Raw genomic sequence first — 110,557 nt, forward strand, 5'->3', positions numbered from 1 at the left:
ATTTACGACGCCGCCGATGTCAGCCTGCATGACTTCGAGAGCGGCCAGCCGCGGGTGCGTTACGTCAAGGACGGCACCACCCACGAGATGGCGTGCGATTTCATCGCGGGCTGCGACGGCTTCCACGGTGTCAGCCGGCAGAGCATCAAGCCGGACGCGCTCAAGACGTTCGAGCGCGTCTATCCGTTCGGCTGGCTCGGCCTGCTGTCGGAGACGACGCCAGTCTCGCCGGAGCTGATCTACAACAACCACGAGCGCGGCTTCGCGCTCTGCTCGATGCGCTCGGCGCATCGCAGTCGCTACTATCTGCAATGCAAGCTCGACGACCATGTCGACAACTGGCCCGACGATAAGTTCTGGGATGAGCTGAAGCGCCGGCTGGACCGCGAGGCCGTCGACCATCTGGTCACCGGGCCGTCGATTGAAAAGAGCATCGCACCCCTGAGAAGCTTCGTCGCCGAGCCGATGCGGTTCGGCCGGCTGTTCCTGGCCGGCGACGCCGCGCATATCGTGCCGCCGACCGGCGCCAAGGGGCTCAACCTCGCCGCCAGCGACGTGCACTATCTCGCCATCGCCTTGCGCGAGTTCTATGCCGAGAAATCTGCCGCCGGCATCGACGACTACTCGCGGCGCGCTTTGAGCCGGGTGTGGAAGGCCGAGCGCTTCTCCTGGTGGATGACATCGATGCTGCATCGTTTTCCCGACACCGATGCATTCAGCTCGCGCATCCAGATCGCGGAGCTGAATTACCTGATCGAATCCGACGCCGCGAAAATGTCGTTATCGGAAAACTATGTCGGATTGCCGTACTAGCGCACCTGAGGGCGTGTTGGAATTTCGTCATTGCGAGCGAAGCGAAGCAATCCATTCTTGATCTGGAGAGCTGGATTGCTTCGTCGCTCCGCTCCTCGCAATGACAGGTGGACGGCGAGCCGTTTCAAACAGCCGATGTCATGATGTTTCAAACTTGATTTCGCATGATCGCGCGCGACGCCGGCTTTATGATGCGAGAGAGCCACACAGCGCTCATTCGAAAGAGCTGAGATGACAACGCCAGAAACATCAGATGCCGCCGTCCCCGAAGGCTTCGCACGTCACCCGCGGCGCAGTCCGCTCACCGAGCCCTGGGAGCCGATCTATTTCAAGGCGACGCCGGAAGCCTACATTCTCGGGCTTCGCCTCTCCGAGGCACACACCAATTCACGCGGGCTGATCCATGGCGGGTTGATCGCGGCGCTTGCCGATAATGCAATGGGACTGAGCTGCAGCCTCAAGGCTGGCAATCTTCTCGGGTTGGTCACCATCAACCTCTCGGTCGATTATCTCGGCTCGGCTAATATCGGGCAGTGGCTTGAGATCGACACCAACTTTATGAAGATCGGCGGTTCGATCTGCTTCGCGCAATGCCTGGTCACCGCCGACGGTGAACCTTGCGCGCGCGCCAACGCAACCTTCAAGATTGCCCGGAAAAAATAACGACCGTCATTGCGAGCCGACGGGTCCGGCTTCGCCGGCCCCGATGATAAACTCCGCGAAGCAATCCATAGAAAAACTGGATTGCTTCGCCGCGGCGTTCCTCGGAATGACAACTCATGCAATCTGGCACGGCTCTTCGCCGCTACTTCGTACCAAACCGCCAGTCCGTCTGCGCGACCACGAGATCGATGAACGCACGGACCTTCGCGGAGAGCAGCCGCGAGGTCGGATACACCAGATGGATCGGCATCGGGGGCAGCTCGTATTTCGCCAGCACGATCTTGAGCCGTCCTGCCTTGAGCGATTCCGCCACCTGATAGGCCAGGACACTGATGAGGCCTCCGCCCTGCTCGGCATGGAGCACGGCGGCATCGGTGCTGTTGGTTGCAAAGCGCGACGTATTCGGCACGCGGATTTCGCGCCCGTCTTCGAGAAAGCGCCACTCCACCAGCGCACTGCTGCCCGAGAACTGGATCACCTCATGATCGGCGAGGTCAGACAGTTTCTGCGGCGTACCGTGCGCCTTGAGATAGCGCGGCGATGCCACCACAACCCGCCGCATGTCACCCACCGCACGCGCGATCACACTGGAATCCGCCAGATGGCCGATGCGCACGGCAAGGTCGATCCCTTCGTCCACGAGACTTACCGTCCGGTCCGACAGCCGCAGTTCGGCGCTGACATCAGGATACTGTTTCAGATAGGCCGACATCACCGGGCCGACATGCAACCGTCCGAACATCAGCGGCGCTGAGACAATCAGCCGGCCCGATGGCTTGCTGCGTTCGGCCTGGACTGAACTTTCGGCCTCCTCAAGATCGCCGAGAATCCGCCGTACCCGCTCCAGATAACGCGCACCGACATCGGTGAGCGTCACCGAGCGCGTGGTGCGCTGGAGCAGCCGGGCCCCGAGATGATTTTCCAGACTCGCGATCAGGCGCGTCACCGCAGACGCCGACAGGCCAAGCTTGCGCGCAGCGGGAGCAAACCCCTCAAGGTCTGCCACCGAAACAAAGGCGCGCATGGCGTCGATCCGGTCCATGGTATTATTTCATATCGTGCAATTATGTACTGTCAATTGCATTAATTGTCTCGGAACAGGAAACGACACACCTTTCACAGGACGAACGGCAACGGGCCGGCTCGCACGAAAAGGATGATGTTGATGTCCCTGATCCCAACCCCCACCTCGATCGAAGCTGCCCCGGCAGAATCGCGCCCCCTGCTGGAGGCGGTGAACAAGCAGATCGGCAGAGTGCCTAACCTGTTTCGCCTTGTCGGCGTCAGTCCCGCCAGCCTTGAAGCTTACCTTGGCATGAACGGCGCGCTCGGCAAGGGCACACTGGATGTCAGAACGCGCGAGCGGATCGCCCTCGCTGTCGCAGAGATCAATGACTGCGGCTACTGCCTGTCCGCGCATTCCTATTTCGGCAAGAATCTGGCCAAGCTGAGTGACGATGAGATTCTCGCCAACCGGAACGGCGGCTCGGCCGACGTCAAGGCCGACGCCGCAGTGCGCTTTGCAGCGCAGTTGGCGAACGCGCGTGGTCAGGTCGGCGACGATGCCGTGCAGGCAGTCCGGCAAGCGGGTTACACCGATGCGCAGATCATCGAGATCATTGCACATGTCGCGATCAACACATTCACGAATTACGTCAACGAGTCGCTGAAGACCGAGATCGACTTTCCGGTCGTGTCGCGCCGCGCCGCGGCTTAGTGTGCACAGAGACCGCCGGGTGGGACTACGTCTCATCCGGCGGGCAATCGAACGCCGGCCCAATCAACGAGGTGTGAGATGACAACCACCCAATCCTATTCGAGCGACGTTGCCTTTACGCCTGCCGTGAAAGCCATTCAGGCCCGCAAGGGATCGCGCGGCGGCTACGCGCATATGGAAGACGGCGGCGGCTTTCGCACCGAGATCGATGAAGCGCTGGCCGCCTTCATCAGCGAGCAGACCAGTTTCTTTCTGGGGACCGCGAATGCCGAGGGACAGCCCTATATCCAGCATCGCGGCGGCCCGGCGGGCTTCATCAAGATTCTCGACAAGACCACGCTGGCCTTCGCGGATTTTCGCGGCAACCGGCAGTACATCACGCAGGGCAATCTCAGCGAGAATCCGAAGGCCCATATTTTCCTGATCGATTACGTCAATCGCCGCCGGATCAAGATCTGGGGCGAGGCGCGGGTGGTCGAGGACGATCCGGCGCTGATCGCCGCACTGATGCCGAAGGATTACAAGGCGAAGCCCGAGCAGGCTATCCTGTTCAAGATCACCGCATGGGACAGCAACTGTCCGCAGCACATTCCGATGAAGTTCGACGCCGCCGATGTTGCGGCGGCGATTGCCGAGCGCGACGCGCGAATTGCCGAGCTTGAGGCGGAAGTAGCGCAGTTGAAGCAGAAATCGGCGAGTTAAAGCTCGTCATTGCGAGCGAAGCGAAGCCATCCACTCTTGAAAAAAGTATGGATTGCTTCGTCGCTTCGCTCCTCGCAATGACGATTGGAGTTATGCCGCCATCAGCAACCGCTGCCATTGATGCTCCGGATAATAACGCGCCATCATCCGGTCCACGTAAGCGACGAGATTGGAGAATTCCAAGGCACGCTCGCGCAGCGGTGAATCGAAGAACGGCGTCATCAGGCCGGCCAGTGATGCAAAGGCCGTGGCGTCCGTACCGCATGGCTGGTCGCCCATCAGATAAGGCTTCCATCCGAGCAGCATCGACAGCGCGGAGAGCGTGCGGGCGCCGAGCTCGGTAATCTCGTCAGGCGTATGGCGCGCGAGACCCGCTATCCGCATGTTCTCCGCAACCCGGCCGAGCACGTCCTCGCGGATCGCGTCGCGGAGGTGCTCAGGCGCGCCGTCGAGGAAATGCGCAGGTCCCTTGGCGAAATTGTCGGGGATCATCCAGCGCGTATAGCCCGAAGCCCAGTTAAAATGATTCTCGATCATCCGCTCGATCGCCCAGGCTTCGGCGCGCTGGCGCTCGTCGAGCACCGCGTCGAAATTAAAGCCGTGTTTCTTTTCCAGATGGAAGCGGATGAAGGTGGAGTCCGCGATCCGCTCATCGCCGTCGTCGATATAGGGCAACTGCCCCTTGGGCGATGTGTCCGGCATCGCCTTCTGCTTGACGTATGTCAGGCCCGCCATCCTGAGCTGGACCTCGGTCTTGGTGACATAGGGGCTGATTTCCGGGAGGCCGAAGCCCGGGCCGATGCCATAGAGGGTGATCATGGGGCGCATCCTTCTGCGTTGAAAAGATGCCCGTTTGTAGGTACCCCCTGCTGCCACCATACTGTCAGCAGCAAGCGACCAGCGAGACCCGAATGAGGCGCGCCGACCGGCTGTTTCAGATCATCCAGGTGCTCCGGCGCACCCGCAAACCGCTGACCGCCGAGGCGATTGCGGCGGAGCTGGAAACCTCGAAACGCACCATCTACCGCGACATCGCCACGCTCATTGGCCAGCGCGTGCCGATCCGGGGCGAGGCCGGCACCGGCTATGTGCTGGAAAAGGGCTTCGACATGCCGCCCTTGATGCTGACGCCGGACGAGATCGAAGCTGCGGTTCTCGGCGCGCAATGGGTGGCCGGACGGGCCGATCCGGTGCTCGCGAAGGCGGCGCAGGACCTGATCGCCAAGATCGTCGAGACGATTCCCGAGCGGCTGCAACCGCTGGCGCTGGAGCCCGCCAGCCGGACACCGCCGAAATGGGACGCGCCGCCCGACAGCATCGACATGACGCAATTACGGGCGCATATCTACGCCAGCAAGAAGGTTCTGCTGCACTACCGCGACGAACAGGGCCGCAATACGCGGCGCACGGTGTGGCCGATCGCGGTGGGCTATCTGGAAACCGTGCGGATGCTGGCCGCCTGGTGCGAACTGCGAAAAGACTTTCGCAGCTTCCGGATCGACCGCATGACCGACGCCGTATTTCTGGATGAGAAGTATCCCGAGCGCCGCGCAACCCTGCGGACGACATGGATGAAGACTTTCTCGCTCAACCACAGAATGCGCGAGCGCTGACGCCATGACCGCAACCGACAGCCCCTGCCAGAGCTGCGGCGCCTGTTGCTCCTATTCGAGCAACTGGCCGCGCTTCACGGTGGAAGACGACGCCGCGCTCGATCTCATTCCCGAGAAGCTCGTCAACGATCGGCTGTCAGGTATGCGCTGTGACGGCGACCGGTGCTCGGCGCTGACCGGCAAGATCGGAACCGCAACCGCTTGTGGCATATACGAGGTGCGGCCCGAAGTGTGCCGCACCTGCATGCCGGGCGACCCGGAATGCGGTATGGCGCGGCGGCGCTTCGGGTTACCGGAACTTGCCGGTTCCATATCCGGCGATCAGTAAGCCGGGAACCAAGCCGCACCGTCAGGCGTCAATACGTCAGCACCTCGAAGAACGGGAGCACGACGCCATGCGGGAAATGGAAATTCATGACTATGCGCGGCAATTGATGGAGGCGCATGGTCCCCGGGCAATTGCAGAGGCGGCCCAACGCGCGACCGAGTGCGAAGCGGAAGGCAAGTCCGAGCAGGCCAGGGACTGGCGGCATGTCGAGGACGCGCTGAAAATGATGCGCGGACCACATCAAAGCTGAAATGATTCATCCGCGCGGCCGGTCTGCGGACCGGCCAATCGCCATCGTGGCTGCGCCGGAACGCAGCCGGCGAAAGCTTGCTATGCCGGCATCGCCGCAAGATCCGGTTCATCTTCGATCTCGTCGGCGATCGGAGCGAAGGTGCTCAGCGGCTTGGTCGAGAGGGTGATGTTGCGGCGGCTGCCATAGGCTGACGCTGCCGGTCCTGCCGATGGCGCTTCCCGCGACATCGCGAACAAGGTCGACCCGACGATACCGCCCTGCTCGACAAGATCGCGTTCGGTACAGGTCGCCGCGATGGCGAGGCTCATTCCGTGCAGGTGGGCGCGGCGGTAGCAGAACAGAGCGAGCATCGCCCTGACGTCTGCCGATACCGATTCCACAAGTTGAGGAAGACCGTGTTCGCTGGCTCGGTACAGGCTTCCGAGCATCTCGTCGCCCACCGGGCAGACGTCGTTCTCAAAGGCTTCGCGGCTGGACCACATTGAAATTCTCCCCAGCTACATGACCCGCCAGTATGGGCGGCTTGGCGGAAAAATCATGCGCCACTTCATATTCGGAAGATGCAATGCAATTTCCTAACGCAAGGTTAACCACGCGCTCGGGTTCGTGCGGACGTTCATTGAATGTTAGAGAGATGGAACCGGACCGCGCGCGGCGCGAATCAACCGGTGATTCGGCGGGGCACAGGAGGAGACGGAGGTGACGGACACCAAGAACGAGCGCAGGCTTGCCGGACAATGCTTCTGCGGCGCGGTTCACTACACCGTCGCCGACGAATTCCGCTATGCCATGAACTGCCACTGCGCGAACTGCCGCCGGACCACGGGATCGGCGTTCAAGCCGATGGCCGGGATCGAACGCGGCAAGCTCAGCGTCACCAAAGGCGCCGACAGTCTTCTGATCTTCGGCGAGGACAACGGCCACAACGCGCACTGCAAGACGTGCGGCTCGCTGCTCTACTCAGTCGTCCGTGAGGGCACCTTCGTCCATGTCGCCCTGGGGACTCTCACCGACGATCCTGCTATCCGTCCCACCGCACACATCTTCGTCGGCTCGAAGGCGCCGTGGTTCACCATCACCGACGACCTCCCGCAATACGACCAGCATATGTGACGGCGAAGGCTAGACGCGGTTGTCCTTGATCCAGCTAGCGATGGCGCGGCCGATCGCCGGCCCGGAATCTTCCTGAATGAAATGGCTGCCGGGAACGGTGACCTCGGTCTGGTTCTTCCAGCCGCGGCAGAACTCCCGCACCTTGCCGATCAGGATCGCACCGGGCTCGGCATTGACGAACAGTTTCGGCAGATCGTTCTGCGCCATCCACTTGGCGTAGGCATCGACGATGGCGACCACATCGGCAGGCTCGCCGCCGATCGGAATCTGGCGCGGCCAGGTCAGTGTCGGCCAGCGGTCCTCTGACTTAAGAAACGGCTTGCGATAGACCGTCATCTCGGCGTCGGTCAGCTTGCGCAGCACCGAGCCGGGCAACACACGCTCGATGAACAGATTGCGCTCCAGAATCATCTGCTCGCCCTTGTCGGAACGGAAACCCTGGAACACCGGCGTTGCCGCCTCGCTCCACTCGTCCCAGCCCGCCACAGGCCGCACGATGCCTTCCATGTAGGCGATGCCGCGCACGCGATCGCGATGCTGGTTGGCCCAGTCGAAGCCGAGCGCCGAGCCCCAGTCGTGAATCACCAGCAGGACTTTTTCGCTTCCGCCGATCACCGCGTCGATGAAAGCCCAAAGATGATCGCGGTGCGTGGTAAAGCGATAGGTATCCGGCTTCACATCGGGCAGCTTGTCGGAATCGCCCATGCCGATCAGATCCGGCGCGATCAGGCGGCCCTGTCCTTCAAGCTCGGGAATCACATCGCGCCAGAGATAGGACGACGTCGGGTTGCCATGCAGGAACAGGATTGGCGCGCCCTCGCCGCGCTCGTGATAGGCCATGCGGCGGCCGAGGACATCGACAAACTTTTTCGACAGCGGCTGTTCGGTCATGGCTTTGGTGTTCTCCGGCCCTAGGGACTCACTATTCAACGTCACTGCGAGTCAACGGGTCGGCGCAAGCGCCGCCTGATGACAGGCTCCGCGAGGCAATCCACCTTTGGAAACAGGATTTCTTCGTCCCTCACGAATTTAGCCGCCGATGAAGGTGACTGCCTCGGGGATCGTCGCGCGGTTGGTGCGGTAGCTGTTGGCAGGATGCGTTGTGTCGGCATAGCCGAACGAAATACCGCACACCACGCGGCGATCTTCCCCGACACCGAGATGCTTGCGCACCACATCGGCATGCCCGGCCAGCGCCGCCTGCGGAATCGTTGCAAGGCCCGCAGCCTGCGCGGCGAGCATGAAATTTCCGACATAGCCGCCGCAGTCGATTGCGCCGTAAGTGCCGAGCGCTTCGTCGCTGGTGATGATCGCCACATGCGGCGCGCCGAAGAAGCGGAAGTTCTCCAGCATCTGCTTGTTGTAGGCGGCCTTATCGCCGCGCTGGATGCCCAGCGCATTGTAAAGCTGGAAACCGCTTTCGCGGCGGCGATCCATATAAACGCCCCTGTATTCGCGCGGGAAGTCGAAATCGGTGACAGGCGGCGCGCGCTCGCTCGCCGCCTTGTACATCGCCTCGCCGAATGTCTTTACGGCATTGCCCGAGAAGATCGCTACCTGCCACGGCTGGCTGTTGCACCACGAGGCAGTTTTCTGTGCCGCTGCCAGCACTCGCTCGATAATCTCGCGTGGCACCGGGTCCGGCTTGAACGCGCGGCAGGAGTACCGCGCGGCCAGCAGCTTCTCCACGACCTCGATGTCGCGGCTGTCGGGTTGTGCAAGCATGGTGCTCAGCGTCCCTTGGTCGGAATGGCATTGAAGGGAACATCCTTGTCGACGCGGATGTCGCCCGGCAAGCCTAGCACGCGCTCCGCGATGATGTTGCGCAGGATTTCATCGGTACCACCTGCTATGCGATCCGATGGCGAGCGCAGCAGGATCGACTGGAACTGACCGCCGACCGACGGGCTGTCGGCATCGGTCAGTGCGCCGGACGCGCCCTGAAGGTCCATCGCAAACATCGCGATGTCCTGCAGCATGGTGCCGGCCACCAACTTGCCGATGGAGTTTTCCGGGCCCGGACGCTCGCCGCGCGACAGCGCCGAGATCGAACGGTAGCTGGTGTACTTGAGGCCGCTGGCCTTGACCGCCCAGTTCGCGAGCCTGGAGCGGACATTCTTGTCCTCGATCGCAGGACCATCCTCCAGCATCAGGTCGTTGCAGAACGCGAACAGTTCCGGGAAGCCGGTCGACTGCCGCGCGCCGATCGACATGCGCTCGTTCATCAGCGTGGTCAGCGACACGTTCCAGCCATCGCCGACCTTGCCGAGCCGCTGCGAGTCCGGGATCTTCACATCGGTGAAATACACCTCGTTGAATTCCGACTGGCCATTGGCCTGCTTGATCGGCTTGACCACGACGCCGGGCGACTTCATGTCGAGCCAGAACATGGTCAGGCCCTTGTGCTTGGGCTGGGTCGGATCGGTGCGGGTGATGACGATGCCGTAATCGGAAAAATGCGCGCCGGTGGTCCAGACCTTCTGGCCGTTGATGATCCAGTCGTCGCCCTTCTTTTCCGCGCGAGTGCGCAGACCGGCGACGTCGGAGCCCGCCGACGGTTCGGAGAACAACTGGCACCAGACGTGCTCGCCCGAGGCAAGCGGCGGCAGATACTTTTTCTTGTCGGCGTCACTGCCGAATGCCATCAGCGTCGGACCACACATGCCCTGCCCGATCAGGAACACGCCCTCCAGCTTGCCGTAGAAACCTTCTTCCTGCTGCCAGATCACACGCTCGATCGGCGATGCGCCGCGACCGCCGAATTCCTTCGGCCAGTGCAGGCAGGCCCAGCCAGCCGCGGCCTTCTTCTTCTGCCACTTCTTGGATTCCTCCAGGATGTCGCGGTTCTTCAGCTTGATGCGGCCGACGGTCGGCTGCGAGAGTTCGGCTTCCAGTTCCTTCGGTGCGTTGGCCTGAATCCAGGCGCGGGCTTCGGCGCGGAACGCAGCTTCCTGCGGGGTGTCATCGAAATTCATGGGAATGATCCTTCTTAAGAAGCGTTGCGGAAGCGCAGGCGGTCGATCAACTGGTTTTCCCAGTAGGTCGCGCTTCCGAGCGACAGCGCGAGCACGTTGGCGCGCCGGTAATACAGATGGCAGTCGAACTCCCAGGTGAAGCCCATGCCGCCGTGCACCTGGATGTTGTTCTTCGAACAATGCTGGAATGCCTGCGTCGCGCTGATGCGGGCCGTTGCCGCCGCCTCCGGCAGCTCCGCTGCGTCGGTCGAGAGTGCCCATGCGCCGTAGTAGCAATTGGAGCGCGCCAGCGTCGCCGAGACATACATGTCGGCAAGGATGTGCTTCACCGCCTGGAACGATCCGATCTGGCGGCCGAAGGCGATGCGGTCGAGCGCATAGTCGCGGCCCATTTCCAGCGCGCGGTCGGCGCCGCCAACCTGCTCGAACGCCATCAGCACGGCTGCGCGATCCAGCACGCGGGTCAGGATGCTCCAGCCTTCGTTCGCCGCACCGAGCGGCTCCGCCTTGGCGCGGTCGAACGTGATCGCGGCCTGGCCATGCGCCTGATCGAGATTGGCGAGCGCCTTGCGCGTCACGCCCTCGCCGTTCAGATCGACAATGAACAGTCCGATGTCGGTCTCGCGGCCGGTCGATCCGGTGCGCGCGGCGACGATCGCAAAATCCGCAATCGCGCCGTCCGCCACCGGCGTCTTGGTGCCGGAGAGCGCACCCTGCGATGCCGAGACCTTGATCGCCTTGTGCGACGGATTGCCGACGCCCTCGAACAGCGCCAGCGTGCCGATCGCTTCGCCCGAGGCGATCTTCGGCAGCCACTTCGCCTTCTGTTCGGCGTTGCCCGCGAGCATGATGGCTTCGGCGGCAAGATAGATCGTGGACGAGAACGGCACCGGCGCCAGCGCGCGGCCCATTTCCTCGGCGATCACGCACAGCTCGAGATGGCCCGCGCCCGCTCCGCCGAATTCTTCCGGAATGGCGACACCGAGAAAGCCCATCTCGGCGAGGCCTTTCCACAGCGCCTTGTCGTAGGGCGCCTTGCCTTCCAGCACGGCGCGCACCGCTTTCGGCGGCGAATGTTCCGCGAGATAGCGCCGCGCCTGATCGCGCAATTGCTTCTGGTCGTCCGAGAATTCAAAGTTCATGAGTTTCGCCTTTTCTCATTCATGTTCAGTCAACACATTCGTCATTGCGAGGAGCGAAGCGACGAAGCAATCCATCTTGTTATCTCCAAAAAAATGGATTGCTTCGCTTCGCTCGCAATGACGATTATCGATCCAGCACGATCACGTCCGGCCCCGGCTGGTCTGCGTAAAGCTGTTCGACCAGCGCGGCGCGGCGCTCAAGTCCCGCGCGCTGATTGATGTAGCCCTTGTCGGTCAGTTCGTTGCCGTCGATGGACGGCGGCTCCGCCATCAGCATCGCGCGGACAATGCGGCGGCTGCTGGTGTTGTTGCAGGCCTTGTTGTGCGCCAGCAATCCGTCACGCAGATGCGCGCGGACCTCGGGATGGTTCACCACCGTATCCATCGACGCATTCATGTCGCCGATCAGCCGGCGGCAGGAATCGAGATTGGGCCATGCCAAAAGTCCGATGAAGGGGCGGTCCTGTCCCGCCACCAGCGCATCCTGAACAACCGGCGACGCAGCGGCGATCGCATCGGTGCGCAGCGCGCCGACAAGAACGAACGTCCCCGTGGTGAGTTTGAAGTCCTCGACCACGCGGCCCGAAAAAATCAGGCCCTGCGCCGGGTCCTGCGGATCGACGAACACGCCGGCATCGCCGATGCAGTAGAAGCCTTCCTCGTCGAAGGCCTTCTGCGTCAGTTCAGGCTGGCCGTAATATCCCGGCGTCACATTGACGCCGCGCAGCCGCAATTCGTACTGCGCACCAATCGGCACCATCTTCAATTCGACACCTGGAAACGGCAGACCGATCAGGCCGACGCGCTCGGTGTCCCAATAGGTGCCGGTGGAGGTTGGCGCGGTCTCGGTCGAGCCCCAGCCGGTGTAGAACACAAAACGCTCGCCAGTGGTACGCACCGCGAGTCTCTGGAAGCGATCGTAGAGATCATCCGGGAGCCGCGCGCCGCCGTAGGCGAGCAATCCGAGATTCCTGAAGAACGAGCGGCACAGCGCGTCGTCCTTTTCCATCACCGCCGCCAGCGCCGCGTAGCCCGCCGGAACATTGGCGTAATATGTCGGCGAAATCTCACGCAGGTTGCGCAGGGTTTCCTCGAACTGGCCCGGCACCGGACGACCATCGTCGATGTAGAGCGTGCCACCTTCGGTCAGCGCCACATTGAAAAGCGCATTGCCGCCCATGGTGTGATTCCACGGCATCCAGTCGAGATAGACACCGTCCGGCGCATCGTCCGGGCGCGGCCGCACCTGCATCATCATGCGGGCATTCGCGCACATCATCTTCTGCGTGTTGATGACGGCCTTGGGCATGCCGGTAGAGCCCGACGTGAACAGCAGCTTGCCGACAGTGTCTGGCGTGATCTGCGCGATGGATTCTTCAACTGCCGATGTGACCGGTGTTGCAGCAAGATCCGCGTAGGCGACGCTTTTGATGTTCGCGGGCGCGCGATCGACATGGATCACCGTGATGCCATCCAGATCGAGCGCGGCCAGCGCCTTCTCGAACATCGCGCCATCCTGCACCATCACCACGGCAGGCTTCACAAGACCGAACAGGTATTTCAGCTTGGCGTGATCCAGACTCATCAGCGAATAGGCCGGTGACACCGGCGCCGCGGGAATCCGCGCCTGCATCGCGGCCTGCGTCATCAGTGCGTGCTCGATGGAATTGCCGCTCAGAATCGCGACCGGGCGTTCGGCGGGCAGCTTCATGTCGAGCAGCGCCTGGGTCAGCGCATCGATGGTCCGCTTGGCGTCACCATAGGAAACCTTGTGCCATTGCCGCTCCGGTCCCCTGCGCTGCGCCAGCCAGATGTGATCGGGACGTGCCGCAGCCCATTTCGCCACCGAGGCGGGAATATGCGGCTCATACGGATCGAGCGGAAACCGGGACTTCAGGACGATCACGCCATCGTCCCGACGCTCCACCGCGATGTCGCGCGGCAACCAGTCGATCTTCCGGAATGCGGGCTTCGACGGCACGGTGTCCGCGCTTGTCCCGGCCAGACTTGAAGTCACACTCGCGCTCATCGCAGCCTCTCCCTCAGAGAAACGGCGGGGGCATTCTTGTGATGCGCCCCTCGCCGGCCGATTTCGCTTTGAACCATCAACCGTCATTGCGAGCGAAGCGAAGCAATCCAGAGAATGCTTCAACCAAAAAAGGAATGGATTGCTTCGTCGCTTACGCTCCTCGCAATGACGATGTGGTCTCTACCGCGGCGCCATGCGGATCGCGCCGTCAAGGCGGATGGTTTCGCCGTTCAGCATCGGGTTCTCCACGATGGCGACGGCAAGCTGCGCGTATTCGCTCGGATCGCCGAGACGTGCCGGATGCGGCACCTGCGCGCCGAGGCTCTTCTGCGCTTCTTCCGACAGGCCCATCAGCAGCGGCGTCAGGAACAGGCCCGGCGCGATCGTCATGACACGGATATTGAGCGAAGCGAGATCGCGCGCCACCGGCAGCGTCAGGCCGACAATGCCGCCCTTCGATGCCGAGTAAGCCGCCTGACCGATCTGGCCGTCGAACGCCGCGACGCTGGCGGTGTTGATGCAGACGCCGCGCTCTTCGCCGATCGGCGGTGCGGTCTGCATGCGCTCGGCGACAAGACGGATGCAGTTGAACGAACCGATCAGGTTGACCTTGATGATGCGCGAGAAGTGATCCAGCGGATAGGCGCCGTTCTTGCCGACGGTCTTCACCGCGCCGCCGATGCCGGCGCAGTTCACCAGCACGCGGATAACGCCGTGGGCGGCTTCGGCCTTCGCGATGGCTTCCTTGACCGGCGCTTCTTCGGAAACGTCGCCGACCAGCGCGAGACCCTTGATCTCGGCGGCGACTTTCTCGGCGCCTTCCTTGTTCATGTCGATGACGGCGACCTTGGCGCCCTTCGCGGCCATCGCGCGCGCCGTTGCCGCGCCCAAACCCGAACCGCCGCCGGTGATGAGTACTGAAACATCCTTGAGCTGCATAAGTCGTTTTCCTCGTGTGACGGATTGTTAAGTCTTGATGACTTCAGGATGCTTTCGCGGCAGCCGTTTGCGACCACTGCGAAAGGATTTCGGCGGCATCGACCGGCGACACCGCCGGCGATCCCTGAATGTTTGACGGTGTGCGCGAAAAACGCGGTGCGGGGGCCGGCTGCACATGGCCATCGACAGTGACGAAGGTCTTGCGCGCAGCGAGATGCGGATGCTTTGGCGCATCGAACAGCCCGCGCACGGCGGCGGCGCAGGCGTCGGACCCTTCGAGGATCGCGGCCCATTCGTCGCGCGTTTTGGTCTTGAACAAAGCCGTCATCTTCTCATGCAGATTTGGCCAGCCCTTGCGGTCCATTTGCGCGTCGTAACACTCCTCGCTGAGCCCCGCGAGCTTGCGCAGTTCCGCATAGAACTGCGGCTCCAGCGCGCCGATGGCCATGAAGCCGCCGTCCTTGCACTCGTAGGTGCGGTAGAACGGCGCACCGCCATCGAGCAGATTGGTGCGCGGCTGATCGGTCCAGCGCCCGGTCGCCTTCATGCTGTGGAACATGGTCAGCATGCTGGAGACGCCGTCGCACATCGCGGCATCCACCACCTGTCCCTTGCCCGACGCTCGCGCTTCGATCACGCCCGCCAAAACGCCGACGACGAGATACAGCGCACCGCCGCCGTAATCGCCGACAAGATTGAGCGGTGAAACCGTTTCACCATTGGCGGCGCGGAACGAATCCAGCGCGCCGGTGATGGCGATGTAATTGATGTCATGACCCGCAGCCTGCGCCAGCGGACCTTCCTGGCCCCAGCCGGTCATGCGGCCATAGACCAGTTTCGGATTGCGCTTGAGCACGACGTCCGGGCCGAGGCCGAGCCGCTCCATCACCTGTGGCCGGAAACCTTCGATCAGCACATCCGCCGCGGCAATCAGATCAAGTGCCTTGGCAATGTCAGCCGGATTCTTCAGATCGAGTTCGATGACACGGCGGCCGCGATTGACAAAATCACGCACATCGCGCTTGCCCTGACCGGGCCGTGCGATCGACACCACGTCCGCACCCATGTCGGACAACAGCATCGATGCGAATGGACCCGGCCCGATGCCTGCGAACTCGATAACGCGCACGCCTCGCAGCGGACCAGTTGCCGCCGAACGATCCTTCATCTGTTTCTCTCCCGAACTCACGTCTTCTTGTTTGCGCGCCGGATTATCGACACTGCTTATTTTGGTGGAAATCTATCACGCCTTGCCGGTCGGCGATCCTTCCGTGTCGAAAGACATGCCTGCCTTGTCCGTTAGTAGCCCGCCGAGAAACAGCGTTGTCATGTGCCTGATGTACTGACGCCTGATGTCGTCGGTGATGCCAGTCGGCCCGAGGAATCGGGCATTCATCTGGCGCCCGTAGAACAGGTTGTCGCAGGCGCCGTTGAGACTGATGTAGAACAGCGCCGGATCGACCTTGCGGAATTCGCCCGCGGCGACGCCCTGTTCGAGCAGCCCGCGCACGAAGCCGAACAGCGGATCGATGAAAAAGCGATGGACCTCTTTTGACGTCGCCTCGCTGCCCTGATGCAGGAGCAGATGAATCAGCCGGCTCAGATACGGTACCCGGTAATAGGCATTGATGATGCCGGCGATATGCCGCCGCATTTTCTCGGTCGGAGAAATCGGCTGATCGAGCACGAAGGCGAGATTCTTCATTTCCGCGGCGGCATCGCGCGCGAGCAGCGCCAGCAGCAGACCATCCTTGTTGCCGAAGTGATACTTCACCAGCGCCGCGTTCACGCCCGACTTCTGCGCGATCTCGCTCAGCGACACCTCGGTCGAGTTCCGCTCGATCATCAGATCGCCGGCGGCCACCAGCAATTTCGCAGCCGTCGCATTCATCGGCGCGGCTTCCTTTTCGGGAACCTGCTTCGATGGCGGCCGGCGCGGCTTTTTGGCGGTCAGGGTCGGTGACATGCGCGGTCTCGGGACATAACGGGCCACCAGCTAACCCGATGATCGGGCCGCGCTCAAGAGTTAATTGACCGATTGACTAAATCTCGCACCGCGCCTTTAATCGCGCCCAACCGAAAACAATCCATCAGGGAGCACCACCATGGCTGAAGCCTATATCGTCGCCACCGCCCGCACCGCAGGAGGACGCAAGGGAGGCCGCCTCGCAGGCTGGCATCCGGTCGATCTCGCAGCTTCAGTGCTGGATTCGCTGGTGGATCGCACCGGCGTCGATCCCGCCCAGATCGAAGACGTTATTATGGGCTGCGTGATGCAGGCCGGCGAACAGTCGAACAACGTCGCCCGCAATGCGGTGATGGCGTCCAAGCTCCCGGAAAGCGTGCCGGGCACCTCGGTCGACCGCCAGTGCGGCTCGTCGCAGCAGGCCCTGCACTTCGCCGCGCAGGCGGTGATGGCCGGCTCGATGGACATCGTGATTGCCGCGGGTGTCGAGGGCATGACCCGCGTGCCAATGGGACTTCCGGCGACACTCGCTGCGAAGAACGGCTTCGGCAACTATTACAGCCCGAACATTCAGCAGAAATATCCGAACATCCAGTTCAGCCAGTTCACCGGCGCGGAAATGATGGCGGAGAAGTACGGCCTCGCAAAGGAAGAGCTCGACCAGTACTCCTACCAGAGCCACCAGAAGGCGATTGCCGCCACGCAGGCCGGCGCGTTCAAGGACGAGATCGTTCCGCTGAAGTTCACGCGCGAGGACGGCTCCAGCGACATTCACAGCATCGATGAAGGCATCCGCTTCGATGCGACCATCGAAGGCATCCGCGGCGTCAAGACCATCGCGGAAGGCGGCAAGCTCACCGCTGCCAGCGCCAGCCAGATCTGCGACGGCGCATCCGGCGTCATGGTGGTGAACGAAAGAGGCCTGAAGGCGCTCGGCATCGCCCCGCTGGCGCGCATCCATCACATGACCATGATCGGCGGCGACCCCGTCATCATGCTGGAAGCGCCGCTCCCCGCGACCCACCGTGCGCTGAAGAAGGCCGGCATGAAAATCGACGACATCGATCTGTTCGAGGTCAACGAAGCCTTCGCTTCGGTGCCGACTGCCTGGCTCAAGGACACCGGCGCGGACCCATCGAAACTCAACGTCAACGGCGGCGCGATCGCGCTCGGCCATCCGCTCGGCGGCTCCGGCACCAAGCTGATGACGACGCTGGTCAACGCGCTCAAGCAGCGCAACAAGCGCTACGGCCTTCAGACCATGTGCGAAGGCGGCGGCATGGCCAACGTGACCATCGTCGAGCGTCTGTAAGCAGCGACTTTGAAAAGGGCGGGTTCAGGACCCGCCCTTTTTGCTGATGGCGATCGGCCGCAGCACCGGATCATTCAAAACCCAACGAACGAGCGGCAAAAGCCGCCGATGCATCGGGAGCACCGAGGAAACGTCATGTCTCATCCTTCGATTCACGCACAAAAAACCCCGGACAAGATCGCCTACCAGATGGCGAGGAGCGGCGAAGCCATCACCTATCGCGATCTCGACCGCCGCTCCAACCAGGGCGCACAGCTGTTTCGTTCGCTCGGGCTGAAACAGGGCGACCACATCGCGCTTCTGATGGAAAACACCATTGCCTTCATGGAAATCTGCTGGGCCGCACAGCGCAGCGGGCTCTATTACACCGCGATCAGCCGCTATCTCACCGCCGACGAGATCGCCTATATCGTGAAGGATTGCGGCGCCAGGGTCGTCATCACCACGCCGAAATGCATCGACTCGGTCGCGCCGCTGGTGACCAATGCGGCTGACGCGCCCGTGTTCTTTATTGCGGGCGGCTCGCATCCCGGATTTCGCTCGTGGGACGATGCGCTGGCAGCACAACCCACGACGCCGATCGCCGACGAATCCGCCGGTTACGACATGCTGTATTCGTCCGGCACCACGGGACGGCCCAAAGGCATCAAGCGCCCGCTGACCGAGCCATCGATCCTGGTGCCTAATCCGCTGCTGAAATTGCTGTGCGGCAACATGTGCGGCATGACGGACGAAAGTATCTACCTGTCGCCGGCGCCGCTCTATCACGCAGCCCCGCTGCGCTTCAACATGATGTGCGTGGCCCTTGGCGGCACCTCGATCATCATGGAGTCGTTCGACGCCGAGGAATTTCTGCGGCTGGTCGAGAAGCACAAGGTCACGCAGTCACAACTCGTGCCGACCATGTTCGTGCGCATGCTCAAGCTGCCGGACGACGTGCGCGCGAAGTACGACACGTCCTCGCTGAAAGGCGCGGTCCATGCCGCGGCGCCCTGCCCCGCCGACGTCAAGGCGAAGATGATCGACTGGTGGGGCCCGATCCTGATCGAGTATTACGCCGGCTCCGAAGGCAACGGCGTCACGGTGTCCACGTCGAAAGACTGGCTGGCGCATCGCGGCACTGTCGGCCGCGCCGTGGTCGGCGAGGTGAAAATTCTCGACGATGATGGCGTTGAGCTGCCTGTCGGTGAAACCGGCACGGTGTATTTCGCCGGCGGACCCCAGTTCGCCTATCACAACGACACCGACAAGACGCAGCGCGCTTACAACGATCGCGGCTGGTCGACGCTCGGCGATGTCGGTTATCTCGACAATGACGGCTTTCTCTACCTCACCGATCGCAAGGCCTACATGATCATTTCCGGCGGCGTGAATATCTACCCGCAGGAAACCGAGGACGCGCTGATTTCACACCCGGCGGTTGCGGACGTCGCGGTGTTCGGCGTCCCAAACGAGGAAATGGGCGAAGAGGTCAAGGCCGTGGTGCAGCCGCACGACATGTCGCGCGCGGGCAAGGAGCTGGAAGCGGAACTGATTTTGTTCTGCCGCAAGCGTCTGTCGCCGATCAAGTGCCCGAGGAGCGTCGACTTCGAAGCCGAATTGCCGCGCACGCCGACCGGCAAGCTGGTGAAGCGGCATCTGCGCGACAAGTACTGGGCGAAGGTCAAGACGCCGGCACAGGCGTGAAACATTCGTCATTGTGAGCGAAGCGAAGCAATCCAGACATCAGAAATGGATTGCTTCGTCGACATGTTCCTCGCAATGCGTGAGCAAGTCCGGATCGATCAGACTCACTCTTCCTTCAGCCATTGCTCCACGAGCATGACGTCCGGCGGCTGGAGATAACGCGTGGTCCACATATCGACGGACCACTCGATCCGGCTTTCCTTTTCCACGATCACCGCCGTGTTGTGCGGCAGCTGCATCGCGAGGATGTTTCCCCGATAACGCGGATTGCCGACGGTGTGATGCTTCAGAAGTCCCCAATCCTGCAACACCAGCAGGAAGCTCGACACGTTGCGGGTCGAATCCCAGCAGTCGAAATTCTTCGCGTCCGCTCCGCTGCGGATATCAGCGCGAGACACCCGCCCGGCGGTGCCGACGATCGGCGCAACCCGGCGGTCGAACCAGATCACGGCTTTCTGGATGGCTGCGCGCTCGGCGACCGCTGTCGCCTTGCCCGCCGTCAGAATCTGCGTCAGCGCCTTGCGGTCGGCGGCCGTGAAATCAAGCGTCGCGCGGCGGCGGCAGACGAAGCCGTAGCAGATCGTCATTTCCGACGATGACGGCGGATTGATCGAGACCGATGTGTAGAGTTCGTTCTGCTGCGGGCTGAGCTGCATGGCAGATGCCGACGGCACGGCCGACATGAAGCCGAGCGACGCCGCGATCACGATGATCGGAAAAACCGGTTTGAACAACGCAGGAACCCTGAAAGTTTGGCTTCGCAGGACTATGGCGGATTTCCCGTTCAATCAACAGCCGGATCGCGGGCGCACCCGCAATCGCAGCAACGTGAGGCGGTTCCGTCACACCGGCAGCGGCGCGTCGCGCTTCACTTCTTCCATCACCGCGTAAGTTCGTGTTTCGCGCACGCCCGGCAACGCGAGCAGCGTCTCGCCGAGAAACCGCCGATACGCTGCCATGTCAGGAAGACGCGCCTTCACGAGATAGTCGAAGCCGCCCGCCACCATGTGACACTCCAGCACTTCCGGTGCGAGTTTCACGGCTTGCGCGAAGCGCTCGAATACATCGGGCGTGGTCTTGTCGAGCAACACCTCGACGAACACCAGCAATCCGAGCCCGAGCCGATGCGGATTGAGCCGCGCGCCATAACCCTCGATGAAACCGTCACGCTGTAGCCGCTTCAGTCGCTCCCCGATGGACGTCGGCGACAGGCCAATGCGCTCCGCCAGCTCGACATTGGCGATCCGCCCGTCCGCCTGCAGGATATCGAGGATTTTCCGGTCTATTTTGTCAATATCGCTCATTTTTCCAGAATTATCTGCCTTTTTCCGTAGTTCATAAGTCAAAATTGCGAATTTGTCTATCGAACCACGGCAGGCCGCGGAGGTAGGATCGCGCAACTCCAGAGGACGCCATGCCCGACCAGAATCGCCAGACCAACCCCTTCTCGGCACCCTACGCGCCTGACGACAGCGAGATCGCCGCACGCCTGCTCGCGATGCCGCCGCTGTCGGCCGAACAGAATGCCCGCATCGACCGCACCGCCACGCGCCTGATCGAGGCCGTGCGCGCGGAGGACGGCGGCTTCGGCGGCGTGGAAGACATGCTGCGCGAGTTCGCACTTTCAACCAAGGAAGGCCTCGCCCTGATGGTGATGGCCGAGGCGCTGCTGCGCGTCCCGGACGCCGCCACCGCCGACCGCTTCATCGAGGACAAACTCGGTCAGGGTGATTTCGCACATCACCGGACCAAATCCAGCGCGCTGCTGGTCAACGCATCGGTATGGGCCCTCGGCCTGTCCGCGCGCGTGATCCAGCCCGGCGAGACGCCGCTCGGCACCGTCGGGCTGATTGCCAAGCGGATCGGCCTTCCCGCCGTGCGCACTGCGACGCGGCAGGCGATGCGGCTGATGGGCAATCACTTCGTACTGGGCGAGACCATCGATGCCGCATTGGCGCGCGCGGCTGACGACGATGGCCCGGATCACCACCATCGCTACTCCTTCGACATGCTTGGTGAAGGCGCGCGCACCGCAGCCGACGCTGCGCGCTACTTCGAATCCTATGCCTCGGCCATCGAAGCCATCGGGCGCACAGGTGGCAACAGGACCCCTCTGGATCGGCCGGGAATCTCGGTGAAACTGTCGGCCCTGCATCCGCGCTATGAAGCGCTCAGCCGCTCACGGGTGATGGCGGAACTCGTGCCGCTCACCCTCGATCTCGCGCGCCGCGCTAGGGCGCACGACATGAACTTCACCATCGACGCCGAGGAGGCCGACCGGCTCGAGCTGTCGCTGGATGTGATCAGTGCGGTGTTTGCGGATTCTTCGCTCGCGGGCTGGGAAGGATTCGGCCTCGCCGTACAGGCATATCAGAAGCGCGCCGAGGCCGTGATCGATTACATCCATGATCTTGCCAAGCGGCATGACCGCCGGATGGTGCTGCGTCTTGTGAAGGGCGCCTATTGGGACACGGAAGTGAAGCGCGCGCAGGAGCGCGGACTCAGCGGCTATCCCGTGTTCACCCGCAAGGCGATGACCGACATCAACTACATCGCCTGCGCGAGGAAGCTGCTCGGCCTGCGCCCGACGATCTTCCCGCAATTCGCCACCCACAACGCGCTCTCGGTGGCAACCATTTCCGAACTCGCAGGCAACGGCGACGACTTCGAGTTCCAGCGGCTGCATGGCATGGGCGACGCGCTCTATGCAAAGCTCCACACCGACAACCCGGAGCTTGCGTGCCGCATCTATGCACCGGTCGGCAGCCATCGCGATCTGCTGGCCTATCTGGTGCGGCGGCTTCTGGAGAACGGCGCCAACTCGTCCTTCGTAGCGCTGGCTGCGGATGACACTGTTCCGGTCACAAAGCTGCTGGAGAGGCCTGAGCAGGTTGTCGCAACGCCGGATCAGGCCCGCAACACACGACTGCCGCTGCCGCACGATCTCTATCTGCCACGCATCAATTCAAACGGCATCGAATTCGGAGAACGCGCCGCGCTCAGTGCGTTGCTGATATCGGTTGACGGTGCAGCAATCCCTGCCGGCACCAACAAGGATGCGACCGAAAACGACGCCGCCGTGGCCGTCGCGCTGGCACGCACCGGCTTTGCCTTCTGGAGCCGGACCACGGCAGACACACGCGCCACGGCACTGGAACGCACCGCCGACCTCCTCGAACAGCGGATGCCGCACTTCATCGCGCTGCTGCAGACCGAAGGCGGCAAGACCATCGACGACGCGGTCTCCGAGGTACGCGAGGCGATCGATTTCTGCCGCTACTACGCCATCGAAGGCCGCAAGCTGTTCGGTGACGGCTTGCCGCTCCCCGGCCCCACCGGAGAGAGCAACACGCTGCGCCTGCGCGGGCGCGGCGTCATGGTCGCGATCTCGCCATGGAATTTTCCGCTGGCAATTTTCTTGGGGCAGGTGGCCGCGTGCCTGATGGCAGGCAATGCCGTCGTGGCCAAGCCCGCCGAACAGACGCCGCGCATTGCCGCGGAAACCGTGGCGCTGCTGCATGAAGCCGGCATTCCGGATTCAGCGCTCCATCTTGTACAGGGCGACGGCAAGATCGGCGCGGCGCTGGTTGCACATGACAATATCGCCGGCGTAGCCTTCACCGGCTCCACCGAAGTCGCACGCTCCATCAACCGCACGCTCGCCGCGAAGGACGGCCCGATCGTCCCGCTGATCGCTGAGACCGGCGGCATCAATGCCATGATTGTCGACGCGACCGCGCTGCCCGAACAGGTCTCCGACGACGTTGTGACGTCCGCGTTCAGGTCTGCCGGTCAGCGCTGCTCGGCGTTGCGGCTATTGTTCGTGCAGGACGATGTCGCGGACCGCATGATTGAGATCATCGCTGGCGCCGCAGCTGAACTGAAGGTTGGCGATCCGCGCGATCCGGCGATCCAGGTCGGGCCGGTGATCGACGTCGAGGCGAAACAGCGTCTCGATGCGCATATCGCGCGGATGAAGACCGCCGCACGCGTTCACTTCGCGGGCGAAGCGCCTGTCTCAGGCCACTTCGTCGCGCCGCATATCTTCGAGTTGGAAAACGCGGAGCAGCTCACAGAAGAGGTGTTCGGCCCGATCCTGCATGTGGTGCGCTACAAGGCGGCGGATTTCGAGCATGTGCTGCAATCGATCGCCACCAGCGGCTACGGGCTGACGCTCGGAATTCACTCGCGCATCGACGATACCGTCGAGACAACCGTGGAGCGGCTGGCGGTGGGCAATGTCTACGTCAACCGCAACATGATCGGCGCGGTGGTCGGCGTGCAGCCGTTCGGCGGTCATGGACTGTCGGGAACGGGACCGAAGGCAGGCGGACCGCACTATCTCCCGCGTCTCGCCACCGAGCAGACAATCACGATCAACACCGCGGCCGCGGGCGGCAATGCCGGGCTGATGACGGAGGAGTGAGGCCGCAGACGCCGCTATTCGCCATTGCGAGCGAAGCGAAGCAATCCATCCCTGAATCATGGATTGCTTCGTCGCTTCGCTCCTCGCAATGACGCCATGCGATACTACAACACCACCGGCCTGTCGGGCAGTTCATTGCCATGTCGGCCGCTGGCCGGGAAATGCTTTGCAAGGAGCTTGGTCACGGCTGAAATGCCTTTCAGCACCCCGCCCTCGAAATTCTTGGCGCGGAACTCCGCTTCCATCACGCGGCAGATTTTCTCCCATTCCGCCTGCTGGACCTTCTGGCTGATACCGCGGTCGGCGACGATCTCGACATCGCGGTCGGCGAGCAGCAGATAGATCAGAATGCCGTTGTTGTTCACGGTATCCCAGAGCCGAAGCTGGGCGAACACATCGATGGCGCGCTCGCGCGCGGGCTGATCTTTGAACAGCGGTGCACCATCGAGCGCGCCTTCCACCACGAAGCGGATCTGGCCGGCATGGGTCGCTTCGCTGGCCTTGATGGCCTTCTCGATGTTGGCCAGCGCCTGGCGCGGAAATGCGCGCCGGACCCGCCAGCGATTGAGAAGAAGATGTTTGCCGATGCGCTTGATGCCCATTGCTCTGCTCTCGGCTACCAGCTGCCCGACGCGCCGCCGCCGCCGAAGCTGCCGCCGCCTCCGCTGAATCCCCCGCTGGAACTGCTCGAACCGCCGGAACTGAATCCGCCGCCGTAGCCGCCACGGCCTCCTCCGCCTCCGGACGATACCAGCGTGTCGCCGATCAGCGTCACGACAAAGGCGATCATTCCTCCGATGGCTGCAATCGGCAAGACGCCGAGGAAGAACCAGATGAAGAGCGCGACGCCGCCGCCCGCGACCAGCGAGCCCAGCAGCCGTCCGAAGATCGCCCTGAAAATCCCGCCGCCGACCAGCACGACAATGAAGAGAAACGGAAAGTACTCGCCGATTGCGCTCAGGTCCGGCATCTCGCCTTCGGGCTTCGGCGGCGGCAGCGGTTCACCGTCGATCACTTTCAGGATCCGGTCCGCGCCGTCGGAAATACCGCCGGCAAAGTCGCCGCTCCTGAACTTCGGTGTGATGATTTCGTCGATGATCCGCTTCGAGGTCGCGTCGTTCAGCGCGCCTTCAAGACCGTAACCCACTTCGATGCGCAGCTTGCGGTCGTTCTTGGCGATGATCAGCAGCGCGCCGTCGTCGACCTTCTTGCGGCCGAGCTTCCATTGCTCGGCCACACGCAGCGAATACTGCTCGATGGTTTCCGGCTGGGTGGTCGGCACGATCAGCACCGCGAGCTGACTGCCCTTGCGATCCTCGAACGCCTTCAGTTTCTGTTCGAGGGTGGCGGTCTGATCGGCCGACAGCGTTCCCGTCAGATCGACAACGCGCCCGGTCAGCGGCGGCACTGCGACGTCTGCCCACGCGACAAACGACGCGCCGGCAAACGCCCAGCACAGCATGAACGCGAGAATGACCGCTTTGACCGCTTTCATCGCGCGCGCCCGTCGCGCAGCTTATTTCGCGGGCGCAGGTGTTGCCGGTGCAGGCGCGGGAGCGGTCGTCGCGGGCGCGTTGAAATCGACCTTCGGCGCGGTCGAAATCGACTTTTCGTTCTCCACGGTGAAGTTGGCCTTTTCCTTGTAACCGAACGCCATCGCAGTCAGGTTGTTTGGGAAGGTGCGGATGCCGACGTTATAGTCCTGCACCGCCTTGATGTAGCGGTTGCGCGCCACCGCGATGCGGTTCTCGGTGCCCTCAAGCTGCGCGACGAGATCGCGGAAAAGTTGATCGGACTTCAGCTGCGGATAGTTTTCCGTCACCACCAGCAGCCGCGACAGCGCACCGGTCAGCTCGCTCTGCGCCGCCTGGAATTTTTGCAGCGCCGCCGGATCGTTGAGAACTTCCGGAGTCACCTGCACGCCGCCGACCTTGGCGCGCGCATTGGTCACGCCGAGCAGCACATCCTTTTCCTGCTGCGCAAAGCCCTTAACGGAATTGACGAGGTTCGGCACCAGATCGGCGCGGCGCTGATACTGGTTGACAACTTCGGACCATGCCGACTTCACCGACTCGTCATTCTGCTGGATCGCATTGTATCCGCAATTGGTGAGGCTCAGCGACGCGAGCGCTGCGAGGACGGTCAAAATCTTGCGCATGAATATCTCCAGTAAAACGCCGAACGGCGGCAGAATGAGAGCAGGCGAACGACCCTAACGTGGCCGTGTGACGGCGAGCATACACGCCCTGTCTGCCCCGGTCATCTTGCCTTGCTCGTTCGCTTTTTAGCGACTTTGCTCTTGAACCATCGATGAACGAAACCGCTGTGCACGGATGAGGGATATTCGTCTGATGGCCACAAAAATCTCATGCAACATGACTGCGTTGCGCGAGGTTTCACTGGAAATTGCCTGCGGCAAGGTACACAGTTCCAATTCGAAACCAACTCGACACCGGGACAGCGACCATGACCGCCACCGCGATGACCTCTTCTGAAACCGTGATCGACACCGGCACGGACGAACTTCTCTGCGAGATTCGCGACCGCGTCGCCGTCATCACGCTCAATCGCCCGCAGGCGCGCAATTCGCTTTCCGACAATCTGACGCCCGCACTGCGCCGCATGATCAAGCTCTGCGGCGAAGACCCGAATGTCGGCGCTCTTCTCATTACCGGCGCAGGCGATGCGTTTTGCGCCGGCGGCGACGTCAAGGGCATGGGCGGCAAGCCCGGCAGCAGCAACGCGCCGGAACTGACATTCGACCAGAAGGTCGCGCGGCTGCAGGAACGCCAGCGCACGCTGACCGGCGCGCTGGTCAATGTCCGCAAGCCGACCATCGCGGCGCTGCCCGGCCCCGCGGCAGGCGCAGGATTGTCGCTGGCCCTCGCCTGCGACCTGCGCATCGCAGCGGAGTCGGCCTTCGTCACCACAGCCTATGTGAAGATCGGGCTGAGCGGCGACTACGGCATGTCATGGCTGCTGACGCGCCTTGTCGGCACCTCACGCGCACGCGAATTGATGTTTTTCGGCGAGAAGATCGACGCGAAACGATGCGAGACACTCGGCATCGTCAACCGCGTGGTGCCGGACGACAAGCTGCGCGAAGAGGCGTTTGCCTGGGCGAAGAAACTGGCCGAGGGACCAACCACCGCACTGCGTTTCCTGAAGGACAATCTCGACGAAGCGCTGATGAACGATTTCCTGACCTCGCTCGATCACGAAGCCGAGCGCATGGTGCGATCCGCAGGGACTGCGGATCACAAGGAAGCCGTGAAGGCTTTCGTGGAAAAGCGCAAGCCGGTGTTCAAGCGCGGCTAACTTGCGGGGAAATTAAACGCCCTCGAACTGCAAGCGTGCGAGGCGCGCATAGAGGCCGTTAGCGGCGACCAGAGAAGCATGCGTGCCCTGCTCCACGATGCGGCCATTCTCCATGACCAGAATGCGGTCGCAGGACAGCACGGTCGCGAGCCGATGCGCGATCACCAGCGTCGTGCGATGGCTCATCAGTTCTTCCAGTGCGGTCTGCACCAGCGTCTCGCTCTCGGCGTCGAGCGACGACGTCGCCTCGTCCAGCAGCAGCAGCGGCGCATCGCGCAGGATCGCGCGCGCAATCGCAATCCGCTGGCGCTGTCCGCCGGACAGCGTGACGCCGCGCTCGCCGAGCTGCGTATCGAAACCCTGCGGCAGACGGGTGATGAACTCGGTGGCATGAGCCAGATCGGCCGCGCGTGCGACTTCCGCGTCGCTGGCATCGGGCCGGCCGAAGCGGATGTTCTCGCGGGCGCTGGTGGCGAACACCGCTGAATCTTGCGGCACCAGCGCGATGCGCGAGCGCACAGCGGATGGATCAGCCTCGCGGATCGGCACGCCGTCGACCGAGATCACGCCGCTGGCCGGATCGTAGAACCGCAGCAACAGGTGGAACAGCGTGCTCTTGCCCGCGCCCGAGGGCCCGACCACCGCGACCTTCTCGCCGGCCTTCACCGCGAACGAGACGCCATCGACCGCAAGATGATCCGGCCGTGTCGGATAGGAGAACCGCACATTGTCGAAAGCGACATCCCCGCGCGGCGGCACCGGCAGCGCGCGGGGACTAGCTGGCGCAGCAATGTCCGGCCTGATACGGAGAATCTCGAACAGCCGCTCCGATGCGCCGGAAGCCTGCGAGATTTCGCCCCAGACCTGGCTGAGTTCGCCGAGCGCGCCCGCCGCAAACGCCGCATAGAGAATGAACTGGCCGAGACGCCCTGCGCTGATCTGGTTGGTCAGCACATCGTGCGAGCCGATCCAGAGGATCGCCACGACACTGGCGAAAATCAGGAAGATCACAGTCGCGGTGAGATACGCCCGCGCGCGCGTCGAATTACGTGCCGCAACATAGGCGCGCTCGACCTCGCCGCCGAAGCGCGCTTCCGCGAGGCGTTCGTTGGTGAAGGCTTGCAGCGTGCGGATCGCGCCGATCAATTCAGACGCATAAGACGAGGCGTCCGCCAGCGTGTCCTGCGCGCCGCGCGACAGTTTCTGTACCCGGCGGCCGAACGCCACCAGCGGCAGCACGATCAGCGGGATCACCGCAAGCACGATGCCGGACAGCTTTGGACTGGTCACAACCATCATCGCGGACGCACCGACGAACAGCACGAGGTTGCGCAGCGCGATCGAAACCGAGGCGCCGACGGCCGACTTGATCTGGGTGGTGTCGGCGGTCAGGCGCGAGACCAGTTCGCCGCTGTGCGCAGTATCGAAGAACGACGGCGACAGCGAGGTGAGATGCTTGAACACGTCGCGGCGCAGATCAGCGACGATGCGCTCGCCGAGGGTGATGACGAGGTAATAACGCGATGCGCTAGCTGCGGCGAGCACCGCCACCACCGCGATCATCACCGCGAAGTAGCTGTTGATCAGCGCGATGCCTTCGGGACTGAAACCGAAATCGATCATGCGCCGCACGGCAAGCGGCACCACCAGTGTCGCGGCGGATGCAATGATCAGCGCCACCAGCGCCGCGAAGGCCTGCCCGCGATAACGCGCCACGTAAGGCGCCAGCGCGAGCAGCGGACGCAGCTTTACGCCGCGCGACTTCTTTGGCGTCTCCGGCGGCGATCCGGCAGCAGGCGCGGAAGCTCCCGTGACGGCATCGGTCTCGCGTGCCGGCGCGGATGTCAGCCCCCTGTCTTCAACGCGTTCCACTGCACTCATCTATGCGGCCGCCTCTTGCTTTCCGGCCCTCCAATAGGCCCCCATTCAGGGGCTGGCAAATGACGTCGCTGCTTGTTTCCGGGCCGTTCCTGCGATATAGAGCCCCCAAATTCGTCCCGAACATCATTGATCTGTGGGCGCGCGGCGCCAGAGGATTTGCCATGAAAGCCGAAATTCACCCGGATTATCATACAATTAAGGTCGTCATGACCGACGGGACCGAGTACCTGACCCGCTCGACCTACGGCAAGGAAGGCGACACGCTGAACCTCGATATTGACTCGAAGTCGCACCCGGCCTGGACCGGCGGCACCCAGCAGATCCTCGATCGCGGCGGCCGCGTTTCGCGCTTCCAGAAGAAGTTTTCGGGGTTCCTCAAGAAGGATTGATCCTTCCCGGAATGTCCCGTTCGATACCAAAACGCCCCCGCTTTCGCAGGGGCGTTTTTTGTTTCTGGCTTGACCGGCCTAGCGGCGCTCGAAGGCCGCCTTCAGCATGTTCATCTGCGGCACCAGCGGATTGCCGATCGCCAGATGCTCGGACGCCGGCGTGTGAATCGTGGCATCGAGCCGGCGCACCTTCGATTGCAGCGCCATCGAGCGCGCGACAAGGTCCTGCAGGCGCGTCGGCAGCTTGGAGATGATATCTTCCGGACCCGGATCGGCCGCGGTCAGCTTGACCTTGGTCTTTTCGCGATTGGCCTGGTGCAGCGTCATCTCGCCTTCCTTGACCGCGCGATGCAGCAACAGCCACGATGCGAGTTGCATCAGGCGCGTCGTCAGCCGCATGCTTTCGGTGGCGTAGCTCAGGCTCACCGAGCGCTCCAGCGCCTTGGCCTCGGTGCGGCCCGGTCCGTCCAGATAGGCCGCGGTCTCTTCGACAAGATCCATGCCCTCCCTGAACAGGGTCCCGAAGGCCGGTGAATTGGTGATCCGTTCGCTCAAGAGAACGAGATCGGCTTCGCCCTGGTCGGACATGGTTAACGCCTCACGCAGTTGGTTCGCTGATTTTTTTATGATGAACAAATCATTGCGCGCCCGCGACCGGGAGTCCAGCCATGCCACGTAACAATGAGGAGATATGGTTTCCAGCCGGATGCCGGGTGCGGGGAAACGGCCCCGGCGAAAGTATCAACCTGAACAAAAAAGAGCCGCCGTTTCCGGCGGCTTTTGAAAGTTGATAACAGGGAGGCGTCAAACAGAGTGACAGGAGCCACTCGGTGTCCAAACAAGGACAATTGCAGTCATACTCCCGAAAGCTTAATACGCCGTAAATGAAGGATTTCCTTTACGGTTCCTTTGCAATTGCGGAACCTGCGTTTAACGACCGGACCAGAGTTCACGATTTGAAGAAGGCGTTGGCGGCGTCGCGGCTGGCGCGCTTCTTGGCGGCATCGGCTTTCAGCCGCTCGATCTCGGACGTGAGTGCTGCGATGCGATCCTCGATGTCCTCGAACGACAGCAGCGACAGATCCTGTCCCAGTTCGTGGGTGACTTTCTTTCGCGGCTTGTCGTCGTCATCACTGGCCATGCTTCCCTCCTCCCGTTCGCCCGATTATAGCTGCGTCATCGCCTGACATCTTTCATTCCCCGCCATCCGCCGCAAGGACACATCATGGACAAGCTGCCCGCACAAATGACCGCCATCGCGATTTCCAAGCCCGGTGGACCCGAAGTGCTCGTGCCGGAACAGCGGCCGGTGCCGAAGCCGGGACCGAATGAAATCCTCATCAAGGTGGAAGCCGCGGGCGTCAATCGTCCCGACGTGTTGCAGCGCATGGGACTGTATCCCGTGCCTCCCGGCGCGAGCGATCTTCCAGGTCTTGAAGTCGCCGGCGAAGTGGTCGCGCTCGGCGAAGGCGTCACCAAACGCAAGATCGGCGACAAGGTGATGTCGCTGGTCGCAGGCGGCGGCTACGCCGAATACTGTCTCACCCATGAAAGCCACGCGATGTCGGTGCCGAAAGGGTTTTCGATGACGGAAGCCGGCGCTGTCGCCGAAACGCTGATGACGGTCTGGCACAATGTGTTCGAGCGCGGCGGATTGAAGCCCGGCGAGACACTGCTGATCCACGGCGGCTCATCCGGCATCGGCACCATGGCGATCCAGATGGCGAAGGCGCACGGCGCGAAAGTGTTCGTCACCGTCGGCGGACAGGACAAGGTCGATGCGTGCCTCAAGCTCGGCGCGGATGCCGCGATCAACTACAAGACCGACGATTTCGTCGCCAGGACGAAGGCGCTGACCGACGGCGTCGGCGTCGACGTCATCCTCGACATGGTCGGCGGCGACTACATCGACCGTAACTATGAAGCCGCGGCCGTCGAAGGCCGGATTGTCCAGATCGCATTCCTCGGCGGCTCGAAGGCGACGCCGAACTTCGCCAAGCTGATGATGAAGCGGCTGCACCATACCGGCTCGACGCTGCGCCCGCGCACTGTCGCGGACAAGGCGGCGATGGTCAGCGCAATTGAGGCCAAGGCAATGCCTTGGCTTGCGGACGGACGCGTCAAACCCCTGATGGACAGCACGTTCCCGCTGAAAGACGCCTCAAAAGCCCATGCACGAATGGAATCCAGTCAACATATAGGCAAAATTGTGCTCACGGTTTAAGGCCGGGGAACCCATCGAAACCCTTTGATTTGCTTCATATTCGTGGCATTTATCGCGTTCCTACCGGCGGGTCCTGTTAACCCCGCCGGTCCCCACGCGGAGAGCTGACTTTGCGCTCGATCAGAGGCTTCGCGCTGCAAGTGTTTCACATTCGAAGTTCGCTTCGGGCCGCAGCGCTCTCATTACTGCTGAGCTTGACCCTGTTCGCCGCCGCGCAGCCGGCGCATGCGCTCGACGCGATCAGCGTCCGCAGCGACGCGCCCGCGATCGACCTGACCGGCGTGCTTGAATTCCAGCGCAGCGACACCGACCGCATCCAGGTCTCCACCGCGCCCGGCACCGACGGCATCGTCCGGCGCATCGAAGTGCGCGCGCGCGAAGGCGGCCAAAACTGGGTCGTGTTCGCGCTCACCAACAACACCGACGATCAGCTCGACCGCCTGATCGTCGTGCCGCATTACCGCATCGTCTCGTCGGGACTGCTGTGGCCGGATCTCGGCCTGTCGCGCGTCGCTTCGATCACGCCCTCGACCGGCGACCGTCCCGAGCGCCAGGAGAACCCGACAGCGGACGTGTTCCGCATCACCCTCGATCCCGGCGCCGTGATCACCTTCGTCGCGGAACTGCGCACCGACAAGATTCCGCAGCTCTATCTGTGGGAGCCGGAAGCCTTCAAGGACAAGGTCAACTCATTCACGCTCTATCAGGGCATCGTCATCGGCATCTCCGGATTGCTCGCGCTGGTGCTGACCATCCTGTTTGTGGTCAAGGGCAGCATCATGTTCCCGGCTGCGGCGGCGCTCGCATGGGCGGTTCTCGTTTACATCGGCGTCGACTTCGGATTCTGGGGCAAGGTGTTCGACATGTCCGCCGGTGCGGAGCGCGTATGGCGCGCGTCCGGCGAGGCGATGCTGGCAGCGACGCTGCTGGTGTTTCTGTTTGCCTATCTCAACCTGTCGCGCTGGCATGTGCGCTACTCTCACATCACCATAGGCTGGCTGGTGTTCCTCGGCGCGCTGGTCGCGCTCGCCCTGTTCGATCCCGCCGTCGCATCCGGCATCGCGCGCATCTCGCTGGCGCTGATTGCGGTGTTCGGCTTCGCACTGATTGTCTACCTCTCGACCCACGGATTCGACCGCGCGGTGCTGCTGATCCCGACCTGGTTCCTGCTGATGGTCTGGGTCGCCGCCGCAGGCATGACCATTGCCGGCGCGGTCACCAACGATATCGTCGGACCTGCATTGCTCGGCGGCCTTGTGCTGATCGTGATGCTGATCGGCTTCACGGTGATGCAGCATGCCTTCGCAGGCGGCGGCGCCACCAACGGCGTCGTCTCCGACGTGGAGCGCCGCGCGCTGGCGCTGACCGGCTCCGGCGATCTGATCTGGGACTGGGATGTATCGGCGGACAAGGTGTTCACCAGTCCCGAAACCGAAGTGCTGCTCGGCCTCAAACGCGGCACGCTGGAAGGCCCCGCCGCCAAATGGCTCGAGGTGCTTCACCCGTTGGATCAGGACCGCTTCCGCGCCGCGCTCGACAGCGTGCTCGATCAGCGCCGCGGCCGTCTCGTACAGGACTTCCGGCTGCGCACGCCCGACGGGCACTTCATGTGGTTCGCGCTCAAGGCGCGCCCGGTGGTCGGCTCGGACGGCGAAGTCTCGCGCGTGGTCGGCACGCTGACCGACGTCACCGAAATCAAGAATTCCGAAGAACGGCTGCTCCACGATTCGGTGCATGACAATCTCACCGGCCTTCCGAACCGGCAGCTCTTCATCGATCGCCTCGGCGCGGTGTCGATGTTCGCCAAGACCACGCCGAACCTGCGCCCCACCGTGATGGTGATCGATCTCGACCGCTTCAAGCAGGTCAACGACTCCGTCGGCATCGCTGTCGGCGACTCGATCCTGCTGACGCTGGCGCGCCGTCTCGCCCGCATCCTTAAACCCCAGGACACGCTGGCGCGTCTGGCCGGCGACCAGTTCGGACTGATCCTGACCTCGGAGCACGAACCGGCGCGGATCACGGCGTTTGCAGAAACCCTCCGCAAGACGATCCGGGCGCCGATCGCTTTCGACGGCCGCGAGATTTTCCTCACCGCATCGATCGGCCTCGCATTGAGCGATCCGCAGGTCCCGCTGACCGAGGAGATCATCAAGGACGCCGAGCTTGCGATGTATCATTCCAAGCGCATCGGCGGCGACCGCATCGACGTCTACAAACCGGCCATGCGCGCACGCAAGACCGACCGCCTCGCGCTGGAATCCGAGCTGCGCCGCGCCATCGAGCGGCAGGAAATCACCATTCTCTACCAGCCCATCGTCCGGCTGGAAGACCGCAGCATCGCGGGCTTCGAGGCGCTGGCGCGCTGGGATCACCCCAAGCTCGGCCGCATGTCGCCGTCGGAGTTCATCTCCATCGCGGAGGAGATCGGCCTGATTGTCGAGCTCGGGCTGTTCGTGATGGACACCACGGCGAAGCAGCTTGCGATCTGGCAGCGCACCGTGCGCTCGCGCCAGCCGATCTTCGCCAGCGTGAATGTCTCGTCGCGGCAGTTGCTGCGTCATGACCTCATCCACGACGTACGCGGCGTGATGTCACGCTCCGCCGTGGCGCGCGGCTCGCTCAAGCTGGAGCTGACCGAATCCCTCGTGATGGAAAATCCCGAGCACGCCGCGCAGATGCTGCACCGGATCAAGGAGCTCGGCGTCGGCCTGTCGCTGGACGACTTCGGCACCGGCCATTCATCGCTGGCCTATCTGCAACGCTTCCCGTTCGACACCATCAAGATCGACCAGTCGTTCGTGCGCACCTCGAGCCGCGGCGCGCGTCCGGTGTTGCTCAAGTCGATCATCGCGCTGGCGCACGATCTCGACATGGAAGTTGTGGCCGAGGGCGCGGAAACCGATTCCGACGCCGTCGAGCTGTTCCAGCTCGGCTGCGAATACGCGCAGGGCTTTGCCTTCGGCGAGCCGATGGACGCCGACGCCAGCCTCCGCCTGCTGACCGGCGAAAAGGTTCAGCAGCCGCGCAACCGCCGGCAAAGCATCCGCAACATCACAACGCCGACACCGCCGCCCGCGACAACGACAGCGCCTGCTGCCATGCCCGGACCCGAGACGGCATAAAGGTTTTCTCGCTTAAGCGTGCCCAGCTTCGTTCGACAGCATCGCCAGATCGATGCCGATCTTTTCGAGTGCGCGTTGATACTTGTCCTCGGCGTCCGGCCCGAAAATCAGATCGGGATCGGCGGGACAATGCAGCCAGCCGTTGTGCTGGATCTCGTTCTCTAACTGGCCGGGCGCCCAGCCGGCATAACCCAGCGCCAGAATGGCATGTTTGGGTCCGGCGCCGGCCGCGATGGCCTTCAAGATGTCGAGCGTGGCGGTAAGGCAGATTCCGTCATCGATCGGCAGCGTCGCATCCTTGATGAAGAAGTCGCTCGAATGAAGCACGAAGCCACGGCCGGTATCGACCGGCCCGCCTTTCAGGACCTTCATCTCCTCGGCGCTGCCGGGCAGCTTGATCTGATCGGCCTTGTTGATGATGTCGAGCTGCACCAGCAGCTGCGGAAAATCGATGCTTCCGGCCGGACGATTGACGATGATGCCCATGGCGCCTTCGGACGAATGGGCACACAGGTAGATCACCGAGCGGGCAAAGCGCTCATCATCCATCACAGGCATGGCGATCAGCAACTGACCGTCGAGATAACCGGCGCCCGACATCTCGCCTTCGGCCAGGATCTGGCCACCGGCAGTCTTTTCGGTCTTCTTGCGCGTGGCCTTCATCGCAACGACTCTCGTACTGTTCATCCATCCTGATATTGGGTGCCAGTTCTGTCAATCAAGCCGCGCCGGGCGGCTGCAACATGCAGCATTTGGTCGCGAAAAAGACCGGATCACAGGCAATTCAATGGTTCACAGGGATACCACCCTGTAAGGACGTCTGATGACACTCTTGGTTCCCGTTCGAACAGCCTCCGGCATTGCTCTCACTGCGATGGCCTGCCTCGCGCCATTATCCGCGCGCGCGGATGACGCCTCGCCATGGATCAAAGACACGTATTCGTCCGTCCGGCTGATCGCCGGTTCGCGCAGCGGCAACGTGCTGCTCGGCGGCATCAGCTTCCAGCTCCAGCCGGGCTGGAAAACCTACTGGCGCACGCCGGGAGATTCCGGCGTGCCGCCGCGGATCGATTTTTCGAAGTCCGACAACATCGACTCCGTCAAAATTCTCTGGCCCGTTCCGATGAAATTCCCCGACGGCGCCGGAGGAATTTCATTCGGCTACAACAACCAGGTGCTGCTGCCGCTGCGGATCATTGCAAAGAGTCCTGACAAGCCGGTGACGCTGCGCGCGAGGATCAGCTACGCGGTGTGCGAAAAACTTTGCATCCCGGTCGAAGCCAACGCCGAACTTGGATTTGTCAGCGTCGCCAGCACCGAAGACAGCGCCATCGCCGCGGCGCTCGAAACCGTGCCGAAGCCCGCCAAGGTCGGTGACACGACACCGGTCTCCATCCGCGAGATCCGGCGCGACGGCAAGCTGGTGCTGGTCGATGTGGCTCTGGACGAGAAGAGCGCAACCCACAAGGACAGGGAGGTTCAGCTCTTTGCCGAAGGTCCGACGCCGGACTGGGCGTTGCCGGTGCCGAAGCTGATCAGGCGCGAGGCGGACGGCCTCCTGCGTTTCGCCTTCGAACTTGAGGGGCTTCCTCCGGGTGCGACGCCCGAAGGCGCGATCCTGAAGCTGACGGTCGCGGGACCCAGCGGCGCTTACGAGGTCAATGCCCCCTTGCCACCGAAGGCCGACTGAGAGCGCACCGCAGCAGGCGCAGTTTACCGACAAATTGCGCGTCTCCCATTCGCAAAACCGGTTCCCACCCTTGCGGAAACCGCGCTATGACACTGCACCGATCTCACGGAGAACACCGATGACCATCAAAGTTGGCGACAAGCTGCCAGAGGCCAAGTTTCGTGTCATGACCGCGGAGGGCCCGCAGGTCAAAACCACCGACGATATTTTCAAGGGCAAGAAGGTCGCGCTGTTCGCCGTCCCCGGCGCCTACACCGGCACCTGCCACAAGATGCACATGCCGAGCATTTTCCTCAACGCCTATGCCTTGAAGGACAAGGGCGTCGACACCATCGCCGTCGTATCGGTCAACGATGCCTTCGTCATGAGCGCCTGGAAGCGCGACACCGACCAGCGCGATGAGGCGATTTTCCTCGCCGACGGCAACGCCGACTTCACCAAGGCGATCGGAATGGAGCTCGACGCTTCCGGCAACGGACTCGGCATCCGCTCCAAGCGCTATTCGATGCTGGTGGAAGACGGCACGGTGAAGATTTTCAATCTCGAGACGAACCCCGGCAAGGTGGAAGTATCCGGCGGCGACACCCTGCTGTCGCAGCTTTGAGGCAAGCGTCTTTCCGCGAGAGCCGAAACACACGAGATGTCGTCCCCGCGAAAGCGGGGACGACGCCGGGAAAAACTACACTTCCCTTGACCCTCAACGATTTTCCGCCAGCCCCTCCCGCGCCAACTGGTCCGCGCGCTCGTTCTCGGCGTGGCCGGCATGGCCCTTGATCCAGTGCCAGCGGACCTTGTGGGCCTTCAGCGCGGCATCGAGCCGCTGCCAGAGATCGGCATTCTTCACCGGCTTCTTGTCGGCGGTCTTCCAGCCGTTGCGCTTCCAGTTGTGAATCCAGCTTGTGATGCCCTGACGGACATACTGGCTGTCGGTGGTCAGATCCACTGACGCCGGCTTCTTCAATGCCTCAAGCGCCGAGATCGCCGCCATCAATTCCATGCGGTTGTTGGTGGATGGATTCTCGCCGCCCTTCAATTCCTTCTCGACATCGCCGAAACGCAGGATCGCGCCCCAGCCGCCCGGCCCCGGATTTCCGGAGCACGCGCCATCGGTGAAGATCGTGACATGCGGAAGACCGGACTCGCTCACGCGACAATCCCGGATTGCTCGACGCCGTAATCGCGCATGCTCTTCACACTCTGGTGGAAACGCAGCTTGCGGACATATTCCAGCGGGTCCTTCGGCTTGACCAGCGCGCCGGGCGGCACGTTGAGCCAGTCGACAAGGCGCGTCAGCAGGAAACGCATCGCCGCACCCCGCGCCAGCAGCGGCAGCGCGTCCTGCTCTTCGGTGGAGAGCTTGCGCTCGCGGGCATAGGCATTGAGGAAAGCCCGCGCCTTGGTGACGTTGAAGGAGTGATCGGACTCGAAACACCACGCATTCACGCAAATCGCGACGTCGTATGCGAGCATGTCGTTGCAGGCGAAATAGAAGTCGATCAGGCCCGACAGCTTGTCACCAAGAAAGAACACGTTGTCCGGAAACAGGTCGGCATGGATCACACCCTTCGGAAGATCGCTTGGCCAACGTTTCTCGAGGTGATCGAGTTCATTGCCGAGCAAGGCGCGCAAGCCGTGATGCACATCGTTCGCACGATCAGCAGCCTGATCGAACAGCGGCCGCCAGTCCTTCACCGACAGCGCATTGGGGCGCGTCATGGGAAAATCCGCACCGGCCAGATGCATCTTCGCCAGCGCCTGGCCGACGCCGGCGCAATGGGTCGCACTCGGGCGGCGCGGCCACATCCCTTCAAGGAAGGTGATAATCGCCGCCGGGCGCCCGGCAAGGGTGCCCAGCGCCTCGCCGCTCCTGTTCAGCACCGGCTGCGGACAGGTGATGTTATGGGCCGCCAGATGGCCCATCAGTCCGAGGAAAAACGGCAGGTCGTTTTTCGCGACGCGCTTCTCGTACAGGGTCAGGATGTAGGAGCCGCCGCTGGTATGAACCAGATAGTTGGAATTCTCCACGCCTTCGGCGATGCCCTTGTAGGACAGCAGGTCGCCTATTCCGTAAGGGATGAGAAAATCCGCAAGCTCTTCGGCGGTGACGTCGGTGTAAACCGCCATGTCACGCCTATTCCGCCGCGTCGTTCCGCAGCGGGCGCGGCAGCGGGAAGAATTCGTTTTCCATCGCCGCCGACACAGTCTCCACCTTCAGATGATAGTGGGCCGCGAACGCATCCATGATTTCCTCGACGATGACCTCCGGCGCCGATGCGCCGGCGGTGATGCCGAGGGTCTTGATGCCTTCGAACTTCGACCAGTCGAGTTCCGACGCGCGCTGCACCAGCACGGAGACCTTGCAGCCTTCGCGCTCGGCAACCTCACGCAGGCGCTGCGAGTTCGACGAGTTCGGCGAGCCAACCACGATCATGGCTTCGACCTGCGGCGCAACCTTCTTCACCGCGAGCTGGCGGTTGGTGGTGGCGTAGCAGATGTCTTCCTTGTGCGGGCCGTCGATGTCCGGGAAGCGCTCCTTCAGCACGGCGACGATTTCCGCGGTGTCGTCGATCGACAGCGTGGTCTGCGTCACGAAGGCGAGCTTGGAGGCATCCTTCGGCTGGAAGGTGCGCGCCGCATCCATGGTTTCGATCAGAACGACCGCGCCCTTCGGCAACTGGCCCAGCGTGCCGACCACTTCGGGATGCCCGGCATGGCCGATCAGGATGATTTCACGGCCGCGCTTGAAATGGATCGCCGCCTCGCGGTGAACCTTGGTCACCAGCGGGCAGGTCGCGTCCAGGGTGAAGAAATTGCGCTTGTCGGCCTCGTTTGGAATGGCCTTCGGCACGCCATGGGCGGAAAACACCACCGGCGCGCTGGTCTGAGGAATTTCGTCCAGTTCCGCGACGAAAATCGCGCCCTTTTCGCGCAGGCTTTCCACCACATAGCGGTTATGCACGATTTCGTGACGCACATAGACCGGTGCGCCATAGAGCTTCAGCGCACGTTCCACCGTATCGATGGCCCGGACCACCCCGGCGCAGAAGCCTCGGGGGGAACAAAGCACGACTGAAAGCTGCGGTTTTTGAGCGTCAGGGGTCATTTTGAGCCGGAATCAAGGGTTTTCGGAACCGTTAAAGGGGACTTGGGGCTGCCTTCCCCGTTCTGTCAAGGGCGATCAAAACCATTGAACGGCCTGCCCTCGGCAGACTATATAGGGACGAATTCCCGTCATCACCGATGACCAGACGGCTTTACCCCCCAAAAAATCTGGCGGGCGAAGCGTAAAGGAGATTTGCCATGAGCAATGCACCGCTGATGCCGAAGGCGACTGCCGTGTGGCTGGTTGATAACACCGCGCTGACGTTTGACCAGGTGGCCGAGTTCACCAAGATGCATCCGCTCGAAATTCGCGCCATCGCCGACGGCGACGCCGCGCAGGGCATCAAGGGCATGGACCCGATTTCGACCGGCCAGCTCTCCCGCGAGGAGATCGAGCGCGGCGAGGCCGACCCGGACTATCGCCTCAAGCTCGGCGAATCCAAGGTCATTCTGCCGGAAGCCAAGAAGAAGAAGGGCCCGCGCTATACGCCAGTCTCGCGCCGCCATGAGCGGCCGAGCGCAATCCTTTGGCTGGTGCGCAATCATCCCGAGCTCAAGGACAGCCAGATCATGCGCCTTGTCGGCACCACCAAGACGACGATCGCCAGCGTGCGCGACCGCACCCACTGGAACGCCTCGACCCTGACGCCGATGGACCCGGTGACCCTCGGCCTGTGCTCGCAGATCGAGCTCGATTTCGAGGTTCAGCGCGCGGCCAAGGAAAAGCCCGCCGCCCAGCAATACGGCGGCGCGACCCTGCTGCCGGCTTCGGAGACAACCCGCAAGGACGCCGAGCACGAAGCCTCGCCGATCTCGGACAAGCAGCGTGACGACATCAATGTCGACGCCGTGTTCGCCAAGCTGAAGACCATCGGCGGCAAGAAGGCCGAAGACGAGTAGGCTTAACCATGCCCCAAACGGGGCATGTTGCAGCCGCCGGATGAGTGGTACAGGAGTGTGATGCGCAGCCGCGTCACGCTCCTTTTTCTTGTCGCAACCCTGACCGCACTTGGCGGCGCATCGGCGCGCGCCGACAAGATCGTCGATCCCAAAACGGTTGCGCCGGAGTTTCGCGAAGCCGCCGAGAAGCGCCGCGCCGAACAGGTCAAGCTGATCGAGTGCAACAACGCCGCGAAGGTCGCGAAGATTCAGCGGCGCGATCTGGCGCAGTTCGTCGCCGAGTGTTTCGACAAGCCCGCTGAGAAGCCGTAGCAATTGCTCCCAACAAGCTGCGTTTACATCGTCGTCCCCGCGAAAGCGGGGACCCAGACTCTTCTTTGCATCGGTGCCGACAAGAGCGTCGTTGCTGCATCGCGTAGAATCTGAAAATTCAGGGCTATGGATCCCCGCCTTCGCGGGGATGACATCGAATGTTTGGGGCAATCATTCTTCACAAGCCGCCGCGATCTCGCGGCGCGATTGAACGCGTCCGAGGTGTGATGTGCCCCGCGCCAATGCGCGAAGGCGATGGAGCCTCGGGAGGCGCCGGGGTGCTTGCGAGACACCCGTGAGGCGAACCTTGCGATCGGTCGCCTGCGCAGCCTTGCGAGGGCCGCGCGCGCCAAATGACTTTGGCGCTGCGCCTCCCGGCGCTCCACCGTCGTCATATTGCGCTCTTCCGCCGCTCATGAGACGGCGGAAGATAATAGGAATATATACCCAATCATGACTAGACTAAGGCGTTATTCAAGTTCGTTGATTCAGCAAAGGCTGTGGGAAGATTCGGAGAAACAGAAGTTTATGAATGCTTTTACCCCATCAAACAGGGATGCTTTTGACCTTTCTTGAAACCTATTCCATTTTAGGAGCAGAGATGGCCATCCCGCAATTACAGGCCGGTATTGATAGCGCGTCAAAAATCCTAGCCGAATGGAATTCGTTTGTAGAAACGCTTTCATCTTATGAGGGACCACAAAGAGAAGCGTTTGATCTGGAGAAAACGATTCCAAGTCTTTCGCCACCAGCAACAATCAAAGAAATCGAAACAAAGCTAACGGGCGCTGTTAGCTTAACTCACAATCTCTCAAGCATCGCATCGATCGAGCTGATTCCTGACTCAACTGTCAACGAAATCACGGCGCGCGTTAGCGCTGTCTTTGGAATTTTAGAGAAGCTCACCAATCAAATCAAAGCGTTTGAGATCGATAATCCAATAGCGTCGTTAGATGCCGCCGCCATGACCGCAAGTAACGAAAAAGGTCAGCAGATAAACTTGGCTCCCATTTTCATCGAGCTTTATCCTGCAATCCAATCTCTTCTTTTGGCTCTCTACCAAATTCGCACCATGGCTGGAATCAATGAAAAGAGGGGCTTCAGCATCGAATTTTCCTACATCGATGCGGCTAGGTCAGCGCAACGACGAGCCTATGGAGAACTAAATCGACTTCGCCACGCCGTAGCTGAGAGCAGAAAGCAATTGGACAAAATTGTTTCTGAAGCAGCATCCAAGAATCGGGAAATTGAATCCATGAAGGTGGAAGCAACTACCGCGCTTCAACGGGCAGAAGAACAAAAGCAGCAAGCTGAAGCTCTAATTAGCCGTGTAACCGAAATCAACACGAATGCTGAAACATTAAAGACAGCTGTTGGGGAATACCAAGCGACCTTCGATGATTTCAGCACTCAGTTGGATAGCCGCAACAAACAGCTCACTATGGGGCAAAACGAACAAGGGCGCTTATTCGCTGAAATGACTTCGTTGTTGGACGATGCCGCTAGGTTACGCGATAGATCAAGAGAAGTGCTGGGCGAAGCCACAATGTCGGGGCTATCGGAGAGTTTTGCTCGCGAAATGAAAGCGGCTGGACGTCAATTACTCTGGATGCAATTTCTATTCTTTTTATCAATCGCCTTGCTATTTGTCGCCGCGGGCATTGTTCTCAATGCTTTTCCTTGGTTGGAGCAGCATTCATGGATTAAGCCCACCCGAATAGACCCCCCAGCGGGGGCAGATGCGATGACGCTCGGTGTATTCCATCTCGTTAATTTTCTGGGCAAAGCGATTATTTTGGTTCCGCCACTTTTATTGCTCGCTTTCGCGGCTCGCCGGTACGCAGAAGTCTTTAGACTTAAAACACTTTATACTTATAAATATACGATAGCCGCATCGCTCCCAGGATTTAAAATTGAAGCTCCTAATTTTTCAGACGCAATAACGGCGTCCGCCTTTCAAAATTTGCTGGCTAATCCGGTGGAAAATCACGATCAAACGAAACCCGTTACGCCGGTCGATGAGGGCAGTAGCTTTCTTCAAAAACTTGTCGAACCAGTGGTAAAAAAAGCACTGGATAAATTGAGCGATCCACCTAAAAAGGCTTAAAAGGCGGCCTTCCGCATTCTTTCATTCCTACTTCCCCGCTCCGTCCTTCGCAGCCTTCCTCGCATCGGCGATCGCGAGCTTGAACTGCTCCGCGGTCAGGCCGCCGGGGATGCGGAACGTCCCGACGATGAAGACGGGCGTGCCGCGGAAGCCGAACGCCTGCGCCTGCTCGCTGTTGCGCTTGAGCAGCGCATCGATCGACGCCTTGTTGGCCGCCAGATCGGCCTTGGCCTTGGCGACATCGACGCCGGCCTGTGTCAGCGTGTCGTCGATGGCGGCCTCGGTCAGGCGGCCGACCTTGACGATCAGCGCGCGGTGCGCGGCCTCATACTTGTTCTGATACTTCGCAGCCAGCACCAGGCGCGCGGCATATCCCGACGGATCGCCGAGAATCGGCCAGTCCTTCAGCACCAGCCGCACATTCTTGTCGTCGTTGATCACCTGATCGAGGACCGGCGAGATCTTTTTGCAGTAGGGGCACTGGTAATCGAAATACTCGACGATGGTGATGTCGCCCTTCGGATTTCCGAGCACCGGATTGTCGGCGTCGCGCAGCACCGCATCCTTGCTCAGCACATCCGACGCAGCGCCCTGCTCCTGCGCCGGCGCGGTTTGCGCGGACTCGAAGGCCAGGAACGTCAGCACGAGCATTGCAGCGACGAGGCCGGGAAAATAGCGCTTCGCGAGAATCATCATGTTCAGCTTTCGAGGCGCGCAGGATCACGCCTTCTTGAGGAATTCCGTGCGCAGCACGAGACCCTTGATCTTGTCGGTGCGGCCTTCGATCTCGTCTTCGTTGTCGGTGAGATGAATGTTCTTCACCACGGTGCCGCGCTTGATGCCGCTGGACGAGCCCTTGACCTTCAGATCCTTGATGACGACGACGGTATCGCCTTCTTTCAGTTCGTTGCCGTTGCTGTCCCTGACTGCCATGACGTATCCTTGGTAAAGCGCGGCATCCTGCGCGCCGGTGATCACCAGCATGCCTTAGCGCGGATTGTTGAGCATGTCTTCCGCGAGGTTGCGGTGCGAGCGCTCGATCCGCGAGTTGCTGCCCGCAGCCCGGCTGCTCTGGACGTCGCGGTTCTTGCGGCAGGCCACATAACCCGGCGAACCGGGTTCACCCTCGGCCCGGCAGAGAGCGTCGTCATCCACCGTTGTCTGCGGCGAGGTATTGCGTTCGAACTGGGCGCAGCCTCCCAGCAGCAGGGCCGCAGTCACCAAAAAAAGAGTTGGTCCGGTCAGTTTCATGTGGACGCCAGTTTGCCATTATTCCGTCATGGCCGGACTCGACCCGGCCATCACGTCTTTGACTGCCACAGTCGGCAAAAGCAAGGCATGGATCGCCGGGATAGGCGAGCGAAGCGATGCCGTTCTTCGCCTATCCCAGCTCGATGTCGCCATCGACCGTAAAGGAGAGCGCGACCCCGCCCACCGTGAGCACCATTTTGGCGGGCAGCTTTTCATCGCCCTTCAGGCGGCCGGCAGCGACCGCCTCGCGGACCGCCTTTTCGATCTCACGCTGTGACGTGACGCCGACCTGCTTGAGAAATTTCCGCACGCTGGTGTTGAAGACGTCTTCGTTCATTGTCGTCTCCTGTTAGGTTCGGCCCTGCAGCGCCGTCTTGATTTCGTCCAGCACCGCCGGGTCTTCGATGGTCGCGGGCATGGTCCACGGTTCGTGGTCGGCGATCTTCTTGATGGTGCCGCGCAGGATTTTTCCCGAGCGGGTTTTCGGCAGCCGCGCCACAGTGATCGCGAGTTTGAATGCCGCGACGGGGCCGATCTTCTCGCGCACCAGTGCGACGATCTCCTTCTCGATCTCGGCGACGGGGCGCGTTACACCGGCTTTCAGCACGAGGAAGCCGCACGGCACCTCGCCCTTCACCGAATCCTTAATTCCAAGCACGGCGCATTCGGCGACATCGGGATGCGAGGCCAGCACCTCTTCCATGCCGCCGGTGGAGAGACGATGTCCCGCGACATTGATGATGTCGTCGGTGCGGCCCATCACGAAGATATAGCCGTCCTCGTCCTTGTAACCGGCGTCGGAGGTTTTGTAGTAACCGGGAAACTCAGTGAAGTAAGCTTCCTTGCAGCGCTCGTCCTGCTGCCACAGCGTCGGCAGATTGCCGGGCGGCAGCGGCAGCTTGATCACGATCGAGCCCATGGTATTCGGCGGCAGCGGCTTCGCGGCCTCATCCACGACATCGACCTGATAGCCCGGCATCGGCACCGTGGGCGAGCCGTGCTTCACCGGCAGCGTGCCGAGACCGACAGGATTGCCCGCGATGCACCAGCCGGTTTCCGTCTGCCACCAGTGATCGATCACCGGCACCTTCAACTGCTGCTCGGCCCATTCCACCGTCGGCGGATCGGCGCGCTCGCCGGCAAGAAACAACGTGCGGAATTTCGACAGGTCGTACTTGCGGATGAACTCGCCGTTCGGATCTTCCTTCTTGATGGCGCGGAATGCGGTCGGCGCGGTGAAGAACGCCACGGCGCCATGCTGCGAGATCACGCGCCAGAATGCGCCCGCGTCCGGCGTGCCGACCGGCTTGCCCTCGTACATGATCGAGGTCGCGCCGTGGATCAGCGGACCGTAAATGATGTAGCTGTGGCCGACCACCCAGCCGATGTCGGAGCCGCACCACCACACCTCTCCCGGCTTCACGCCATAGAGATTGAACATCGACCATTTCAGCGCGACGAGATGCCCGCCATTGTCGCGCACCACGCCCTTCGGCTTTCCGGTCGTGCCTGACGTATAAAGAATGTACAGCGGATCGGTCGCCAGCACCGGCACACAGCCCGCCGACTTCTTCGCCTTGATGGCGGCGCCGCGCAATTCGTCCCAGTCGTGATCGCGGCCTTTGACGAGATCGCAGGTTTCCTGCGGGCGCTGCAGGATGATGCAGGCCTGCGGCTTCACGCTTGAGAGACTGATCGCCTCGTCCAGCAGCGGCTTGTACTTGACGATGCGGCCGGGCTCGAGGCCGCAGCTCGCGGAGAGAATGAGCTTCGGCTCGGCATCCTCGATGCGCGTCGCAAGTTCCTTCGCCGCGAAGCCGCCGAACACCACGGAGTGGATCGCGCCGATCCGCGCGCAGGCCAGCATCGCGACCATCGCCTCCGGCACCATCGGCATGTAGAGAATGACGCGGTCGCCCTTCACGACGCCAAAGTCCTGCATCACGGCGGCGAGGGTCTGCACCTCGTGCAGGAGTTCAGCGTAGGTGAACCTGGTAACGGTATTGGTCAGCGGCGAGTCGTGAATCAGCGCGAGCTGATTGGCGCGCCCGCCCGCGACATGACGATCCAGTGCGTTGTAGCAGGTGTTGACCACGCCGCCCGCGAACCAGCGGCCATAAAGCCCCATCGAGGGATCGAAGACCTTCTTCGCCGGCTCGATCCAGTCGATCTCGCGCGCCGCCTCGGCCCAGAATCCTTCAGGATCGCGCAGCGAACGCGCATGGACTTCGGCATAGCGGCTGTTGGATATGGCACTCATTTACGATCACTCCTGGACGCCAAATTGTAGCGGACTTTTCTTGTTGTCGGCACCAGCATTGTCAGCCTGATGCCACAAGTTCAAGCAGCCAAGGCTGCGACATTATGATGATATGCTCCGTCATCCCGAGGTGCGAGCACTTGCGCGCCTCGAAGGATGGCGGCACCAACCCTATTGCTTCTTGTCCTTTCCGGTCAGCGGCATCTGCGCACCGAGGCGCTCGATCTCGCTGAACAGGCTTTTGCGGTTGGCCCGCGCGGCTTCATAGTCCGGCTTCAGCTTGAGCGCAGCATCGAAATCCGACAGCGCGCGGCGGCGATCGCCCTTGGCGCGCCAGGCCATGCCGCGGCTGTTGAGCGCCTCGGCCAGCGCCGGCTCAACTTTCAGCGCCGCATCGTAGTCGGCGATGGCGCGGTCGAGTTCACCCTTGATATTGAAGTCGTCGCCGCGCGCCAGCAGCGTCTTCGCATCCAGCGCCTTTGTGATCTGATCCGTCTTGCACACGCTCATGGTGGTGACGGCAGGGCCCACCGGACGGCCGAGAATGGCGGACAGATCCTGGCAGGCGCCGTCGCGGCACAATCGCCACTCGCCGGCCAGTCCCGAATTTCCCAGCGCGACCTCGGGCAGTACCGGAAGCTGCGGCTTCCAGCGAAACCAGCCGTTTCTGAGAAGTGCTTCGGGCGGCGGCTCCATGCCCGCGCCCGAGCCTTTAACGCGAGCTTCGATGATCTCGAGTCCCTGCGGCGTGACGCGCCAGTCCTCCTGCCATTCGACCTTCTCGACCGAATGGGTCCATGACAGCGTGAAGGCTGCAACCACCAGCGACTTCACGACGCCGGCGGTGGCAAGACACAGACTCACACCGACACCTCAGAGATTTACGCTCAAGCTGCCACCGTAACCGGCGCCGGCTTCTTGCGCCATTGCCAGATCACCGCACCAACCGCGACGATAAAGCCGATCCAGTCGCTGTACTGGAATTCGCCGAGCAGACACAGGGCCGCAATGAACGACACCACGCGCTCGGTCACCGTCATGCGTGCGAACAGGAAGCCGATGGCCACCATCCCGAACAGGCCGATGGCGACAACCGCCTTGACGAAGGCATAGGCCACCGCGCCGTAGAAGCCGAACTGCGCCTGCATCGGATCGCCGTTCTGCAGCATCAGCGCGGGCGAATAGACCGCGATGAACGGGATCACATAACCGGCGAGTGCAATGCGCATCGCTTCCCAGCCGATCTTGTCGGGATTCTCTTTCGCAATCGGCGCGGCGGCCAGCGCGGCGAGAGCCACCGGCGGCGAAAGGTCGGCCATGATGCCGTAGTAGAATGCGAACATGTGGCTGATGATCAGCGGCACCCCGAGCTTGGCGAGCGCAGGCGCCGCCAGCGCCGCAACGATGATGTAGGTCGGGATCGTCGGAATGCCGGTGCCGAGCAGGATCGACAGCAGCATGGTCATAATCAGCGCGAGGAAGAGGCTCTTCTCACCGAGGCCGATCACCCAGCTTCCGAAGATGGTGCCGACGCCTGTCTGCGTCATCATGCCGATGATGGTGCCGACGATGGCGCAGGCCATGCCGACGGTGAGCGCCGACTTGGCGCTGTCCGCCAGCGAGTCGCGGCAGGCGGTCAGCGTGACGCGTCCGCCCCGCGTCAGCGCCGCGATGAGAACGAGCACGCCGACGATGGCCGCGACATAGCGAATGTCCACCGAACTGCCGTTGCGGAACAGCGATCCCGCGACCAATGCAAGGCCGATCCAGAATACATAGCGCAGGGCGACATTCGAGAAGCCGAGCACGATGCTGGCGCCGAGGATCAGCGCGACGGTCAGCGCGAGGCCCATCGAACCGGCATAGAGCGGCGTGAATCCCTCGAACAGCATGAACACCAGCGCGGCCAGCGGCAACACCAGATACCAGCCGTTGGTCAGCGCCTTGATCGCGCTCGGAATCTCGTCCTTCTTCATCCCGGTGAGGCCGTATTTGCCGGCTTCGAGGTGCACCATCCAGAACGCCGAGGCGAAATACAGGATCGCCGGAATGACGGCGGCCTTCACGATCACCGAGTAATCGACACCCAGCGTCTCCGCCATGATGAAGGCGACCGCGCCCATCACCGGCGGCATGATCTGGCCGCCCATCGAGGCTGTGGCCTCGACGCCCGCAGCGAACGCGCGGCGGTAGCCGAACTTGATCATCAGCGGAATCGTGAACTGGCCGACGGTGACGACGTTGGCGACGCCCGAGCCTGAGATCGTGCCCATCATTCCGGAGGCGACGACGGCGACCTTGGCCGGACCGCCGCGCGTGCCGCCGAACAGGCCGAGCGAGACATCGGTGAACAGCTTGATCATGCCGGCGCGTTCGAGGAACGAGCCGAACAGGATGAAGAGGAAGATGTAGGTGGCCGACACGTAGATCGGCACGCCGTAGAATCCTTCGGTGCCGTAGGACAGATGGGTGATAACCTGGTCGAAATCGTAACCGCGATGGTTGAGCGGCGCCGGCAGATACTGCCCGAAGAACCAGTAGAGCAAGCACGCGCCGCACATCAGCGGCAGCGCGAGGCCCATCATTCGCCGCACGCCCTCGAAGATCAGGACGGCGAGCACAGTGCCGACCACGAGATCGAGCCGGGTCGGATCGCCGTCGCGCTGGATCAGTTCGGCGTAGAACAGATACTGGTAGAGGCCGCAGAAAAATCCGACACCGCCGATGATCCAGCCCACGGCACGCTGGAGATTGGTCCTGGCGGTGAAGTTGGCGATCAGGCCGAACGTCAGCAGCAGCAGAAAGCCGACATGGATTCCGCGCACCGCCTGGCTCGGCAGGAAATTCCACGCCGCGATAATGAGCTGAAACACCGCGAAGGCAATTCCGATGACGTAGGCCAGATGGCCCCACATTCCCGGCCCGAAGCCTTCGGGAAAACCGTGCTCGAAATTGTCGAGTTCGACTTTGACTTTTTCTTCGGTGCCGTGCTCGTGCAACATCTCAAATCCCCGCGCCTTACAGCGTCTCAGCCCACCTATCTCAACTCGTCATGGCCAGCTTGTCCCGGCCATCTACGCCTTGCTGATCGACTTCTTAAGACGTGGATGCCCGGGACAAGCCCGGGCATGACGTCTCTATCAAATCACCAATAACCGTTCCTGATCGCTTACTTGATCAGGCCCTTTTCCTTGTAATAGCGGATCGCGCCCGGATGCAGCGGCGCCGGGCTTCCGGTCGCAGCCGTCTCCAGCTTGATGTCCTTGCCGGCAACATGCGCGTTGGCGATTTCCGGCAGCGACTCGAAGATCAGCTTGGTCATCTGATAGGCGAGATCGTCGGACACCGCCGAGCTGGTGACGAGATAGTTCACCACCGCCGCGGTCGGCACGTCTTCCTTCTGGCCGGTATAGGTTCCCGCCGGGATCACAACGGAAACGAACGGAGGTCCGATCTTCTCCACCGTGGCCTTCGGCACCGAGACGACATTGATCTCTGCCGAGCTGGAGAGGTCCTTCAGCGACGCGACGCCGAGGCCCGCCGACTGCAACGTCGCGTTGAGCTGGCGGTTCTTCATCAGGTCGACGGATTCGGCGAACGGCAGATACTCGACCTTGCCGAGATCCTTGTACTCCATGCCCGCCGCCTTCAGGATCGCACGCGCATTGAGTTCGGTTCCGGATTTCGGCGCGCCGACGGAGAGCGTCTTGCCCTTGAGATCGGCGAGCGTCTTGATGCCGCTGTCGGCAATGGCGACGATCTGGATGTAGTTCGGATAGATCGCGCCGAGGGTGCGCAGCTTGCCGAGCGGCTTCTTGAAGCCGGCTTCCTCGTCGCCATCGACCGCGGCCTTGAGCGAGTCGCCCAGGGTGAAGGCGAGTTCGCCGCGGCCCTGCTCGATCAGGTTGAGATTTTCGACCGATGCCTTGGTGGCCTGCACCTGTGTCTTCACACCGGAAATTTTGTCGCCGTAGATCTTCCCGATCGCGACACCGAGCGGATAGTAAACGCCGGAGGTCCCGCCGGTCAGAATGTTGATGAATTGTTGGGCATGGGCAGCCGGCGCAGATAGCGAGACCGCAGCAGCGGCGGCAACAGCGAAGAGTTTCTTTTTCATTGGATTCCTCTTTTGAATTAGCGGGAAAGTGGACGGATGAGCGGTCGCGGTCAACCCGCGAGACATCAAAGAACCAGCCGCGAAGGCGTCGCCCGGCATAGACGTTCGTCTAGGGAAAACGCCCTTTGCTGCACTGCGATGAGGAACCGTCACACGGCCGCAATACGATCTGCCAACAAAGCAACATCGCATCAGGGTTGCAGCCATATCCGCCGCGGGCCGCTCACATGGTCAAGCGGCCCGGCTTGCTCTAGAACGCTGATAGCGCCGAAGCATACGGCGACACAAACAAGGCCCGCACAGGCGGGCGGGATGGAGACTTTGAAGATATGACCAAGCGACCGACGTCACCACAGCCTCATTCAGCATCGCGGATCACCCGCCGCAGCGTTCTCGCAGGCGGCGCTGCACTGGCAGCGACCCCATTCCTGAGCGGCGCCTCGAAGGCCGCCGCGTGGCCGGATCGCCCGGTCAAGTTCGTCGTCCCGTTCGCCGCCGGCGGCACCACCGACATTCTCGGACGTCTCGTTGCGCAGAAGCTGTCGGAAGAGTACGGCCAGCAGTTCATTGTCGAGAACAAGCCGGGCGCAGGCGGCAACATCGCCGCCGATTTCGTCGCAAAGGCCGATCCCGACGGATACACCTTCATCGTCGGCACACCCGGCACCCACGCGATCAACAAGTATGTTCAGAAGAACATGCCTTACGATCCGATCAAGGACATCCAGCCGGTGACCATCATCGCGCGGGTCCCGAATCTGATGTCGGTCAATCCTGAAGTGCCCGCGAAGTCGGTTGCCGAATTCATTGCGCTGGCGAAATCGAAGCCGGGACAATTGTTCTACGGCACGCCGGGTCTCGGCAGCACCGCGCATCTGTCCACCGAACTGTTCAAGTCGATGACCGGCGTCGATATCGTGCACGTTCCCTATAAAGGCAGCGCACCGGCGCTCACGGATCTCGTCGCAGGCCGCGTCCATGTCATGATCGACAACCTCCCGGCGGTGCTGCCCTTCGCCGAGAACAACAATGTGCGCGCGCTGGCAGTAAGCACCGCGGAGAAATGGCCGCTGCTGCCGAACATCCCAACCATCGGTGAAACCGTGAAGGGCTACGACGCCGCATCATGGTTCACGGTGGCGGCCCCGGCCAAGGTGTCGAAGGATATCGTGATGAAGCTCAATGCCAGCATCATCAAGCACATCAAGTCGCCTGAAGGGATCGAGCGTATCCGCAAGCTCGGCGGCGAGCCGATCGGCAACACGCCCGAGGAAATGCAGGCGTTCGTCATCGCGGAGACCGAAAAGTGGGGCAAGGTCGCCGAGTTCGCGAAGATCAAGCCTGAATAATCGTTCTATCCGGACGCTGCCGCGGATTTGATCCGCCGCGGCGTCCGGGAACATCCCGCCGGCGATGCGAGTGATCCGGTCTGACATTCGTATCACACTTAGCGCGGGCACTTTTACGAATGTCAGAATCAAAGGATCACGGGACACTGGTATCGAATTCATGCCGCAACCGGACCGAACAGAGGCTGTCAGGCGTCCCCGGCTGATCTGGCTGGTTCTAAGCGGCATCGTCCTTGTCGCACTGCTCGCAGCCGCCGCGATCCTGATGTCCTATAAAATCGAGCCGCCTCCAGACAACGCCAAGGTCATCGTGGACGAGCAGCGGATGACCTACGCCAGCACGCCATGTGTGGTGTTCAACACCCTGGACCGGGAACTGATCGCCAACCGCGCCGAAATCAGCGACTCGTCCAAGCCGCTCCAGCTCTATTCCTACGCGAGCGAGAAGACCTTCGCGGACGTCAGAGACGACGCGAAATGGAAGCGCGACAAGGCCTGCGACTATGTGACCGGGTTCGATCAGATCGTCACCCGCTGGATGCGCCTCGCCGGCCACCGCTCGCGCTGGACCGCCGACGGGCAGTGGCGCTGGTAGCAAATGCCTGTTCAAGCCCCCTTATTGGACCACATTCCAGCTTCATATCGCGCGCCTGCCGGTCCATTAATGATCCAGCTGTTTCGGGGATTCCTGTCTTGAATACGACGACCGACAAGCCCGCCAAACGATCGCTGCTGTCGGCCGACGGTATCGCAGCGCCGTTGAAGCATGCGGTGTTCCGGCGGATCTGGCTGGCGAGCCTGCTCACCAACCTTGGCCTGATGATCAACGGCGTCGGCGCCGCCTGGGCCATGACCCAGATGACCTCGTCGGCCAGCATGGTGGCGCTGGTCCAGACCGCTCTGATGCTGCCGATCATGCTGCTGTCACTGGCGGCGGGCGCCATCGCCGACATGTACGACCGCCGCATCGTCGGCCTTGTCGCGCTGTCGGTTGGGTTCCTCGGCGGCGTGACCCTGGCCGTCCTCGCCTATCTCAATGCGATCACGCCCAACAGCCTGCTGCTGTTCTGCTTCATGATCGGCAGCGGCATGGCGCTGTTCGGCCCGGCGTGGCAGGCCTCCGTCAGCGAACAGGTGCCCGCAGAGACGCTGCCCTCGGCGGTCGCGCTGAACGGCATCAGCTACAACATCGCCCGTAGTTTCGGTCCGGCGCTGGGCGGCATCATCGTCGCAGCGGCGGGCGCAGTGGCCGCGTTCATCTGCAACGTGCTGCTTTATATCCCGCTGATCGTCGTGCTCTATCTCTGGCAGCGCACGCTGGAGCCATCTCGGCTGCCGCCGGAGCGGCTGCGCCGCGCCGTGGTTTCGGGCGTGCGCTATATCATCCACTCGCCGCCAATCCGCATCGTGCTCTACCGCACACTGGTGACGGGCATTGCGGGCGGTTCGGTGCTGGCGCTGCTGCCGCTGGTCGCGCGCGACATCCTGCATGGCGGCGCCCAGACCTACGGCATCATGCTTGGCTGTTTCGGCATGGGCGGCGTGCTCGGCGCGCTCAACATCTCGAGTGTGCGCGCGCATCTGAGCGGTGAATACGCGGTTCGCCTGTGCGCGCTAACCATGGGCCTTGCGATCGGCGTCCTTGCGCTCAGCCGCTGGCCCGCACTGACCGGAGCCGCACTTGTGGTGGCCGGCGCGTCATGGATGATCGCTGTCACACTGTTCAACATCGGAGTGCAGCTCTCAACGCCGCGCTGGGTCGCGGGCCGCGCGCTGGCGGCGTATCAGGCGGCAATCGCCGGCGGCGTTGCGATCGGAAGCTGGCTGTGGGGCTATGTCGCCAACGGCGTCGGCGTGGACAAAGGGCTGCTGATTGCAGGCGCGGTGATGTTCGTTTCGCCGGTGCTCGCGATCTGGCTGCGCATGCCGTCGACCGAAGGCGCCAACAACGACGCCGTCGATGCGCTGGAAGAGCCGGAGGTGAATCTTTCGATCTCGCAGCGGAGCGGACCGATCGTGGTCGAAATCGAGTATCGCGTCAGCCAGCAGAAGGCCCGCGCGTTCTACACCACGATGCTGCAGCTCCAGGCCATCCGCCAGCGCAACGGCGCCTATGACTGGTCGATCGCGCGCGACATAGCCGATCCCGAACTGTGGATCGAACGTTATCACTGTCCCACCTGGCTGGACTATCTGCGTCAGCGCAACCGCTCGACCCAGTCCGAGCGCGAGATCCAGCTCAAGGCCATCGCGTTTCACCTGGGGCCGGAGCCGATCAAGGTTCATCGCATGCTGGAGCGGCCGCTGGGGTCGGTGCGGTGGAAGGACGAAACGCCGGATCGCACAAAGACAACAGACGTGCCGATCGAAACGCCCGCCAGCAGCGGCGTGTAGGCGCGGCAACGCTTTCAGATCGGCATGATCCTGAAGATATCAGTCGTCGGACGACGATGGCTTGCCTTCATGCCATCGGTTGGCGCGGTCGAACATGCGCCAGTGAATGATTTCGGTTTCTGCGAATTTTTCCGGGCTAAGCCACGGCTTGAGCGCCTTGAGTGTCTTTTCCCACTCAGCGCGATCCGGCTTGGGTACATCGCCGAACAGCTTGGACAACTCGTTCGAAATAAAACCCTTCGGCGAAACAATTTTGTTCATGATCGTCGCCCCGCACGCGAACGCCACAGTCACGCAAGCGTCATAGTTGAAACCAACTCGTATCGCGAAGCGAGAATGATTCGAAAGAGTCGCTCAAACGCCTGTTGATAACTTGATTCGGTCAGCTTTACTGACTGATTGAGTCTGCGGTGAGTCCGCGCCAAGTTCCACGGGGCCGCGCGATCGGCGATCATCCACAATCATGGCTGCCATGATTGTGGTTATTGTGCATCGCACAGGTATATCTGCGGAAACGGATTTCAGGAGCAGGTGCATCACCATGATCGATTTCACCGCATTGATGGACACCATAACGGTCAACGGCGAGACCTGTTCAGTCACGGCGACAGAGGACTGGCTTCAGGGCCGCACCATCTATGGCGGCCTGTCCGCGGCCTTCTGCCTCGAAAGCGTGGCGCGCCAGTTCGGCGAACTGCCGCCGCTGCGCTCTGCACAATTCGGGTTCGTCGGCCCGGCAACCGGCACGGTCACGATCAAGCCGACCGTTCTGCGCAAGGGCAAGTCGACGATCTTCGTCGGCGTCGACCTTTTCGGCGAAGCCGGCCTCGCGACCCGGGCCACGCTTTGCTACGCCACGGCCCGTCCATCGGCCGCCGCATACAGCAGCCTGGCAGCGCCTGTGGTGCCGGAACCGGATACGTGTCCGCCGTTCTTCCGCAAGATTCCCGGATTGAACTTCATCCAGCACTTCGAGGGACGTTTCGCCGGAGGCAACCCTCCGTTCAGCCAGAGCCAGCAGCCGAACTTTTCGATCTGGCTGCGGCATCAGGATGAAGCGAAACCGGCGTCGATCGCGGCTCTGGTCGCGCTCACCGACGCGCCGCCGCCCGCGGCGCTGGTGCTGTTCGAGCGGCCAGGACCGATGAGCACCATGACCTGGACCATCGATCTGCTGACCGACAGGCCGGAGACCAGAGACGGCTGGTGGTTGCTCCAGACCAAGGCCGAAAACGTGGTCGGCGGATATTCCAGTCAATCCACGACCCTGTGGAATGCGGATCGACAGCCGGTGCTGGTCAGCCGGCAGAACGTTGCGGTGTTTATGTGAGACCTCTCCGGCGGACGATGTCATGGATTTCCGTCGCCCTGCTCGCGGCGACGCTGTCGTCCGGTTCCGTCGCACAGACGCCGCAGGCGATGGCGGAGTATCGCCGCAAGCTTGCCGAATACAACGCCGCGCGCCAGCCGTTCGATGAACAGGCCGCGGCCTACTGGACATCGATCAGCGACAAGCGGCGGGCGCGGAACGCCAAGCGGCGCAGCGGCGAGACCATCGTCGCCGAGGACTATGTGCTCACCCAGCCGCCGGTCTATAGCGGGCCGCCAAAGCCAATCGATCCCTCGGCGCCGGCCAAGCCGCCGTCGGAACGCAAGCCGATCCCCGTGGTGGCGGATTTTCTGAGCAATGCGCAGGAGCACTTCCAGTTCACACCGCGCAAACCCGCCTCCGAGATCGAATACAAACGCGCCTACGCGCAGGTGGCGTCGAGCTTCGGCCTGACCAAGGATCAGGCGGTGCGGATCTACAGCTTCGAGTCCGGCGGCAACGGCAAGTACGACGTGCAGGCCGGACTGGAGAGCCCTCGCCCGGGCGCCCGCGCGATCTCCACGGCACTCGGTTACAACCAGTTGCTCACCACCAACACCATCGACCTGCTCGCAGAGCATGGCGGCCTGATCCTCAAATCGCTTGGCGAAAAGATCCGTCAGGCAACAGGACCGCAGAAGGCCGCGCTGGAGCGCAAGACCGCCATCGTCCAGCAGATGATCGCCTTCTGCAAAACCGTGCCCAATGAATGGAGCGCCCACGAAAAACTCGGCGTCACGCCGCGCGGCATGGCCGTACATGCGCTCAACCTCGACATCGATGTCGGGCCGCTGTTGCAGACGCTGAAGCTGATGGATTCAGTCAACTTCGCCAGGCGCAAGGGCTACACCGCGCCGCTCACCGCCGCCGAGCTCGAAATGATGAACCTGACCGGCGATGGCAACGGGTTCGACATGGTGTCGATGCCGCAGGCGATGCGCGCTGTCGTCCCGACGTCGAACTTCTTCCAGCGCAACGGCTATGAGCGCAACCCAGTGGCGATCCGCAACAACACCGTCGCAAAACTGCTGGCGGCGACGGATGCGCGGATGGACAACCAGGTCAATCTTCAGGGCGCCAAGGATCTCGCCGCGGCATTTTGAATGCGGCCGCCTAAACGCCATCCAGAATGATCACCGTCGGCTTCTTCGGCAGCGTGTCGCGCGAGACCGACAGCGACCGCTCCGGGCGGATGTCCATCTCGAACTGCCCGTTCATCCGCGCGATGAAATCGCTCAGCGGCGTTGCGAAGCGGTGCATCGGCAGCACGATCGACGAACGCAGCCGCCGCGTGATCTCCGACATGCCGTCGAGCGACAGCGTGTACGTTCCGTCGATCGGCACCATGACAATGTCGAGACGGCCGATCGCGGCATAATGCGTCTCGTCGAGCGGATGATGCAGATGGCCGAGATGGCCGATGCAGAGGCCCGCCACCTCGAAGATGAAAATCGAATTGCCGTCCTTCTGCATCACGGTGTCGGGACCGGAACGCCAGCCGCCGCGAATATCTGTCGGCACGTTGCGGATCAGGGTATCGCCGACGGTCAGCGCATGACGCGCCGGGCCTTCGCCGTCGTTCCAGCCGCGCAGCACATGGGCGATGCGCGGATCGGGATTGAGCGTGTAGTGGGTCGAATGCGCCCGGTTCATGGTGACGACATTGGGCGATTTACCCGCGGTATAGGCGCCGCTGAAATCGGTGGCGATGATGACATTGCCGGGCGTCTCGATGATATAGGTCGAGTGTCCGGCATAGGTGATCGTTACCTCGCCCTTCTCCGCCGCAACGGCCGACAGGCTCGCGAACATGACGCGGGGGATGGATTGCGCCATCGCAAGACACTCGCTCGGCGGCGCCTTGACCTGCGCAGTGGCGATATCGACCGACAGAATGATGCCGATCAGTGCGACAATCAGGCGCAATCGAAACATCGAAAGGCTCCCGTCGAAATGACGCGCGATGCGCCACCGATCGAGTATACACACACCGGCCGGTGACTTGAAAATCCCGTCATGGATGTTTAAGTCTGGTGCTGCGTGCGGGACGACCCGTATTGCTGAAGCTTCGTCGGGGACGGCCCCACATCTCCCGGAGAGATGTCGGGATGGCCGTTCCGGTTGGGAAGCCTTCCCCTCATCATGCTCCGTTCAGATCGCTCCGTGCCAGCGGACGCGATTCTTTTGCATGCGACGGCATCATGGCCGGACCGATTGAACAGTTCGAAATCAAGCCGATCCTGAAACTCGGCGAGATCGCCGGGCAGCAGATCAATATCACCAATTCGACCGTGTACATGTTTGTTGCGGTCGGCATCATCAGCCTCTTCATGCTGCTTTCGGCGCGGCGACGCAGCCTCGTGCCGGGCCGCTGGCAGTCGGCTTCGGAGTTTCTATTCGAGTTTGTCGCCAGAACCGTGCGCGAAAACACGGGCGAAGAAGGCATGCGATTCTTTCCGCTGGTGTTTTCGCTGTTCAGCTTCATCCTGGTGGCGAACCTGCTCGGCATGTTCCCCTGTGCCTTCACGGTCACCAGCCATCTCGCCGTGACTTTCATGATGGCGATGATGGTATTCCTGACCGTCACCATTTACGGCATTGCCCGCAACGGGTTCGGTTTCCTGCGGCTGTTCCTGCCCTCGGGCATTCCACCGTACATCGCGGTGTTCATCGTTCCGATCGAGGTGATTTCATATCTGTCGCGGCCTGTGAGCCATTCGGTGCGGCTGTTCGCGGTGATGCTCGCGGGGCATATCACGCTGAAGGTGTTCGCGGGTTTCGTCGTCGGTCTCGGCGGTCTCGGGACACTGGGCATTCTCGGTGCGGCCATGCCGTTTCTGATGGTGCTTGCGTTGACCGCACTGGAACTGCTGATGTCCGTCATCCAGGCCTACGTCTTCACCATGCTCACCTGCATGTACCTCAACGACGCCCTGCATCCTGGGCACTAGGTGCAGGCACCGCATTCAAGTCCCAGACGAACGACCTCCCCATTTTCGGGCGCAATGACCGGGACGGCCCGGCCCTATGGAGAGTTGGAGATGGCATGGATCTATCTCGCAGCGGCCGGCATTCTTGAAATCGTCTGGGCCTATGCGATGAAGCAGTCGGAAGGATTCACGAAGCCCGTTCCGAGCGCGATCACCGTTGTAATGATGATCGGCAGCTTCGCACTCCTGTCGATCGCCATGAGAACGCTTCCGCTCGGCACCGCCTATACGATCTGGACGGGGATCGGCGCCGTCGGCGCGTTCCTGGTCGGAATTACTGTTCTCGGCGAGGCGGCGACAGTGACGCGCCTTGCGGCCGCAGTCCTGATTGTTTCCGGTCTCGTGATGATGAAGCTTTCGACGCCGGCTTAAGTCATGCGTCCAGGCCATCCAGCCACGCCTGCAAACAGCGCTGTCCGTGCCGGCTGGCCGCCGGCGCGAGGCGCTTCGTTTCGCTGCGCAGCGCCTGAGGAAGCAACCCGGCATGAGACAGTTCGGATGCATGGCCGATCAGCCAGCGTCAAAACTGCCGCCATCCGCCTCGGATGAAACTGAAAGGGAAGCACGTTCGCGCCAATGGCGAACGCCTGATTGCTGCACACCTGCGTGGACGCGAGCCGTTCCGATCCTGCGGGAAGATCAAAGGTGTCGCCATGCCAGTGCATTATCAGTTCATCGTCGGGATGCCCCTGCGGAAGATTTTCTTCCAGTACGGAAGGCGTCCCGGCACATCAACCGCGAGAAAACTCAACCCGCTGTGCAGAAATGTTCGCTGGGCGATGCGCGCCCGCGGCGCGTTTTAAACGCGTAACGTACACCGGAGCAGCAAAGCTGATGTCGCGCGGGGTTTTCAGCCGTCAAATCGAATAAGGGTCCGCATCTTCGCTGACGCAACTCAGCTCATCCCTACCAAAGAGTGCGCCCGTGCTTTATGAGTTTCAGCAAGGAAACACCTATGGGAGAAACTTTGTATGAAACAGGCTCACGCGTACGTCCCGCGAACCACCAACTACAGCCTCAACCCGGGCGATGAACTGAACGATCTGCGCATGTCGGATCAGGTCCGCCCGCTGTTTGAACACGTCAAGAAATTCATCCGGGAAACCGTCGACCCGATGCTGGTCGAATACACGCGGCACGGCGAGGGCAAGAAGGACCGCTGGAGCTTCACACCCGGACAGATCGAGGTGCTGGAGAAAGCGAAAGCGAAAGCCAAGCAAGAAGGCCTCTGGAACTTCTTTCTTCCCGACAGCGAAACCGGCGAAGGCCTGAAGAACCTCGATTACGCCTACATCGCGGTGGAGCTCGCGAAGAATCCGCTGGCATCTGAAACCATGAACTGCTCTGCGCCGGACACCGGCAACATGGAGGTGCTGGAGCGCGTCGGCACGAAAGAGCAGAAGGAGAAGTGGCTGAAGCCGCTGCTGAACGGCGAAATCCGCTCGGCCTACGCAATGACCGAACCGAACGTTGCGTCTTCCGACGCCAAGAACATCGCGACCACGGCGAAGCTCGTCGGCGACGAATGGGTCATCAATGGCGAAAAGTATTACATCTCCGGCCTGGGCGATCCGCGTTGTAAAATCATGATCGCCATGGTGCAGACCAATCCCGATGCACCGCGGGGCAAGCAGCAATCCCAGATTCTGGTGCCGGTCGACACACCCGGCGTTGAAATCATCGGGCCGATGCATGTGTTCGGCGCCGACCACGCACCGCGCGGCCACATGCATATGCGGTTCAACAACGTCCGCGTGCCGAAAGAGAATATCCTGCTCGGCGAAGGCCGCGGCTTCGAAATTTCTCAGGTCCGTCTCGGACCGGGCCGCATCCATCACTGCATGCGCACGATCGGCAAGGCTGAAAAGGCGCTCGACCTGATGGTGTCGCGCGGCCTGACGCGGGAAGCCTTCGGCAAGCAGATCGCGCATCTCGGCGGCAACATGCAGATCATCGCGCAGGCGCGCTGCGAGATCGAGGCGATGCGGCTGATGGTGCTGAAGGCCGCCAAGGCGATGGATGTGCTCGGGAACAAGGAAGCCCGCGTCTGGGTCAGCATGGTCAAGGCCATGGTGCCGGAGCGCACCTGCAAGATCATCGATCAGGCGATCCAGATCCACGGCGCGACCGGCATTTCGGAATGGACGCCGCTCGCCGACATGTACGCCGACGTTCGGCATCTGCGCTTCGCCGACGGCCCCGATGAAGTGCACTGGATGGTGGTCGGCCGGCATGAACTGAGCATGGCGTAAGCCGGGATCGGAGCGCGGTAATTTCACCGTTATCGCGCTCCGCGCTTGCGCAGAAGCGCAAATGCCGTTCTTCCGATCGGCGGACAACACCGCTCAATCCCGGTCGGGACGGGACCAAGCGCCGATCAATCAGCTGATCTTCGAAGCCAGATCGATCCAGACCGGCGATTCCCGTGCATACAGCGCACGGGTGGCCGCAAGGTCCATCGCGCCTTCATCGATGCCAAACATCTTGAACATCTCGAGAGCCTTCTCGCTCTTTCCGCCCTGAACGAGAATCTGGGACAGGCGCTCAATGACCTCTTGCGGCGTTCCCTTGGGAACGGCGCAGCACTGATACGTCGTGAGATCGAACAACGGAGCAGTCGCCCCCTGCTCCTTGAATGTCTTGACGTCGGGAAGAACGGTCAGCCGCATGCATCGAGACCACTCCTCACCAGCCAGTATTGAAAAGGAATGGTTGCGGGCCGTCCGCTGCGGCGCGGGATGACGGCTTATTGTGTTGATGATCCGGAACGGAAGCGGGATGCTCCTCACGGAAGCCACCTGAGCAGCGGTCGCAGATGTCCCGACGGAGGTCCGCATGCGAACATTCGTGACGCAAGCAATGGCGATCGCTCTGTCCCTTGCGCCGGTCCATGCAGCTCCGCCCGACAATGCGGACCCGGCACTGGCGCCCTGGTTCAAGGGTTTGAGACAGCCGGGCACAGGCGCGGAATGCTGCTCGATCGCCGATTGCCGCGCCGCCGAGGTGCGGCGGGATGCCCAGGGCTATGAGGTCAAGGTTGACCACAAGTGGCACATCTCGTCAGCCTTCTGGCTCCGGGTCCCGGCCGAGAGAATTCTCGCTGAGCGTCACAACCCGACCGGCGGCGCCGTGTTGTGCTACACGCCCGAGGCGGGCATCCTCTGCTTCGTTCCGCCTCCCGAAAGCTAAGATTCCCGGAGCACGGCATGACTCTCGCAACCGATGTCGATTCGCTTCTTCAGAAGCTCGGCGTTCCGCGCAATCTGTACACTCAGGGCTCACGCACGGCGCGCTCGCCGCTCACCGGCGAGACGATCGCCAGCGTGCAGGATGCAAACACTGGCAGCGCCACCGAAGCGATCGCACGGGCGCAAGCTGCATTCCTTGCTTGGAGAACCGTTCCCGCACCGCAGCGCGGCGAACTCGTTCGCGTTCTTGGCAACGAACTGCGCGGCGCCAAGGCTGAGCTCGGACGCCTAGTCACCATCGAGGCCGGAAAAATCCAGTCGGAGGGACAAGGCGAGGTTCAGGAGATGATCGACATCTGCGATTTCGCAGTCGGTCTCTCGCGCCAGCTCTACGGCCTCACCATCGCGAGCGAACGGCCCAACCACCGGATGATGGAGCAATGGCATCCGCTTGGCCCTGTCGGCGTCATCACGTCTTTCAATTTTCCCGTCGCGGTGTGGTCGTGGAACGCCGCCCTCGCCCTTGTCTGCGGCAACCCTGTGATCTGGAAGCCATCGGAAAAAACACCGTTGACGGCACTCGCCGTTCAGGCGCTGTTCGAGCGCGCGGCGGCGAAGATCGATGGCATCCCGGCGGACCTCTCAACGCTGCTGATCGGCGCGCGGGATATCGGTGAGTCGCTGGTGGATGATCCGCGCATCCCGCTGGTTTCGGCGACCGGGTCCACCGCCATGGGGCGCATGGTCGGTCCACGTCTTGCCGCGCGTTTTGCCCGGAGCATTCTGGAACTTGGCGGCAACAACGCCTCGATCGTGTGCCCGTCGGCGAACCTCGACCTCGCTGTTCGCGCCATCGCCTTCGCGGCCATCGGCACCGCCGGCCAGCGCTGTACGTCGCTTCGCAGGCTGCTGGTTCATCACAGCGTTTACGATGCATTCGTCGGACGACTGAAGCAGGTCTATGGATCGGTCCGGATCGGCAATCCTCTCGCGGTGAATGACGTCCTCGTCGGCCCGCTGATCGACGAGATGGCCTTCCGGAAAATGCAGGAAGCGTTGGCGGAGGCGCGGACGTCTGGCGGTGAGGTTTTTGGCGGCGCGCGCGTCGAGGACAAACAAAACCCTGCCGCGTATTACGTCACGCCCGCCCTCGTCGAAATGCCGGCGCAGACCGGGCCGGTGCTGCGCGAGACGTTCGCACCGATTCTCTATGTCATGAAGTATTCGGAATTCGGCGAAGCGATGGAGATGCACAACAGCGTGCCGCAAGGGCTGTCATCGTCGATCTTCTCGACCGACATGCACGAGGTGGAAGAATTTCTCTCGGCCAGAGGCTCCGACTGCGGGATCGCCAATGTCAACATCGGCCCGTCCGGCGCGGAGATCGGCGGCGCATTCGGCGGTGAAAAGGAAACCGGCGGCGGGCGCGAGGCCGGATCGGATTCATGGAAGGCCTATATGCGCCGGGTCACCAGCACCATCAATTTCGGCCACGACCTACCGCTCGCGCAAGGCGTGAAGTTTGATATCGATTGATTTATCCATTTGACGCATACGGGCAAAGTGAAGTCACATAGCGACGACAGACATCTGCTCGCACGGTCTGTTCTGGTACGTCTCATCAAACAGAGGGGCACTATGAAAAAGCTTTTCACCGCTGCGGCTCTGGGGGCATCCATTTTCCTGGCATCCTCGTCGGCGTTCGCCGTGTCCTGCACCCAGCAGGGAGAATCTTGCAAAGTCTGGGCCAACGGCCAGGGCGCCCAGGCCGCCACCTATGCTGCGAAATGCACGCGCGAAGTCTCCGCATGCATCAGCCGCTGCAAAAAGGGCACCAAAGTCTTCATCGGAGTTTACGGCGGTTCCGGCGGCGGCCAGCAGTATCCGATCGACGAGTGCAGGTAACGCATAGCGGCGGTTGACGACGCCGGTTTGGTCTTGCTGCCTGCCGGATTCCTGTCCGGGTGAGAGTCGCTTGTGACTCTTCACCGTGCTCGGCTTCATCTGGTGCGAGAGCGGCTTGTCTTATGCCAGCTTAAATCGCCGGGCACGCATCTCATCCCAAATATCATTTAGCGACGGCTTCCACTCCGTGATCGCTGTTTCGAACTCAAGGAATTAGAACAGTCGAACCGACCGTCTTGCTGCCTTCGAGGGCACGATGAGCATCCGCAGCATCCTTCAGCGGAAAAGTCTGTGCGATTTTCGCCTTAACCTTGCCACTGGCCATAACGTCAAACAGATCAGCGGCGGTGGCTTGAAGATCGTCGGGCTTGGCGGTGTAAGTTGCGAGGGCCGGCCGCGTCACAAACAGTGAGCCCTTGGCTGCGAGCTGGCCGATGTTGACTGGCGCAACAGGCCCGGATGTATTGCCGAAGCTCACCATTAGACCCAGAGGCTGCAAACACGACAAAGAATCTTCCCACGTCACTTTGCCAACCGAGTCATAGACGACCGGCACACCGGCTCCATTCGTAAGTTCACGAACGCGCTCCGCAAAATTCTCCCTGGTATAAAGAACCGTATGAGTGCAGCCGTTCGCTTTGGCGAGGGCCGCCTTCTCTTCGTTACTCACGGTGCCGATGACTGTTACGCCCAGTGCTTTGAGCCACTGGCAGGCAATGAGGCCAACACCACCCGCTGCCGCATGCAGCAGAACGGTTTCACCTGCCTTCACCTTGTAGGTACGGCGAATCAGGAATTGAACGGTCATGCCCTTCAGCAGCAGCGCCGCAGCCTGCTGATCGGAAACGTTGTCTGGAAGCTTCACCAGAGGAATTGCCGGCATCACGCGCGTTTCCGCGTAAGCACCGGGAGGACCACCGGCATACGCAACGCGATCGCCTATCTTGACATGACTTACGCCTGAACCGACAGCCTCGATCACGCCTGCAGCTTCAAGCCCAAGGCCGCCCGGCATCGGGATGGGATACAAGCCAGAGCGCATATAGACGTCAATGTAATTCAGGCCAATTGCCGTATGCCGGATACGAACCTGCCCTTCACCTGGTTCACCGACCTGAACGTCTTTCCACTGCAGCGCATCCGGTCCGCCTGTCTTGTCAATAACGATAGCTTTAGTCACTTTTGTCTCGATTGATGTGATGGAGAATTACAAGCAACAACTGCCTGGCGCGTCGCGCAGACCACCTGCTTACGACTGACCACGCATGCACTTCTTCGTGCTTGTTTGAATTGTCGCAGTCTTCAGACTTCGCCCGCAGCCTCGATATCCTTTAGATGCTGACGAAAACCGTAACTTGGCTCGCGCTGCCTCCGCGCGAGGTACGCGCTGAACTGCGTCTGGGAACGATAGCCACGGCCTTCCTTCATGCCTTTAAGTTGGCGCGCCTCGGTCTCCCGATAGGTAATCGCCGCGGCAACGATGTCTTCAAGACGATCTTCCGGCAGGAAGAGAACGCCATTGGCATCGCCCACGACGAAATCTTTGAATGTAATGACGTGCGTGCCAATGATTGCCTGGCTGAGGATGTCCGGCGGTCGCACATGCAAACGCTGTGGCCCGGTTGGTAACGATCCCATACTGAATACTGGAAAACCGATATCGCTGAGTTCTGCACTGTCGCGATGCAACCCCCAGACGACAATGCCTGAGATTCCGGCCGCCTTAGCCTCAAGCACAACGATATCGCCAATACACGCCTCATCCATACGCGCGCCGTTATCGATAACGAAGACATCGCCGACCGAGGAGCCCTCAAGAGCTTCGAAGAAAATGTCGATGCTCCCCACATGCCGAATCGGCCGCGCGCGTCCGGCGCACCGCATATTATTGGTAAGTGGACGCAACCCCGCCGGTGCGAAGCGAATCGGAACACCCGTTCTCTGACAACCATCGGCCAGATAGGGCGTCGTAAGTTTGTTTAGCTGATCGACCAAAAGCTGGCTCAAGATCTCAGTCTCCATTGCATAGGTGGAGCGCGCCAAATCGCATTCCGCGAAATCCGTCGCTCAAACTGGACATTAGCAATGGAGGATAGTTTCGAATATCATATAGTTATGAAATCTCAATTCTGGAATTCGAAAGTATGAAACCTAATTTCGATATGGACGCTTTGCGCACGATGGTCTTGGGACTCGAGCTCGGAAGTTTTGCCCGGGCTGCGTCGCAACTTGGCCGTTCACAATCCGCCATTAGCATGCAGCTGAAGAAGCTTGAGGAACAAGCGGGACAATCGCTGTTTCGTCGCAACGGCCGTGGCCTTGTCCCGACTGAAGCTGGCGACTCCCTTCTCATGTATGCCAGACGCATTATCGCTCTAAATGACGAAGCTGCCGCGTCCGTTGGCGCGACGACAGCTGCTGCGTCTGTTCGCATGGGACTCCCTCAGGATTTCTTCGAAGACGTGATGCCCGATGCACTTAAGCAATTTTCGCGAAAGCGCCCGGCAGTCCACGTTGAAGTCCGTGCTGGCCGTAATTATTCACTCGAGGAAGATATAAACTCTGGGCGCCTCGATGTCGCTCTCGCTTTCTTTAAACCTAATTCCTCCAACCGCGGCACTTTGATCGCCTCGTTGCCAATGATGTGGTTCGGCGGAAAGGGAGTGAACGGATCAGAAGCAAGCGGCCGGATCCCACTTGTTGTTTTCGATCATCCATGCCTCTTTCGTCAGGCGGCACTTCAAGTCCTGGAACGAAATAGGCTTCGCTGGCGCTTATCACTCACAACCCCAAGCCTGCCTGGTGTCTGGGCTGCCTTGCAATCGGGATACGGTATATCGCCGAGAACGTCCCATTGCGTGCCCTCGGGCATTCGAGATGTGGGCACAGAGTTCGCCCTTCCATCCCTACCAGCGATCGAGCTACGGATGCTGTATGCAGCTGAGTTATCTCCTGCCGCATCCGATCTACGGGAGATTCTTCACCTCGTTGTGCAAAAGCGAGTGAACGGGGCGATAATCAAACCGCGAAAACGCTGAATAAACTCTGGAGCCCGCTTACGTCCCCCAATAGACGGTTTCAAAACCCCGTATTGCCGGCCCACGTCAGCCCAACATGTTTCGACATACTCATACTTTAACCGACATTCGCGACATAACGCCGATACGCCGACGTGCGACAACAAGAACAGGCGTACAAGGTAAGAGGCAATAAGCTAGCAGGTATATTACGCTGTCTCGCGGAGAAACCGCGTCAACAGCTCTTCAAACCATTCTGGATCCTCAATCTCTGGAAAGTGACCAACGCCTTCACGCTCAACGTATTGAGCGTGCGGCGCAATGGCCAGCAGAGAGCGCTTATCGCTACGCCGATGAGAAGAATCACCTACACCCCAAACCGCAAGAGCAGGCTGGCTGAAAGAAGGAAAAACAGGATCGGCAACACCACGCCCGAACCAGGCCTGGATCAATGAAGCCAGGCAAAAATTCGCACCATGAGCGAAACACTCGCAGGATTGATTTAGAAATGACTCCGCGAGATCGGACGAACCAAGCGCATGAGGATACCATGTCTTCGGCGCACTCGCGCGCATCTTATAGCTAACCTCCTGCCCAAGAAACGGCCTAGCCAAATCGCCAGCAGGATCAACGATCTTACTCGTCCATATCTTCTCCTGCTCCCAGCTGAGCGCCTGCATCAGTATCAGGTGGCTTACCAGTTCGGGACGCCTGGCGGCTATCAGCACCGAGGGGTAAACGTTGGTACAGGTTGGGCAAAGCACAAACGGCCCGCCTAACGATGACAGCAATTCAACATAACCATCCGTGAACGCTTCAAGTGTAAAATCGAAGCTCGGCTTAGGCGTCGAAAAGCCAAATCCTGGCGGATCAACAACAATAACACGCATCGACTTCGTAAGCCGATCGAAGACCGGATCATGATGCTCGAGCGCGTTCGGCCCGTCCGCGAAAAAAACAACGGGCAGATCGCCTAGTCCACCCTCACGAATCCGAAAGTGAATAGATTCGGTTTCGACATAACGCACGCCAGATCGTGAAGCACTTCCCCATTTACTGTGTCTGGCAGACTGAACCGGCGATAGGGGATGAGTGTCCAGCATACTTGGGCGCATAAAACCTCCGTGGCATAAGACGGTCATCGCACCTTCTGCGACTGATGCAGAGAGCAATGCGCCAAGCTTCATCCTAACGCAAACGCATCATCTGCAAATGAGGCATGCCCATAAGCGACATAGCCAAGGCGACGCACTGGGATCAAAATCAAAGAGAAACACGTCGAGCCTACGTGGATAGATTTGACGCGAGTGATTTATTTTCAATCGCGGAGAAAATTTTCTCATGCCTCCGAACTCACACTCCTATGTCAATTTCACGCCCACACAACACATCAACGGGCGCCCTCATTGAACCTGGCACGGAAGATACAGGGTTAGACGTCCCGGACATCCTTACTCAAGGACACTCGTTAAAGATCAAATGGGACCAAGACCACATTCCGATTTCTGAAAATGATTCAACGACAGGCACCTGTTTAATCCGCGGAGGCTATGTATGAGCTCAGGGCCACCCACTGCAGACGTCTCGATATGGGATACGATTCAGCGTCAAGCAGTTGCGGCCGCGAAAGCCGAGCCAATACTGGCTGCTTGGTTGCATGAAGCAGTACTCAATCACATCAATTTTGAACAATCGCTGTCGCATCTCATCGCCAAAGCAACCAGAGGAAGCCGGAATGACCAGGCACTAATCCGTCAAACTGCGGAACGCATCTACTGCGATGATCCCTCTTTGATAGACATAGCAATCCGCGATCTTAATGCACCACGGCAACGCGATCCGGCTTGCTCTGGGCCACTGCATGTTCTTCTCCACTTCAAGGGTTATATCGCGTTGGAGGCGTATCGGATCTCCAATCGCCTCTGGCAAAGAAGACAATTTGAACTTGCCAAAAGACTTCACCACTCCATCACTCACGCCTTGCATGTCAGCATCCATCCGTCTGCAACCATTGGAGACGCTCTATTTATCGACCATGGTACGGGCGTCACAGTGGGAAGAGACGTCGTTATCGAACAAGACGTATCGATGCTTCAGGAGGTTACGCTTGGCAGCTTGCTGGACGGCTCAGTCGGCGCTCCGCGAATAGGTCGCGGCGTACTGTTATCAGCAGGAGCGACAGTGCTCGGGAATGTAGAGATTGGAGACTTCGCCAAGATTGGCGCTGGCTCATTGGTCCTAACATCGATTCCATCTGGATGTACCGCAGTCGGCGTCCCAGCTCGATTGGCTGGCCGCACACCAGACCCTCAACCGGCACTCAGCATGGAACAATCGCTGCCATAGGTGTCCTGGCAAGGATCGGAACATGGGCCCCAGAAATCTCCTCGAAATTGAAGCGTTTGTGGCAGTGGCCGAAACAGGATCCGTAAACCGAGCGGCCATTCGCCTGAACTTGACTCAGCCGGCGACCACGCGACGAATTCAGAATTTTGAATCCGCTATGGGTTCTACCCCTCTTTTCGATCGAACGGTCAAACCTGCAGTACTGACCGCATTTGGTGCTCATGTTCTCGAGCATTGCCGCCGAGTATTGGCTGCAGTGGCTGAACTAGAAACTTGCGGAAGCTTAAGAGAGAATATTTCCGGCGTTCTAAAAGCCGGAATCGCGTTTGGACTTGAAGAGACATTGTTGAGCTCTCCATTCAATATGCTTAGACGAACATTCAACAGGATAAAACTAGAAGTCACCTCGGATTGGTCTAAGGAGTTGATAGAAGATGTACAAACAGGAGCGCTCGACTGTGCAATCGGGCTCCTAATGCCTGATCAAGCTGGTTCGCTCCATTTGCTACAGACTCCAATCGGAACCGAGCGAATACTCGTTGTTGCCAAGGCGCACCAACACAATCTTTCGGACGAAAGATCTTATCGCCTTAGTGATCTTTCCCATCAGCCCTGGTTTCTAAACCCAGTAGGTTGCGGCTGTCGCGCCGCTCTTCTCAGTACATTTGATCGGTTAGAGTTACCTATACAGATTGCCGCAGAAGTCTTTGGAGAAGATCTCCAACTGTCCTTGCTTGCTCAAAGCGGCGGGCTCGCTCTCGCGCCCCAGCGGCAATTCGAGAACAGCCCCTATAGAGAGGCGCTAGAAGTGCTCGACGTGAGTGACTTTGATCTTTGCGCCACAATATCTTTGATGCGCCACCCAATTCCGGGGCGATTCAATACTGCCCTCAATCTCATGATCGAGGAATTGCAGTCAGCGATTTAATTTTTTGCATAATGATCATAGATGAAAAGCATTTGAAAACCCGGCGCGACGCGAACAGTATGACACGACCTTAATGACGCGCTGAAAAGCGTAGAGCACAATCAAGGAACAATACTCATGATTCTTTCCGTTCTTCGTTCTCGGCTTAAGCCGAATATCCAAGATGAATATGCGCCTTTATCAAAGCGCATGAGCGAACTCGCTCCAACTATCGCAGGCTACATTTCTCACAAAGGATTTGTCGCTGAGGATGGCGAACGAATAACCATTGTCGAATTCGACTCCGAAGAAGCACTGGAGAGGTGGCGGACTCATCCCGAACATGTCGACGCAAAACGGCGCGGCTATAGAGAGTTCTATACCTTCTTCAGCTACCAGATTTGCTCAGTAATGCACGCCAGGTCGTGGACAGCACGTGGCGAACCGAGGGCGAACAGCGATGCAAGCGAGATCGTGGCAAGAACACCTCGCACCACGGGCGGACAAATACTTGGGAGAATATTCAGATTGCGGAATCTTTATCGGTTCAACGCATTTTAGGGATAATCGCTCGGGCAATTAATACCGCGAGCGTTGCGATGCAAGTCGCTTCTCACTATTGAAAGCGACTTGCATCGGCACGCCAATTAAACTTAAAGATGTTATTAGGAACAAGCCCCAAGCTGGTTCATTCTAAGTATCGCTTCATCCGCTAGGGCCCTCGTTAGATCTCCGGCGGGCAACTCTCGTCCCAACTTTATCGATTGTCCCGCCCAAAGATTTGTGTAGTCAACCTTTCCAAGCTTCTCCGCTCCAGTTTTCAAGGGAGCAAGAGCATTGGCTGAGTGTGGGAAAGCCGGCGCTAACCCAGACATGGGACCGACTTCTCTCATAATCCTATTGAATACGCCGCGCGCGGGGCGTCCGGTCATGACATTTGTTATGACGGTCGATTCATCCGTAGCATCGGCAAATGCTATTTTTGCAGCAGATATTGCCTTGGATTCGCGGCATCTCAGGTACGCACTGCCAACTTGAACTCCAGAAGCCCCTAAAGCGAACGCTGCCGCTATTCCACGCCCATCCGCAATCCCTCCGGCAGCAATCACAGGCAAGCCAACCGCATCGGCCACTTGCGGCACCAAAGAAAAGGTTCCTGGCTGAGTGAAAATGTCATCTGTAAGGAACATTCCGCGATGCCCTCCAGCTTCAGCCCCTTGGGCAATGATGACATCCGCCCCATTCTTTTCCAGCCAAATCGCTTCTCTGACGATCGTGGCGGACGCCATTACAACGCACCCAGCCGACTTCACTCGCCTGAGTAAAGGTTCAGTTGGAAGGCCGAAATGAAAGCTGACGACTTCAGGTCGCAGTTCCTCGATGAGATCGCACATCTTGCTATCAAACGGAGCACGATTGGCAAAATGAACAGGAGCCTCAGGGTCTAAGCCAAGTTCAGCATAGTATGGCGCTAACCGGCGCTTCCAGCCGGCCTCCCTGAGTGGATCAGCATCGACAGCTTCATGACAGAAAAAATTGAGATTGATTGGAGCTGAAACGCGAGACCGAATTTTTGCAACCTGTTCACGCACCTGCTCTACGGAAAGGGCTGCGCAAGCTAACGATCCCAGACCTCCTGCCAAACAAACAGCCGCTGCCATCTCTGCGTCCTGCACCGCGACCATCGGTGCCAGAACTATCGGGATTTCAATTCTCAGGAGATCCAGCAATCTTCGATCAGACCACACCACACATTTCCCCCGATTATCGTAAACAAGATGGAATCATTTCACCCGGACAATTCAATGACGACGGAGCTGATCTGGTGATCCCCGCAATCGCCAAAGGCATCGATGCTATGCTCAAGTCGTACGAGATTCTTCCAAATCAAGCGTGAGCCGCGCGGCTGTCTGCCGGCGCTTGCTCACGTTCGTTCATGCCGTAGTCGCGTATCACCGCTGCGACGCGCAGCCGATAATTGAGAAACACATCCTTGCGGCTATTCGATTGGACGTTGCGATGAACATCCCAGTTGCGGAAAGCATCGACCGCAGCCTCATCACGCCAGATGGACAGAGCGAGAAGCTTGGTTGGATCTGTAACGCTCTGAAACCTCTCGATTGAAATGAATCCATCGATTTTTTCGAGCTGAGGACCCAATCTTGCTCCCATATCGAGATAGGTCTGCATCTTTCCCGGTGCGGGCCACGACTCGAAGATAACTGCAATCATTTTGTTCATCCAATTCTGTCTATCAGAGGTATCCCGGGCATCGACGCCGGGGAGTACCGTCCTCACTAACCCCGCGGCGGAAGCCGACCCTCTTGGAAAAGCATTTTTGCTGCAACATCGAAACCTTTCCATGCAGCAGCCGCGAGCGATGCACCTATACTGACTCGGCGGACCCCAATCGCAGCCAGCTCCGATACGGTAGGGCTAGGACCAGTGATCATCACATTCACAGGTTTGGGCTGGACCGCGGCCACGATGCTCGCAATCTCCGACAGATCGGTGATGCCCGGAGCATAAAGACAGTCTGCGCCAGCTTCGGAATAGGCAACCAGACGGGCAATCGTCGCCGCAAGATCCGGCTTCCCGATAAAGTGCCCTTCTGATCGTCCAACCAAGAGAACATTCTCGCCAGACTGGTCGATGGCGTTGCGTGCAGCACGCACACGCTTCACCGCTTCGCTAAAATCCAGAAGATCATTATCCTTGCGATCTTCGATGGACAAACCAGCGACGCCCGTATCGATCGCCTTCAACACGTTTGTAAAGACACCATCCGCATTGTCGGCATAGCCGGTTTCGAAATCCGCATTCACTGGGAGAGATGTGGCACTGCATAGCGTCCGCAAATGAGCCAACGCTTCGTCCAAGGTTAGCTGCTGATCTTGACGTCCCAGCGACCAAGCATAGCCCGCGCCTGTGGACGCCAGCGCCTTAAAGCCGAGCTTTTCAAGACGGCGCGCGCTGCCAACGTCCCATGGGTTTGGAATAACGAAACATCCGCTCTGATGCAGAGCGCGGAAAGCCACACGTCTTTCCGCATATTGACCAGCCATATTGCTCCCTTTCTCGGCATCCGATCAGGCCCGCAAGAAAAGGACACGCCACCTGCAAGTCAAAATCTGGTCGAGAATGAAATAGGTAGCCAACCACGGCAAATGAGTAATAGTACTTCGCGCATGAATCGGGGTCACGTCCGAAGAGACCTCAAGCCAGATCGACCTTAACCTCGTCGAGGATCCAGGAACGAAACGCAATGATGCGCGGATCATCTGCGCGGCTTTCCGCACCTATCAGCCAATACGAGGTATTGCTGTTTACCGTCTCCCACACCTCGACCAAGCTACCGGCCTCGAGTTCGGAGTTGACCAGCGGCTTTCGCCCGATGGCAACACCGAGACCCTGGCTGGCTGCTTCGAATGCCATTTGGATCGTGTCGAAGTGCAATCCTTTCGCCAGGTCCGGTGCAGGGCGCCCGCACCCGAGGGCCCACGCGGCCCAATCCTCGCTCACCGTAGTGACATGAATCAGCGGCGATTGCTCGATATCCTTTAGCTCTCGCACGCGCTCGAGAATAGCCGGGGCGCATACAGGCACCATGGCCTCATTTAAGAGCTTATCTGCAATGAAGCCGTGCCAATTTCCACGTCCCATGCGAATGGCAAGATCCACCCCGACATCGGACAACTCGCTGCGTTCGTGCGAGGTGTCGATGACGATGCGAATGTCTGGATGACGCTCACGAAACCTGTGAAGCCGCGGAAGCAACCATTTTGCTGCAAACGTAGGGGCCATACTTATTGCGAGCTGCCCTAATCCCTGCTGGTTGGCAATATTCGCACTGCCGTTGGCGAGTAGCTCCAACGCTTGCCGCACCACCGGAATGTAAGCGGTGCCTGCTTCGGAGAGTACAATCCCCTTGGTCGTGCGAAGGAATAATGGTGTACCAAGCCAATCTTCCAGCGACTGGATACCATGGCTGACCGCGCTCGGCGTCAGCAGAAGCTCCTCTGCTGCATTCTTGAAGCTTAAAAGTCGAGCCGATGCCTCAAACAGGCGAAGCGAATTTAATGGGGGCAATCGATGGCGCATCACGTGCTCCTTCCTTAACGCGCTTGTAGCACGGCGGAACTGTCGTGAGCGATCAAGCTGAACGATTTTCATGCGCTATTAAACGTCATTGGCTTGTTTGGAATTCCAGACACACGCTCCCGGTCATTTCAGCCGATGCTTAAAGAATGCCAGGATCTCATCGCGCGCAGCAATCGTCGGCTGCCCTGCTTCGTCGATCAAATGAGCCGTCACCACGCTATGGGGGGTCGTCACATGGGTTGCGAAGAATGGCGGGAGGTTCATACTGGCCGCACTGTCCGGCAGTACCCGCGCGACAAAGCGGTCGCCAAGTGCCTCCGAAAACGCGGCAAACCGTTGAGCCTTACAGAACTTGTCGCCCGCGAAACGGTAGGCCATCACCGTAAGATCTTCCCGATCAAGACGCTCGCGCACAGCAGCAAGCTCTTCGGGTGCCATCGCCATGCCGGCCGGATCGTTAAGCGGTAACGATGGCTGCGATACGACCGGCGCTAGCATGGCCGGTTCAAGCATCATCGAAAGCGCAAAATTTCCGGTGAAGCACATGCCGATCGCCCCCACACCAGCACCACCGCATTCCTCATGCGCGAATTTCGCCAGTGCACGAAGCCATACGGTCACGGGACTGGATTCATTGGCAGCAAACGCACGGAACTCGGCGCTGACACATGCCCGCTGCATCACCGCAACTCCCTCTTCTGCACTGACAAGAGCTCCATCGCGCCCAAATAGCGAAGGCATGTAAACCGTGAATCCGGCATCGCGTACCCAGCGGCTAAATCGCGCCACGTGAGGACTGATGCCGGGCATTTCGGTCATCACGATCACGGCCGGTCCACTTCCTGACACAAGTACTCTTTTTGTGATGCCGATAAGCGTGATCTCACGGGCAACAAAATCCTCAAGTGCGTCGTCCCTGTCTACAGGCCGTGTCAGCATCGATTGGCTCCTTGTGATGCGCTAAATGGATCGTTCGCAGGCGATGTGGTTGCCAGCGTGGCTTCCCGTACGTCGTAGTGCGAGAACGTCACCGGTTTCAGCTGGCGACGACAAGATGTTGCAGATGCCTGTAGCCGGACGCCGTTGCGTGCTCTCGCAGGCTCCAGAGACGTCCGTTAACACCCCACATGCCGTCTTCGATTTCATTGAACAGAAAGGAACTTGAGATCCGGCGCGTCTCTCCGGGTAACGCCTCGGCAACAGCCTTGTGGCCAAGCTCGGCAAAACGAGCCCGGCTTTGCTCGTCCAGAACCCCCTTAGCGACAGTAACTGTCGCAATAACCAACGCCACGATGCCGGACAGATCATTGCCACCGAAGGTCCAGTTTCCGGCGCCTCCCTCCTCGATCATGACCACGCACAAAGCACGCTTGCTCGGCTCATCCGGGATCTGCTCGCACTCCACCGCAACATCCACGAGATTTCTGGAAAGAGCAGCTTTGGACTGATCATTCAGAACGCCCGCCGGCGCCTTGACAGAGATAAGCGGCATCGCACTTCCTTTAAGTCCATTTATTGGACTTAGGTCTATAGCAAGCTAAATCCATTTTAGCAACTCAGATAATGTGTATAATGCCGTAATGACCAACACCCCTCCCATTCGCCGCTCCCCAGTACCGCCCAACGATTGCAACCTCTGGAAAGCATTCGAAGTGATCGGGGATCGCTGGATTCTCGTGATCTTGCGATCGGCCCTGTATGGGGTGCGACGCTTCGACGACTTCCGCAACGAATTGGATATCCCTCGCAGCGTACTGAGCAATCGCCTCGCCCGGCTGGTCGAGAGCGGCCTGATGGAACAGCGGGAGTATCGCGAGGAGGGACAGCGGACGCGGATCGAATACCCGCTGACGAAGATGGGACAGTCGCTGGGTCTGTCTTTTACAGCGCTGACGGAGTGGAGCGATCACTGGATCGGGAAAGGCTCGGGGCCTTTGTCTCTCCGCTCGAAAGCAACGGGACAAAAGCTAACCGTTGCCCTGGTCGATGAACAGGGTAAACCTGCGAGGAAAGACGACGTTGAAACTGTTATTAGTCTTCCTTCGCGCTCCTCCAGACAGCCACGCAAGTAGCGATCTCCGAGTGGCTATTTTTGCAAAAACGAGATGCGCCGGTGGACAAGAGGTCATTGGTGTCCAGAAAAACACGTGAAAGCATCAGTACGGGTTTCCGTCCTTATGCGTAAACAACCAACCCGAGGCTCCGAGGTTTGCAACCAAGTCATCGTGAGGATAACTCGCACTGTCGCCCGGCGTTCTATCCCCGATCTCCAGATAGACCACCCTTTCGTCTGACCGATTGACCAAATGATGAGCAAGGCCCACCGCAGGAAACCCTGCACACATTCCCGGCGCCAACGCTATTTCCCCTCGGTCAGTAACCAAAGTCGGTCTTCCGCTCACAATATATACAAACTCATCCTGCTTACTGTGGCAGTGCATGATTGACGATTCCCCGCCAGGCAGAAGCTCCGTTAGGTTCACGCCGAAATTTTTGATACCAAAAAGATCCCCCAGCGGCCGTTTTACGCGTTTGGACATACGCGAGCGAAACGGCTCGGGGTAAGATGATAGCTTCTTGCGCTCTTCTGCATCACTTGCAAATAGCGCAAGAGGATTGCGTTCTGACGTCTCGTTCATTTCGTTACCGGATCCTTAGATCAAGATCGACAGTGTAAGTAACCGATTGGCTTTTGACTGCTCCGAAAAATCGAAAGCTGGACTTCAATTTTCTTGAGGCATTCTGACGGTCAAGATCATCAGACCCTCTGCCCTCGCCACAAAATGAAGAATTTTCATGCGCTGGCGAGGATTATGAGTTTGTTTGACTAAGTCGACACCGGCAATTTTCTCCTGACCTGCTAGCAAGGAGATTATTATGACCGTTGACCAACCCGTGCTCATGAGTGTGGAAGGCAATATCGCGACACTCACCCTCAACCGCCCTGAGAAGCTGAACGCACTTAGTTATGCTCTCATCGACACTTTCCAGCAGCACCTGGATGCCATAGAGCGAGACGACTCGATCAGAGTCGTCATCCTTACCGGATCTGGTAAAGCATTCAGCGCAGGTGCCGATATCGCTGGGTTCTCGTCGAGTGTCGCGGCCGGCGTAAGCATTGCCATGCGCGAATTCGTTGGACGCGGCCAGGCGTTCACAAAGCGGGTTGAAAACTTCCCAAAGCCCATCATCGCTGCAGTGAACGGGTTGGCCTTCGGCGGCGGATGCGAGGTAGTTGAGGCATGTCCGCTAGCCATCTCAAGTGACGAAGCCCGTTTCGCCAAACCAGAGATCAACTTGGGATTTCCTCCTCCGTTCGGTGGAACACAGCGCCTTCCGCGCCATATTGGGCGTAAGCGTGCCTTGCAGCTTATTCTGACTGGTGACTCGATCTCAGCGCAGGAAGCCGCACGTATCGGTCTGATCAATGAAGTTGTATCTGCCTCGCAGCTCATGATGCGCGCCCGCGAACTTGCGGCAAGAATCATTGAGAAGCCGCCTGCTGCGGTCAGAGCGAGTCTTGCGAGCGTCACCCGCGGCATCAATCTGTCGATCGATGAAGGGCTTGCAGTAGAAGCAAATCAATTCGCGCAGATGGTCCCCACACACGACATCCGAGAGGGCATCGATGCATTCCTTGAGCGTCGTCCTGCTCATTTCAACGGGCAATGAAACCTTGAATCACGCGGATTTACAGCACTTACATACGTGGAAAAGAAATGACCGGACATGTTGACCTGACTAAAGAGCGTTTCATCGCTCATCGAGACAACCAGCGCGACGGCAAGGTCCACTTGCTTAACCTCATTCGGCTACGCGAACATGCGAACTATCCGGACGGCCATGCCTCAACCGGAGTCGAGGCTTATCGAACTTATGGACGTATCAGCGAGCCGGTCCTCGCACGACTAGGCGTAAAGATTGTATGGGAAGGCCGTTTCGAGAACATGCTGATCGGCCCGGATGAGGAGAATTGGGACCTAAGCTTTGTTGCAGAGTACCCAAGCCTGGCAGCCTTTAACGAAATTCTCCGTGATCCCGTTTATCGAGAAGCTGCGGCGCACCGAAAAGCTGCAGCCCTGGATTCTCGCCTCATCCGCCTTGCTGCTCTGCCTCAAGGGACCAGATTCGGACAATTCATTTGAGTATTCAGCAAGCGGACCTATCGCGAGCTAGGGGAATGAGTCGATTCATGGAATTCTCATGAGCTGAACCAATTCCAAGCGGTTACTCGCCCGACATGACGTTGCTATCACCAATTGCCTAAAGTCGCGTTGGGGATAGCCGCGTTGTTAACGTAAATTCCGTTACGACAATCGGAAAGATTATCCGGTCTTACTGCTATCCGTGACTAGGTTTCTGGCTTTACTAATGCAGCCAGAATAGCGATTAAAATGCGCAGAGATTTCACAAGTTGATGTTGAAGCGCATCTTAACTTGCGAAAGGGCGCCTTCGCGCAAGTAAAAGGCAACTCCTCGTTCATTCCATTCCGGTGTCTGCCATTCAAGTTGATCCGCACCGAGCCTTCTAGCTACGGCTATCGCCTCAGCCAATAGGCCTGCACCGACACCTTTGCCTCGCTCGTTGGTTGTCACATACAAACAATCAAGATGCGCCCAGATATGGTCTCGCCAGAGAGAGTAGTCGATCGTCAGAGAGAAGTATCCAAGAAGCTCTCCTTGTCGGGACGCGACAAAGATATGCGCACGGGCACCTTCGCCGGTCACGAGAGATAATAGGCCCCGTCTGGAAATAGTTGCCTCGTTTCTCTCGTAGTTAGCGTGATCGCGGATCATGGCCAGCAAGTCGTCACAATCGGACGACTCGGCTGGCCTGATGACCATCGGCATCAACTTTGATCGGACTGGAGAGAAAAGCCCTCATCAAGCCAGCCGGTGATCCCGCCGGTCATGATCTTAACGGGACGGCCGAGCTCCGCCAAACGTAAGGCTCCACGCGCCGCGCCGTTGCAATGAGGCCCGGCGCAATAAGTCACAAAAATCGTCTCACCGCTCCATTGTGCCATTCTCGATGCCACGATCTTTCCATGCGGCAGATTAATAGCTCCAGCGACATGCCCCTGCGCGAATAGAGCTGGACTTCGTACATCGAGCAAAACGAAGTCCGCACCCTTCGACAGAGCGTCGTGAACGTCCCAACAGTCGGTCTCGAATGCAAATTCAGCAGCAAAGTGCTCCTTTGCAAGATCGCTTGCGGCCGGAGCTACAGCAGTAACGGCACTTGGCATGAGAAATCTCCTTTCCCTGCAACAGTGCTATGCCGCAGTTTCACTTGCCATTGGCGCAAATGACAATCAACGTAAACATCATGCCAAATATGCAAGGTCCATTAGTTGCCGCTCTACTCTATGATGGACTGTGCACGTTCGAATTTGGAATCGCTGCGGAAATTTTCGGTCTTCCGCGCCCGGAAATGGGTTCAGGCTGGTATCGCTTCGCAAGCTGCGCAATTGAACCCGGACCATTGCGTGCACATGGCGGCTTCAGCATTCTACCAGACGGCGGGGCCGATCTTCTTGAGCGAGCGGATCTTATTATCATCCCTGGTTGGAAGGGCTCTGATATTCCTGTCCCTCAAAGCCTGACAGATGCTCTAAGACGTGCAAGATCAAAGGGCGCAAGATTAGCGTCGATATGCTCCGGAGCTTTTGTCCTGGCAGAGGCCGGATTTCTTGACGGTTCGATAGCCACCACCCACTGGCGCTACGCTGACGCCTTGCGCGAAAGATTTCCGGCAATCGAAGTCGATGACACCTCGCTCTATCGTGGCGCCAACGGTATCTATACGTCGGCAGGCAGCGCGGCCGGCATAGACTTGATGATAGAAATTGTGCGGCAGGATTTCGGTGCCCAGGCAGCCAACTCTGTTGCTCGCCGAATTGTCATGCCTGCCCATCGCGGAGGCGGTCAGGCGCAATTTCTGGAACGCCCGGTTGCTTTACGGGTAAGCGCCAGTATAGCCCCGGTACTCGAATATATTAGACAGCACATTCATCACCAATGGTCCGTCAGCGAGATGGCGAGCAAAGCGAGAATGAGCAAACGTACTTTCGAACGCCGTTTCATGGAAGCCACAGGCGAATGGCCAGGCCAATGGCTCATCAACGAAAGACTTGAAGCGGCAAAGGAAATACTTGCTCAGACAAATCAGCCCATGGAGAAAATCGCCGAGGCTGTTGGCTTTGGAAGCTCACATGCACTTCGTCATCACTTCCGTCGCCTCGTCAGGCTCAGCCCCAGCGATTATCGCCGTCAATTTTCCAAGGTGCCGATGAATAAAGTCGCGTCCGACGCTAATGCTCAAAATACACTAAAGGGCAGGACCGCTTAAGAAGAGCAACACTCAAAGACGAGTTACAGTTACACGCGCAAGTAGCTCACATTTTTCCGCAAGGCATTTTCAGCTTCGTCATCGATCTGAGCTAGCAACTCTCCCACAGGCTTAACCGCCTGGATGAGCGTCGCTGACAAGCCAGCATAAAGCGGTCCTGCTTCCCAATCGCCGTCCATTGTCGCCCACGGCGTCGCCACATTGTAACGAAGCATTGGGACACCTTCCGAAAATTGCCCGATTGCTTCCCCTTCCCCCGGCCGTGATCCATTTGATGGATAGCCCGCATCCTTCCAGTTCTTGTAGGTCGAGTTGGCAATTACTCGATGAGGTGAATTTGGCCATCCACCATCGAACAACGTTGTCTCGACCAGGTCTGATAATCCGCAATCCACGATCATTTGTTTGTGCCCAGGATGACTCCCACTCTCGGCCGAGGCAACAAAACGCGTCCCCATCCATGCCCCACATGCACCGAGCGATAATGCGGCTGCAAGGCCTCGTCCATCAGCTATGCCGCCAGCTGCCACCACTGGAACACCACGCGCAGAATCAACAATCGTCGGCAACAAGGTCATAAGCGGCGCCTCGCCGGTAAGATGACCGCCGGCCTCTCGCCCTTGCGCCACGATAAAGTCCACGCCGCAGTCAGCGGCTCGTTTGGCCTCTTCGGATCCCGACACAGTCCAAAATACTGTGGCACCCGCATCCTTTGCACGCCGAACATACGGTGCCGGATCGCCACGCAAGAACGAAACAACTCGGCAGCCAGCATCAAGGGCTGTCTCAAGCCGCTGCATATGGTCCGCAATCAAGACAAAATTGATGCCAAACCGATCGGCGCCGCCAGCAGACGCGATGTATCCGGAAAGTGTCTGACGCAGTTCAGCCTCAGGAATGTGGCCCAGCGCGACAAACCCCAGAGCACCCGCATTTGCGAGAGCTCCGAGGAATTCAGGAGTCGATCCGCGGCCGAGGGGAGCCGCCACGACGGGATGCTTCAGATTCAATCGATCTGTTAGCGTAGTCTTAAAACCCATTTTGAACTCCGAACACTCAGTTCAATGAAGGCGCGAAGTAAGCGCGCTGCATATCGCGCGGATATGTCTCCTTGGCACGTTCCGCGACGGTGAGATCGATCTCTGTCGTGACGAATGGTCGAGCTACAGAGGTTTCAGCAAGCAAGGCCGCTTCGGGCGAGAACAGCCAACTAGCCCCGGAAAACAGATCTCGGTCATACGACCGGCGATTGGCAGAGGCGAGATAACACCCCGAAATCACCGCAGAAAGCTCACAAGCAGCACGCCATCGTCGTCCTACTCCTCCCGCCCGCGGATGAGAAATAAGATGAGCCCCAGCAATACCGATTTCCCTCGCATGCTCTGGAAACATGATCTCACTGCAGAGTTGGAAGCCAACACGCAAAGTGTCATTCGTGACAGGGGCGAACTTTCGATCACCCTGGGAAAACCACAGCGTCTCGCGCGCTATCGGGACATCTGGCAAATACCACTTGCGCCGAACAGCCTGATAACCTGAAGCCTTCGACCAAAGAAAGGCCTCGTTGTACCGATGGCCATCGCGCTCTATCGGCCTCGAGGTCATCACGGTGTTGCATGAAAGTGCGCCGAACTGATCGATCATCTGATCGTGATCTCGAAGCGCCTTGCGCCACAGCTCATCATCAACCCGATCTCCGACAAATATCCATTCGCAGAACGGCATTTCCGGCAAAACAACGATGTCAGGCCTATCAATCCCAGCTTGCGCGACGAGGCTTTCCCATGCCGACCTCTTTCGCAACGCTTCATCCGGAAATTCACAAACCATAACTTTCATGCTGATCACCTTATTGGACTGCTTTCCGAAAAATTAGCGGACCCAACGTTGGCAGAGATGACAATCTCATGCTATTTTCTGCCAATGCCCAAGATTCAGAAAACCGTGCTGTTCGCTTTCGACGGATGCCAACTGCTCGACATTGCCGGCCCCTCCTCTGTATTCGGGATTGCCAACAACATTGCCGGCCAACAGATCTACAATGTCTCAGTGGTCTCACCGTCCGGCGGCTTAGTTGCAACGTCCTGCGGTATCTCGATCGCAACGGAAGCGCCGACTTCTCTCGCACCTAAAGGGGTAAAGACCTTGCTTGTCGCAGGCGGAGGGCAGGCAAGTATGCACAAAGCCATAGCGCTGCCCAGGACGCGAACATGGCTGCAACGCTGTTTCGAAGCGGCACTGCGCTTTGGTTCGGTGTGCTCAGGCGCCTACATACTCGCCGAGCTTGGAAAATTGGATGGTTTACGCGTGGCCACGCATTGGGCCGACTGCGTTGACCTTGGGATGCGTTATCCAAGTCTGTCGGTCGATAAAAATGCGCTTTTTATCGTAAGTGGCAAGGCCTGGACATCCGCTGGAATTTCAACCGGCATAGACATGGCTTTGGCAATGGTCGAGCAAGACACCAGCCGACAAGTTGCAGACAAGGTCGCAAAGTTCATGGTGCTCTATGCCCGAAGACCGGGTTATCAATCTCAGTTTAGCGAGATGCTCAATGCGCAAATCTCCGCCGGGGAGCCATTTGCCGACTTGATCAGCTGGATGGAATCTCGAATTTCTCACCCCATCGGAATCACAACGCTGGCCAATCGCTCGGGGCTCTCAGAACGATCTTTCTATCGAAAGTTCGTGGCCGCAATCGGTCAAACTCCCGCACAGTTCATTCTTCAAATGAGATTGGAAAAGGCGCGAACCCTGCTAGCGACAGACCTGCCGCTGAAAGTTATTGCCAGGCGAACCGGCATGAGCTCTGCGAGCCATCTGAACCTCGCATTCGAACGCAAGTTTGGCCTTTCACCATCGACATTCCGAAAGGTACATCACGTTGGCGCTCGCGAATGACGAAAAGTGCACTCTTTCTGGCTGGAAGCATTCTCTACCGCCGTTATGCGAGCCGAAACACGCGACGAGCGTTATCAGATAAGAACGCTGCCTTCTGCACCTCGGACAATCCCAAGCTCTCGATGTCTTTCAGGCAGTTGCTAGGGTGCAGCATGGGCCAATTTGTGCCGAACATAACGCGCTTCTGCCCGACACTCTTCATCCATTCAACAAAGGACGCCGGAAGACGGCGCAATGTATATGCGGATGTGTCGACGTAGAAGTTCGGAAACTTGATGCTAAGCGTCGTTAGCTCATCAAGCCAAGGATAGCCAACGTGTCCGCCAACAACAGTAAGCTCTGGAAAATCCAACAGAACGTCTTCGAGATAGGGAATCAATCGCCCCACCTCCGAGCGCCGCAACGGTCCCGTATGACCGATCTGAGTACAAAACGGTACGTTGGCCTCAATGCAAGCAGCATAGACGGGATAATAAAGCCTGTGGTTGGGCGGCAAGTCCCAAAGCCAAGGGACAACACGCACGCCAACAAACTGCTTACCATCCACCCACCGGCGGATTTCCCTAACAGCCTCCATTGGAGTGTCGAGCTTTACAGTTGCAAGCCCCCTGAAGCGCAATGGAGCGGCCTCTAATTGGGCTGCAACTTCGTCATTGCTGATTAGAGAACCTTCGGGTCCATGCCATGCGGACAGAAGCGAGATGCCGATACCTGCCTGGTCCATCGCCGCTAGAGTCTCGGCTATATTGGTCTCGAATATCTGACCGGGTGCCCTTCCTGTCCACCGCATCAATGGCTCAAGCCACGGCCTCCTTGCCATGCGCTCGGTGATAATCTGCGCCCACACATCGATTACGCCGAGGGGCGACTTCTCCGGTAAGCCGTCGTTACGCTCGCCGATAGGCTGAATCATATCCTTCATCGAAACCTATAGTCGCAACGACCGATACTGAGAAAAACGACGCAGATATCCAACTGCGGGTCGAAGGTCAGGAGCATTGGGATTTCTCTTAGAAGAGACTGCATCACTGATCACCCAACTCCTGCCGTAAAGCATTTCGTACCGCAGGACGAAGAGACATCCGATTGCGATGATCGAGCACCTTCGGGAAGCTCGATGGATCAACGCCGTCGGCCTCCATCCATTGCGCCATGGTGAAAAGATACGCATCCGAAACCGTGTATTGCTCACCAAGCACCCAAGGCCCTCGCAGCAGATGACGCTCGACCTGCTCGAACGCAACTTTCACAGTCTGTGGCACCTTGCGCTTCATCGCCTCGATCGCCGCCGGTTCATCTGCCCAGCGATGGCCCCGCATCCTGTGGGAATGAGCGACATGGAGATTTGAGCAAATGAAGCTGTTGAATGACTGCAGTTCTGCGAAAAGGTAAGGATCATCAATCGGCGCAAGGCGACTTTGCGGGAACAGTTGCGCAAGATACACCAGCAGAGCAGGCGTCTCCGTCAATACACCGGAATTAGTGACCAGCGACGGGACACGGCCTCTTGGATTGATCTTCAGATATTCGGGACTGCGTTGCTCATTTTTCTCAAAATCAATGAGCGCGATCTCATACGTCGCTCCGACTTCCTCTAGCACGATGTGCGTCGCGAGCGCAGATGTATGAGGGGTATAAAACAGTTTCAACATGGCCTCTTCGCACGCAATCGCCTGCCCTCCAGATGGCATTGGCGAACCTGTCCGTGACGTTTGCCTGCAGAGTACCTACTTAGCTGCGCTAGAAACAACGCATATTCTTGAACTGATACTTGCGAAGTATGCAAGTGGACGCCTACGCATGGAGCGCCTGCTGAGACCTCAGCTTCGCGGGCGGCTACCATGATGGCATCACCAGTACTTTGCACGCCAAAGCCAGAGCATCTGCAATGTTCTCGCGGAGAAACTGTTACCTGTAGACAGGTCTACAGTATCTTACCCGCCCATCCACCTACTCGCCCGATAGTGAATCACGGAAAAGCACCCCAGAATAACCCAGGCCAAGCTGGCCATCCGAATTTAAGAACACGTCACCATTCGATCCGGTTTCGCTATTGATAGACTTCAAATCTTTTGATGAGTCCGGCCTTGGATGGCATGATAACGATCATAGACAATCCACGTCGGGTTTCTTCGTCCACAAGGAGTGTGCATGTCTACTGCTGTAACCGCGCACGGGCTTATTGATCGTGCTTACGCCATCGACCTGCTTGATGCTGTTCAGAAGTATTTTGATCTGATGTACGACTGCGACACGTCTCGCTTTAATCAGGTTTTCGCGCCAACCGTCCAACTGCACGGATTCCGTGAAGGAAAGATGGTTGCTTGGCCTGCACCGGTCTACCGGGACATCCTGGATAAGCGCCAGTCGCCTAAATCTGCGAACTCACCCCGCGCTGATGAGATATTGCTCATCGATTTTTCGTCCCAAACACAGGCTTTCACGAAGGTTCGCGTGAGGGTCAATACGATGGTGTTCGTGGACTATCTGACGTGGCATTTTATCGATGGCACTTGGCTCATTACATCGAAAGGCTTTCACGTCGAATCGAATGAAGGTGAAATCTAAGATCAGAGACTACAGGCAGGTTTGACTAACTGCCTGTAGTCGATTGCCCTGTTAGCGACAGCTAACGGGCTCCAGATCTCCGGTGTCATCACTCGAGATTCTTGATGCGTCATCATGGCCAATAAAGTCCGTAAATTGGCGCGTGACCTGCGTCCATTCATAGATCGTCGTCTGAACAGGTTTGCGTTCCCCAGCCCATCCCATCCACATCGCCCCCCTAAGCTGGTCGGCCAGGTTTGCTCGGATTATCCCGGTGCAGCTGAATCCAACGGTCGTGCCAAGCCGCGGCGATCGCATGCGCTGCAGCTTCGCTTATGAACGAGGGCCTTGGCGCAGATTTGCCCACCGAGCTCCGACCTCGGAGAGCAATTGAGCGTGGCGCTGTTTCGCCAGCGCGGCGTCTTTGGTTTTCAGACTTTTTTCTCTTTCCGCTTGCCAACAGGCTCGCGGAGGTCCGCAGGCACAGCTCTGCGAAACCAATACACGCCGCTATCAGGATGTTTCCAGGGGCGTGACATTGCCAACGGCATTCGTACCAGCCTCTTGTATCAAGCCGGTAGCCGTAGCGTCTGATTTTGCATTACTTCTGTGGAAACAATCGCTTAGGAAAGCGATGGTGCCCAGGGGCGGGATCGAACCACCGACACTGCGATTTTCAGTCGCATGCTCTACCAACTGAGCTACCTGGGCGCCGCCTCGAACGCTGCCAAAACAGCTTGGAGGGAGAGCGCCGGTTTATAGTGAGACGCGGCGGCGCTGTCCAGCCACCGTGCGAATTTTGCGAGGACCGCCGCGCCGCCCGGCGGCGGCTCGAAATCCTACCGAATTCAAGGACTTCGGCGCGGCCGGAAAATGCCCGAAAGACCTATTTCGGCTCGTCCATATCGTCGTCCTCGTCGCTCTCGCGCGCCGGGATGGCATAGGACCCCGACAGCCAGCGATTCAGGTCGACATCGCGGCAGCGTTCCGAACAGAACGGCTTGGAGGCCTCGACCGGCGGCTTGCCGCAGATGGGGCATGGCTTCGCGCGGGGCGCGGATTTCGCGCCATCAACTGGCATTCAGCCAGCCGAAGCGGACCGGGAAACCTTCACCGCCCAGCAGCGTGGTCGCTTCATAAAGCGGCAGCCCGACCACATTGGAGTAAGAGCCGACCATCTTCACCACGAACGAACCTGCGATGCCCTGCACCGCATAGCCGCCGGCTTTGCCGCGCCATTCGCCGGAGCCGATATAGGCCTGGATATCGTCCTCGCTCAGCCGCTTGAACCGCACACGCGTTTCCACCAGCCGCTGACGGAATGTCTCCTTCGGCGTCACGAGGCAGATCGCGGTGTAGACACGATGATTGCGGCCCGAGAGCAGGCGCAGGCATTGCGAGGCCTCATCCACCAGTTCCGCCTTCGGCAGGATGCGGCGACCGACCGCGACCACGGTGTCGGCGGCGAGAATGTAGGACCCGCGGAGATCATCATCGAGCTGCACGGACTTGAGCGCCGCGTCGGCCTTGGCGCGCGCCAGACGGTTGGCGCAGGCGCGCGGCAGCTCGCCGCGCTTGGGCGTCTCGTCGACATCGGCGGGACGCAACGCGTCAGGCTCGATACCGGCCTGATTCAGCAGGCTGAGTCGCCGCGGCGAACCGGAGGCAAGGACAAATTTGGGACGGCCTAACATGCGAGACTTGTCGATTTCGGTCAGGGGTCAATGGGCGCGGAAACTATCCGAAGGGCGCGGTCCCGACAACAGCGCGGCAGCGCGTCCGGGCTCGATTTATAACGATTTTTCCTACTCGTTCCTGATAGCCGCCGGCGCGAACCGTTCACGAATACGCCGCTGCAGGCTGTCCCGGACATGACGGTAGGCGTCGAGCTGCAATTCGCGGCGGCCCTCGACACCCACCGGATCAGGCGTCGGCCAGTATTCGACTTCGGTTGCCGAGGTCGCGGTCAACTCAAGCGCCTTGTGATGCGCCTCCGGCGACAGCGTGACGATCAGATCGAAGTTCAGGCCTTCCCAGTCCTCCAGATCGGCGACCGTCCACGGCTTGTGATTGGAAATATCGAGACCGATCTCCTTCATCACCGCCACCGCGAATGGATCGAGATCGGCCTTGCTGACGCCGGCGGATTGCACATACAGCCCGCGCGGAACGAGATGGCGCAGCAGACAGGCCGCCGTCGGAGAACGAACGCTGTTCTGCCCGCACATGAACAAGACAGCCTGCGGAGAACGCGCCATGCGTCAGGCTCGCCCGCTGATTTTGCACAGAGCACGTTTCGGGATCATGTGCTGCCCTCGCCCTTCCAGTGCAGCACCGAGATCAGCGTGAACAGCCGGCGCGAGGTCTCGAAATCGACACGCACCTTGCCTTCAAGGCGCTCCATCAAGGTCCGCGAGCCTTCGTCATGGACACCCTTACGGCCCATGTCGATGGCTTCGATCTTGTCGGGCGTCGCGGTGCGGATCGCCTGATAGTAGCTGTCGCAGATCATGAAGTAGTCCTTCACGATCCGGCGGAACGGCGTCAGCGACAACAGATGCACCACGCAGGGCGTCCCGTCCGCGCGCTTGATGTCGAACATCAGGCGATTGCCGGTGATGCCGATGTGCAGGGTGAACGGTCCGGTATGGCCGCCTTCCGGCGCGAACAGGTTCTGCTCGACAAGATCGTAGATCGCGATCGCGCGCTCGTGCTCGATGTCCGGCCCCGAGCGCCCGATCGATTCCTCATCGAGCGTCACCGCGACAACGCGGTTGTTCGGGTCCTCGTTTGGCGGCGGCTTTGTCATGAGAGATTGAGCCGCAATCCGACCGAGCGCGCATGGGCATCCAGCCCTTCGGCCTTGCCGAGAGTCATCGCCGCCGGGCCCAGCGCACGAAGCTGATCCGGTCCGCACTTGAGGATCGAGGTCCGCTTCATGAAATCGAGCACGCCGAGACCCGAGGAAAAACGTGCCGAGCGTGCCGTCGGCAGGACGTGATTCGAGCCGCCGACATAATCGCCGATTGCTTCCGGGGTATGGCCGCCGAGAAAAATCGCGCCGGCGTTGCGGATGCGCGCGCTCAAGGCCTCGGGATCGGCCGTAATGATTTCCAGATGCTCGGCGGCAATGGCATCGGCGAGCGCGACTGACTCATCAAGAGTCTTGACCAGAATGATCGCACCGAAATCGTTCCACGACGCGCGCGCGATGTCAGCACGGGGCAGCGTGGTCAACTGTGCTTCGACGGCACGCGCGACATCATTCGCCAGCGTCTCGTCATCGGTGATCAGGATCGACTGCGCGTTGGCGTCGTGCTCGGCTTGCGCCAGAAGATCGGCCGCGATCCAGTCGGGATTCGCGGTGCGGTCGGCGATCACCAGCACTTCGGACGGTCCGGCGATCATGTCGATACCGACCTTGCCGAACACCAGACGCTTGGCGGCAGCCACGTAAGCATTGCCGGGACCGACGATCTTCGCCACAGGCTTGATAGTCGCCGTGCCATAGGCCAGCGCCGCAACGGCCTGCGCGCCGCCGACGCGGTAGATTTCCGACACGCCGCCGAGCTGCGCTGCCGCCAGCACCAGCGGATTGAGCTTGCCGTCCGGAGACGGCACCACCATCACCACGCGCCCCACCCCGGCGACCTTCGCCGGCACCGCGTTCATCAGCACGGACGACGGATAGGCCGCGGTGCCGCCCGGCACATACAGGCCGACCGCCTCAATGGCGCTCCAGCGCCAGCCGAGTTCAACACCCGCAGCGTCCGTGAAACGCTCGTCCTTCGGCAACTGCCGCTTGTGAAAAACCTCGATGCGGTCACGCGCGAACTTCAGGGCATCGAGCGTCGCGGTATCGCAAGCCTTCACGGCACCTTCGAGTTCTGCAAGCGTGATCCGCAATCCGCCTGCCGCCACATCGAGCCGGTCAAACTTCTTCGTCGCCGCGATCAGCGCCGCATCGCCATGCTTCGCCACATCGTCGACGATGGCGCGCGCGGACGCGTCGATATCGGCGGAAACCTCCCGCTTCATGTCGAGAAAGGCGTTGAAGCGCTCGGTGAAATCTGCGCTGTGACTGGTGAGACGGATCGGCATTGCAGGGTCCGGCAGGGGATCAATTGAAGGCGTGGTCATTGGCGCGATGCTAGTGTCCTGAATCCGAAGTTCGCCTCATTTTGCAGCACGCTCCATAGCGAACTTCCGATTCAAAAGGACACTAGAAATTATAGTTCTAGTGTGGCTTTGGTTCGCAAGTCCGCTAAATGGACGTGCTGACAAATGTTGCGGACTTGCGAACCGCCACACTCGTCACCGTCAACCCATAACATTCCCGGAATGAAACCGCGAGCGGGGACCGCGCGGATTGGTTGCTAAATGTCTGTGTCCGCAGGCAGATTAGGTGACTGCGGCATGGTCCGCCGGATCAGCGTCCAGATTGTCCGGACCGAGATCGGCCAGTTCGCACTCGAGGCACTCAACCTCGAGCCGCAGCACCCCGCCGCTGGCGAACAGCAGCAGCACCTGGCCGCCGGGTTTCTTGCCGGGATGGAATTCCAGCCCGAGCAGGGTCAGCGGGAGTTCCGGGGCGGTCATGTCGATCTCGCGCGACTGGCACGACAATACGCGGTCGAAGCGCAGCGCCGAGATCAGGCGGCGCGGAACGCAATCGCCCGCGAGGATGTCCTCGCAATCCATCCGCCGCATGGCGACGACCAGACGCTTCTCGCTTTGCCGCCAGAGAATGTCGCCCGCGACCACCGCCGCATCCTGGATGTGGGCGGAAATCACCGCGAGATCGTCTTCATCCAGCGCGGCCATTTTGCGCCGGGATGAGTTTTGCTGAGCCGCTTTGTTCTGAGACATGGCCCCCGCCGTTATTTCAATTGGGTATGATCTTTTCCAAAAACCGGCTTCCACTTTTCGGGATCATGCCCTCGGTTACCCGCTGATACGTTCGATGGTCGCGCCGCAGGCCGAGAGCTTTTCCTCGAGACGCTCGAAGCCGCGGTCGAGATGATACACGCGATTGACGGTGGTTTCGCCCTCCGCGGCCAGCGCCGCAATCACCAGCGACACCGAGGCACGCAAATCCGTCGCCATCACCGGAGCTCCTTTAAGTTTGGAGATGCCGTCGATGATCGCGGTCTCGCCATCAAGGGAAATACGCGCACCGAACCGCGCCAGTTCCTGAACGTGCATGAACCGGTTTTCAAAAATTGTTTCAGTGATGTGCGACGAGCCTTTGGCGCAGGCCATCAGCGCCATCAGTTGCGCCTGAAGGTCGGTCGGGAAGCCGGGGAACGGCGCGGTCGTGACCTTGACCGGGCTGATACCTGCGCCGTTGCGCGCAACGCGGATGCCTTCATTGTTCGGCGTGATGGTGGCTCCGGCTTCGGTCAGCACGTCAAGCGCCGATTGCAGCAGTTCAGGCCGCGCACCCGCGAGTTGCACATCACCGCCGGTCATCGCCACGGCCATGGCATAGGTGCCGGTCTCGATCCGGTCCGGCAACACCGTGTGACGCGCGCCGTGCAGCTTCTTAACGCCCTCGATCACGATGCGCGTCGTGCCGGCGCCGGAAATCTTTGCACCCATCTTGTTGAGACAGTCGGCGACATCGACGATCTCGGGCTCGCACGCAGCATTGGTGATGACCGTCGTGCCTTTGGCGAGCGTCGCGGCCATCAGCGCCACGTGGGTGCCGCTGACGGTGACCTTGGGGAAATCGATTTCCGCGCCGACAAGTCCGCCGGGAGCTTTCGCGATCACGTAGCCGCCGTCGATCTGCAATTCCGCGCCGAGTTTCTCCAGCGCCATGATCAACAAATCGACAGGGCGGGTGCCGATGGCGCAGCCGCCGGGCAGCGACACCTTGGCTTCCTTCATGCGCGCGAGCAGCGGCGCGATCACCCAGAAGCTGGCGCGCATCTTCGAGACCAGCTCATAGGGCGCCGTGGTGTCGATGATGTTGGCTGCGGAAATATGCAAGGTCTGGCCCTGATACTCGTGGTCGCCCGGGCGCTTGCCCGCCGCCATGATGTCGAGGCCATGATTGCCGAGAATACGCTGCAGCTGCGCGACGTCCGCCAGACGCGGCACGTTGTCGAGAATCAGGGTCTCGTCGGTCAGCAGGCTTGCGATCATCAGCGGCAAGGCCGCGTTCTTCGCGCCGGAAATCGGAATGGTGCCGTTGAGCTTGTTGCCGCCGACAATGCGAATGCGATCCATGCCAAACCTGCCCTGTTGCGGATTAAAGTGGCTTTTAGCGCGTTTCAGAGGGGGAGGAAACCGCGCGCCGGATGCCCCAAAGCCCCGGTACTCCAGCTTAATACCCGAAAAATCGCTCGAATTGTGTCGGCTGGGCGTGGGACTGCGGACTTTCCAGCTGTCCGGCCCCGGCGTTCAGGCCCCGGCCTTATGGATGTCTTCCATTTCAAGGATCGGCCTGGGATAGCCGCGCTTGGCCACGCTCAGCATGGCGCGGCCGACCTCCTCGGTGGTGGTGACAAAGTTCGGCGCGACCTGATGCAGGAAACTCAGCAAAGGCCCGGTCATGACATAGATCGCCTGGACCCAGGCGGTTTTCGACCGCACCCCGTGCAGCGGCTGGATCGCACCGGGACGGAACATGTAAGCGGCCTTGAACGGCAGCTTGAGGAGATCGTTCTCGGTCTTGCCCTTGACCCGCGCCCACATCACACGGCCCTGCTCGGTGCTGTCGGTGCTTGCGCCGGTGACATACACGAAGGTCATGCCGGGGTTGAGCCGCGCCAGCGGCCGCGCCGCCGCCAGCGTGATGTCGTAAGTCAGATGGCGGTAGCGCTCCGCGTCCATTCCGATCGAGGACACACCGAGACAGAAGAAGCAGGCGTCATAGCCTGTGATGTCTTTCTCGATAGTCGAGAAGTCGAGAAAGTCCTTATGCACGAGTTCGCACAGCTTCGGATGCGGCTGACCGGTGGCGCTGCGGCCGACGGTCAGAACCTCCGTCACATCGCCATCGCGCAGGCATTCACGCAGAACGCCCTGCCCCACCATGCCGGTCGCGCCGAAGACAATGACTTTCATCGACGCTCCCGTTCTCCAGTTGGTCTCAGGCTGTCTTGAATCGCCTGATGCCGAGGAGGATCAAGCCGATGAAAAACACCAGCACGATGCCCTGGGTGATCGCAAACGGCGGCTCGGCGCCGGTGGGCGCGTAGACATTCAGCAATGCGACCTTCTGGAACGACTGAGCGATCAGAACGAACACATTGAACCAGAGCGCGAGCAGCGCGGTGACCACATAGACCGTGCGCCAGATGCCGGCGAGGCCTTTGCCATAGAGCGCGTAGACTGCAACCGCCAGCAGCGCCAGCGAGATGAGCGAGACGATGTGCGACGGCAGCAGCTTGGTGAAGGGAAACAGAAAGCCGGTCGCGCTGGTGAGGATGGTCAGCACGAGAAACCACAGCGTCCAGCCCGGCAGCCTGTTCGATGCAAGCATCCCACCCGCCACCACAAAGCCCAGGCCGATGGCGATCATGCTGATGATGAGATGAAGAACCGTAAAACCCGCTAACGACATGCCTAAAATCATGATGCGCCCCTGTTTGGAATGAATCCAAGGCTACATGATACGCACGACAGTTCAACAGAAGTTCCGTTTCCGCGCGCTCAGCTCCCGCAATTTTTTTGTGAGTCGCGCGATCAGCGATTGAGAAAATCCACCAGCTTCGGAATCACCTGTCCGGGCGCTTCCTCCATCAGCCAGTGCCCCGAGCCCTTGACGATCACCCCCTCGACACTGGTCGCGACCAGCTTGCCCTGTTCGATCAGGAAGACACCTCCCGCCTTCTCGCCGGAGAGAACGAGCATCGGCATCGGCAGCTTGGTCTTTGCAAAATCCGAAAAGTCGTCGGCGTCTTTCTCGAAGGCGCGGAAGACCTCCATTCCCGCCTTCATGTGGCCCCGCTGCGCATAGGCCTTGGCATAGATTTTCCGGTCCTTCTGTGAAATGGACCTGGCCGGATCGGCGGCAAAATCATTCCAGAAGTGCTCGAGATAAATGCGCTCGCGGCCCTGAACCAGCGCCAGCGGCGTTTTGCCGTAGAAATGGAAGTGCCAGAGATCACGCAGCAGCCAGACGCTCTTCCAGTCGCCGACGCCGGGCAGGAAGGCATCCATCAGCACGATACGATCGACCTCGGCCGGATACTGCGCCGCATAGGCATAGGCGACCATCAGTCCGATGTCGTGGCCGACGATCTTGACCTTGGTAAATCCGAGGCTCTTCACCAGTGCGTGGATGTCCTGCGCCATTTGCTTCTTGGTATAGCCGTCCTCGGGCGCATCGGATTTGCCGAACCCGCGCAGATCGGGCGCAATCACGGTGTGCTTGTTGACGAGTCCGGGAAACAGCGGCCGCCACATGTGGCTGGTCTCGGCATAGCCATGCAGCAGCACGACGGGGTCGCCCTTGCCAGCGATCAGATAATTCAGTTTGACGCCGTTGACGTCGGCGGTCCGGCTTTGCGGTGCCGACTGCGCTGACGCGTAGCCGACTGACACGAGAAAGATGGATGCCGCCATTGCCGCGGCGCAGGCCGCGCCGCGAATGGCTCGCCGGAAATACAGCATGCTAAAAAACTCCTTTTGAGGATCGGCACGATTCTGACAATGCAGGGGCGCTTGGAAGCTCAGATAACCGGCAGACGCCGTTCAATCATAACGCGGGATCGGACCGTTATGCGGGGTCTTGCGTTTGGACAGGTCGAACATGATTTCGTCGACGTAACACCAGCCCCATCCTTCCGGCGGATCATACCCTTCGATGACAGGATGCTGAGTGGCGCGGAAATGTTTGGTGGCGTGCCGGTTCGGCGAATCGTCGCAGCAGCCGACATGGCCGCAGGTCCGGCAAATTCGTAAGTGCAGCCAGACGCTACCGGTCTTCAGGCATTCCTCGCAGCCCAGCGCGCTCGGTGTGACATCCTTGATCTCCGCGATGTGCTTGCAGGGCATGTGATGGTCTCTTGGTCAGAGAATTGTCCGGCTGTCACAGGCTAATGGGGCTGCGCGAGTTTGTCGCCAAGAAAACCATGCAGCGCGGCCACGACCTGCGCGCCCTCGCCGATCGCCCCGCCCATCCGCTTGACCGAGCCGGAGCGCACATCGCCGACGGCGAAGACGCCCGGCACCGAGGTTTCCAGCCCCGAGACCGGCTTGCCTTCCTCGCACTGCGAACCGGTCACCACAAAACCGGTGCGATCGAGCTCGACGCCGCAGCCCTTCAGCCATGCGGTCGCAGGATCGGCGCCGACAAACAAAAATACATTGCGGATGTCGCCCGCCGTCTCGATGCCTGTCCGGCGATTGCGCCAGTGGACGCGCTCAAGCCCGCCTTCGGCGCCTTCCAGCCTGACGATCTCGGTGTGGATCATCAGTTCGATGTTCGGCGTCGCCATGATGCGGTCGATCAGGTAGCGCGACATGCTGTCGGCGAGACCGCCGCTGCGGATCATCATCCGCACCTTGCTGGCGTGACCTGACAGAAACACCGCGGCTTGCCCTGCGGAATTGCCGCCGCCGACCAGAATGATTTCCTGCTGCGCACAGAGCTTTCCTTCGATCGGCGACGCCCAGTACCAAACGCCGCGCCCCTCGAACTTGTCGAGATTCTCGATGGCGGGACGCCGGTAGCGTGCTCCGCTGGCGACGACGATGGATTTTGCCTTCAGGAAATGACCGCATTCGGTTGTCAATCCGAATGCGCCGCCGCTTTTCGAGCAGTCGAGCGATTTGGCCTCGACCGGAATCATCAGATCGGCACCAAACTTCTGCGCCTGATTGTAGGCGCGTCCTGCAAGCGCCTGACCGGAGATGCCTGTCGGGAAACCGAGATAGTTCTCGATGCGAGCGCTGGCACCGGCCTGTCCGCCGAAATGCCGGGCATCGAGCACAGCTACCGACAATCCTTCTGACGCCGCGTAGACCGCTGTCGCAAGTCCGGCGGGGCCGCCGCCAACGACGGCGACATCATAAAGCTTGTCCTTGATCGGACCGCCGATCATTCCCATTGCATAGGCGAGATCGGTTTCGCTGGGATTGCGCAGCACCGTGCCGTCCGGAGCGACCACCAGCGGCAAATCGGCGGGCGACGGCGAATAGCGCGCAATCAGATCCGCCGCATCCTTGTCGTCAGCAGGATCGAGCACGTGATGGGGAACGCCGTTGCGGGACAGAAAGCCTTGCAGCCGCACAACGTCGCCCAGCGACGGCGACCCGATCAGCACCGGACCGCCGACGCCGGCTTGAATCAGGGCAACACGGCGCAGAATCAGCGCGCGCATGATGCGTTCGCCAAGATCGGCTTCGGCCACAAGCAGCGCACGCAGACTCTGGGATGGAATTAGCAGCGTTTCGACGTCGCCCTCAGCGGTGCCGTCCACCAGCGCATGACGGCCGGACAATTGCCCGACCTCGGCCAGAAACTGGCCCGGCCCCTGCTCGATCACCGGCGTGACGTGGCCCATGCCGTCGCGCTGGGTAATGGAGACGTGGCCCGACAGAATGACGAACATGCCGGGACCGACCTTGCCGGACTCGAACAGCCGTTCGCCGTCCTTGTACTGACGCACCTCGCCAAACCGGCGCATGCGGTCGATCTCCGTCTCCGTCAATGTCGGAAACGTCTGCTCGAACCGGGGAAATGCCGCACGTGCAGCGTCCGATTCCGGGGCGCCCGGCCCATTTGCTGCTGCCTGGTCCGTCGCCATCACGTATATTCCTTACATTCGCACCGAGGATCGCCGATCTCCCTCGGTGGAGACCGTTTCCATCAGGCTAGATTGTGTCTCCCAGCCAAACAATCAACCGATGGTTCAAGACGGCGATTCAGGTGTCATCGTCGCGCCGGTGAGCGGCCCTGCCCGATGCATCATCCCGTGCCTGCGCGTCGTCATCCGGCGTCACGATTGCCATGCCGGCGCGGCCGCGCGCCTGCGACTTCCGCCGTTTCAAATTGTCGCGCAGCGCTGATTTCAGCCGCTCGTGGCGGGCCGATTTGGCGTTGCGCTCATTTGCGACGTCGTCCGTCATAACAGGCCTGCTCGCGCGTTTCCTTGACCGGCCATGGCCGGTGTGACGAATTATTTTATATCGGATACGGCAAGCAATGTGGCGGGGAGAATGCAATGACGGCTGACGCACCGGGACTTGCGCCCTCTGTGCAGGAGACACTCAGGGGCTGGCATCGCTTCGTCGAAACCAGGAGCGAGGACGTGCTGCGGCCGCTTCTTGCGGAAACCACCGTGTTCCGTTCGCCGTTCGTGCATCTGCCGATCCCGGGACGCCCCGCCAGCGTGCTGATCCTCGGCGCGGTCGTGCAGATCTTCGAGAATTTCCGCTATCACCGCACCTTCGTGTCCGGGACCCACGATGTGACCCTGGAGTTCAGCGCCAATATCGGCGAGCTGCAACTCAAAGGGGTCGATCTGGTGAAATTCGATTCCGCCGGAAAAATCATCGAATTCGAGGTGATGATCCGGCCCTTCAAGGCTTTGGAGGCCTTAAGCACCCGGATGAGCGCCCGGATCGGCCCGGAGCTGGCGAAATATAAATCCGCCAAGGCTGCTTCAGCCTGAGTTCCGCCGCCTGGGGGCAAGAACGGGCCTCTCGGTGCTTGCACCGCCAGTTGCCTTATGGCAAAGGAACGCGCGCCTTTAGAGGCTTTTCAGCTGATTCACGTACCTGGTACGGTTCTGGCTCTTTCTTGTCTGGCGTTCGCTGCCGTAGCTCAGTGGTAGAGCACTCCATTGGTAATGGAGAGGTCGACAGTTCAATCCTGTCTGGCAGCACCAGCCCTCTCAAAAGCCTCGCATTGCAGCCCTGCGCGAAATTTTTGACAGAAATCACCCCTGGTTCCTGAAATTTTTAACCAGGCATCCGGATACTCCGCCCGCGCGTGATTTTACGGGGAATCGGGGGATTCGGGTTATGGCTTTGCGGTTTAAGGTCGCGAAAAATCTGTTTCGTTTCAAGCTGCCGAGCATGAAGCTCGGCGTCCGGGGAAGCCTCTTCCTGGCTTTTGCAGTCATCGCCGGGATGGCGATTGTCATCAGCACCAGCGCAAGCATCCTGCTCAGCCAACTCGGCGGCATCATGAATGCCCTCAGCGGCAACGATATTCCGCGGCTCGCCGCAAGCCTCCAGCTCTCGGCGCAAAGCGCCAGCCTCTCCAATCAGGGCCAGGCCCTGCTGGCGTCCGACAGCGACGCAACACTGAAGGAACGCACCGCTGAAATGCAGGGTACGCAGCGGATCGTTGTGGAGAAACTTGCGGAGATTGCGAAGCTCGGGGCCGACAAGACTGTCATGGACTCGATGAACGAAATCAGCAAAAGCATCGGAGACATGGTCGGCAGCATTGGCGCCGCCGCAAAGGAACGGCTCGAGGTCGCGGCCATGCGCGAAGCGCAGGCCACTGCGCTGCGCAAGGCACATAGCGATTTTCTCTCTGCCGCGTCGCTGGCCATGCTCGACGCCCAGACCCAGATGAACGCCATTCTCGGGTCCGCCAATTTCTCGCAAAACGACGCATTGGATGCAGCGCGGGCTGTCGACGTACTCGGCAATGTCATTACCGACGGCAACCTGATGGCGTCCGACATGACCGCAGCGCTGGCCGCACAAAGCACCGATACCTTGTCCGCGCTTCAGGAGTCGTTTGACTCCAAAAAGAAAAATGCACTCTACAAACTCGACAGCATGAAGAAGGGCGACGCCGGCGAGACCATCCGCGAGCCGCTGCTCAAGGTCGTTGCGCTGGCGGACGGCAAGACCGGCACCTTCAAGGTTCGCCAGAAGGAAATGGACGCGAACGAATACGGCCAGCTGATCGTTGATGAAACGCGCAAGCTCAATCGCGGCCTTGAGATGAGCGTCAAAAAGCTCGTCGAGGACGTGCAGGCCCACACCACCGACGCCACCACCATGGCAGGCAGCAAGATCAAGGTGGCAACATTGGTGATGCTCGCGCTCGGCGCGCTGACGCTGATCGGATCGGCCCTGTTCGTCTGGCTCTATGTCGGTCGCAACATCCTTGGCCGTATCGGCAACCTGCAGGACGTGATGCGGCGCCTGTCCGAGGGCGACCTCGACGCCGAGGTGAAGCGCGGCCGTCAGCAGGACGAGATCGCTGTGATGGCCGATTCGCTGGAGGTGTTCCGCGACAGCATGATCCGTTCGCGCACGCTCAGCAGCGAGCAGGACCAGGACCGTCTCGCCAAGGCGGAACGGGCGTCGCGCATCGAAAAGCAGATCGTCAGCTTCGAGGACAAGGTGCGCGCCGCGCTCGACAGCCTGATGACCTCCGCCAATGTCATGCAGGCGACGGCGGAGAGCATGTCCACATCCGCCGAGCATTCCAGCGCACTGGTGAACACCGTCGCCTCGGCCGCCGAGGAAACCTCGGTCAACGTGCAGACGGTTTCGGCCGGGACCGAGGAATTGTCGTCGTCGATCCAGGAGATCAGCCGCCAGGTCACGAGTTCGACCAAGATCGCGGCCAACGCGGTGACCGAGGCGGGCAAGACCGACACGACCATGCAGGGTCTCGCCGACAACGCCAACCGCATCAGCAGCGTCGTCGACCTGATTCAGGAGATCGCGTCGCAGACCAACCTGCTCGCACTCAACGCCACCATCGAGGCCGCGCGTGCCGGCGAAGCCGGGCGCGGTTTCGCGGTCGTGGCGTCGGAGGTGAAAAGCCTCGCCGAACAGACGGCGAAGGCGACCGACGAGATCCGCACCCAGATCGCCAGCATGCAGAACGTCACGGCATCGGCGGTCAGCGCCATCCGCAGCATCGGCTCGACCATCGGCGAGATCAACGAGGTGACCACCGCCATCGCCGCCGCCGTCGAGGAACAGGGCGCAGCGACCCGCGAGATCGCGCGCAACATCCAGCACGCCGCGAGCGGCACTGCGGAAGTGTCGAGCAACATCGTCGGCGTGAGCCGCGCCTCGAGCGAGGCAGGAACCGCGGCCGGCGAAGTGCTCAACGCATCGAACGAACTTCGCCGTGAAGCCGACACGCTTCGCGCAGAGGTCGATGCCTTCCTGCTCAATATCCGGGCTGCGTAATATTGCGTCTAGACGCTATGCCATCTGGCATGCCTGCATTCTGTTTTGGGGCCCGGAGCTTTCTGCTTCGGGCCCCAATTCGTTAAAGACGCGCGCAAGAACGAAAATGCAGACCCTGCGCTTGGCGGAACAGCATGATTTGCTACTGCTTTTAGCCATACGTCCGCGCACCGAACTACACTCCTGATTGACTCTTCTGGACCTCCATGGTCCTTGCTAGTCTCGATCCGGGGAAATCGCGCGTGCCGTCGAGACATCGCTTTCTGCCCGACGAACCAAGACAGCGGCGCTTCAGGGCGACGCCTTAAAACACGTAAGGGGTTAGCGCATGAGCATAGTGCCGAGTTCGGATGTGAAGGGCGGAACGTCGATGGGCAGGGACGCGCTGATCGAGCCACGCAACGACTGGACCCGTGCTGAAGCGCAGACGCTCTATGATCTCCCCTTCGCGGATCTGATCTTCCAGGCGCAGAGCATTCACCGCCGCAACTTCGATCCCAATCACGTCGAGACCGCGAGCCTGCTCAGCATCAAGACCGGCGGCTGCCCGGAGGATTGCGGCTACTGCTCGCAGAGCGCCAAATACGACACCGGCCTCAAGGCCTCGAAGCTGATGGATCACGACGATGTCGTGGCCACCGCCAAGCGCGCCAAGGAAGCCGGTGCGGAACGCTTCTGCATGGCGGCGGCATGGCGCAATCCGAAGGACAAGGATCTCGACAAGGTCTGCGACATGGTGAGCGCCGTGAAGGGGCTCGGGATGGAGACCTGTGTCACGCTCGGCATGCTGACCGATGCACAGGCCAAGCGTCTGCATGACGCCGGCCTCGACTTCTACAATCACAACGTCGACACCTCGCCGGAGTTCTACGGCAAGATCATCACCACGCGCACAATGCAGGACCGCATCGACACGCTGGCGCATGCGCGCGAAGCCGGCCTCAAGGTCTGCTGCGGCGGAATCATCGGCATGGGCGAGCAGGTCGATGACCGTCTCGGCATGCTGGCGCTGCTGGCGAACCTTCCCGAACATCCGGAGAGCGTTCCGATCAACATGTGGAACGAGGTCAAGGGCGTGCCGGTCAACGACACCGCCGAGCGCCCCGATCCGATCGCGCTGGTGCGTATGATCGCAGTCGCGCGCATCATGATGCCGCGCAGTGTCGTTCGCCTGTCCGCCGGCCGCCAGTACATGACCGACGAATTGCAGGCGCTGTGCTTCGTGGCCGGCGCGAACTCGATCTTCATCGGCGACGTGCTGCTGACCACCAAGAATCCGCAGACCGTGCGCGACGCCGATCTGCTCGATCGTCTCGGCATCAAATCGAAGCTCGACGACGCTAAGCCGCACAACCATACGCATGTGGACGCGAAGCCAGCAGCGGCCACGGTGTCCGGCGCAGCCGCTTCCTGACGCTGTTTGAAACGCCAAGGAACACCGAGGCATGGCTGCCTGCATGGCAACCATGTCCGCGCGCCCCGTAAAACGTGAGCTTTGGCGGGCCGGAACACTAGCGCGGCACCGATTGCCGCGTTAAGCCGGACCCTGAAAAACAAGATTGCGAGACGATGCACACCAAAACCGCCCCAAGGACCGCAGCCCCGGATGGCCTTCGCTATCCGATCGAGACGCCGCCCAAGCCGGATGAAGCGATCGAGATCGCGCCCGGCCTGATGTGGGTGCGGCTCACGCTGCCGTTCCGTCTCAACCATGTGAACATCTATCTGCTCGCCGACGGCGACGGCTGGACCATGATCGATACCGGCATCGGCAACGAAGCCACCATCGCCGCATGGACGACACTGTTCGAAGGGCCGCTGAAGGGTTTCAAGATCACAAAGCTGATCGTGACGCATGCGCATCCCGATCACGTCGGACTAGCGGGCTGGGTCGTCGAGCGCTTCAACTGCGAACTTCACATGTCGCAGGTGGAGTATCTGCAGGCGGCGTATCACCAGCACCGCGGCTCGCCCGAGCGCAAACTGGCGCAGCGTCTGTTCTTCCGCCGCCACGGCATGGACGAGGAGATCACCGAAGCGCTGCTCGGCCGGGGTATGGATTATCTCGCGCGCGTGTCGATCCTTCCGGCTTCCTTTCACCGCCTGTCGAAGGGTGACGAGATCACCATCGGGTCGCGCACATTCCGCATCATCACCGGCGGCGGCCACGCGCTCGATCAGGTCATGATGTACTGCGAGGCCGACAACATTTTCCTGTCGGCGGATCAGGTGCTGAGCAAGATTTCGCCGAATGTCAGCGTGTGGGCGGTCGAACCCGAGGCCAACTCGCTCGGCGAATACCTCACGTCACTTGCCGAACTCACCGGCCTGCTGCCGGACGACGTGCTGGTGCTGCCGGGACACGGCGTTCCGTTCTACGGGGTGAAGACCCGAATCAAGCAGCTGGCCGATCATCATGAAGAGCGCTGCAAGTTGATCGCCGATGCCTGCCGCACGTCGCCGAAGACTTCGGCGGAGTTGGTGCCGGTGGTGTTCCACAAGCATGTGCTTGACGCCCACCAGACTGGCTTTGCCGCCGGCGAACTGATCGCGCACGTCAATCACATGCTCGCCCATGGCCGTCTGAAATCCAATCTCGGCACGGATGGCGTGCTGCGCTTCACCGCAGCCTGATCTTGGTACCGGCACGCTGATTGGCGGGATTGATCTCGATCAACTCCTCGCCAGCCGCATACATGACCGGCGAAAACAGCCTCGACATCAAAGCTGGAAAAGCTCTAAAAAGACCCTGCGCGCGACAGAAGACCGCTTGGTAAATCCTTGGGCCGGCTGCCGTAATCCGGGTCCCCATCAGGGTTTTTGTGATGGATTACAACAAGTTCTTCGATGACGCCCTCGGTCGCCTCCATGACGAGCGGCGGTATCGCGTATTCGCCGATCTGGAGCGGATCGCCGGCCGTTATCCGCATGCGGTCTGGCACTCACCCAAGGGCCAGCGCAACATCGTGATGTGGTGCTCGAACGACTACCTCGGCATGGGCCAGCATCCCAAGGTGGTGGGCGCAATGGTCGAGACCGCCACCCGCACCGGGACCGGCGCCGGCGGCACCCGCAACATCGCGGGCAACAACCATTCCCTGATCCAGCTTGAGCAGGAGCTTGCCGATCTGCACGGCAAGGAAGCGGCGCTGGTGTTCACTTCGGGCTACGTCTCGAACCAGACCGGCATCGCAACGCTGGCGAAGCTGATCCCGAACTGCCTGATCCTCTCGGACGCGCTGAATCACAACTCGATGATCGAGGGCATCCGCCAGTCCGGTACGCAGTATCTTGTGTTCCGCCACAACGACGTGGCGCATCTCGAAGAGCTGCTGCGCGCCAATGCGGGCCGCCCGACGCTGGTGGTGTGCGAAAGCCTTTATTCGATGGACGGCGACGTGGCGCCGCTGGCGAAGATCTGCGATCTCGCCGAGCGCTATGGCGCGATGACCTATGTCGACGAGGTTCATGCGGTCGGCATGTACGGCCCGCGCGGCGGCGGCATTGCCGAGCGCGATGGCGTGATGCACCGGATCGACATTCTCGAGGGCACGCTGGCCAAGGCGTTCGGCTGCCTTGGCGGCTACATCGCCGGCAGCGCAAAGCTCGTGGATGCAGTGCGGTCCTATGCGCCGGGCTTTATTTTCACCACCGCACTTCCGCCGGCGATCTGCGCCGCTGCGACGGCTGCGATCAGGCATCTGAAATCATCGAGCTGGGAGCGCGAGCGTCATCAGGACCGCGCCGCGCGGCTCAAGGCCATTCTGACCGCTGCCGGTCTTCCGGTAATGTCGAGCGACACCCATATCGTGCCGCTGTTCGTGGGCGACCCCGAGCGCTGCAAGAAGGCTTGCGATCTTCTGCTCGAACAGCACGGCATCTATATTCAGCCGATCAACTATCCGACCGTGCCCAAGGGCACCGAGCGCCTGCGCATTACGCCGTCGCCGTATCATGAGGATGCGCTGATCGATGCCCTTGCCGAGGCGCTGGTCCAGGTGTGGGAGCAGCTCGATCTGCCGCTGCACGCCAAGCCCCTGGCGGCTGAATAACTGACGGCTGACCGATCGTTCCGGCTTTAGCCGGCTCTGACGATCTGCCGCACCGGTGACGGCGCATTCCCCAACACGATCCGCATCAGGTCGGCGGCATTTCGTGCACCGAGTTTGTCCATGATGCGCGCGCGGTGGACCTCGATGGTCCGCGGGCTGATGCCCAGCCGCCGCCCTGCCTCCTTGTTCGATGCGCCGTGGGCGACCTGACCCAGCACGTCCCGCTCACGCCGGGTGAGAAGCTCGATCCCCGGAAAATCGGCCAGACCATCGATATGCCCGGCAGCAGAGCGGCGATAGATCACAACGGCCTCGCGAACACGCTCGATCATGGCACCGGCAGAAAATGGCTTTTCGAGAAAATCCAGCGCACCGAGCTTCATGGCTTCCACCGCCATCGCCACGTCCGATTGACCGGACATGACGAAGACCGGTGGCGCAAAATGGATGTCGGCGAGCTGCCTCAGCACCGCGAGCCCGGAACGGCCCGGAAGCTGAATATCGAGAATGACGCAAGACGGGGCAGATGATTGCAACCACCCCAGAAATGACTCGCCGTCTGCAAATGTTTCCGGGATGAAGCCGTCGATTTTCAGCAGCAGCGACAGCGCATCACGAACCGATGCATCGTCATCGACGATAGCGATCGGGGCATCCCTGACAGGTAGCATCTGACCCATGACCCGCCCCCGAAGTGCGTTACACTGGTAATGCAACTATTACGTGTAATACCTGATTCGGGCCTGTGTGCCAATATTCTTGTCCGCCCAGCGGACACCCCGAGTTCAGATGCGCGTGATATCGGACCGGGTTAAGGTCACACCGGGCGTTGGCCAAGCGCGGTCCCGAAAAGTCGGGAACCGGTTTTCGGAGAGGATCGTGCCCTGACGTCAGGGATTAATTCGATGCTGCATGACTGGGGCGTGATCGCAGCCGCTTTCGGCTACATCGGCCTGCTGTTCGTGGTCGCAAGTTACGGCGAGCGGCTGACGCAGGTCCAGCGCGGCCGCCTCGGCACGATCATCTATCCTCTGTCGCTGGCGATCTACTGTACGTCCTGGACGTTCTTCGGCTCGGTGGGCCTCGCCACGCGAACCAGCGTCGAGTTTCTTGCCATCTATGTCGGACCGATCCTGATGATCGCGTTCTGCACGCCGCTGCTGATGCGCGTCATCCAGCTGGCGAAATCGCAGAACATCACCTCGATCGCCGACTTCATTGCCGCACGCTACGGCAAGAGCCAGGCGGTCGCGGCAACCGCTGCCGCCATCGCCATCATCGGCTCGGTGCCTTACATCGCGCTTCAACTGAAGGCCGTCGCGTCGTCGCTGGAAACGATCCTCAATCAGGATCAGGATGTTTCCAGCATTCCCTATATCGGCGACATCGCCTTTATCGTCACCATTACGCTTGCTGCCTTCGCGGTGCTGTTCGGAACGCGTCAGACCGATGCCACCGAACACCAGCACGGCCTGATGCTGGCGGTCGCGACGGAATCCCTCGTCAAGCTGGTCGCCTTCATCGCCGCAGGCGTGTTCGTGACCTTCGTCATGTTCGGGCCGTCCGATCTGTGGGAGCGCGCCATGAAGACGCCGGAGGCGGTGCGTGCCATCGAGACCGCGCCGTCGATCGGCAATTTCGCCGCCATGACGCTGCTCTCGTTTCTGGCGATCATGCTGCTGCCGCGGCAATTCCACGTCAGCGTCGTCGAGAACTCGACCGAGGCCGAGGTTCGCCGCGCACGCTGGCTGTTCCCGCTCTATCTGGTCGCGATCAACCTGTTCGTGATCCCGATCGCGATTGCCGGTCTTGTCACCTTCCCGTTCGGCGCGTCGGACAGCGACATGTACGTGCTGGCGCTGCCGATTCAGGCAGGTGCCACATGGCTCAGCGTGATTGTGTTTATCGGCGGCCTGTCCGCGGCCACCGCCATGGTGATCGTGGAATGCGTGGCGCTTGCGATCATGGTGTCGAATGACATCGTTGTGCCGCTGGTGTTGAAACGGCGGCCTGCCGCGCAGGCGGGGAAGGCGAACTTCGGCGGCTTTCTGCTCAAGGTGCGCCGGGTCGCGATCTTCGCCATCATGGCGATGGCGTATCTCTACTACCACGCGCTCGGCAACGCGCAGCTCGCTGCCATCGGCCTGCTCTCGTTTGCCGCCGTCGCCCAGCTGGCGCCGGCCTTTCTCGGCGGACTGTTCTGGCGGCGCGCGACCGCGCGCGGCGCCATGGGCGGCATGCTGATCGGCTTTGCGGTGTGGGCCTACACGCTGTTCCTGCCGAGCTTCGCCGATGTCGATCCGCGCGGCGTGATCTGGCTGAATGAAGGCCTGTTCGGCATCGCGGCGCTGCGGCCCCGGGCATTGCTCGGCACCGAGATGGCCCCGCTGATCCATGGCGTGTTCTGGAGCCTGTCGCTCAACCTTCTGACCTATGTCGTGCTGTCGCTGCTGCGCCAGCCGACATCCATCGAGCGGGTTCAGGCCGATCTGTTCGTGCCGAACGAACTGGCGCCGATCGCGCCGAATTTCAGGCGCTGGCGTACAACGGTGACGGTGCAGGACCTGCTCACCACGGTGGCGCAGTATCTGGGTCCGGAACGCGCGCAGCAGTCGTTCGAAACCTTCGCCGCCAGCCACCACGTCAATATCGATCGTGCGGCGCCTGCGGATTTCCGCCTGCTGCGCCATGCCGAACATCTGATCGCATCGTCGATCGGCGCGGCGTCGTCGCGGCTTGTGCTGTCGCTGCTGCTGCGCAAGCGCGCGGTGTCAGCCAAGGCCGCGCTCAAGCTGCTCGACGACGCGCACACCGCGCTGCATTTCAATCGCGAAATGCTGCAAACGGCACTCAACCACGTCCGCCAGGGCATCGCGGTGTTCAATCCGGAATTGCAGCTCATCACATCGAACCAGCAATTCGGCGAGATTCTCGACCTGCCCGCGCAGTATTCACAGATCGGGATTCCGCTGGTCGAGATTCTTGAATTCATCGGCAGCAACGGACAGACAGAGGATGCCGATCCTGCCATGCTGCAACGCCGGCTCGCCGCCTACACCACCGAGGGCGAGCCCTATCTGGAGCGGCTGACCGACCGCAACATGGTTGTGGAGGTTCGCGCCAACCGGATGCCGGGCGGCGCGCTGGTGATCACCTTCTCCGACATCACACCGAGCTTTGAAGCGGCGGAAGCGCTGGAGCGCGCCAACGCCACGCTGGAGAAGCGGGTTCGCGAACGCACCGAGGAACTGACGCGCCTCAACAGCGAACTGGCGCGGGCCAAGAGCACCGCCGAGGAAGCCAACATCTCCAAGACCCGCTTCCTTGCCGCCGCCAGCCACGACATTCTGCAGCCGCTCAACGCGGCACGGCTTTATGTCACCAGCCTTGTCGAGCGGCAGGACGGCGGCGAGGATGCCCGCCTTGTCGGCAACATCGACGACTCACTGGAAGCCATCGAGGAAATCCTGGGTGCGCTGCTCGACATCTCGCGGCTCGACTCCGGCGCCATGACGCCGTCGATCTCCAGCTTCCGCATGAGCGACCTGATGCGGTCGCTGGAAGTGGAGTTCGCGCCGATCGCAAAGGCGCGAAAGCTGAAACTCACCTTCGTGCCCTGCTCGCTTGCAGTTTCCTCGGATCGTGTGCTGCTGCGGCGGCTGCTGCAAAACCTGATCTCGAACGCCATCAAGTACACGCCCAAGGGCCGGGTTCTGGTCGGATGCCGCCGCAGGGGCAAGTCGCTCGAAATCGGAATCTATGACACTGGCCTCGGCATTCCGATTCCGAAGCGCGCCGAGATTTTCAAGGAATTCCACCGGCTCGATCAGGGCGCCCGGATCGCGCGCGGGCTGGGCCTCGGCCTGTCGATTGTCGAGCGGCTGGCGCGGGTTCTGAACCACCGCATCGTGGTCGATTCGAACCGCAGCGGCGGATCGCGCTTCTCGGTGACGATGCCGATTGCAAAAACCGTCACCCATACCGCGACGGTGTCCGGCACCAGCGTCTCGTCCAAGGCGCCAATGAGCGGCACTCTCATCGTTTGCATCGAAAACGACCGCGCCATTCTCGACGGCATGAAGACGCTGCTGACCGGTTGGGACGCCAAGGTGATCGCCGCAGTCGATCCGGTGACCGCCGCGGACGCCATTGCGGCGGCCAACGAGCGGGTGACCGGGCTGCTGGTCGACTATCATCTCGACCGCGGCAACGGCATCGCGGCGATCCGGGACATCCGGCAGCGGTTTGGCGATGGCATTCCTGCAATCCTGATCACGGCCGACCGCAGCCCGCATGTGCGCGATGCCGCACGCGAGGATGGAATCGTCGTGCTCAACAAGCCGGTCAAGCCTGCCGCTTTGCGCGCGCTGCTCGCGCAGTGGCGGGCGCAGCAGATGGTGGCCGCCGAATAGAGGAATGGTTCAGGCGCGAACGAGATCACCCAGCGCAAGCCCCGTCGCAGCTTGCAGATCACGGATCGCCTGAGGCGCATCGATCACCTTGATGGTGGTCATGCCCATCTCCCGCGCCGGCTTCAGGTTGACGCCGAGATCGTCGAGATAGACGCACCTGTTCGGATCGACGCCCAGCGCCTCAACCATCATTTGATAGATTCGCGGATCGGGTTTGCGCAAGCCGATCTTCGCCGACTCGATGACGTGATCGAACAGCGCCATCGTCTCCGCGACGTAGAGCGCGCGGCCGCCGGAACTGCCGATGGCGTTGGCGGGAAGATTGTTGGTGATGCAGCCGGTTTTGAATCGCTGCTTGATCCGCCGCAGTGCTTCGACCATCTCCGGCCTCGGATCGCCCGACAGCAGCGGCACAACATCGCGGCCCCGGACTTCGGCGCCGAGCGCCAGCGATTCCGCCGCGAACAGTTCATCGAAGGTCGCAAGATCCACTTCGGCGCGCTCGAACTTCGCCCACGCATTCTCGAAATGGTTCGCGGCGTTGGTCCGCCGGATAATATCGAGAGGAAGGCCGCGCTCCCTTTCAAACCGCGCAAAGGCCTCGAACGGCGACGTGGTGAGGACCCCGCCAAAATCCCAAATCACTGCCTCAATCATTGATCCATCGCTTTTGCAGAAGCTGTTCGCGCCCGGCTGACGGCTATTTCGCGGGGTCAGCCTGTTTCCACTCCCCACCGGCGATCTTCGCCGCTGCGATCACCGCCTGGGTCCGGCTTTCAACGCCGAGTTTTTGCAGAATGGCGGATACGTGCGCCTTGATCGTCGCTTCCGACACGCCAAGCTCGTAGGCGATCTGCTTGTTGAGCAGGCCTTCCGACAGCATCATCAGCACCCGGACCTGCTGGGGCGTCAGCGTCACCAGCCGGTCCCGCAATCTGGTCATGTCGGGATCGGCCGCGGCGGACAGATCGACATCGGCCGGCACCCAGACGTCACCGTTCATCACCCTGCCGATCGCCTCACGCAACGTCTCGACGCCAAAGCGCTTGGGAATGAAACCGGATGCGCCGAAGTCCATCGACCGGCGGATCGTGCCGGCGTCGTCGCTGGCCGAGACAATCACGACAGGGATCGCCGGGAATTGCGCGCGGAGATAGATCAGCCCCGAGAACCCGCTGATTCCCGGCATCGACAGATCGAGCAGGATCAGATCGACGTCGGATTCGCGCTCAAGCAGCGCCGTTAACTCCTCGAACGACCCCGCTTCATCGATCCGCGCCGACGCGACGACAGTCGCGACTGCTTGTCGCAGGGCGTCACGAAAAAGCGGATGATCGTCGGCGACAACGAGATGTGTGCTGGTGGCGATGGTCATTTATTCCGCATGCAATAGCTGATTAGGCGCGGCAACGATATTGAATTCGAGTGTTTACCGCGTTGTTCAGTCATGCAACCCGGGAACAAAAACAACAAGCTCACCGGTCGCTGATCGCAACGATTGTGCACTGCACGGTGCCCCTTCCTACCCATTTGGCTGGCCGAAAGTCTTATAGGGCCGGGTTTCACGCCGATGTTACCTTGATTACGAACTTCTCGCACTTTTTCAGCCGGCGAAAGAGCGGCGCGCGAAGCGAATTTTCAGCAACACGTTTGGGGAGCTTTGAAATGGCCACAATGACTACGACCTCGCCACGAGCGGGCGGCATGACGAAGGACGAACGTTTCGTCATCTTCGCATCGTCGCTCGGCACCGTCTTCGAGTGGTACGACTTCTATCTTTACGGATCGCTCGCCGCGATCATCGGCGCGCAGTTCTTCAGCGCCTATCCGCCGGCGACCCGTGACATCTTCGCACTGCTGGCTTTCGCCGCCGGCTTCCTGGTGCGCCCGTTCGGCGCCATCGTGTTCGGCCGCATCGGCGATCTCGTCGGCCGCAAGTACACCTTCCTTGTCACGATCCTCATCATGGGTCTGTCGACCTTCATCGTCGGCCTGCTCCCGAACGCTGCCACCATCGGCATCGCGGCTCCGATCATTCTGATCGCCCTGCGCCTGTTGCAGGGCCTTGCGCTCGGCGGCGAGTACGGCGGTGCGGCGACCTACGTCGCGGAGCATTCGCCTCCCGGCAAGCGCGGCTACTACACCTCGTTCATTCAGACGACCGCGACACTCGGCCTGTTCCTGTCGCTGCTGGTCATTCTCTTCACCCGCACCATTCTCGGTGAAGCCGACTTCGCGGCATGG

At 60.4% G+C, this 110,557-nt stretch carries 116 protein-coding genes and 2 tRNA genes (2 of these 118 cut by a window edge); 50 read left to right on the top strand and 68 right to left on the bottom strand.

Annotated elements, in window-relative coordinates:
* Together pobA and AC1Q67_RS15525 are read left to right on the top strand one after the other, a co-directional pair.
* Positions 1–813, top strand: the 3' portion of a protein-coding gene (gene pobA, locus AC1Q67_RS15520; protein ID WP_492236233.1) for a 4-hydroxybenzoate 3-monooxygenase. 357 nt of this gene lie to the left of the window's left edge; 813 of the gene's 1,170 nt are visible here — the last part of the coding sequence; the start codon falls outside the window, past its left edge; its stop codon occupies positions 811–813.
* Between the two features lie 231 nt (positions 814–1,044).
* Complete coding sequence (locus AC1Q67_RS15525) at positions 1,045–1,476, top strand: PaaI family thioesterase (protein ID WP_492236234.1); 432 nt, start codon at positions 1,045–1,047, stop codon at positions 1,474–1,476.
* Positions 1,477–1,618: 142 nt separating this feature from the next.
* Here the strand turns inward: AC1Q67_RS15525 and AC1Q67_RS15530 are convergent, their stop codons facing one another.
* The gene (locus AC1Q67_RS15530) at positions 1,619–2,518 is read right to left on the bottom strand and encodes a LysR family transcriptional regulator (RefSeq protein ID WP_492236235.1); all 900 of its coding nucleotides are present in this window, start codon (positions 2,516–2,518) and stop codon (positions 1,619–1,621) included.
* A 123-nt stretch (positions 2,519–2,641) separates the two neighbouring features.
* Between AC1Q67_RS15530 and AC1Q67_RS15535 the strand changes: the two genes are divergently transcribed.
* Both AC1Q67_RS15535 and AC1Q67_RS15540 read left to right on the top strand, forming a co-directional pair.
* Positions 2,642–3,193, top strand: a complete 552-nt coding sequence (locus AC1Q67_RS15535; protein ID WP_492236236.1) for a carboxymuconolactone decarboxylase family protein — start codon at positions 2,642–2,644, stop codon at positions 3,191–3,193.
* A gap of 78 nt (positions 3,194–3,271) precedes the next feature.
* Positions 3,272–3,895: a pyridoxamine 5'-phosphate oxidase family protein gene (locus AC1Q67_RS15540; protein ID WP_492236237.1), complete on the top strand. Its 624-nt coding sequence runs from the start codon at positions 3,272–3,274 to the stop codon at positions 3,893–3,895.
* A gap of 90 nt (positions 3,896–3,985) precedes the next feature.
* Here the strand turns inward: AC1Q67_RS15540 and AC1Q67_RS15545 are convergent, their stop codons facing one another.
* Positions 3,986–4,714: a glutathione S-transferase family protein gene (locus AC1Q67_RS15545; protein WP_492236238.1), complete on the bottom strand. Its 729-nt coding sequence runs from the start codon at positions 4,712–4,714 to the stop codon at positions 3,986–3,988.
* A gap of 92 nt (positions 4,715–4,806) precedes the next feature.
* Between AC1Q67_RS15545 and AC1Q67_RS15550 the strand changes: the two genes are divergently transcribed.
* The 3 genes from AC1Q67_RS15550 to AC1Q67_RS15560 all read left to right on the top strand — a co-directional run bounded on the left by AC1Q67_RS15550 (position 4,807) and on the right by AC1Q67_RS15560 (position 6,086).
* Positions 4,807–5,508 carry a helix-turn-helix transcriptional regulator gene (locus AC1Q67_RS15550; protein WP_492236239.1) on the top strand — a complete coding sequence of 234 codons (702 nt, stop codon included), beginning with the start codon at positions 4,807–4,809 and terminating at the stop codon, positions 5,506–5,508.
* A gap of 4 nt (positions 5,509–5,512) precedes the next feature.
* Positions 5,513–5,836 (top strand): YkgJ family cysteine cluster protein, encoded by a 324-nt coding sequence (locus AC1Q67_RS15555; RefSeq protein WP_492236240.1) that lies wholly within the window; start codon positions 5,513–5,515, stop codon positions 5,834–5,836.
* 67 nt (positions 5,837–5,903) lie between these two features.
* Complete coding sequence (locus AC1Q67_RS15560; RefSeq protein ID WP_024577000.1) at positions 5,904–6,086, top strand: hypothetical protein; 183 nt, start codon at positions 5,904–5,906, stop codon at positions 6,084–6,086.
* An 80-nt stretch (positions 6,087–6,166) separates the two neighbouring features.
* Here AC1Q67_RS15560 and AC1Q67_RS15565 read toward each other — a convergent pair whose 3' ends face one another.
* Entirely contained in the window at positions 6,167–6,571 is a 405-nt protein-coding gene (locus AC1Q67_RS15565; RefSeq protein WP_492236241.1) for a hypothetical protein, read from the bottom strand.
* Between the two features lie 217 nt (positions 6,572–6,788).
* Between AC1Q67_RS15565 and AC1Q67_RS15570 the strand changes: the two genes are divergently transcribed.
* Positions 6,789–7,202, top strand: a complete 414-nt coding sequence (locus tag AC1Q67_RS15570; protein WP_024577002.1) for a GFA family protein — start codon at positions 6,789–6,791, stop codon at positions 7,200–7,202.
* Between the two features lie 9 nt (positions 7,203–7,211).
* On the opposite strand, the gene AC1Q67_RS15575 is transcribed toward AC1Q67_RS15570, so the two are convergent.
* The 8 genes from AC1Q67_RS15575 to AC1Q67_RS15610 form a co-directional block, all read right to left on the bottom strand.
* Positions 7,212–8,093 carry a haloalkane dehalogenase gene (locus AC1Q67_RS15575; protein ID WP_492236242.1) on the bottom strand — a complete coding sequence of 294 codons (882 nt, stop codon included), beginning with the start codon at positions 8,091–8,093 and terminating at the stop codon, positions 7,212–7,214.
* A gap of 138 nt (positions 8,094–8,231) precedes the next feature.
* Entirely contained in the window at positions 8,232–8,927 is a 696-nt protein-coding gene (locus AC1Q67_RS15580; RefSeq protein WP_492236243.1) for a nitroreductase, read from the bottom strand.
* Positions 8,928–8,932: 5 nt separating this feature from the next.
* Entirely contained in the window at positions 8,933–10,177 is a 1,245-nt protein-coding gene (locus tag AC1Q67_RS15585) for an acyl-CoA dehydrogenase (protein ID WP_024577005.1), read from the bottom strand.
* Between the two features lie 14 nt (positions 10,178–10,191).
* Complete coding sequence (locus AC1Q67_RS15590) at positions 10,192–11,319, bottom strand: acyl-CoA dehydrogenase family protein (protein ID WP_492236244.1); 1,128 nt, start codon at positions 11,317–11,319, stop codon at positions 10,192–10,194.
* Between the two features lie 124 nt (positions 11,320–11,443).
* A complete protein-coding gene (locus AC1Q67_RS15595; protein WP_492236245.1) occupies positions 11,444–13,348 on the bottom strand; it encodes an AMP-binding protein in 1,905 nt (634 codons plus the stop codon).
* A 180-nt stretch (positions 13,349–13,528) separates the two neighbouring features.
* Positions 13,529–14,287: an SDR family NAD(P)-dependent oxidoreductase gene (locus AC1Q67_RS15600; RefSeq protein WP_024577009.1), complete on the bottom strand. Its 759-nt coding sequence runs from the start codon at positions 14,285–14,287 to the stop codon at positions 13,529–13,531.
* 43 nt (positions 14,288–14,330) lie between these two features.
* The gene (locus tag AC1Q67_RS15605) at positions 14,331–15,455 is read right to left on the bottom strand and encodes a CaiB/BaiF CoA transferase family protein (RefSeq protein WP_492236246.1); all 1,125 of its coding nucleotides are present in this window, start codon (positions 15,453–15,455) and stop codon (positions 14,331–14,333) included.
* A gap of 75 nt (positions 15,456–15,530) precedes the next feature.
* Complete coding sequence (locus AC1Q67_RS15610; protein WP_024577011.1) at positions 15,531–16,253, bottom strand: TetR family transcriptional regulator; 723 nt, start codon at positions 16,251–16,253, stop codon at positions 15,531–15,533.
* 139 nt (positions 16,254–16,392) lie between these two features.
* On the opposite strand from AC1Q67_RS15610, the gene AC1Q67_RS15615 reads away from it, so the two are divergent.
* Together AC1Q67_RS15615 and AC1Q67_RS15620 are read left to right on the top strand one after the other, a co-directional pair.
* The gene (locus tag AC1Q67_RS15615; RefSeq protein WP_024577012.1) at positions 16,393–17,565 is read left to right on the top strand and encodes an acetyl-CoA C-acetyltransferase; all 1,173 of its coding nucleotides are present in this window, start codon (positions 16,393–16,395) and stop codon (positions 17,563–17,565) included.
* 135 nt (positions 17,566–17,700) lie between these two features.
* Complete coding sequence (locus tag AC1Q67_RS15620; RefSeq protein WP_492236247.1) at positions 17,701–19,251, top strand: acyl-CoA synthetase; 1,551 nt, start codon at positions 17,701–17,703, stop codon at positions 19,249–19,251.
* Between the two features lie 104 nt (positions 19,252–19,355).
* Here the strand turns inward: AC1Q67_RS15620 and AC1Q67_RS15625 are convergent, their stop codons facing one another.
* Positions 19,356–19,934: a hypothetical protein gene (locus AC1Q67_RS15625; RefSeq protein ID WP_051358648.1), complete on the bottom strand. Its 579-nt coding sequence runs from the start codon at positions 19,932–19,934 to the stop codon at positions 19,356–19,358.
* Positions 19,935–20,093: 159 nt separating this feature from the next.
* The gene (locus AC1Q67_RS15630) at positions 20,094–20,555 is read right to left on the bottom strand and encodes an Lrp/AsnC ligand binding domain-containing protein (RefSeq protein WP_492236248.1); all 462 of its coding nucleotides are present in this window, start codon (positions 20,553–20,555) and stop codon (positions 20,094–20,096) included.
* A gap of 110 nt (positions 20,556–20,665) precedes the next feature.
* Here AC1Q67_RS15630 and putA point away from each other — a divergent pair, with 110 nt between their 5' ends.
* Positions 20,666–23,677 carry a bifunctional proline dehydrogenase/L-glutamate gamma-semialdehyde dehydrogenase PutA gene (gene putA / locus AC1Q67_RS15635; protein ID WP_492236249.1) on the top strand — a complete coding sequence of 1,004 codons (3,012 nt, stop codon included), beginning with the start codon at positions 20,666–20,668 and terminating at the stop codon, positions 23,675–23,677.
* Positions 23,678–23,781: 104 nt separating this feature from the next.
* Here putA and AC1Q67_RS15640 read toward each other — a convergent pair whose 3' ends face one another.
* The 3 genes from AC1Q67_RS15640 to AC1Q67_RS15650 are packed head-to-tail and all read right to left on the bottom strand — an operon-like array spanning position 23,782 to position 25,835.
* On the bottom strand, positions 23,782–24,279 hold the full coding sequence (locus AC1Q67_RS15640) for a TPM domain-containing protein (RefSeq protein WP_024577017.1): 498 nt from the start codon (positions 24,277–24,279) through the stop codon (positions 23,782–23,784).
* Positions 24,280–24,293: 14 nt separating this feature from the next.
* Positions 24,294–25,172, bottom strand: coding sequence for a TPM domain-containing protein (locus AC1Q67_RS15645; RefSeq protein WP_492236250.1), 879 nt, complete (start codon positions 25,170–25,172; stop codon positions 24,294–24,296).
* Between the two features lie 21 nt (positions 25,173–25,193).
* Entirely contained in the window at positions 25,194–25,835 is a 642-nt protein-coding gene (locus AC1Q67_RS15650) for a LemA family protein (RefSeq protein WP_024577019.1), read from the bottom strand.
* Positions 25,836–26,143: 308 nt separating this feature from the next.
* Between AC1Q67_RS15650 and AC1Q67_RS15655 the strand changes: the two genes are divergently transcribed.
* Entirely contained in the window at positions 26,144–26,995 is an 852-nt protein-coding gene (locus tag AC1Q67_RS15655; RefSeq protein WP_492236251.1) for an enoyl-CoA hydratase, read from the top strand.
* Positions 26,996–27,007: 12 nt separating this feature from the next.
* On the opposite strand, the gene AC1Q67_RS15660 is transcribed toward AC1Q67_RS15655, so the two are convergent.
* Positions 27,008–28,876, bottom strand: a complete 1,869-nt coding sequence (locus AC1Q67_RS15660; protein WP_492236252.1) for an ABC transporter ATP-binding protein/permease — start codon at positions 28,874–28,876, stop codon at positions 27,008–27,010.
* A 161-nt stretch (positions 28,877–29,037) separates the two neighbouring features.
* On the opposite strand from AC1Q67_RS15660, the gene rpmE reads away from it, so the two are divergent.
* Complete coding sequence (gene rpmE, locus AC1Q67_RS15665; RefSeq protein ID WP_002717151.1) at positions 29,038–29,265, top strand: 50S ribosomal protein L31; 228 nt, start codon at positions 29,038–29,040, stop codon at positions 29,263–29,265.
* A gap of 78 nt (positions 29,266–29,343) precedes the next feature.
* Here the strand turns inward: rpmE and rcdA are convergent, their stop codons facing one another.
* On the bottom strand, positions 29,344–29,853 hold the full coding sequence (gene rcdA, locus AC1Q67_RS15670; protein ID WP_024577022.1) for a protease adaptor protein RcdA: 510 nt from the start codon (positions 29,851–29,853) through the stop codon (positions 29,344–29,346).
* A 361-nt stretch (positions 29,854–30,214) separates the two neighbouring features.
* Positions 30,215–30,406 (bottom strand): DUF1192 domain-containing protein, encoded by a 192-nt coding sequence (locus AC1Q67_RS15675; protein WP_024577023.1) that lies wholly within the window; start codon positions 30,404–30,406, stop codon positions 30,215–30,217.
* An 84-nt stretch (positions 30,407–30,490) separates the two neighbouring features.
* Between AC1Q67_RS15675 and AC1Q67_RS15680 the strand changes: the two genes are divergently transcribed.
* Complete coding sequence (locus AC1Q67_RS15680) at positions 30,491–31,489, top strand: NAD(P)H-quinone oxidoreductase (RefSeq protein ID WP_024578168.1); 999 nt, start codon at positions 30,491–30,493, stop codon at positions 31,487–31,489.
* Positions 31,490–31,599: 110 nt separating this feature from the next.
* The gene (locus AC1Q67_RS15685) at positions 31,600–34,614 is read left to right on the top strand and encodes an EAL domain-containing protein (protein WP_492236253.1); all 3,015 of its coding nucleotides are present in this window, start codon (positions 31,600–31,602) and stop codon (positions 34,612–34,614) included.
* A gap of 12 nt (positions 34,615–34,626) precedes the next feature.
* Here AC1Q67_RS15685 and AC1Q67_RS15690 read toward each other — a convergent pair whose 3' ends face one another.
* Complete coding sequence (locus AC1Q67_RS15690; RefSeq protein WP_024577327.1) at positions 34,627–35,277, bottom strand: YqgE/AlgH family protein; 651 nt, start codon at positions 35,275–35,277, stop codon at positions 34,627–34,629.
* 160 nt (positions 35,278–35,437) lie between these two features.
* Here AC1Q67_RS15690 and AC1Q67_RS15695 point away from each other — a divergent pair, with 160 nt between their 5' ends.
* Together AC1Q67_RS15695 and AC1Q67_RS15700 are read left to right on the top strand one after the other, a co-directional pair.
* Complete coding sequence (locus AC1Q67_RS15695) at positions 35,438–36,304, top strand: protein-disulfide reductase DsbD domain-containing protein (RefSeq protein ID WP_492236254.1); 867 nt, start codon at positions 35,438–35,440, stop codon at positions 36,302–36,304.
* Positions 36,305–36,422: 118 nt separating this feature from the next.
* Entirely contained in the window at positions 36,423–36,908 is a 486-nt protein-coding gene (locus AC1Q67_RS15700; protein ID WP_492236255.1) for a peroxiredoxin, read from the top strand.
* Between the two features lie 93 nt (positions 36,909–37,001).
* Here AC1Q67_RS15700 and rnhA read toward each other — a convergent pair whose 3' ends face one another.
* From rnhA to ispH, 3 genes are read right to left on the bottom strand one after another with little or no spacing between them, the layout of a single operon-like run.
* Positions 37,002–37,451, bottom strand: a complete 450-nt coding sequence (gene rnhA, locus AC1Q67_RS15705; protein ID WP_492236256.1) for a ribonuclease HI — start codon at positions 37,449–37,451, stop codon at positions 37,002–37,004.
* On the bottom strand, positions 37,448–38,428 hold the full coding sequence (locus AC1Q67_RS15710; protein ID WP_492236257.1) for a homoserine kinase: 981 nt from the start codon (positions 38,426–38,428) through the stop codon (positions 37,448–37,450). Before AC1Q67_RS15710 ends, rnhA begins: the two co-directional genes overlap by 4 nt.
* A gap of 7 nt (positions 38,429–38,435) precedes the next feature.
* Positions 38,436–39,407 (bottom strand): 4-hydroxy-3-methylbut-2-enyl diphosphate reductase, encoded by a 972-nt coding sequence (gene ispH / locus AC1Q67_RS15715; protein ID WP_024577322.1) that lies wholly within the window; start codon positions 39,405–39,407, stop codon positions 38,436–38,438.
* Positions 39,408–39,604: 197 nt separating this feature from the next.
* Here ispH and AC1Q67_RS15720 point away from each other — a divergent pair, with 197 nt between their 5' ends.
* The 3 genes from AC1Q67_RS15720 (at position 39,605) to AC1Q67_RS15730 (ending at position 42,725) form a co-directional block, all read left to right on the top strand.
* Positions 39,605–40,306 (top strand): DUF1013 domain-containing protein, encoded by a 702-nt coding sequence (locus tag AC1Q67_RS15720; protein ID WP_024577321.1) that lies wholly within the window; start codon positions 39,605–39,607, stop codon positions 40,304–40,306.
* A 60-nt stretch (positions 40,307–40,366) separates the two neighbouring features.
* Positions 40,367–40,618 (top strand): hypothetical protein, encoded by a 252-nt coding sequence (locus AC1Q67_RS15725; RefSeq protein ID WP_024577320.1) that lies wholly within the window; start codon positions 40,367–40,369, stop codon positions 40,616–40,618.
* 532 nt (positions 40,619–41,150) lie between these two features.
* Positions 41,151–42,725 carry a hypothetical protein gene (locus AC1Q67_RS15730; protein WP_492236258.1) on the top strand — a complete coding sequence of 525 codons (1,575 nt, stop codon included), beginning with the start codon at positions 41,151–41,153 and terminating at the stop codon, positions 42,723–42,725.
* A gap of 27 nt (positions 42,726–42,752) precedes the next feature.
* Here the strand turns inward: AC1Q67_RS15730 and AC1Q67_RS15735 are convergent, their stop codons facing one another.
* The 8 genes from AC1Q67_RS15735 to AC1Q67_RS15770 form a co-directional block, all read right to left on the bottom strand.
* Positions 42,753–43,418 (bottom strand): DsbA family protein, encoded by a 666-nt coding sequence (locus tag AC1Q67_RS15735; protein WP_492236472.1) that lies wholly within the window; start codon positions 43,416–43,418, stop codon positions 42,753–42,755.
* Between the two features lie 27 nt (positions 43,419–43,445).
* Entirely contained in the window at positions 43,446–43,658 is a 213-nt protein-coding gene (locus AC1Q67_RS15740) for an alkylphosphonate utilization protein (protein ID WP_492236259.1), read from the bottom strand.
* A 54-nt stretch (positions 43,659–43,712) separates the two neighbouring features.
* Positions 43,713–43,976 carry a hypothetical protein gene (locus tag AC1Q67_RS15745; RefSeq protein WP_024577317.1) on the bottom strand — a complete coding sequence of 88 codons (264 nt, stop codon included), beginning with the start codon at positions 43,974–43,976 and terminating at the stop codon, positions 43,713–43,715.
* Positions 43,977–44,106: 130 nt separating this feature from the next.
* Positions 44,107–44,313, bottom strand: a complete 207-nt coding sequence (locus tag AC1Q67_RS15750) for a DUF6494 family protein (protein ID WP_492236260.1) — start codon at positions 44,311–44,313, stop codon at positions 44,107–44,109.
* A gap of 12 nt (positions 44,314–44,325) precedes the next feature.
* Positions 44,326–46,236 carry a propionyl-CoA synthetase gene (locus tag AC1Q67_RS15755; protein WP_492236261.1) on the bottom strand — a complete coding sequence of 637 codons (1,911 nt, stop codon included), beginning with the start codon at positions 46,234–46,236 and terminating at the stop codon, positions 44,326–44,328.
* A gap of 171 nt (positions 46,237–46,407) precedes the next feature.
* Entirely contained in the window at positions 46,408–47,100 is a 693-nt protein-coding gene (locus AC1Q67_RS15760) for a DUF1850 domain-containing protein (RefSeq protein WP_492236262.1), read from the bottom strand.
* A 23-nt stretch (positions 47,101–47,123) separates the two neighbouring features.
* The gene (locus tag AC1Q67_RS15765) at positions 47,124–49,238 is read right to left on the bottom strand and encodes a TRAP transporter permease (RefSeq protein ID WP_492236263.1); all 2,115 of its coding nucleotides are present in this window, start codon (positions 49,236–49,238) and stop codon (positions 47,124–47,126) included.
* A gap of 167 nt (positions 49,239–49,405) precedes the next feature.
* On the bottom strand, positions 49,406–50,353 hold the full coding sequence (locus AC1Q67_RS15770) for a TAXI family TRAP transporter solute-binding subunit (RefSeq protein WP_492236264.1): 948 nt from the start codon (positions 50,351–50,353) through the stop codon (positions 49,406–49,408).
* 329 nt (positions 50,354–50,682) lie between these two features.
* On the opposite strand from AC1Q67_RS15770, the gene AC1Q67_RS15775 reads away from it, so the two are divergent.
* The 3 genes from AC1Q67_RS15775 to AC1Q67_RS15785 all read left to right on the top strand — a co-directional run bounded on the left by AC1Q67_RS15775 (position 50,683) and on the right by AC1Q67_RS15785 (position 54,096).
* Positions 50,683–51,702, top strand: coding sequence for a Bug family tripartite tricarboxylate transporter substrate binding protein (locus tag AC1Q67_RS15775; RefSeq protein WP_024577311.1), 1,020 nt, complete (start codon positions 50,683–50,685; stop codon positions 51,700–51,702).
* A 160-nt stretch (positions 51,703–51,862) separates the two neighbouring features.
* Complete coding sequence (locus AC1Q67_RS15780) at positions 51,863–52,297, top strand: hypothetical protein (protein WP_492236265.1); 435 nt, start codon at positions 51,863–51,865, stop codon at positions 52,295–52,297.
* A 98-nt stretch (positions 52,298–52,395) separates the two neighbouring features.
* Entirely contained in the window at positions 52,396–54,096 is a 1,701-nt protein-coding gene (locus AC1Q67_RS15785) for an MFS transporter (protein WP_492236266.1), read from the top strand.
* A gap of 39 nt (positions 54,097–54,135) precedes the next feature.
* Here AC1Q67_RS15785 and AC1Q67_RS15790 read toward each other — a convergent pair whose 3' ends face one another.
* Positions 54,136–54,357, bottom strand: coding sequence for a hypothetical protein (locus AC1Q67_RS15790; protein ID WP_029659495.1), 222 nt, complete (start codon positions 54,355–54,357; stop codon positions 54,136–54,138).
* Positions 54,358–54,637: 280 nt separating this feature from the next.
* Between AC1Q67_RS15790 and AC1Q67_RS15795 the strand changes: the two genes are divergently transcribed.
* Positions 54,638–55,426, top strand: a complete 789-nt coding sequence (locus tag AC1Q67_RS15795) for a thioesterase family protein (RefSeq protein WP_492236267.1) — start codon at positions 54,638–54,640, stop codon at positions 55,424–55,426.
* A gap of 17 nt (positions 55,427–55,443) precedes the next feature.
* Positions 55,444–56,568 carry a hypothetical protein gene (locus AC1Q67_RS15800; protein WP_492236268.1) on the top strand — a complete coding sequence of 375 codons (1,125 nt, stop codon included), beginning with the start codon at positions 55,444–55,446 and terminating at the stop codon, positions 56,566–56,568.
* Positions 56,569–56,578: 10 nt separating this feature from the next.
* Here the strand turns inward: AC1Q67_RS15800 and AC1Q67_RS15805 are convergent, their stop codons facing one another.
* The gene (locus tag AC1Q67_RS15805) at positions 56,579–57,400 is read right to left on the bottom strand and encodes an MBL fold metallo-hydrolase (RefSeq protein ID WP_492236269.1); all 822 of its coding nucleotides are present in this window, start codon (positions 57,398–57,400) and stop codon (positions 56,579–56,581) included.
* 266 nt (positions 57,401–57,666) lie between these two features.
* On the opposite strand from AC1Q67_RS15805, the gene AC1Q67_RS15810 reads away from it, so the two are divergent.
* From AC1Q67_RS15810 to AC1Q67_RS15825, 4 genes are all read left to right on the top strand, one after another.
* The gene (locus tag AC1Q67_RS15810) at positions 57,667–58,416 is read left to right on the top strand and encodes a F0F1 ATP synthase subunit A (protein WP_492236270.1); all 750 of its coding nucleotides are present in this window, start codon (positions 57,667–57,669) and stop codon (positions 58,414–58,416) included.
* A gap of 90 nt (positions 58,417–58,506) precedes the next feature.
* The gene (locus tag AC1Q67_RS15815; protein ID WP_492236271.1) at positions 58,507–58,827 is read left to right on the top strand and encodes a DMT family transporter; all 321 of its coding nucleotides are present in this window, start codon (positions 58,507–58,509) and stop codon (positions 58,825–58,827) included.
* 173 nt (positions 58,828–59,000) lie between these two features.
* A complete protein-coding gene (locus AC1Q67_RS15820; RefSeq protein WP_492236272.1) occupies positions 59,001–59,258 on the top strand; it encodes a hypothetical protein in 258 nt (85 codons plus the stop codon).
* A gap of 168 nt (positions 59,259–59,426) precedes the next feature.
* Positions 59,427–60,707: an acyl-CoA dehydrogenase family protein gene (locus AC1Q67_RS15825; protein ID WP_492236273.1), complete on the top strand. Its 1,281-nt coding sequence runs from the start codon at positions 59,427–59,429 to the stop codon at positions 60,705–60,707.
* Positions 60,708–60,836: 129 nt separating this feature from the next.
* Here the strand turns inward: AC1Q67_RS15825 and AC1Q67_RS15830 are convergent, their stop codons facing one another.
* On the bottom strand, positions 60,837–61,124 hold the full coding sequence (locus tag AC1Q67_RS15830; RefSeq protein WP_492236274.1) for a hypothetical protein: 288 nt from the start codon (positions 61,122–61,124) through the stop codon (positions 60,837–60,839).
* A 166-nt stretch (positions 61,125–61,290) separates the two neighbouring features.
* Between AC1Q67_RS15830 and AC1Q67_RS15835 the strand changes: the two genes are divergently transcribed.
* The 3 genes from AC1Q67_RS15835 (at position 61,291) to AC1Q67_RS15845 (ending at position 63,548) form a co-directional block, all read left to right on the top strand.
* Complete coding sequence (locus tag AC1Q67_RS15835; RefSeq protein ID WP_492236275.1) at positions 61,291–61,644, top strand: hypothetical protein; 354 nt, start codon at positions 61,291–61,293, stop codon at positions 61,642–61,644.
* A gap of 17 nt (positions 61,645–61,661) precedes the next feature.
* On the top strand, positions 61,662–63,179 hold the full coding sequence (amaB, locus tag AC1Q67_RS15840; protein WP_492236276.1) for an L-piperidine-6-carboxylate dehydrogenase: 1,518 nt from the start codon (positions 61,662–61,664) through the stop codon (positions 63,177–63,179).
* Between the two features lie 102 nt (positions 63,180–63,281).
* Positions 63,282–63,548, top strand: coding sequence for a hypothetical protein (locus AC1Q67_RS15845; protein WP_492236277.1), 267 nt, complete (start codon positions 63,282–63,284; stop codon positions 63,546–63,548).
* 205 nt (positions 63,549–63,753) lie between these two features.
* Here the strand turns inward: AC1Q67_RS15845 and AC1Q67_RS15850 are convergent, their stop codons facing one another.
* Complete coding sequence (locus AC1Q67_RS15850; RefSeq protein ID WP_492236278.1) at positions 63,754–64,728, bottom strand: quinone oxidoreductase family protein; 975 nt, start codon at positions 64,726–64,728, stop codon at positions 63,754–63,756.
* Between the two features lie 122 nt (positions 64,729–64,850).
* On the bottom strand, positions 64,851–65,555 hold the full coding sequence (locus AC1Q67_RS15855; RefSeq protein WP_492236279.1) for an RraA family protein: 705 nt from the start codon (positions 65,553–65,555) through the stop codon (positions 64,851–64,853).
* A 137-nt stretch (positions 65,556–65,692) separates the two neighbouring features.
* Here AC1Q67_RS15855 and AC1Q67_RS15860 point away from each other — a divergent pair, with 137 nt between their 5' ends.
* Positions 65,693–66,586, top strand: a complete 894-nt coding sequence (locus AC1Q67_RS15860) for a LysR substrate-binding domain-containing protein (RefSeq protein WP_492236280.1) — start codon at positions 65,693–65,695, stop codon at positions 66,584–66,586.
* A 188-nt stretch (positions 66,587–66,774) separates the two neighbouring features.
* Here the strand turns inward: AC1Q67_RS15860 and AC1Q67_RS15865 are convergent, their stop codons facing one another.
* Complete coding sequence (locus AC1Q67_RS15865) at positions 66,775–67,593, bottom strand: alpha/beta fold hydrolase (RefSeq protein ID WP_492236281.1); 819 nt, start codon at positions 67,591–67,593, stop codon at positions 66,775–66,777.
* Between the two features lie 526 nt (positions 67,594–68,119).
* Here AC1Q67_RS15865 and AC1Q67_RS15870 point away from each other — a divergent pair.
* The 3 genes from AC1Q67_RS15870 (at position 68,120) to AC1Q67_RS15880 (ending at position 70,379) form a co-directional block, all read left to right on the top strand.
* Positions 68,120–68,911: a serine acetyltransferase domain-containing protein gene (locus AC1Q67_RS15870; RefSeq protein WP_492236282.1), complete on the top strand. Its 792-nt coding sequence runs from the start codon at positions 68,120–68,122 to the stop codon at positions 68,909–68,911.
* A gap of 22 nt (positions 68,912–68,933) precedes the next feature.
* Positions 68,934–69,839 (top strand): LysR family transcriptional regulator, encoded by a 906-nt coding sequence (locus tag AC1Q67_RS15875; RefSeq protein ID WP_492236284.1) that lies wholly within the window; start codon positions 68,934–68,936, stop codon positions 69,837–69,839.
* Between the two features lie 117 nt (positions 69,840–69,956).
* Positions 69,957–70,379 carry an antibiotic biosynthesis monooxygenase family protein gene (locus tag AC1Q67_RS15880; RefSeq protein ID WP_492236285.1) on the top strand — a complete coding sequence of 141 codons (423 nt, stop codon included), beginning with the start codon at positions 69,957–69,959 and terminating at the stop codon, positions 70,377–70,379.
* Positions 70,380–70,483: 104 nt separating this feature from the next.
* Here AC1Q67_RS15880 and AC1Q67_RS15885 read toward each other — a convergent pair whose 3' ends face one another.
* The 6 genes from AC1Q67_RS15885 to AC1Q67_RS15910 all read right to left on the bottom strand — a co-directional run bounded on the left by AC1Q67_RS15885 (position 70,484) and on the right by AC1Q67_RS15910 (position 75,411).
* Complete coding sequence (locus tag AC1Q67_RS15885; protein WP_492236473.1) at positions 70,484–71,566, bottom strand: NAD(P)H-dependent flavin oxidoreductase; 1,083 nt, start codon at positions 71,564–71,566, stop codon at positions 70,484–70,486.
* 139 nt (positions 71,567–71,705) lie between these two features.
* A complete protein-coding gene (locus tag AC1Q67_RS15890; RefSeq protein ID WP_492236474.1) occupies positions 71,706–72,050 on the bottom strand; it encodes an antibiotic biosynthesis monooxygenase family protein in 345 nt (114 codons plus the stop codon).
* Positions 72,051–72,115: 65 nt separating this feature from the next.
* On the bottom strand, positions 72,116–72,883 hold the full coding sequence (locus AC1Q67_RS15895; protein WP_492236287.1) for an isocitrate lyase/PEP mutase family protein: 768 nt from the start codon (positions 72,881–72,883) through the stop codon (positions 72,116–72,118).
* Positions 72,884–73,034: 151 nt separating this feature from the next.
* Positions 73,035–73,991 (bottom strand): transcriptional regulator GcvA, encoded by a 957-nt coding sequence (gcvA, locus tag AC1Q67_RS15900; protein WP_492236288.1) that lies wholly within the window; start codon positions 73,989–73,991, stop codon positions 73,035–73,037.
* A 51-nt stretch (positions 73,992–74,042) separates the two neighbouring features.
* Positions 74,043–74,858, bottom strand: a complete 816-nt coding sequence (locus AC1Q67_RS15905) for a dienelactone hydrolase family protein (RefSeq protein ID WP_492236289.1) — start codon at positions 74,856–74,858, stop codon at positions 74,043–74,045.
* Between the two features lie 97 nt (positions 74,859–74,955).
* Entirely contained in the window at positions 74,956–75,411 is a 456-nt protein-coding gene (locus AC1Q67_RS15910) for a tautomerase family protein (RefSeq protein WP_492236291.1), read from the bottom strand.
* An 88-nt stretch (positions 75,412–75,499) separates the two neighbouring features.
* Between AC1Q67_RS15910 and AC1Q67_RS15915 the strand changes: the two genes are divergently transcribed.
* A complete protein-coding gene (locus AC1Q67_RS15915; protein ID WP_492236292.1) occupies positions 75,500–75,991 on the top strand; it encodes a winged helix-turn-helix transcriptional regulator in 492 nt (163 codons plus the stop codon).
* 84 nt (positions 75,992–76,075) lie between these two features.
* Here the strand turns inward: AC1Q67_RS15915 and AC1Q67_RS15920 are convergent, their stop codons facing one another.
* Positions 76,076–76,558 (bottom strand): cupin domain-containing protein, encoded by a 483-nt coding sequence (locus tag AC1Q67_RS15920; RefSeq protein WP_492236293.1) that lies wholly within the window; start codon positions 76,556–76,558, stop codon positions 76,076–76,078.
* Positions 76,559–76,796: 238 nt separating this feature from the next.
* Here AC1Q67_RS15920 and AC1Q67_RS15925 point away from each other — a divergent pair, with 238 nt between their 5' ends.
* Together AC1Q67_RS15925 and AC1Q67_RS15930 are read left to right on the top strand one after the other, a co-directional pair.
* Positions 76,797–77,591 (top strand): crotonase/enoyl-CoA hydratase family protein, encoded by a 795-nt coding sequence (locus tag AC1Q67_RS15925; RefSeq protein WP_492236295.1) that lies wholly within the window; start codon positions 76,797–76,799, stop codon positions 77,589–77,591.
* A 47-nt stretch (positions 77,592–77,638) separates the two neighbouring features.
* Positions 77,639–78,064, top strand: coding sequence for a DUF1330 domain-containing protein (locus AC1Q67_RS15930; RefSeq protein WP_492236296.1), 426 nt, complete (start codon positions 77,639–77,641; stop codon positions 78,062–78,064).
* A gap of 262 nt (positions 78,065–78,326) precedes the next feature.
* Here AC1Q67_RS15930 and AC1Q67_RS15935 read toward each other — a convergent pair whose 3' ends face one another.
* Complete coding sequence (locus tag AC1Q67_RS15935) at positions 78,327–78,716, bottom strand: GNAT family N-acetyltransferase (protein ID WP_492236298.1); 390 nt, start codon at positions 78,714–78,716, stop codon at positions 78,327–78,329.
* A gap of 53 nt (positions 78,717–78,769) precedes the next feature.
* Positions 78,770–79,168 (bottom strand): rhodanese-like domain-containing protein, encoded by a 399-nt coding sequence (locus AC1Q67_RS15940; RefSeq protein WP_492236299.1) that lies wholly within the window; start codon positions 79,166–79,168, stop codon positions 78,770–78,772.
* A 29-nt stretch (positions 79,169–79,197) separates the two neighbouring features.
* Here AC1Q67_RS15940 and ftrA point away from each other — a divergent pair, with 29 nt between their 5' ends.
* Positions 79,198–80,271, top strand: coding sequence for a transcriptional regulator FtrA (ftrA, locus tag AC1Q67_RS15945; RefSeq protein ID WP_492236301.1), 1,074 nt, complete (start codon positions 79,198–79,200; stop codon positions 80,269–80,271).
* Positions 80,272–80,300: 29 nt separating this feature from the next.
* On the opposite strand, the gene AC1Q67_RS15950 is transcribed toward ftrA, so the two are convergent.
* Both AC1Q67_RS15950 and AC1Q67_RS15955 read right to left on the bottom strand, forming a co-directional pair.
* A complete protein-coding gene (locus tag AC1Q67_RS15950; RefSeq protein WP_492236303.1) occupies positions 80,301–81,311 on the bottom strand; it encodes an NAD(P)H-dependent flavin oxidoreductase in 1,011 nt (336 codons plus the stop codon).
* 16 nt (positions 81,312–81,327) lie between these two features.
* Positions 81,328–82,110: a carbon-nitrogen hydrolase family protein gene (locus AC1Q67_RS15955; protein WP_492236304.1), complete on the bottom strand. Its 783-nt coding sequence runs from the start codon at positions 82,108–82,110 to the stop codon at positions 81,328–81,330.
* A 57-nt stretch (positions 82,111–82,167) separates the two neighbouring features.
* Here AC1Q67_RS15955 and AC1Q67_RS15960 point away from each other — a divergent pair, with 57 nt between their 5' ends.
* Positions 82,168–83,172 carry a GlxA family transcriptional regulator gene (locus tag AC1Q67_RS15960; RefSeq protein WP_492238159.1) on the top strand — a complete coding sequence of 335 codons (1,005 nt, stop codon included), beginning with the start codon at positions 82,168–82,170 and terminating at the stop codon, positions 83,170–83,172.
* Between the two features lie 43 nt (positions 83,173–83,215).
* Here AC1Q67_RS15960 and AC1Q67_RS15965 read toward each other — a convergent pair whose 3' ends face one another.
* Complete coding sequence (locus tag AC1Q67_RS15965; protein WP_492236307.1) at positions 83,216–84,094, bottom strand: amidohydrolase family protein; 879 nt, start codon at positions 84,092–84,094, stop codon at positions 83,216–83,218.
* 103 nt (positions 84,095–84,197) lie between these two features.
* Positions 84,198–84,824 carry a glutathione S-transferase family protein gene (locus tag AC1Q67_RS15970; protein WP_492236308.1) on the bottom strand — a complete coding sequence of 209 codons (627 nt, stop codon included), beginning with the start codon at positions 84,822–84,824 and terminating at the stop codon, positions 84,198–84,200.
* A gap of 499 nt (positions 84,825–85,323) precedes the next feature.
* On the opposite strand from AC1Q67_RS15970, the gene AC1Q67_RS15975 reads away from it, so the two are divergent.
* Positions 85,324–85,740 carry a nuclear transport factor 2 family protein gene (locus tag AC1Q67_RS15975; RefSeq protein ID WP_492236310.1) on the top strand — a complete coding sequence of 139 codons (417 nt, stop codon included), beginning with the start codon at positions 85,324–85,326 and terminating at the stop codon, positions 85,738–85,740.
* 410 nt (positions 85,741–86,150) lie between these two features.
* On the opposite strand, the gene AC1Q67_RS15980 is transcribed toward AC1Q67_RS15975, so the two are convergent.
* The 15 genes from AC1Q67_RS15980 to AC1Q67_RS16050 form a co-directional block, all read right to left on the bottom strand.
* Positions 86,151–86,270, bottom strand: a complete 120-nt coding sequence (locus AC1Q67_RS15980) for a DUF6538 domain-containing protein (RefSeq protein WP_492236312.1) — start codon at positions 86,268–86,270, stop codon at positions 86,151–86,153.
* Positions 86,271–86,354: 84 nt separating this feature from the next.
* Positions 86,355–86,430, bottom strand: a tRNA-Phe gene (locus AC1Q67_RS15985).
* 175 nt (positions 86,431–86,605) lie between these two features.
* Positions 86,606–86,800 carry a DNA gyrase inhibitor YacG gene (yacG, locus tag AC1Q67_RS15990; protein ID WP_425992630.1) on the bottom strand — a complete coding sequence of 65 codons (195 nt, stop codon included), beginning with the start codon at positions 86,798–86,800 and terminating at the stop codon, positions 86,606–86,608.
* Positions 86,790–87,413 (bottom strand): Maf-like protein, encoded by a 624-nt coding sequence (locus AC1Q67_RS15995; protein WP_492236313.1) that lies wholly within the window; start codon positions 87,411–87,413, stop codon positions 86,790–86,792. The genes yacG and AC1Q67_RS15995 overlap by 11 nt, the downstream gene beginning before the upstream one ends.
* A 111-nt stretch (positions 87,414–87,524) precedes the next feature.
* A complete protein-coding gene (locus AC1Q67_RS16000) occupies positions 87,525–87,977 on the bottom strand; it encodes an arsenate-mycothiol transferase ArsC (protein ID WP_024577266.1) in 453 nt (150 codons plus the stop codon).
* A gap of 44 nt (positions 87,978–88,021) precedes the next feature.
* A complete protein-coding gene (locus tag AC1Q67_RS16005) occupies positions 88,022–88,528 on the bottom strand; it encodes a UPF0262 family protein (RefSeq protein ID WP_024577265.1) in 507 nt (168 codons plus the stop codon).
* The gene (gene hisD, locus AC1Q67_RS16010) at positions 88,525–89,820 is read right to left on the bottom strand and encodes a histidinol dehydrogenase (RefSeq protein ID WP_024577264.1); all 1,296 of its coding nucleotides are present in this window, start codon (positions 89,818–89,820) and stop codon (positions 88,525–88,527) included. The genes AC1Q67_RS16005 and hisD overlap by 4 nt, the downstream gene beginning before the upstream one ends.
* 300 nt (positions 89,821–90,120) lie before the next feature.
* The gene (locus AC1Q67_RS16015; protein WP_024577263.1) at positions 90,121–90,588 is read right to left on the bottom strand and encodes a DUF2948 family protein; all 468 of its coding nucleotides are present in this window, start codon (positions 90,586–90,588) and stop codon (positions 90,121–90,123) included.
* Between the two features lie 75 nt (positions 90,589–90,663).
* The gene (murA, locus tag AC1Q67_RS16020) at positions 90,664–91,953 is read right to left on the bottom strand and encodes a UDP-N-acetylglucosamine 1-carboxyvinyltransferase (protein WP_492236315.1); all 1,290 of its coding nucleotides are present in this window, start codon (positions 91,951–91,953) and stop codon (positions 90,664–90,666) included.
* A 174-nt stretch (positions 91,954–92,127) separates the two neighbouring features.
* Positions 92,128–92,793, bottom strand: coding sequence for an NAD-dependent epimerase/dehydratase family protein (locus AC1Q67_RS16025; RefSeq protein WP_492236317.1), 666 nt, complete (start codon positions 92,791–92,793; stop codon positions 92,128–92,130).
* 25 nt (positions 92,794–92,818) lie between these two features.
* Complete coding sequence (locus AC1Q67_RS16030; RefSeq protein ID WP_492236319.1) at positions 92,819–93,304, bottom strand: hypothetical protein; 486 nt, start codon at positions 93,302–93,304, stop codon at positions 92,819–92,821.
* A gap of 110 nt (positions 93,305–93,414) precedes the next feature.
* The gene (locus AC1Q67_RS16035) at positions 93,415–94,344 is read right to left on the bottom strand and encodes an alpha/beta fold hydrolase (protein WP_492236320.1); all 930 of its coding nucleotides are present in this window, start codon (positions 94,342–94,344) and stop codon (positions 93,415–93,417) included.
* A gap of 81 nt (positions 94,345–94,425) precedes the next feature.
* Positions 94,426–94,728 (bottom strand): UBP-type zinc finger domain-containing protein, encoded by a 303-nt coding sequence (locus AC1Q67_RS16040; RefSeq protein WP_024577258.1) that lies wholly within the window; start codon positions 94,726–94,728, stop codon positions 94,426–94,428.
* Positions 94,729–94,769: 41 nt separating this feature from the next.
* Positions 94,770–96,482, bottom strand: a complete 1,713-nt coding sequence (locus AC1Q67_RS16045; RefSeq protein WP_492236322.1) for an FAD-dependent oxidoreductase — start codon at positions 96,480–96,482, stop codon at positions 94,770–94,772.
* A 118-nt stretch (positions 96,483–96,600) separates the two neighbouring features.
* On the bottom strand, positions 96,601–96,804 hold the full coding sequence (locus AC1Q67_RS16050; RefSeq protein WP_492236323.1) for a hypothetical protein: 204 nt from the start codon (positions 96,802–96,804) through the stop codon (positions 96,601–96,603).
* A gap of 95 nt (positions 96,805–96,899) precedes the next feature.
* On the opposite strand from AC1Q67_RS16050, the gene AC1Q67_RS16055 reads away from it, so the two are divergent.
* The 6 genes from AC1Q67_RS16055 to hemA all read left to right on the top strand — a co-directional run bounded on the left by AC1Q67_RS16055 (position 96,900) and on the right by hemA (position 103,901).
* A complete protein-coding gene (locus AC1Q67_RS16055; RefSeq protein WP_024577255.1) occupies positions 96,900–97,349 on the top strand; it encodes a nuclear transport factor 2-like protein in 450 nt (149 codons plus the stop codon).
* A gap of 141 nt (positions 97,350–97,490) precedes the next feature.
* A tRNA-Thr gene (locus AC1Q67_RS16060) sits at positions 97,491–97,565 on the top strand.
* A 136-nt stretch (positions 97,566–97,701) separates the two neighbouring features.
* The gene (locus AC1Q67_RS16065) at positions 97,702–99,849 is read left to right on the top strand and encodes a methyl-accepting chemotaxis protein (RefSeq protein WP_024577254.1); all 2,148 of its coding nucleotides are present in this window, start codon (positions 97,702–97,704) and stop codon (positions 99,847–99,849) included.
* Between the two features lie 370 nt (positions 99,850–100,219).
* Positions 100,220–101,263 (top strand): biotin synthase BioB, encoded by a 1,044-nt coding sequence (gene bioB, locus AC1Q67_RS16070; RefSeq protein ID WP_492236475.1) that lies wholly within the window; start codon positions 100,220–100,222, stop codon positions 101,261–101,263.
* Positions 101,264–101,418: 155 nt separating this feature from the next.
* Entirely contained in the window at positions 101,419–102,483 is a 1,065-nt protein-coding gene (locus tag AC1Q67_RS16075; protein ID WP_492236326.1) for an MBL fold metallo-hydrolase, read from the top strand.
* A gap of 191 nt (positions 102,484–102,674) precedes the next feature.
* The gene (hemA, locus tag AC1Q67_RS16080) at positions 102,675–103,901 is read left to right on the top strand and encodes a 5-aminolevulinate synthase (RefSeq protein WP_492236327.1); all 1,227 of its coding nucleotides are present in this window, start codon (positions 102,675–102,677) and stop codon (positions 103,899–103,901) included.
* 26 nt (positions 103,902–103,927) lie between these two features.
* Here the strand turns inward: hemA and AC1Q67_RS16085 are convergent, their stop codons facing one another.
* Positions 103,928–104,581 (bottom strand): response regulator transcription factor, encoded by a 654-nt coding sequence (locus tag AC1Q67_RS16085; protein ID WP_024577250.1) that lies wholly within the window; start codon positions 104,579–104,581, stop codon positions 103,928–103,930.
* A gap of 225 nt (positions 104,582–104,806) precedes the next feature.
* On the opposite strand from AC1Q67_RS16085, the gene AC1Q67_RS16090 reads away from it, so the two are divergent.
* On the top strand, positions 104,807–108,313 hold the full coding sequence (locus tag AC1Q67_RS16090) for a PAS domain-containing hybrid sensor histidine kinase/response regulator (RefSeq protein WP_492236329.1): 3,507 nt from the start codon (positions 104,807–104,809) through the stop codon (positions 108,311–108,313).
* A 9-nt stretch (positions 108,314–108,322) separates the two neighbouring features.
* On the opposite strand, the gene AC1Q67_RS16095 is transcribed toward AC1Q67_RS16090, so the two are convergent.
* The gene (locus tag AC1Q67_RS16095; RefSeq protein WP_024577248.1) at positions 108,323–108,970 is read right to left on the bottom strand and encodes an HAD-IA family hydrolase; all 648 of its coding nucleotides are present in this window, start codon (positions 108,968–108,970) and stop codon (positions 108,323–108,325) included.
* A 43-nt stretch (positions 108,971–109,013) separates the two neighbouring features.
* On the bottom strand, positions 109,014–109,688 hold the full coding sequence (locus AC1Q67_RS16100) for a response regulator (RefSeq protein ID WP_024577247.1): 675 nt from the start codon (positions 109,686–109,688) through the stop codon (positions 109,014–109,016).
* Positions 109,689–109,978: 290 nt separating this feature from the next.
* Here AC1Q67_RS16100 and AC1Q67_RS16105 point away from each other — a divergent pair, with 290 nt between their 5' ends.
* Positions 109,979–110,557, top strand: the 5' end (the start) of a protein-coding gene (locus tag AC1Q67_RS16105) for an MFS transporter (RefSeq protein WP_492236331.1). Its footprint extends 1,086 nt past the window's final position; the window shows 579 of its 1,665 coding nt (coding positions 1–579); the start codon lies at positions 109,979–109,981; its stop codon lies beyond the right edge, outside the window.

The organism is Afipia sp. GW823-FHT06G09 (genome assembly GCF_058794875.1).

Bases quoted from the DNA above. Each gene is read 5' to 3' on its own strand.
- AC1Q67_RS15525 (WP_492236234.1), top strand. From the start codon at position 1,045: ATGACAACGCCAGAAACATCAGATGCCGCCGTCCCCGAAGGCTTCGCA.
- AC1Q67_RS15530 (WP_492236235.1), bottom strand. From the start codon at position 2,518: ATGGACCGGATCGACGCCATGCGCGCCTTTGTTTCGGTGGCAGACCTT.
- AC1Q67_RS15535 (WP_492236236.1), top strand. From the start codon at position 2,642: ATGTCCCTGATCCCAACCCCCACCTCGATCGAAGCTGCCCCGGCAGAA.
- AC1Q67_RS15540 (WP_492236237.1), top strand. From the start codon at position 3,272: ATGACAACCACCCAATCCTATTCGAGCGACGTTGCCTTTACGCCTGCC.
- AC1Q67_RS15545 (WP_492236238.1), bottom strand. From the start codon at position 4,714: ATGATCACCCTCTATGGCATCGGCCCGGGCTTCGGCCTCCCGGAAATC.
- AC1Q67_RS15550 (WP_492236239.1), top strand. From the start codon at position 4,807: ATGAGGCGCGCCGACCGGCTGTTTCAGATCATCCAGGTGCTCCGGCGC.
- AC1Q67_RS15555 (WP_492236240.1), top strand. From the start codon at position 5,513: ATGACCGCAACCGACAGCCCCTGCCAGAGCTGCGGCGCCTGTTGCTCC.
- AC1Q67_RS15560 (WP_024577000.1), top strand. From the start codon at position 5,904: ATGCGGGAAATGGAAATTCATGACTATGCGCGGCAATTGATGGAGGCG.
- AC1Q67_RS15565 (WP_492236241.1), bottom strand. From the start codon at position 6,571: ATGTGGTCCAGCCGCGAAGCCTTTGAGAACGACGTCTGCCCGGTGGGC.
- AC1Q67_RS15575 (WP_492236242.1), bottom strand. From the start codon at position 8,093: ATGACCGAACAGCCGCTGTCGAAAAAGTTTGTCGATGTCCTCGGCCGC.
- AC1Q67_RS15580 (WP_492236243.1), bottom strand. From the start codon at position 8,927: ATGCTTGCACAACCCGACAGCCGCGACATCGAGGTCGTGGAGAAGCTG.
- AC1Q67_RS15585 (WP_024577005.1), bottom strand. From the start codon at position 10,177: ATGAATTTCGATGACACCCCGCAGGAAGCTGCGTTCCGCGCCGAAGCC.
- AC1Q67_RS15590 (WP_492236244.1), bottom strand. From the start codon at position 11,319: ATGAACTTTGAATTCTCGGACGACCAGAAGCAATTGCGCGATCAGGCG.
- AC1Q67_RS15595 (WP_492236245.1), bottom strand. From the start codon at position 13,348: ATGAGCGCGAGTGTGACTTCAAGTCTGGCCGGGACAAGCGCGGACACC.
- AC1Q67_RS15600 (WP_024577009.1), bottom strand. From the start codon at position 14,287: ATGCAGCTCAAGGATGTTTCAGTACTCATCACCGGCGGCGGTTCGGGT.
- AC1Q67_RS15605 (WP_492236246.1), bottom strand. From the start codon at position 15,455: ATGAAGGATCGTTCGGCGGCAACTGGTCCGCTGCGAGGCGTGCGCGTT.
- AC1Q67_RS15610 (WP_024577011.1), bottom strand. From the start codon at position 16,253: ATGTCACCGACCCTGACCGCCAAAAAGCCGCGCCGGCCGCCATCGAAG.
- AC1Q67_RS15615 (WP_024577012.1), top strand. From the start codon at position 16,393: ATGGCTGAAGCCTATATCGTCGCCACCGCCCGCACCGCAGGAGGACGC.
- AC1Q67_RS15620 (WP_492236247.1), top strand. From the start codon at position 17,701: ATGTCTCATCCTTCGATTCACGCACAAAAAACCCCGGACAAGATCGCC.
- AC1Q67_RS15625 (WP_051358648.1), bottom strand. From the start codon at position 19,934: ATGTCGGCCGTGCCGTCGGCATCTGCCATGCAGCTCAGCCCGCAGCAG.
- AC1Q67_RS15630 (WP_492236248.1), bottom strand. From the start codon at position 20,555: ATGAGCGATATTGACAAAATAGACCGGAAAATCCTCGATATCCTGCAG.
- putA (WP_492236249.1), top strand. From the start codon at position 20,666: ATGCCCGACCAGAATCGCCAGACCAACCCCTTCTCGGCACCCTACGCG.
- AC1Q67_RS15640 (WP_024577017.1), bottom strand. From the start codon at position 24,279: ATGGGCATCAAGCGCATCGGCAAACATCTTCTTCTCAATCGCTGGCGG.
- AC1Q67_RS15645 (WP_492236250.1), bottom strand. From the start codon at position 25,172: ATGAAAGCGGTCAAAGCGGTCATTCTCGCGTTCATGCTGTGCTGGGCG.
- AC1Q67_RS15650 (WP_024577019.1), bottom strand. From the start codon at position 25,835: ATGCGCAAGATTTTGACCGTCCTCGCAGCGCTCGCGTCGCTGAGCCTC.
- AC1Q67_RS15655 (WP_492236251.1), top strand. From the start codon at position 26,144: ATGACCGCCACCGCGATGACCTCTTCTGAAACCGTGATCGACACCGGC.
- AC1Q67_RS15660 (WP_492236252.1), bottom strand. From the start codon at position 28,876: ATGAGTGCAGTGGAACGCGTTGAAGACAGGGGGCTGACATCCGCGCCG.
- rpmE (WP_002717151.1), top strand. From the start codon at position 29,038: ATGAAAGCCGAAATTCACCCGGATTATCATACAATTAAGGTCGTCATG.
- rcdA (WP_024577022.1), bottom strand. From the start codon at position 29,853: ATGTCCGACCAGGGCGAAGCCGATCTCGTTCTCTTGAGCGAACGGATC.
- AC1Q67_RS15675 (WP_024577023.1), bottom strand. From the start codon at position 30,406: ATGGCCAGTGATGACGACGACAAGCCGCGAAAGAAAGTCACCCACGAA.
- AC1Q67_RS15680 (WP_024578168.1), top strand. From the start codon at position 30,491: ATGGACAAGCTGCCCGCACAAATGACCGCCATCGCGATTTCCAAGCCC.
- AC1Q67_RS15690 (WP_024577327.1), bottom strand. From the start codon at position 35,277: ATGAAGGCCACGCGCAAGAAGACCGAAAAGACTGCCGGTGGCCAGATC.
- AC1Q67_RS15695 (WP_492236254.1), top strand. From the start codon at position 35,438: ATGACACTCTTGGTTCCCGTTCGAACAGCCTCCGGCATTGCTCTCACT.
- AC1Q67_RS15700 (WP_492236255.1), top strand. From the start codon at position 36,423: ATGACCATCAAAGTTGGCGACAAGCTGCCAGAGGCCAAGTTTCGTGTC.
- AC1Q67_RS15710 (WP_492236257.1), bottom strand. From the start codon at position 38,428: ATGGCGGTTTACACCGACGTCACCGCCGAAGAGCTTGCGGATTTTCTC.
- ispH (WP_024577322.1), bottom strand. From the start codon at position 39,407: ATGACCCCTGACGCTCAAAAACCGCAGCTTTCAGTCGTGCTTTGTTCC.
- AC1Q67_RS15720 (WP_024577321.1), top strand. From the start codon at position 39,605: ATGAGCAATGCACCGCTGATGCCGAAGGCGACTGCCGTGTGGCTGGTT.
- AC1Q67_RS15725 (WP_024577320.1), top strand. From the start codon at position 40,367: ATGCGCAGCCGCGTCACGCTCCTTTTTCTTGTCGCAACCCTGACCGCA.
- AC1Q67_RS15730 (WP_492236258.1), top strand. From the start codon at position 41,151: ATGCTTTTACCCCATCAAACAGGGATGCTTTTGACCTTTCTTGAAACC.
- AC1Q67_RS15735 (WP_492236472.1), bottom strand. From the start codon at position 43,418: ATGATTCTCGCGAAGCGCTATTTTCCCGGCCTCGTCGCTGCAATGCTC.
- AC1Q67_RS15740 (WP_492236259.1), bottom strand. From the start codon at position 43,658: ATGGCAGTCAGGGACAGCAACGGCAACGAACTGAAAGAAGGCGATACC.
- AC1Q67_RS15745 (WP_024577317.1), bottom strand. From the start codon at position 43,976: ATGAAACTGACCGGACCAACTCTTTTTTTGGTGACTGCGGCCCTGCTG.
- AC1Q67_RS15750 (WP_492236260.1), bottom strand. From the start codon at position 44,313: ATGAACGAAGACGTCTTCAACACCAGCGTGCGGAAATTTCTCAAGCAG.
- AC1Q67_RS15755 (WP_492236261.1), bottom strand. From the start codon at position 46,236: ATGAGTGCCATATCCAACAGCCGCTATGCCGAAGTCCATGCGCGTTCG.
- AC1Q67_RS15765 (WP_492236263.1), bottom strand. From the start codon at position 49,238: ATGTTGCACGAGCACGGCACCGAAGAAAAAGTCAAAGTCGAACTCGAC.
- AC1Q67_RS15770 (WP_492236264.1), bottom strand. From the start codon at position 50,353: ATGAAAAAGAAACTCTTCGCTGTTGCCGCCGCTGCTGCGGTCTCGCTA.
- AC1Q67_RS15775 (WP_024577311.1), top strand. From the start codon at position 50,683: ATGACCAAGCGACCGACGTCACCACAGCCTCATTCAGCATCGCGGATC.
- AC1Q67_RS15780 (WP_492236265.1), top strand. From the start codon at position 51,863: ATGCCGCAACCGGACCGAACAGAGGCTGTCAGGCGTCCCCGGCTGATC.
- AC1Q67_RS15790 (WP_029659495.1), bottom strand. From the start codon at position 54,357: ATGAACAAAATTGTTTCGCCGAAGGGTTTTATTTCGAACGAGTTGTCC.
- AC1Q67_RS15795 (WP_492236267.1), top strand. From the start codon at position 54,638: ATGATCGATTTCACCGCATTGATGGACACCATAACGGTCAACGGCGAG.
- AC1Q67_RS15800 (WP_492236268.1), top strand. From the start codon at position 55,444: ATGTCATGGATTTCCGTCGCCCTGCTCGCGGCGACGCTGTCGTCCGGT.
- AC1Q67_RS15805 (WP_492236269.1), bottom strand. From the start codon at position 57,400: ATGTTTCGATTGCGCCTGATTGTCGCACTGATCGGCATCATTCTGTCG.
- AC1Q67_RS15810 (WP_492236270.1), top strand. From the start codon at position 57,667: ATGGCCGGACCGATTGAACAGTTCGAAATCAAGCCGATCCTGAAACTC.
- AC1Q67_RS15815 (WP_492236271.1), top strand. From the start codon at position 58,507: ATGGCATGGATCTATCTCGCAGCGGCCGGCATTCTTGAAATCGTCTGG.
- AC1Q67_RS15820 (WP_492236272.1), top strand. From the start codon at position 59,001: ATGAAACTGAAAGGGAAGCACGTTCGCGCCAATGGCGAACGCCTGATT.
- AC1Q67_RS15825 (WP_492236273.1), top strand. From the start codon at position 59,427: ATGAAACAGGCTCACGCGTACGTCCCGCGAACCACCAACTACAGCCTC.
- AC1Q67_RS15830 (WP_492236274.1), bottom strand. From the start codon at position 61,124: ATGCGGCTGACCGTTCTTCCCGACGTCAAGACATTCAAGGAGCAGGGG.
- AC1Q67_RS15835 (WP_492236275.1), top strand. From the start codon at position 61,291: ATGCGAACATTCGTGACGCAAGCAATGGCGATCGCTCTGTCCCTTGCG.
- amaB (WP_492236276.1), top strand. From the start codon at position 61,662: ATGACTCTCGCAACCGATGTCGATTCGCTTCTTCAGAAGCTCGGCGTT.
- AC1Q67_RS15845 (WP_492236277.1), top strand. From the start codon at position 63,282: ATGAAAAAGCTTTTCACCGCTGCGGCTCTGGGGGCATCCATTTTCCTG.
- AC1Q67_RS15860 (WP_492236280.1), top strand. From the start codon at position 65,693: ATGAAACCTAATTTCGATATGGACGCTTTGCGCACGATGGTCTTGGGA.
- AC1Q67_RS15870 (WP_492236282.1), top strand. From the start codon at position 68,120: ATGAGCTCAGGGCCACCCACTGCAGACGTCTCGATATGGGATACGATT.
- AC1Q67_RS15875 (WP_492236284.1), top strand. From the start codon at position 68,934: ATGGGCCCCAGAAATCTCCTCGAAATTGAAGCGTTTGTGGCAGTGGCC.
- AC1Q67_RS15880 (WP_492236285.1), top strand. From the start codon at position 69,957: ATGATTCTTTCCGTTCTTCGTTCTCGGCTTAAGCCGAATATCCAAGAT.
- AC1Q67_RS15890 (WP_492236474.1), bottom strand. From the start codon at position 72,050: ATGATTGCAGTTATCTTCGAGTCGTGGCCCGCACCGGGAAAGATGCAG.
- AC1Q67_RS15895 (WP_492236287.1), bottom strand. From the start codon at position 72,883: ATGGCTGGTCAATATGCGGAAAGACGTGTGGCTTTCCGCGCTCTGCAT.
- gcvA (WP_492236288.1), bottom strand. From the start codon at position 73,991: ATGAAAATCGTTCAGCTTGATCGCTCACGACAGTTCCGCCGTGCTACA.
- AC1Q67_RS15905 (WP_492236289.1), bottom strand. From the start codon at position 74,858: ATGCTGACACGGCCTGTAGACAGGGACGACGCACTTGAGGATTTTGTT.
- AC1Q67_RS15910 (WP_492236291.1), bottom strand. From the start codon at position 75,411: ATGCCGCTTATCTCTGTCAAGGCGCCGGCGGGCGTTCTGAATGATCAG.
- AC1Q67_RS15915 (WP_492236292.1), top strand. From the start codon at position 75,500: ATGACCAACACCCCTCCCATTCGCCGCTCCCCAGTACCGCCCAACGAT.
- AC1Q67_RS15920 (WP_492236293.1), bottom strand. From the start codon at position 76,558: ATGAACGAGACGTCAGAACGCAATCCTCTTGCGCTATTTGCAAGTGAT.
- AC1Q67_RS15925 (WP_492236295.1), top strand. From the start codon at position 76,797: ATGACCGTTGACCAACCCGTGCTCATGAGTGTGGAAGGCAATATCGCG.
- AC1Q67_RS15930 (WP_492236296.1), top strand. From the start codon at position 77,639: ATGACCGGACATGTTGACCTGACTAAAGAGCGTTTCATCGCTCATCGA.
- AC1Q67_RS15935 (WP_492236298.1), bottom strand. From the start codon at position 78,716: ATGATCCGCGATCACGCTAACTACGAGAGAAACGAGGCAACTATTTCC.
- AC1Q67_RS15940 (WP_492236299.1), bottom strand. From the start codon at position 79,168: ATGCCAAGTGCCGTTACTGCTGTAGCTCCGGCCGCAAGCGATCTTGCA.
- ftrA (WP_492236301.1), top strand. From the start codon at position 79,198: ATGCCGCAGTTTCACTTGCCATTGGCGCAAATGACAATCAACGTAAAC.
- AC1Q67_RS15950 (WP_492236303.1), bottom strand. From the start codon at position 81,311: ATGGGTTTTAAGACTACGCTAACAGATCGATTGAATCTGAAGCATCCC.
- AC1Q67_RS15955 (WP_492236304.1), bottom strand. From the start codon at position 82,110: ATGAAAGTTATGGTTTGTGAATTTCCGGATGAAGCGTTGCGAAAGAGG.
- AC1Q67_RS15960 (WP_492238159.1), top strand. From the start codon at position 82,168: ATGACAATCTCATGCTATTTTCTGCCAATGCCCAAGATTCAGAAAACC.
- AC1Q67_RS15965 (WP_492236307.1), bottom strand. From the start codon at position 84,094: ATGAAGGATATGATTCAGCCTATCGGCGAGCGTAACGACGGCTTACCG.
- AC1Q67_RS15970 (WP_492236308.1), bottom strand. From the start codon at position 84,824: ATGTTGAAACTGTTTTATACCCCTCATACATCTGCGCTCGCGACGCAC.
- AC1Q67_RS15975 (WP_492236310.1), top strand. From the start codon at position 85,324: ATGTCTACTGCTGTAACCGCGCACGGGCTTATTGATCGTGCTTACGCC.
- AC1Q67_RS15980 (WP_492236312.1), bottom strand. From the start codon at position 86,270: ATGCCGTTGGCAATGTCACGCCCCTGGAAACATCCTGATAGCGGCGTG.
- yacG (WP_425992630.1), bottom strand. From the start codon at position 86,800: ATGCCAGTTGATGGCGCGAAATCCGCGCCCCGCGCGAAGCCATGCCCC.
- AC1Q67_RS15995 (WP_492236313.1), bottom strand. From the start codon at position 87,413: ATGTTAGGCCGTCCCAAATTTGTCCTTGCCTCCGGTTCGCCGCGGCGA.
- AC1Q67_RS16000 (WP_024577266.1), bottom strand. From the start codon at position 87,977: ATGGCGCGTTCTCCGCAGGCTGTCTTGTTCATGTGCGGGCAGAACAGC.
- AC1Q67_RS16005 (WP_024577265.1), bottom strand. From the start codon at position 88,528: ATGACAAAGCCGCCGCCAAACGAGGACCCGAACAACCGCGTTGTCGCG.
- hisD (WP_024577264.1), bottom strand. From the start codon at position 89,820: ATGCCGATCCGTCTCACCAGTCACAGCGCAGATTTCACCGAGCGCTTC.
- AC1Q67_RS16015 (WP_024577263.1), bottom strand. From the start codon at position 90,588: ATGTCTCAGAACAAAGCGGCTCAGCAAAACTCATCCCGGCGCAAAATG.
- murA (WP_492236315.1), bottom strand. From the start codon at position 91,953: ATGGATCGCATTCGCATTGTCGGCGGCAACAAGCTCAACGGCACCATT.
- AC1Q67_RS16025 (WP_492236317.1), bottom strand. From the start codon at position 92,793: ATGAAAGTCATTGTCTTCGGCGCGACCGGCATGGTGGGGCAGGGCGTT.
- AC1Q67_RS16030 (WP_492236319.1), bottom strand. From the start codon at position 93,304: ATGATTTTAGGCATGTCGTTAGCGGGTTTTACGGTTCTTCATCTCATC.
- AC1Q67_RS16035 (WP_492236320.1), bottom strand. From the start codon at position 94,344: ATGCTGTATTTCCGGCGAGCCATTCGCGGCGCGGCCTGCGCCGCGGCA.
- AC1Q67_RS16040 (WP_024577258.1), bottom strand. From the start codon at position 94,728: ATGCCCTGCAAGCACATCGCGGAGATCAAGGATGTCACACCGAGCGCG.
- AC1Q67_RS16045 (WP_492236322.1), bottom strand. From the start codon at position 96,482: ATGGCGACGGACCAGGCAGCAGCAAATGGGCCGGGCGCCCCGGAATCG.
- AC1Q67_RS16050 (WP_492236323.1), bottom strand. From the start codon at position 96,804: ATGACGGACGACGTCGCAAATGAGCGCAACGCCAAATCGGCCCGCCAC.
- AC1Q67_RS16055 (WP_024577255.1), top strand. From the start codon at position 96,900: ATGACGGCTGACGCACCGGGACTTGCGCCCTCTGTGCAGGAGACACTC.
- AC1Q67_RS16065 (WP_024577254.1), top strand. From the start codon at position 97,702: ATGGCTTTGCGGTTTAAGGTCGCGAAAAATCTGTTTCGTTTCAAGCTG.
- bioB (WP_492236475.1), top strand. From the start codon at position 100,220: ATGGGCAGGGACGCGCTGATCGAGCCACGCAACGACTGGACCCGTGCT.
- AC1Q67_RS16075 (WP_492236326.1), top strand. From the start codon at position 101,419: ATGCACACCAAAACCGCCCCAAGGACCGCAGCCCCGGATGGCCTTCGC.
- hemA (WP_492236327.1), top strand. From the start codon at position 102,675: ATGGATTACAACAAGTTCTTCGATGACGCCCTCGGTCGCCTCCATGAC.
- AC1Q67_RS16085 (WP_024577250.1), bottom strand. From the start codon at position 104,581: ATGGGTCAGATGCTACCTGTCAGGGATGCCCCGATCGCTATCGTCGAT.
- AC1Q67_RS16090 (WP_492236329.1), top strand. From the start codon at position 104,807: ATGCTGCATGACTGGGGCGTGATCGCAGCCGCTTTCGGCTACATCGGC.
- AC1Q67_RS16095 (WP_024577248.1), bottom strand. From the start codon at position 108,970: ATGATTGAGGCAGTGATTTGGGATTTTGGCGGGGTCCTCACCACGTCG.
- AC1Q67_RS16100 (WP_024577247.1), bottom strand. From the start codon at position 109,688: ATGACCATCGCCACCAGCACACATCTCGTTGTCGCCGACGATCATCCG.